This is a genomic window from Acidobacteriota bacterium (assembly GCA_009691245.1).
Classification (GTDB): Bacteria; Acidobacteriota; Terriglobia; order 2-12-FULL-54-10; family 2-12-FULL-54-10; genus SHUM01.
In genome coordinates this window covers 1-80,850 of the sequence record SHUM01000008.1, presented here as the reverse complement: position 1 = coordinate 80,850, position 80,850 = coordinate 1, and the positions used below count along the sequence as shown (strand labels likewise).

Sequence of the window (80,850 nt, the reverse complement as noted above, 5' to 3'; positions counted from 1 at the left end):
ACAGGCCATACTCAACAAATTCTTGAGCCGCCTGAAGACGTTCATGAACCAACATCCCCAGGTTGAGATTCTAGTCCTGCGGCGCCGCGGCTTCGAGATCGGCGCGATGATCGAACAGGGCACCGCCGACTTCGGCTACCTTCCGCTGGAGTCCTGTCCGCCCACGCTCGAGTGGCACAAGTGCGTGGAGCTGCGCATGATGCTGGCCATTCCCATCAAGCATGAACTCGCCAGGAAGAAGGATATCTCGCTCGCCGACCTGAGCAAAGTCCCTCTGATCCTGCCCGACCGCGAAGCATCTTCCGGCAAGCGCATCCATCGCGCCTTTCAGGAGAAGGGCCTGGAATATCGCACGCTGGTTGAGACCGGCGATTCGCGCCTGCTGCTCGGATTCGTGCGCGAGGGACTGGGTATCACGGTGATTCAGGAGCAGGAGACCAGCCCGGATATTCGCAAGGACGTGAAGATCGTGGACGCCAGCCACCTGTTCGGCAAGCAGGTGGAAGGCATGGCCTGGCGCAAGCGCGGCTATCTGCCGGAAGCAGCACGTCGCCTGATGGCCACCCTGGTCCCGGAAGCGCATCCGCCCGCCGCCTACTCGGCGGCGGCTGCCACCAAATCCATTAAAAGTTAAGTAACCGTCCGGCGGGACAGTGCCGCGCGCGTCAGCGAGCGGGCCGATGGAGAACCCTGCCCGATCAACACGCTGTTGTATTTTGGGATTGAAGGAAATCATCGCCGGCTGGGGACGCGGGTGTGCCATTGGCCCGCTTGCTGACGCGCGCGGCACTGTCACGCCATCCGGCAATACGCCGCTAGGGCTTCTCTTTTTCCAGTTGCGCGCGGCGAGTATTCTCCAACATCGAGCCGGCCAGCGGGAGCATTTCAATGGCTTTCTTGATCGAGGGATCGTGGATGGCTTCCACCCGGTAGGCATCGTTCATGCCGAACTCCACCAACACCAGTTGGATCTTCACGCGCTGCTTGATGAAGTCGAGATTGGCCTCGAAGTCGGCGCCTTCGTAGGCTACGTCTTCTTCCTTCAGAAAACGCTTGAAGCGCTCGACCACAGGCTGGGTTACCTCAAACTCTTTGCTGATGGACTTGTTCTCGGCCAAATAGCGGCTGGCGAATTTGAAGAATACGTCGCGGCGCGCCAGCGTCAACTGAAACTCGTTGGGCTTGGGCGGGGAGAAGCTCACATCCGGAGTGATGCCGCCGCCGCCGTAAACCGTGCGGCCCGTATCGGTGTGGCGCACGTCCGTCTGGCTGACAGTGCCGGCGGCCTTGTTGGTGTCGTTGAAATAATCGTAGAGCGAGAGGCTCGAGTAATCGCGCTGGATGAGCCGTCCGCTGGGCGTGTAATACTTCGCCGTGGTCAGCGCCAAGCCGGTGTTCTCGCTGAGCGGGAACACGGTCTGCACTAGCCCCTTGCCGAAGCTGGGCTCGCCGACAATCAATCCGCGGTCATGATCTTGTATGGCCCCGGAGACGATCTCGGCGGCGCTGGCGCTGGAGCGGTCAATCAACACCACCAGCGGAAATTCGCTGCCGCGCGCCGCGCGCGAGGCCGAGTACTGCTGCTCGCGCGAGTTGCGTCCTTTATGCGACACGATCACCTGACCGCGCTGCAGGAACGTCTCGGCCACCGAGACGCCTTCTTTCAAGAGGCCGCCGGGATTGCCGCGCAGGTCCACCACCAGGCCGGTCAGGCCCTCGGCGCTCATCTCGCGCATATGTTCGCGCAGCTCGCTCGAAGTGGTCTCCATGAAACTTGAAATGCGCAGATAGCCCACGCCAGGCTCGATCATATGGGCATGCTCGACGCTGAAGCGCGGAATCTCGTCGCGGATGATCACAAACTTCAGCGGCTCCGGCGTGCCCTCACGCATGGCCTGCACGCGGACCGTGGTCCCGCGCGGGCCTTTCAGCAAGTTGGCGACTTCCGTGGTGTTCAGCCCCTCGGTGAGGGAATCGTCCACCTGCCAGATCACGTCGCCGGGGCGCAGGCCAGCCTTATAGGCGGGCGAGCCGGGGAACGGCGCCATCACCACCGTGCGGCCATTGCGCGGAGCCACCTGCATGCCCACGCCGTAGTAGCGCCCGCGCTGGTCTTCGCGCATGGCGGCGAACGACTTGGGATCAAAGAAATTGGAGTGCGGATCAAGCGAAGTCAACATGCCGGGAATGGCGCCGCCGTAGATGGCCTTCTGGGTGTCCACCGGGTCGGCATACTGCATCTCAACGGTGCCCAGCACGCTGGTAATGGACTCAATGGTCTTGCGGACGTTCTCTTCGTTTGCGCTCGATTGCGCGCCCACGCTAGGGCCATAGACCCCGCCCAACACCGCGGACAGTATGATTGTTGCCGGAATGATAAAGACGCCGCGCCGGTAGAAGCTCATGCACGCTCCCTTTCCCGAAACACACAAAACTCTGCTAAGTCTAGCACATATGATTCATTTGCCAGCGCCAGGGATGCACGGGGTGTGCATGTTTTGGTAGCCACGGCACGATTTTTATGCCGTGGGCTTTTGACATTAATTCAATGACCACTCCACCATATTAGCAAAAAAACTCAAAAGCCCACGGCACTGGACGAAGCGGATTCAGCGGGAGCCGAGCGCGAGTTGTTTCTGCCCTTCGAGCAGTTCCCCTGGTTCCGTGCGGAGACGGTGGCGCAGCTCACCCGCGTCGAGCGGCCTTCGCCCGATCACCTCTATTGGCCCGATCTAGACGTCGATCTTTCGGTCGAATCCATCGAGCACCCCGAGCGTTTCCCGCTGCTCAACCGGTAATGCGTGACAGAGCCGCGACCGGAAGGGAGCGGTGGCAGATGGGCACGGTGGCGTTGATTCCGTACCGCTCCCTTCCGGTCGCGGCTCTGTTTTGATGGTGCGAGTGCCCTCTGCAGTAACTATAAAAATGGTCTAGAAGTCGAAGGAGTAGGTCAGTTTGGTTTGTAGCGAGCGGTCTTTTTCTCCGTCGCGCAACCCACCTGCCTGACGCGTCTCATTGTAAATAAGAAACAGATCGCTACCCGGCCGGTAGATATAATTCAACCGAAAATTAAAGCCGAAAAACGAAGTGGCGCGGTCGTACTGCACGATGGTGCTGGTTAACCATTGGTTATTGAAAGAATAATTCACCCGCGCGTTCAGAGTGTGGTCCGTGAAATCGCCGTAAGGCAGGGAAGCATCCACGATGCGGTAATCGGCGGAGAGCGACAAGCTCGTAGTCAGCTTCCAGGTGGGATTGAGTTTCAAGTCGAGGGCTTTGCCGTCGTAATAATCCGAGAGCATGACAAACTGGACGAGTCCGGAAAGCCTGCGCGAGGAGCTGCCGCGGTACGTGGCGCTCCAGGTGTTCCAGGTATAGTCACCCGCGGGAATCACGACACCCGGTTTGATTTCGAAGTTGTTGCGAGGACGATCCAGGTACACGTGGCCGGCAAATCTCAGGGAGTCCCCACTTTCCAAAGTGATCAGCAGCGTATAGTGATTGATCCGCTCGACCAGGTGTCCCGCATGGTTGGTGTAGTAGTCGAAGCGGCTGGAGACGTCCATTTGCCGAATCCCCCAGACTCCGGGACGCGGCCGGAAGCCCAGCGACGGCGTGGTCCTGCGCACATCTCTGCGCAGAACAAAACCCATGTCATCACGAAAGTTCGGATCAATCGAGTAGGATTCCAGCGCGGCGAACAGTCGGTCGCTATCCCATTTGCCGTTGAAGCTGCTCGCCCAGGTATCCGTAATGCCGCTCGGCTCTCCGGAACGCGCCAGGAATCCGTCCAGTGTGAGATAGCGCAGAAAAACAAACCGGCCATCCACCCCAAAGACGCGGCTGTAATCGGGGCTGCCCCCATACTCCCGATTGACCCAAAATGCGCCGACGCTAGAGCGGGCCAGCACGTCTTGTTTGGCTCGCAACACCGAGAAGTTGCTGGCGGGAATATTCTCCGCCGACGTCTGCAGCGATGCGGTCTGCATGTTCAGCAATCCGAGGGTAAGGCCTGAAACTCTCCCGGTAACCCTGCCTCCAGCGCGGATGGGAACCACGGTCCCGCGCGGGGAGCGCCCGATGCTGCGGCTATGGAAGATGGTTAGTTCCCGGTCGCTCTCCCGTTGTGCCGTGCCAAAGGCGAATACTCCGGAGCCTTCCTGAAAAAACTCGCGCGTCTCGGGGAAAAAAAGCTGAAACCGTTCCAGATTATTCTGCAGTGTGTCCACCTCGGCCTGGGCAAAATCCGTATTCCAGGTCATGTCGACCGTGAGACTGGGAGTGATGCGGTATTTCAAGACCTCGATGCCCGCATCGGAGGCATCGCGAAAGGCGCTGTCAAACCGGCCGGGAACAGCGGCATCCCGGCGCACGGTTTGCCTGAATCCGCCGAGCAAGTATGGCTTCACGCGCCAGCGCAGCCCGGTGTCGATGCCTTCGAGGCCGTTGAGGTGCCCGGCTTGCGAAACGTTCTCCAACTGAAATCCTCGCCGGTAATTGTTCCAATACGTCAGCTCGTTCTTCCGGCGAATGATGCGCTCCACATCTATTCCCCAGGCGTGCCCGCTGGACTCGCCACCTCTCAAGCTCCGGAAGGGAATGGCAAACTCCACGGTCCAGCCCGCCTCATTGGTCTGCGCCGCAACCTCCCATTTCTCATCCCAATTCGCGTTGACGCTCTTGCCCTCATCGGAAATTAAGGCGTCGTATTGTGCGCCCAGGGGATTCGTGCGAAACAAGAATGCGCTGCGGTGATCGTGGAACGTATCCAGAATGACCGAAACGCGGTCGTCCTCGCCGAAGCCGTCGTCGCGACGGCGTTCGGTGGCGCGGATGGCCGAGGGGTCCGAGTCGTGGCAAATCACCCCAATGTAGAGTGTGGTGGTGGTGTAGAGAACCAGCAGGTCGGTTCGTTCCGAGGAGGGCTCGCCTTCGCGGGGTTCCTGCTGCGTAAAATTCAAGGAAACCGCCGCTTGGCCCCAGGCTTCTTCATTCAGTTCGCCGTCAATTCGCACCGCCAGCTCGGTGCGCCGGGCATTCAGTGTCCGCTGACCATGCGTGCCGGTGCTGGAACTCGGAGGCAATTGCGCTGCCGCAAGATTCGGGACGAGGAGCAGTTGGACGATTTCAGCAACCATCATCAGGCTGAAACAGACGGTCCACGGACGGCTCTCATTTCGAAACTTCAATCGTCTCCTCGGTCTTTCCGGACCCGCGTGCCGATCCATGAAGAATGGGTTGGCACAGGCCGCCACGTTGGGGGTTTCTTGATTGTGGATTGTCGAATCTCCGATGGCAAGCTCAGAAACATGCGTCATGATCCGCGCCAGAAGCATACCGCAACTGTTGATCCATTTCATAACGCAAGATTCTACTCCCGCAATCCGTCCAATCCCAGGCAACAGATGGAAGTGGCGCACCGCCACGTTGGGGGTTTCTTGATTGTGGATTGTCCGATCGGTGGAATCCATCGAGCACCCCGAGCGCTTCCCGCTGCTCAGCCGGTAATGCGTGACAGAGCCGCGACCGGGAGGGAGCGGTGGCGTGAAGTGCAATACGGATTCGGAAGCAACATAGCCGGAATGCGCACTATGGAAATTGTGTGGATGCACGCCACCGCTCCCTTCCGGTCGCGGCTCTGTCACGCACGCGGCGCTTATCCGTCCTTTCCATTCTGACTTCTGTCTTCTGACTTCTGTCTCCTCCCGCAAATTGACAATGGCACGTGGTTTGCGGTACTCCTTCATGTTCGCGCACTCGCATTCCACGGAGGCTCAACCCACGCATGGCGGATTACACTTTATCGGAATTGATGGTGGTGGCGGCGGCGCGCGAGATTCATGACGGCGACGTGGTCTTTGTCGGGATGCGCTTGCCGCTGATCGCCTATGTCGTCGCCAAGAACACGCACGCGCCCAACGCCATCGGCGTCTTCGAGAATGGCGTGCTGCGCCGCACTCCGGCCTCGAAGCTCATCATGACCATGTCGGACGGGCCGAACATCACCGGCGCGCTGGCCTGCATGACCATGCTCGAGTGCATGGCGCTGCTGCAACAGGGCCGCGTCAGCCTCGGATTCCTCGGCGCGGCGGAGGTGGACAAGCACGGCAACCTGAACTCGACCGAGGTCGAGTCGGGATCGGGAGCCGACAAGAAGTACGTCCGGCTGCCGGGCAGCGGCGGCGCCTGCGACATCGCCACCCTCGCCCATCGCTTTGTCGCGCTGATGGCGCATGAGAAGGAGCGCCTACCCGAGCGCGTGAATTACATCACCAGCCCCGGCAACGGTCCTTGGCGTGAGCATCCCCGCCTGAAGCAGGGCGGCCCTTCGGCGGTGATCACCACCAAAGCCGTGCTGCGCTTCGACGATTCCGGCGAGGCCTATCTCGACTCGACACACCCCGGCGTCGCCGTGAATGACGTGCTGGCCAACACCGGCTGGCCCTTGCGCACTTTGAAGAAAACACGTGAGACCAAACCGCCCAACGCGCGCGAGCTGAAGGTCATCCGCGACTATGACCCGAATCATTTTTGGACGAAGTAATTTGCGCGTGACAGTGCCGCGACCGTGAGGGAGCGGGGGTTGGGTTTTAGGGATTGGGGATTAGTCGGAACATCGCCACAACTGATCCGAGCCGCGCCAGTAATGGGGCGTCCACCATGTACGAAATGGCAAGCACGCAATAAGGACCAACGCGCAACATGACCACATCGAACTACTCATCGACCTACACCACCATCGCCGTCGAGCGCGCCGCGCCGGTACTGACTATTGAACTCAACCGGCCGCCGCTGAACATCATCGACATCGCCATGATGGAGGAGATCGCCGCCGCGCTCACCGCCGCCGAGGCTGACGCGGGCCTGCGCTTCATCGTGTTTCGCGCAACGGGCGCGAAAGCATTCTGCGCCGGCGTCAGCATTCAGGACCATCTGCCCGCCACCATCGAGAAGATGATCCTGTCGTTCCACGCCATCTTCCGCCTGCTCGCGAAGTCCGACAAAATCGTCATTGCCGCCGTCGAGGGGCACTGCCTGGGCGGAGGCCTCGAGCTGGTGGCCATGTGCGACATGGTCATCGCCACGGAGACGGCGCAGTTCGGCCAGCCCGAGATTAAGCTGGGCCAGATGCCGCCGGTCGGCGTGATCCTGTTGCCGCACCTGATCGGTTACCGCAAGGCCGCCGAGATGATCCTGACCGGCGCGAGCATCCCGGCGCGCGAGGCGCTGGCGCTGGGGCTGGTGAACCGTGTGGTGGATGGAGACGCGCTGGCGTCTTCTCTGAATGCCCTGCTCGGCGAGATGATCGCGCAAAGCGGCACCGCGTTGCGCCTGACCAAGCATCTGCTGCAGCGCACGCGCGGACTGGACTTCATCCGCCTGCTCGATGACAGCGAGAGCTTCTTCCTTCGCCGCCTCGCGCCCACACACGACGCCAAGGAAGGCATCGTGGCGTTTCTGGAAAAACGCGCGCCGCGCTGGAATCATCATTAGATCAGAGCCCCGACCGTGAGGGAGGGGGCACGAGCGTTGGCAGAGATAGTTTCATTTCATTCAGATTGTTAATCGGCAGGCGTGCCCCCTCCCTCGCGGTCGGGGCTCTGATCAGTCCGCCTATCGTCAATTGACAGGAGCAACAGGTAATGTCCAAAGCATCCGACAAGCAAGCTGAAAAAGTAACCACACTCGCCGACGCCGTCGCGCGCTTCGTCCCGGATGGCGCGAGCGTGGCGATGGGGCTGTGCCTCGAAAGCATGATCCCCTTCGCCGCCGGGCACGAGATCATCCGGCAGGGCAAGCGCGACCTGACACTGGTCGGCCCCATCTCGGACATTCTGTTCGACCAGATGATCGGCGCGGGCGTGGCCCGCAAAGTGGTTGCCGCGTGGGTGGGCAACGTGATGATGGGCTCGGCCTACAACTTCCGCCGCGCCATGGAAGAAAACATTCCGCATCAGGTCGAGACTATCAACCACTCGAACTTCACCATCGCGCTGGCGCTGCACGCCGGAGCGCTGGGCGTGCCCTTCCTGCCGACCTACACCTCTATCGGCTCGGACATTCTCGCGCGCAATCCCGATCTCGCCGAATTTACCGCGCCTTTCACTGACGAAAAGATGGTCGCCGTGCGCGCGCTGACTCCCGACGTGGCGATCATCCAGGCGCAGCGCGCTGACGTCTACGGCAATGCCCACATTTGGGGCAACCTCGGCTCCGGCCCCGACGCCGTGCGCGCGGCCAAGCACGTCATCGTAGTCGCCGAGGAGATCGTCGGGCCCAAGGTGATCGCCAGCGACCCCAACCGCACCGTGGTCCCCGGCTTCCTCGTTTCGGCCGTCTGCGCAGTGCCGCACGGCGCGCACCCCTCGCCCATCCAGGGCTATTACAACCGCGACGACAACTACTACGCCGAATACCACAAGGGCACCAAGACCCGCGCCGACTTCGAAGCCTGGCTGGCGCGATGGGTAACCGGCGTGAAGGACCCGGCAGCATTCCTGGAGCAGCTCGGCGCGGAGCGCGTCGCAAGCCTCGCGGTGCAGAAGCCCGCCTACGCCGCCAAGACCGACTTCGGCCACTAACTTTCCACAAGACCGCACTGATATTCGGGACTTGCATATGGATTGCGCCCGTGATTACAATGTAGCTACATGGCCATCATGACTCGCATTATACGCATCGGCAACTCGCGCGGGGTTCGTGTGCCCAAAGCGCTGCTCGATCAGGCTAATTTGCCGGAGGAGGTCGAGCTGAGCGCTGAGCCCGGCCGGCTGATCGTCATGTCCGCGCATCGCCCCCGGCAGGGATGGGATGAGGCCGCGCGATTGATGAGCAGCAGGGACGAGGATCGGCTACTGGATGCGATGACCCCGACTCGTTTCGATAAAGAGGAGTGGGAGTGGTAAACGCGAAGCCCACCCGAGGCGAAGTGCATCTGGTCCGTCTTGATCCGACCCTTGGCAGCGAAATTCGCAAGACGCGACCGTGCCTGGTGGTCTCGCCTAACGAACTGAATGCGCATTTAAGGACTGTAATCGTGGCCCCCATGACCAGCGCGGGGCGCGCGTATCCGTGGCGCGTATCCTGCCGCTTTCAAGGCAAGGCGGGGTTTGTCGTTTTGGACCAGCTTCGCACGGTAGATTCAGAACGCCTGGTAAAGAGGATGGGACGACTCTCCGGACAGACAATGAATGTCGTGCTTTCCACGCTCGAAGAAATGTTCGCCAAATAGCTCGACCTGTTTGCCTAAGGAGCTTACTCATGCAAAGCCGGAAGATTCAATACTACGGCAAAGCCACCTGAACGACCTGCCGCAAAGCGAGAAGTTTCTTGCTGGAGAAGAAGGCTGAGTTTGAGGAGCGCGATCTGGGGAAACATCCGCTCAGCGAGGCTGAGCTGGACGCGCTGATCGGCGACCGTCCGCACCTCGAGTTTCTCAATACGCGCAATGAGCTGTATCGTTCGATGAACTTGAAGGCACATCCACCCACACGCGCGCAGGCCATCAAGCTGATGGCGCGGGAGCCCAACCTGATAAGGCGCCCCATCTTCCGCAAAGGCGCGAAGCAGGTGCTGGGCTTTGACGAGGAAAAGGTTGCCGAGCTTTGGTAGCCGCGTCAAGCGCTTTGCTTGGCGCGGGTCTTTCGGCCGTCAACGCGCTGCGCCGTTGAAACTGGATTTCCGCCCGCCGTTGAAAACCCCGCGCCATCCAAAATCGGGATGACGCGGCTACCGAAAGAATACTTCGCCCCGCCAATCCCTGCTAAAATGGAGTGTTTCCATCAGCACGAGCCGTCTCTATCTGGAAAGGGTTCTGCCATGCCCCGCGCAGTTACGCCGAAGGCTGCCAAGCCGAAGAAGAATACCAAGCGGTCGCCCAAGCGACCGAATGAGAAGGTCCACCTCCAGTTCAACGTGAACGGCGAGCCGGTGGAGGTCGCTTTTCTCCCGCACCATACTTTGCTCGAAGTGTTGCGCGAGGACATGGGCCTCACCGGCACCAAGCATGGTTGCGAGCTGGGCGAGTGCGGCGCCTGCACCGTGATCGTGGACGGCAAGCCGGTGCTCTCCTGCCTGATGCTGGCCCTGCACGCCGAAGGCCGCCAGATCGAGACCATCGAGGGCATGGCCGACGAAAACGGCGTACTGCATCCTCTGCAGGAAGCCTTCGCCGAACTGGGCGCGGCGCAGTGCGGATACTGCACGCCGGGCGTGTTGCTCTCCGCCAAGAAATTGCTTGACCGCACGCCGCGGCCTTCGCTCGATCAAATCAAAGAGGCGCTCTCGGGCAACATCTGCCGCTGCACGGGCTACATCAAAATTTACGAAGCCGTCGAGCTGGCCGCCGCGCGCGCCGCCGGCGAAAAAGCCGAGCCACGCAAGGAGAGCGTTTATGGCTATTGATCCGGGAATGGGTTCCAACGGGGCGTCGGGCACAACGCCAAGCGGCAAGCCCGCGCGCAAGCGCAGCGTGATCGGCAAGGCGCAGACCAAGATCGACACGCGCGATAAAGTTCGAGGTATCACCAAGTACACCGACGACATGGTCTTCCCGCGCATGCTCTACGCGAAGATGTTGCGCAGCACCGTGCCGCACGCGCGCATCAAGAGCATCGACATTGGAGCAGCCGAAAAATATCCCGGCGTGAAGGCTGTGCTCACTGGCCACGCGCTGCCCGTGGCCTTCGGCATCATGCCCGTGGCGCAGGACGAGCACGTGCTGGCCTACGAAAAAGTCCGCATGGTGGGCGACGCCATCGCCGCCGTGGCCGCCACCAGCGAAGAGGCCGCCGACGAGGCCGTGCAACTTATCAAAGTCGAGTACGAGCTGCTGCCCGCCATCGCCTCCATTCAGGAGGCGCTCGACAATCCCGACACGCAGATTCACTCGACCAGCGAGAACGGCAACATCCACCGCTCCATCGCCTACGAGTTTGGCGACGTGGAGGCCGGCTTCGCCGAAGCCGATCACGTGCGCGAGGACATCTTCTTCTACGAGGGCAACACGCACCTCGCGCTCGAAGAGCACTCGAGCATCGGCATCTGGAGCGCGGATCAAAAGTTGACGCTGCACTCCTCGACGCAGAACCCGCACTACCTGCACCGGACTCTCGCCAAAGTGTTGGAGCTGGATCAGGCGCGCGTGCGCGTGCTCGCCGCGCCCTGCGGCGGCGGCTTCGGCGGCAAGTGCGATCCATTCAATCACGAGATCGCCGTCTGCAAACTCTCGATGATGACGGGCCGTCCGGTGAAGATCACCCTCACGCGCGAGGAAGTTTTCTACTGCCATCGCGGACGCCATCCCGTGCTGATGTCGATGAAAATCGGCTACAAGAACGATGGCTCCATCACCGCGTTCCAGAATAGGACTGTTGCCGACGGCGGCGCGTATGGCGGGCACGGCCCCGCGAGTATGCTCTACACCGGCGTGCTCCAGACCACCACTTACAAGATGCCGCGCTACAAGTTTCAAGGCGCGCGCGTCAATACCAACAAGGCTCCCTGCGGCCCCAAGCGCGGCCACGGCACTCCGCAGCCACGCTTCGGACAGGAAGTCCAACTCGACAAGATCGCCACGCAGTTGGGACTTGATCCGGCGGAGTATCGCAAGTCTCTGCTGGTCGAGCCGCACTCGCTCACCGCCAATTGGCTGCCCATCGCCACCATCGGGCTGAAGAAGTGCATCGACAAAGTGGTGGAAGGCTCCGGCTGGAAGCAGCGGCACGGTAAGCTCCCGCATGGCAAGGGGCTGGGCATCGCGTGCAGCGCGTACATGACCGGGGCGGGCACGGCCATTTATTGGAACGCCATGCCGCACTCCGGCGTGCAGATCAAGCTCGACCGCTCGGGCTGCGTGGCCGTCTTCTGCGGCGTTACCGATATCGGCCAGGGATCGAACTCGATGCTGGCCTACATCGCCGCCGAGATTTTCGGCATTGATCCCTTCGACATTCGCGTGGTCTCATCCGACACCGACATTACTCCGGTCGACCTCGGGAGCTACTCAAGCCGCGTGACGCTGATGGCCGGCAACGCCTGCGTGCAGGCCGCCGAGCGCGCCAAGGCGATCATCGTAGAGGCCGTCGCGCCCAAGCTGGAAGTTCCCGCCGAGCGCATCGTCTTCGAGGGCCGCCGCGTCTTCGATGAAGACGACCCAAACAAAGGCATGACCTTCGCCGAAGCCGTGATACTCGCCGAGACGCAGTTCGGCACGCTGGGCACGACGGGTTCTTATAAGCCGCCGAAGTGGCCCGGCAAGTATCGCGGCGCGGGCGTCGGCCCTGCTCCCACGTACAGCTATTGCGCGGCAGTGGTGGAGACGGACGTGAATCCGCACACCGGCATCGTCACTGTGCCGCGCATCTGGATCGCGCACGACGGCGGGACGTCGATCAACCCCACGCTGGTGATGGGCCAGGTCGAGGGCAGCGTCTACATGGGCCTCAGCGAAACGCTGTTTGAGGAAATGACCTACCGCGGCAATCGCAACGTGGTCCACAAGTTCCCCTCGTTCCTCGAATACAAGAGCCACACGTCGAACGACATGCCCGACATCATTACGTACCTGCTCGAAGACCCCGAGCCTAACGGCCCATACGGCGCGAAGGAGGCAGGCCAAGGCCCGCTGCTGCCCATCCCGCCGGCGGTGGCCAATTCCATATTCAACGCGGTCGGCGTGCGCGTGGACGAAATTCCCATCACGCCGGATAAAGTTCTGCGCGCCATCCGCGCCAAAGCCAAAGGTCAAGAGGGTCGAGTCGGCCCCATGCGCTTCCCCGAAGTCCCCTACCCCGACCCCATCGTGGTCGCCACGCCGGATAACCGCGACAACGTAGTGGCCAGCGGGAAAGAGCCAGCGGGTGCGAAGGTGTAGTGAGTGGAGAACTACGAGCTAAGAAGTTGGTAGCGGCGTCAAGCATTCAGTGCCGTGGGCGTGGAAGGTTTTAGGTTTTAGGTTTTACGCTGCCGCTGAAATTCGGCGCTTCAGCGCCGAATTGGGCTTGCATTTTACGTAGCCCAGCCCTTTAGGGCTGGGTTCAGAAACGCAAAGCGGAAACAGCCCCCTTCAGGGGGCTTGCACCTGGAGAATCTCCGCCGGAAAGTAGCGCACAGATGGCTCACGTATTCCATCAACTCTACTTTCACGTAACTTGGTCCACGCACTCCCGCGATCCGCTGATCAATCGCGGCTGGCGCGCCGAGATGCTTACGATACTGGGCGAGGAGGTCAGCAAGCGCGGCGGCGTGGCGATCCGGCAGAATGCGATGCCCGATCACGTTCACCTGCTGCTGCGACTGCCACCGACCGTCATCATCGCGGATTTCGTCGGAGAGATTAAAGGCGCCACGGCGTATCGCGTGAACCACTAGCTTGCACCGAAATTCAAGCTGCCCTGGCAGGATGGTTACGGGATTGTCAGCCTGCGGAAGGAAGAGCTGGAAAAAGTCGGCCGTTACATCGACGATCAGGAAGAGCACCATCGCAAGGGCAAACTGTCGAAGATATTGGAGACAACGGAGATTATCGAAAAAGATTGGCCAACCGCGAATGAAAGCCCCCTGAAGGGGGCTAGGGTAATTAGGAAAGCCGTAGCCCAGCGCTAAAGCGCTGGGCTACCTAAAATGCAACCAACAGTCGGAGCTGAAGCACCGACTGGCACGAACCGGAAAAGTTCAGAAGCACCAAAGGAGATCAGCCCGCTTCAGCAGTGTGTGTGATAACTCGAAAGTACGACCCTCAGCGGCTAAAGCCGCATTGATTCTGCGCCAGTAACGGCACGACTAAAGTCGTGCCCTGACGTAAAACCAAGGTTTTCACACAGACTCCTTCTGGGGGCTTGCGCTAAGGAACCATAATGCTACGACTGCCGAAGTTCAAATATCTGCACCCCAAGAATATTGCCGAGGCGGTGCGCATGCGCGCCGACGCTGGGCCTGACGCTATGTTTGTCGCCGGGGGCACGGACCTTTTTCCCAACATGAAGCGGCGTCAGCAGACGCCCAAGGTGGTGATCGGCCTGGGGCATCTGGACAAGCTGCGCACCATGCGCGGCACGCCTAAGGACGGCATGGTGCTGGGCGCGTCGCTGACGCTGACGGAGGTCTGCGAGAACAAGAAGATTCGCAAGGCGTATCCGGCGGTGGCGCGCGCGGCAGAGCTGGTCTCCACGCCGCTACTGCGCAACATGGGCACCATCGGCGGGAACCTGCTGCTCGACACGCGCTGCAACTATTACGATCAGAGTCTCGAGTGGCGCAAGGCGATTCACTTCTGCATGAAGAAGGATGGTGACATCTGCTGGGTCGCGCCGTCCAGCCCGCGTTGCTGGGCCGTGCAGTCGAGTGACTCGGTGCCGGTAATGGTGGCCATCGGAGCGAAGGTTAAGTTAGTCTCAGCCGAGGGCGAACGAGTCATTAGCGCGGAGTCACTCTACAAGGACGACGGGATCGACTATCTCACTAAGCAACCGAATGAGTTACTGACTGAAGTGATACTGCCTCCTACTAATGGCTGGCGAGCGACTTACTGGAAGCTGCGCCGCCGCGAGGCCTTCGACTTCCCCGTACTTGGCGTGGCCACATGGATGCGCATGGCAACCGACGGCACGGTGGAGGATGCCCGCATCTTTCTCGGCGGTGTCGGCTCGCATCCCATCGACGCCAGCAAGACGGTTGATGCGATTCGCGGCAGGAAGCTGACGGAGGATTTGATCGAGGAGGCCGCTGCGCTCGCCTACCCCGTGGCTAAGCCGCTCGACAACACCGACTTCGCCATGACCTGGCGCAAGGACATGGCTCGCTACTACGTCGCCGGGACGTTGCGCGAACTCGCCGGACTTCCGCCGAAATACGCCGGAGAGAAAAATGGTAGTCACCCCGCGCTCAGAGTTCTCTAAGTCTGGCGGATTTACCGTGAAGTTGGATTTTTCGGATGATCTGGTCAAAACCGTATCCACCGCAAAGTTTGCAAACTTTGGAATCTTGTCAATTTGGTCAACGCCGCAAGAACCGTGAAAGTGTGCACTTTGTGCACGACCGCAAATTCCGCTAATTTGGATAGGCAGACACGGTCGCCAATCACGGCCATACAGTCGGGCTTTTTCGGTTAGCGGCTGGCGGTGATTTCCGGGGCTTCGCGACGGCGATCGCCGCCGGGACCTTCCGGCTTCAGATAGTGCGTCGTCAGTCCATCCTGCAAAACGCGCAGCGCCGCAGCCGGATCGTCGGCGAACTGGAACAGGTCCATGTCTTCCGGGCTGATGGTCCCGTGGCGGATGAGCGCCTTGAAGTTGATCACCTCGTTCCAGAACTCCGAGCCATACAGCACCACGATGATCTTCTTGTTCAGCTTCTGCGTCTGGACGAGCGTGAGGATCTCCATCAACTCATCCATCGTGCCGAAGCCGCCGGGAAAGATGACCAGGCCTTTCGCCAGATAGGCGAACCAGAACTTGCGCATGAAGAAGTAGTGGAAGTGGAAGGAGAGGTCGGGGGTGATGAAAGGATTCGGAAACTGCTCGAAGGGCAGTCCGATGTTCAGGCCAACGGATTTTCCGCCAGCATCGAGCGCCCCGCGATTCGCGGCTTCCATGATGCCTGGCCCGCCACCCGAGCAGACCACGAAGCGGCGCTTGGTGTCCTGCAACGCGTTCGACCACTCGGTTACCAGCCGCGCCAGTTCGCGGGCATCGCGGTAATAACGGCCCAGCGGGCCATTCTCTTCGATACGCGCCGAGCCAAAGAAGACCACCGTATCGCGGACTTTCTCGCGGCGGAAGTTGGCGAAGGGTTGCAGATATTCGGAGAGGATGCGGACGACACGCGCGTCAGGACTGTTTAGAAACTGATCGTCCTGATACGCCAGCGGCTTCTGCACGCCGTTTGATTCCGGGTCGATTAGTCCGGCATCCTTAGTATCCTTCATGCGTTTCCCTTCCTCTGGCATATCGAAGACTGCAAATGAGGCTGTGGACTAGCGCGTCGGCACCGCCTCCAGAATCTGATTGCCCTGCCGGGCTGCGCGACTGCGCCATCCGCCCTTGTGATAAGCGTAGCCCACGATGAGTGGCGTGGCGATGGTCGCTTCGCAATAGACCATCTGCTCGAACGCCGTGTCCACTTTGCCCCAGCTATTTGCCTCTTTCAGCGTGGAGCCGGAGAGCGCGCCGTCGCGCACATCAGCGACAGTGATCTGCACGGCGTACTTGTGCATGGTGGCTTCCGCGCCCAGAATGTCGGCAGCGACGGTGATGTCCTGCGCGAAGTTCTTAGGCACGCCGCCTCCGATCATGAACAGGCCGGTCTCCTTCTGCGAAATCTTGAAGCGGGTGATCTCAAGGAAGTCCTTCACACTGTCGATGGAAACGCGCGGGCGGTCGCCGCGCTCGGCCTGATGCGCCACCAGCCCGAAGCCCGCCGAGCAATCGCTGAACGCGGGGCAGAAGATCGGCACCTGCTTTTTATAGGCTTCGTAAACAATGCTGTCAGGAGTCTTGCAACCGTGCTTCTCCAGGTACGCACCCATCTCGATGATGAACTCGCGCGAAGAGTAGGCGCGCGGCTCGAGCGCGTCGGCAATCTGCTTCGTGGTGTCGTCGCAGATGCGCAACTCTTCCTCGTCGATTAGCGTGTCATAGATACGATCGATGCCGTGATCGAGCAGCATGGTGTCCTCCGTGCCCGCCTTCAGCCGCTCGTCGGCGACGTAGTGGCGGAAGCCGAGCGCCTCGAAGAAATCCTGATCAACTATGTTGGCGCCCGTGGAGACAATGGCGTCCACCATGTTGTTGCGGATCATCTCAACGAAGACTTTCTTGAGTCCCGCGTTGATGAGCGAGCCGGCCAGGCACAGGATCACCGCGCAGTTCTGATCGCGCAACATGCGGTCGTAGATGCTGGCGGCGCGGGCCAGATCGCGCGACGAGTAAGACATCTTGCTCATCGCCTCCACCAGTGGAATTACGTTGTGCTGCGTGATGTCCACATGTTCGATGGTCGTGGCCAGTAATTCTTGTTTGGTCGGCATGGAAGTCCTCCTGGGCTGCAGGCAAGTATGAAAAAGTAATCTCCATAATGCCATGAACTCCTCCCCTGGGGAGGCCCTCTTTTGCCGTCTCCGCCCTTCACGACAATCGAGTTCACGAGGACTTCATATTAAGTTCACTCCAACTTCACAATTGACGCGCGCAGCCTCGAACGGCGACAATGTTGGGAGAAAGCATGGCTTTCAGAGATGCGTTTCTTACTTCGTTATTTTCATGGGGGTCATCCCGTATGAGCTATAAAGGAACCAACAGCCGACTCAGAAAGATTCTTCCACTCGCTGGGGGAATCGCAGTCCTGGCAATTGCAATACTTTGGACCGGCCCGTCCGAGTCCGGTCAACTGGCGCATTCATCGCTGATGGCGGGACATGCGCCAAGCGGGCAGGCGCGGCTGGTAAAGGCGACTCCGCTCCCCGATACCCTAGCGGCCCCTCTCGCTGAAAACGGGGCGCCGATGTGCGAGTGGCAACCGGCCAGCAGTGAAGACACGCTCGTGGCCATGTTGCAGCAGCGACAGGAAGCGCGCAGTGCAGCGGTTACCGCGCGCCAGGCGATCAATCGCGGCGACTTGAAACCCGTGCGCATGATCAAAGACCCTTACGCCGCCTACAGCGCCGTGGCCGTGGACCCCGTCAACAACGAAGTGGTGATGACCGATGAGAACCTCTTCCAGATCCTCGTCTACGACCGGCTCGCCAACACACCGCCGAATGCGAAGATGACGGAGCCGAAGCGCATCCTCTCCGGCGAAAAAACCAAGATCGAGTTTCAGTGCGGGTTGTATATCGACCCGAAGAATGGCGACATCTACGCGGTCAACAACGATACAGTGGACACGCTGGTCATCTTCTCGCGCCAGGCCAAGGGCAACGTCCCGGCGGACCGCGAGTTGCGCACACCACACGGAACCTTCGGCGTCGCGGTGGACGAAGCCGCCGAAGAGATGTACCTGAGCACGCAGCATGACAACACCGTAACCGTCTTCAAGAAATACGCGACTGGCGAAGAGTCGCCCATTCGGCTGCTGCAGGGTGACAAAACGCAACTCGCCGATCCGCACGGACTGGCCATTGACGTAAAGAACAACTTGATGTTTGTCAGCAATCACGGCAGCTTCCACCAGAAGGAAGTGGGCGGTGCGGCGTCGGTTACCTATATCGGCGGGCTGGCCACCGATGCGGCGGCGGCGAAGAAGAACTGGCCGGTGGGCGCGCAGGCCGCGGGATCAGGAAAATCCCTTCCGCCATCGATCACCATCTATCCACTGAAGGCCAGCGGCGACACCCCGCCGTTGCGCGTGATCCAGGGACCGAAGACGCAGATGAACTGGCCCACGGGATTGGCCTCCGATGACGCCAAGGGCGAGATCTATGTCGCCAACGACATGGGCAACTCGATCCTGGTTTTCAATAATACCGACTCGGGCGATGTCGCGCCGAAGCGCGTGCTGACCGGCCCGAAGACGATGATCAAGAATCCCACAGGGCTGTGGCTGGATCAAAAGAACAACGAACTGTGGGTCGCCAACTTCGGCAACCACGCGGCGACCGTGTATCCCATCGGCGCGGCGGGGGACACCGCGCCGCTGCGCATGATCCGCAGCGGCCCGATGGATGAGCCGTCGCTGGGCATCGGCAATCCGCATCCTGTCGCCTACGACACCAAACGCGAAGAGATTCTGGTTCCCAACTGAGTGGCGCATCCGCAGATTGCGACGTTCCCCAGGTTGGCGAACATGAACACAAAAGCGACTCGCAAGCTCGAAGGCCAGAAGACCCTGCTTGGCCGCACCATGCACTCCATCGTTTACAACGATCGGCGCGACGAATTTACCGTGCCGCAGCCATTCGCTCAGGCACTGCTGACGTTCCGCGGCGGGTCCAATGCGGAGGAAGCTCCCATCCGCGTTATTCAGGGACCCCGGACGCAACTAGTCGAGCCGGACCGCCTCGCGCTGGACATTGTCAACGATGAGTTTTTCGTGCCCATGGATACGGTTAAGCGCATCACGGTCTATCGCGCCAGCGCGAATGGCGATGTAGCTCCGCTGCGCGCGATTGAGGGGCCGGACACCACCCTCGGCGCCGAAGCCATTGCCATCGACAACGTGCATAATTTGATGATCGCCGCTGGAATCGGGGATAAGGATGGCCTGCGATTCCGCATCTTTGACCGCAAGGCCGCTGGCAATGCCAAGCCGCTGCGCATCATTGGCGGCAAGAACAGCATGTTTAGCCGGCTCGGCGGACCCATCGCCGTTTACGCCCCGAAGGGTTGGATACTGGCCACCGTGCGCGGCCCCGGCGCGCTGGCCTCCGACGAAGCATTCCTCGGAATCTGGAGCGTGAACGATGAAGGCGATGTTCCGCCGCGCTGGACCGTGGGTGGACCACATGGCGTGTTCCGCATGCCGCGCGGCATCGCTCTTGACGTGAAGAACAAAACCATCATCGCCAGCGACAAACGGCTGAACGCCGTGCTATCGTTCCACTTCCCGGAGATGTTTTAACAGGGTTTCACTGGGGAAAATCTGAAGGCTGGGTGCAGCATGATCACTGTGCCCAGCCTTCATTGCGTGAAGAGAGTTTATCTCAATCCCACTATCTACTTCTCTCGGCGGCGCCTGAAATAGACAAACATCATCGCGGACAGTAGCGTTGCGCTGGTCCACAATATCCATTCCGACGGCCCTGAGTGCCCAGCCAGTTCCACTGAAAGCAACTCTTCCAGCTTCCACAGTAGCGGGGTGGATAGAAATGCAAGTATGAAACCTGCGGGGGCACCGACGAAAATTGAACCTACAATCTGTCTTGCCAGCCGCAACTTGCGCCCCCTCTTACGGCCTCAAGCGATTCAGCGTGCGCGGAAAGGCGATGGTCTCGCGGACGTGTTCGAGACCGCAAATCCAGGCGACGGCGCGCTCCAGGCCCAAGCCGAATCCGGCGTGGGGGACGGCGCCATACTTACGCAGGTCGAGATACCAGCCGAAGGCTTCCTGAGACAGGTTGTGTTCCTTGATGCGGCTGAGCAGCAGATCGTAGCTCGAGATACGCTGGCTGCCGCCGATGATCTCACCGTAGCCCTCCGGCGCCAGCACGTCCACGCCTAGCGCCAGCTCGGGCCGCAGCGGGTCCGGCTCCATATAGAACGCCTTAATCGCTGACGGATAGCGGTGGACCATCACCGGTTTGGTGAAATCCTCGCTGATCAGCGTTTCATCGGTTCCGCCGAAATCCCCGCCCCACTGAATCTCGCTGCCCTTGCGCTTCAGCACTTCGATGGCCGCATCGTAGGTGATGCGCGGGAAGGGTGGAACGATTATCTCCAGCTTGGCGACATCGCGCTCCAACACTTTCAGCTCGTGCTTTCGATTGTCGAGGACGCGCTTCACGATGAAGGCCAGGAAGCGCTCGGCCAAGTCCATCATGTCGTCGAGCGTGGCGAAGGCGGCCTCGGGCTCGACCATCCAGAACTCGGTGAGGTGGCGGCGCGTCTTCGATTTTTCGGCGCGGAATGTGGGGCCGAAGCAATAGATTTTTCCGAACGCGGCGGCGGCGGCTTCGCTGTAGAGCTGGCCCGACTGCGTGAGATAGGCCTTCTCTTCAAAGTAGTCCGTTTCAAAAAGTGTCGTGGTGCCTTCGCAGGCCGCCGGCGTCAGGATGGGCGCATCCATCAGCAGGTAGCCTTCCTGATCGAGACAATCGCGGCAAGCCTTGGCGATCTCGGCGCGGATGCGCAGGATGGCGTTCTGGCGCTGCGAGCGGAGCCAGAGATGACGATGCTGCATCAGAAAATCAACGCCGTGATCCTTCGGTGTGATGGGAAACGGATCGTCCGGGGAGACCGCCTGCACGACCTCGACGTGAATCACGTCCAACTCAAAGCCGCCGGGCGCGCGCTGATCCGCGCGGACCTTGCCGCGCACAATGACGGAGGACTCCTGCGTAAGATTGCGTGCGGCCTCAAACACTTCCGGCTCGACCGCGTTCTTGGCGACCACACCCTGGATCAATCCGGTGCCGTCGCGAAAGATGGGGAACAGAAGTTTGTTGCCCGCGGCACGAAGATTGTAGAGCCAGCCGCAGAGCGTTATTTCCTGCCCATCCCAGCGCGCAATATTCTCAATCGCCACGGCAACCTGAAATGGCCGGGGGGCGTCCGATCCGCTCATTGCTGATCTCCTTGGTCTGCTTCCTTATGGCTCTCCTCAAATATACGCTCCAGCTGGTCGCAGGAAGCACGAGCCTGATCGAGCGGGGCGACTGCCGAGGCCAGCGAGCGCGCCTCGATGGTCCAAACCGCTTCAGGTGCCGCCTGCGCCAAAGCGCGCAGAACCGGGCTCCAGGAGATCACACCCAGCGGAGGAAACTGATGATCGTCGATCATCCCGTTGTTATCGCTTAGATGCGCGGATGCGATGGCTTTGCCAAGCACTTCGATGGCCTCCGTAACGCTCCCATCGAGATGGGCGTGGCCCGTGTCGAGGCACACTTTTATGTTTCGCAGGTGTGTATGCGTGAAGAACTGAATCAGCCTTCGTGGAGTGGATATTTCATTGGCGATGTTTTCGAGCAGAATCTCGACACCGCGCTGCCGGGCGAACAAACAGAGGTGCTCCAGGCTGGTGAGCGCGGCATCAAACTTCCGCAGATCGAACTCCTCGCCCTCTACACCAAGGTGGACAATCAAATAGCGAAAGGGTGCCAGCTCCGCCGTTTCCAATGCTCGCTTGATTTCGTCCATGGAGTCCTGCCGGCGCTGACGGTCAAGAAACGCGATGGAAACCATAGAGTGCGGAGACGCGCCGCGCGGATCGCGAGATACAGGCGCATGCAAAGCATGCAACTTGCCGACTGAATTGGCGGTCCACTGCCCGATCTCGCGGAGTTGACTGGGATTGGTGTAATCGAAGTGTCCGCGGTCGCCGTAGATTTCAATTTTCTGAAATCCAGCACTGACTATTTCATCGAGCAAGCGTGCACCCAGCAAATTGTGCCGGAACAGATAGGTTGAAAGTGAGCGGTGCATAAGATTCCTGCTAGCTATAGTGCGGATTTCCAGGTGCTCCCGGAATTCTCCGGGATATCCTCCGGCGCGTCGGCAGCGGCGGTCATCCGATCCAACAGGGCTTCCAGCAGCAGCGGATGACCTTCCATTGGCAAAGCGATTTTTACATCCAAGCCTGGGAACAGGGCTTGCTGCTGACGCGCTAGCTCCGGCAAATCCTTACTGATGTGGATACCCATGGTGAGAAAGTAAGGAACTATGATAACGCGAAACGCGCCGCACCCCACCGCTCGGGCAATGGCGCTGGCCAAATCGGGATGGGCCTTCTCCAGAAACGCCGCGATGGCCGGACAGCGCGAGCGGGCGGACAGCTCCGTAGCCACACGCTCGACCGCTTCGTTTGCCTCCGCCACGGATGACCCGTGCGCGAACAAGATAATTGTGGGAGGAACCGTTCCTGGCATGGTGCCTGGCAAGCTGATTGTCCTTATAAGTATTGAATCGCAAACTTGAATGGCCGGAATTCATTGCGATAACCGTCACCCGGCTAGCCCGCGATTAAGACTAACATAGTTTTTGCGCTCATGGTTTATGCGCTCATTATCGTGCGCTGGCCCCAGCGCTGGCCTTGCGCAAAGCCCGATGCTGCATCGGGAAAGGAACCCCCTGCACGGGTTTTACGCTTGGCAGTCGATTGCGGGATGTGCTAATTTTTTGACGGTCGCACCCAGGCCCCCCTCCTGGATTGAGCGCAGCATGTGGCGACTATGGTGGCGAATACGGCCGAAGAACTTTCCGCAACTGCGGCCCGCAACGGATGGAATGAGAAGGGTTTACAAAAATGAAGGTGCGCTTTTGGGGAGTACGTGGCTCCACACCCACGCCGGCGCTGGAAAACCTGCGCTACGGCGGCAACACGCCCTGCATTGAAATCCGCACGCCGGATGACAGGCTTTTTGTCTTTGATTGCGGCACCGGCTTCCGTCTGCTGGGGAAGCAGTTACTGAACGAGTATGGCCACAAGAGTATTCAGGCCCACATTTTTTTGTCCCATTACCACTGGGACCACATTCAGGGCATTACGTTCTTTGAACCGCTTTACAATCCGGAAAACAACTTTCACTTCTATTCGTTCATTTCCCACGCTGGAAGCGTTCAGAACGTCATCGAAGGCCAGATGTCCGACCCCTATTTCCCTGTCAACATGAATATCATGAAAGCTCGCAGAAATTTCAGGGAGCTGGATGCGAACCCGGTGGAATTGGATGGCATGAAAGTAACAGCACTTCCACTCAATCATCCGCAAGGATGCCTGGGGTTTCGGATCGAATACGAAGGGCATGTCGTAACCTATGCCACGGACAATGAGCCAGGCTCGCCCGAGCATGACCGCAATGTTCGGCTGCTCGCGCAGGGAGCAGACCTCTTTATCTATGATTCTCAGTACACACCTCTGGAATATTCCAACTTTAAACGGGGATGGGGACATTCGACCTGGCGCGAGGGAGTAAACATTGCGAAGGAAACCAACGTCAAACAATTCATACTTTTCCATCATGATCCTGATCACAACGATGTGTTCGTAGACTCGATCCTGGGCGAGACACGCAAGATATTTCCTAATTCGATGGCAAGCTGGGAAGGGCTGGAAATTGATCTCGCCGCGGGGCAGCAGAATGAACCGCAGGAGATGATTGAGCGGCGGCTCGGGCGGCGCCAGCAATTGGAGATCCCCGTCCGCGTAGTCGGCACCCGTCCCGACGGAACCACCTTTGAAGAAGTCACTTGCCTCGAAAATCTTTCTGTCCGCGGCGGCTTTTTCATTCTCGAAAATGATCCCGACACGAATGAACCGTTGCAAGTGGAGCTCCACACCTCGCGTGATGGAACCACCCTTCATAAGTCGATAGTAAGTACCCGTGTTACACGCAATCTTGCCGTTACAGTGGGCAAGAAAACAAAGCGCGGAATCGGCGTCTCGTTCTAAGCCAATTCATTTGAAGTCCGTGTTCGGCTCCATCTTCACAGGGGAACGTCGCTCCCTTGGGATTCCCTTCCATTCGCATGACAGCCCACTCAGATACAATGGTTGATTATGAAGCAGGATAAGTCCGGCGCTTATGCTTCCGGTGCCGCATCGAACGCGGAGATCGGCAAGACATTCCTGAAAATGGGGTGCTTGGGATTCGGCGGGCCGCTGGCCCATGTGGCGCTGATGCAGCAGGAAATAGTCGAAAAGCGTCGCTGGGTTTCATCCGCGGCCTTCGCAGAGGGGTTGACGCTATCTCAGATTCTTCCCGGACCACTTTCCACCAAGCTCGCCATTTATCTGGGCTACCACCTGCGCGGCTTGCGCGGCGCATCCATCACTGGCGCGGCATTTATCCTTCCAGCATTTCTCCTGTTGCTGGGATTGACCGCCCTCTACTTTCGCTACGGCACACTGCCTGCCGTTGCCGGAGTTTTCCTGGGCATCACCCCGGTCGTACTGGCGATGATCCTGCTCACCTGCTACAAACTGGGGCAGCAGTCCGCCACAAGTTGGGTCCAGCGCGGCCTTCTCCTGGCTTGCGCCATTGCAGTAGGCGCTTTCTCGATTAACCTTCCGCTGATCTTTATGGTGTCAGCCATCGTCGGCATCCTCTCATCCGAGACATTGCGTAAACGATGCTCTGGCGGCAACTCTTTGATGATCTTGCTGCCGCTCTCACTGCTTGGCCAGCTCGGCTGGTTCTTCCTGAAAGTGGGCACACTGATCTTCGGCGGGGGGCTGGTGATTGTCCCATTCATCGAGAAGGAAGTGGTAACCCGGCTCGGCTGGCTGACGCACCGCGAATTCCTCGATGGCCTGGCCCTGGGCCAGATCACACCGGGGCCGGTGGTCATTACCGCCACCTTCATCGGCTACAAAGTAGCGGGATTGGCCGGAGCCTTTGTGGCCACCGCCGCCATCTTTCTTCCCTCGTTTTTTCTCATCATCCTGGCTGCCGTGTTCCTCAGAAACAGGAAGAAGTCGCCCTACTGGCAAGCAGCGCTTGGCGCAGTCAATCCAGCGGCAGTGGGCGCGGTGCTCGGCTCCTTCTGGTCATTGGCTAAGGTTCCCTTTGGCGAATGGTTTGGCGTGGCCTGGTTTGCCATTTCGCTGGCCGCAATGCAATGGCTGGAGATCAGTTTTCTGCGCATGCTGGCCGTCGGGGGCTTCATTGGAGTCATCGCATGGTTGATGGGTGCAGCCATCTGAGGCACTATACAGATAGCGGGTCTTTAGCGTGGCAAGCGAGATGCGTGTGTGAGACAACGGTGAGCAGATGGCAGCGCCTGACATAGCACCGCCAAATCCACTATTCAAGTCGCTCGACCTCGACTTGGTGCATCGCGCCAAGGAAGGTGATGTCGCTTCGTTCAGCGAACTGGTCTCGCGCCATGAGCGCAAGGTATTCCGCCTCACTCAACACATAATTGGGAATCGTGAAGATGCCGAGGATGCCTTGCAAGAAGCGTTCCTAAAGGCTTACACGAAACTCGACCAGTTCCAGGAAGGCGCGCAGTTTTCTACCTGGCTGGTGCGCATCGCTGTCAACGAGTCGTTGATGAAGCTGCGCAAGCGCCGCCACACGCCGTTCACCATTTCGCTGGACGAACCGATCGAATCGGATGACGGGTTGATTCCTCGCGAGATCGGTCAATGGGAGGATAATCCAGAATCGAAGTTTGCCCAGCAGGAGGTGCGGGAAATTCTGGACCAGGAATTAAAGTCCATGCCGGAGGCATTCCGCACCGTGCTGGTGCTGCGCGACTTGGAACAGATATCCACCGAGGAGACCGCTCGCCTGCTGGAGATTTCCATTCCTGCCGTGAAGTCGCGTCTGCTGCGCGCCCGTCTGCATTTGCGGGAGAAGCTGAACAAGTATTTTGAACGAGGTAAATCCGCATGAGCACCTGCAAGAAACTGCTGACAGAACTGTCCAGCTATCTGGATAATGAACTGGACGCCGAGCTTCGCGTCGAGATTGAGACGCACATGCGGCGCTGTCCCAACTGCCACATCATCATCGACTCGACTCGCAAGACGGTTCAAATATACCGTGGTTGCGATGCCTACGAAGTACCGCAATCTCTTCATGAGCGTATCGAGCAGGCGGTTAAAACGCACATCGGAAAAACTTCCGGAAAATGCTGACCGTTGACTGACCCTTCCGTCCAGACCCAATCTTGACTTCCCTCCCTGCCCGCGATAGCCTAGACCCATTTGCTGAATGACTCCGGAGAAAAGCTGTGAACACCCACACTGGGTTGGTCACAATGGAGAGACCCGATGGCCGCTACGCGTGAATTTGATCTGATTGTAGTAGGCGCAGGTATGGCCGGTATCATCGCCGCCGCGCGCATCGCCGAGCAGGGCATCCATCCCCGCACCGGCGACAAACTGCGCGTGGCCATGATCGAGGCTGGCCCGCATGTGCTGAAGGGCAAGGCCCGCGCCGGGTATGGCGATCCGCTGAATCGCAAGATGATCCCGCAAATTCTGTGGGAAGAGTTTGGCATGCTCGAAGAGTGGCCTTGGCAGTTTGGGTTGAAAGCCGTGGGCGGCTGCTCGTTGCACTGGGGTTGCCACGTTCATCTGCCCTTCCCGGAGGACTACTCCAACTGGTCGTCGATGGGCATCAACTGGTCGCGCGACCACATGAAGGATGCGGTGGAGGACATCACGCGCAACTTCCACGTGGAGGCAGATCCGGAGGAAGCCTACACGCGCGGTGAGCGCATGTTCCGCGAGGGCGCTCAGGCCATGGGGCACCGAATCGTTCCAGTGCTCACCACGCGCAAGAATTGCATCTACTGCGGTTTTCACAATGATAGCCACGGCTGCAAGTACGACGCCAAGGCTACTTCGCTCTGGTATCTTCCCACCGCCGAGGCCAACGGCGTGGAGCTGATCGACAAAGCCGAGGTAAAGAAAGTCATCATCGAAAAGCAGGGAGCGGGCGGCGTGGTGAAGGGAGTGGTTTACGAAAAGAATGGCGTGATTGAGGAAGCGCGCGCAGAAAAAGTGATCGTCTCCTGCGGGACCTGGGGCAGCCCTCTTCTGCTGGCGCGCTCCGGCTACGGCCCCAAGGATGAGTTGGGTGATAACGTGATCGTCGAGAACGACAATGTGGGCCGCAATCTGGATGGCGACACCAGCTACCGCATCCCGCTCTATTTCCCCGAACCCATCAAAGAGCCTGGTCGCGGCACCAATTCGAGCTTAGGCTTCTTTCTGAGCGACCCCAATTACACCGATGGCACTGGCTTCGTGCGCATCTCTACTGCGGAACTCAGCTACATCAATTACCCGCATATCTCCGCCTTGAGCGAGTTTGCTCCGGCCTTCGGCAAGGCGCACATGGATTTCATGCGCACGGCCGTGACCCGGCTGGGTGCAATCTCCATACTCTTCAATCGTGCGCCGCTACACGTGAAGGGACGCGTGAACCTGCGCACCGGAGCCCAGAGTTATCCCGGCGATCCGTACATTGACAAAAGAATGCAAGAGGCCAAGCAGGTGGTTATCGAGCTGGCCAAGAAGATGGGCGCGAAGTATTCTCCACGCTTCCCCGCTTCATTCGCGGGTCGTGGTGGCGGACACACCAACGGAACCTGCCGGGCAGGCAGCGACCGCCGCAACTCGGTCATCAATGGTGATTTCGAGTCGCATGAGGTAAAGGGTTTGTTCGTGGTGGACGCCAGTTCCTATCCCCGCGCGTCGGTGAACTCAGGACTATTCGCCGCCATCATGGGCGCATACGGAGCGCGACGTATCGTAGCAACACACTTTTCACGAGGCGCCGGAGCATAGATTGACTTCGTTTCCGGCTGGTTGAATTCGGTCTTACGAGAAAGGCGGATCATGGATTCCAAGTCGATATCCAGACGAACATTCCTGAAGGAGACCGGCGCAGGAGCCTTGGGCGCAAGCGTTGTTCTGCCGGGAGTCGCGGCAACCGCGCTGGCGAGGCCGGCGGTTGACTACAGCGCAGTCCCCGGCGTTGACCGCAAACAATTATTTTCTGCTTTCGGTGATACTCTCATTCCTACCGCGAGCGGCTACGCCGGCTATCTCCGTTTGGAAGCCCATGGCATCACCGATGAAGTGATGAAGGGATTGACTGGCATACCCGCCGATGATCTAAATGTCTTCAACGCCGCCGCGATGGAGTATTACGAAAGACCCTTTGTCGAGTTGAGTGAAGCGGAGCGCACCGGGTTTCTCGATCGGGTCGCCACTAGCTTTCCGCCCGACACATTCACTATGGCAACTCCACCATCCACCAGCGATTCTCTAACCGCGCGGCTCCCGAAGGAGCATCTCGATAAAGTCCAGCGCGTATTCCGGCTGGGCCGTGTTCGCGTGATGACCGTCTTCTATCAGAACTTTCCACAACACCGTATCGAGCGTGACGCGGACAAGTCCCCCTTGCTGCCACCCGGTGACGAGCATCAGATAACAAATCCTAATACCTCAGCGCTGGTTACGGGCTGGGATGTTGCCAACTTTCCCGGACCGCTCAGTTGGGAAGAAGAGGAAACACGACGCGCCTATTGGATGAAAACCCATTGGCACGAAGAGGCCAGGTAATTGCGGCCCCTCCACCTTTGATCTTGATATCCTGTCTGATTCGCGGCGCCAGCTTTCGGCTTCAGGCAGACTGATTCAACTCTCGAATCCTTCACCATCTGCCAACATCCAATGTCCTGCACAGGGCCAGCGGAGCCGCCTCGATAGCGGACGGTAGATACTTATGAAAAAACTTGCGACGATTCATCGCAGTACAGACAAGCATTGGGTTGGCGACGGATTCCCCGTGCGCACCGTATTCTCCTATCACAGCCAGGGATTGCATGTCAGTCCCTTCCTCCTAATGGATTACGCCGGCCCGGTGGAGTTCCCGCCCGCCGCCAAGCCGCGCGGCGTGGGCTGGCATCCGCACCGCGGATTCGAAACGGTAACGATTGTTTATCAAGGAGAGGTTGAGCATCGCGACACCACCGGCAACGGCGGCAAGATCGGCCCCGGCGATGTCCAGTGGATGACGGCAGCGGGCGGCCTGTTGCATGAAGAGATGCACAGCCAGGAGTTCACGAAGAAGGGCGGGACATTCGAAGTCATCCAGCTCTGGGTGAACATCCCCTCGCAAGACAAACTGTCGCCTCCTCACTATCAGGCAATCACGGACGCGCAGATTCCATCCGTCGCTCTCAACAGTGATGGCAGCTTCGCGCGAGTCATCTCGGGCGAACTTCATGGCGTCAATGGCCCGGCGGCCACATTCACGCCGGTGAATCTTTGGGATCTGCGCCTGCGCGCTGGAAACAAGGTTGAGCTAAACATCCCCGAAGGCTTTACAACATTGCTGTTTGTGCTGAATGGTGCCGTACAGGTGAACGGCGCGCAGGATATCAACGCCACGGAACTCGCCGCTTTCGACCGCTCGGGCGAAATGATATCGATGATTTCCAAAGAGGACAGCATGGTGTTGGTCATGAGCGGCCAGCCCATCGACGAGCCCATCGCCGGCTATGGGCCATTTGTAATGAACAATGAAGACCAGATTCGCCAGGCCCTGAAGGATTTCAATTCAGGCAGGATGGCGGAGATGATCGCCGCAGTTGAAGCCAACTAACGACTCTTTAATGTATCGTGCGCGATTTATTGTTAAGGTAATCGAGCAATAGGTACTGGCCAAGCGTGTACGGCGTGGTGAAGTAGGCTTTGCCGCGACACAAGCGCGTTACCTGCTCGACAAAATGAATCAGCCCGGCGTCGCTCGCCAGCATGAACGTATTGATCAGAATGCCCGCGCGCTTGCACTTACTCACTTCTTCCAGTGTGGATGTCACAACGAATGGGTCCAAACCAAAGGCGTTTTTGTAAATGCGACCGTCTTCGAGTGTGAGCGCGGAGGGCTTGCCATCGGTGATCATGATGATCTGGCGCATATCTTTCTGCTGCCGGTTCAGGATGCGTTGCGCGAGGCGCAGACCTTCCCGCGTGTTCGTGTAATGCGGCCCCACCTGCGCGCGCGCGAGCTGCGAAAGCGGCATCTCCTCCGCCGAGTCGTGAAATAGCACCAGGTGCAGCGTATCGCCGGGATATTGCGTGCGGATCAAGTGCGAAAGAGCCAGCGCGACGCGTTTCGCGGGCGTGAAGCGGTCTTCGCCGTAAAGGATCATGCTGTGGCTGCAATCGAGCATCAGTACCGTGGCGCAGGAACTTTGGTACTCGGATTGGTGGACTTGCAAGTCTTTGTATTCGATGTTCAGCGGCATCGCCAAACCCTCGCGCTGGATAGCGCTGGAGAGTGTGGCAGTCACATCCATGTTGATGGTGTCGCCGAACTCATAGGGCTTCGTTGATCCGCCTGACTCGATACCGGTGGATAAGTCACGCGTATCATGGCGGCCGAAGCTAGACCGGCCCAGTGAGCCGAGCAGGTCCTTCAGCGTCTTGAAACCCAGAAAGTCCAGCCCCTTATCCGTGAGTTCAAAACGGACTTGGCCTTCTTCGCCAAGGGAACCGCCGCCTTGCTGCTGTTGATCCTGCTGCTGTGGCGGCTGGTCGGTTACGCTGACGTAGCCCTCCTGCTCCATGCGCTCGATCAGCTTGTCGATCATCTCTTGCTGCTGCTCGGGCGTCATGTCTCGGAACGCCTCCATCAGCCGCTTCATCTGCTCATTCTCGCCAAACTGGCCTTCTTCCTGTTGGAGCGCCTGCTGCAAGGCATGCCGCAATTGGTCGAGCGAGTTTTCATCGCCCTCTCCGAAGTCATCGCCATAAGGCGATTGGAAACCACTCTGCAGGAAAAATTCGGCGAGCTTATCCATCAACTCCTGCATGTCGAGTGAGTCGAGGTCGGACGGATCAAACTTTTTATAAGTAATAGACTTCATAGCTTTGTGTGCATCAACTCATCACTCATCACGAACCGCTCATCATAGCCTTTAGTTAAATTGCCGACGGTGCGGTTGACGCATATCTTCGCGGCCCGCTGGCTGCTGCTTGCGCGATTCCATTGTGAAACCACGCTCTTCGCTACGGCCAATGCGGCGGTGCGCGTGTAATCCCTCCAGCACAAACTCGCCGGCAGCAGCGGTCCATGCGTCGTTGGGTTTGTCTGGTTTACCGGCGGCGGTGGCCTTGTCCAGCAGTCCTTGGATCTTGCGCAGGCCATTGACCACGGCGTTTGCGGAATCCCCCTCGGGAACTTTCAACGAGCCCCCCATCTCAAACCATTGGACAATCTGCTGCAGATCGGCATCGGCGAAGTATTTGTCGAATATCTTGCCGACCGCGCCGCGCACCAGCTCGCGCGCGACTTGATCAGCGCCCTTCAATTCACCTTCATATTCCAACTCAAACTTGCCGGTCAGCGCAGGCAGCGCGGCGTATATATCCGACACGCGCGGCACCACGTCGCGCTCACGATTGCTGATGGCGCGGCGCTCGGCGTTCGAAACGACCGTCTCCATGCAACTGATAGGCAGGCGCTGACTAACTCCCGAGCGCTTATCCACGCGCTTGTCGCCGCGGGCGAGGAACGCGATCTCCTCGACAATCTCCTGAATGAATGTCGGAATCTGCATCCGCTTCGACCCGCCACGCGTCGTCCAGGCCTCCTGCACAGTGATGGCGATGCCCTCCTCCACGGTGGCCGGGTAGTGAGTGCGAATCTCGGCGCCGATGCGGTCCTTGAGTGGCGTAATGATCTTCCCGCGCGCGGTATAGTCCTCCGGGTTGGCGGTGAAGACGATCATGATGTCGAGGGGCAGGCGCACCGGGTAACCCTTAATCTGCACGTCGCCCTCCTGCATGATGTTGAACAGGCCCACCTGAATTTTCCCAGCCAGATCGGGCAACTCATTGATGGCGAAGATGCCGCGGTTGGCGCGAGGCATCAAGCCGTAATGAATGGTCAGCTCGTCGGAGAGCTGGTGCCCGCCACGAGCGGCCTTGATGGGGTCCATGTCGCCGATCATGTCGGCGATGGTTACATCGGGCGTCGCCAGTTTTTCGACATAGCGGAACTCACGAGTCAGGAAGTTCACCGGTGCGGCGTCGCCCTTTTCCTGTAGCAACAATCGACACGAGCGGCAGATGGGAGCGTAGGGATTGTCGTTGATCTCGCAGCCAGCCAACACGGGAAGTTCTTCATCGAGCAGTGCGACTAGCGCGCGCAGCAGGCGCGTCTTGGCTTGTCCGCGCAGGCCAAGCAGGATGAAGTTGTGGCGCGATAGCACGGCATTCACCACTTGCGGGATCACCGTGTCTTCGTACCCGACCACGCCGGGAAACAGCATCTCGCCGCTTTCCATCTTGGCGATGAGATTTTCACGCATTTCATCTTTCACAGTTCGCAACCGGTATTTTTGCTCCGAGTATGCGCTGCTGCGCAGTTCACCGAGCAAGTGAGGCTTGAGTTTCATGACGGTCAATCCCTTCGCGTGGCCTGTATTCGGCCATGCCTGATACCGTGACTTGATCTATGAATGACTGGACCAGTATATCAGTGGCGGCCGTTCCCGTTTGAACCCGCTTTGCTGCTCGTCGCCGCGAGACGGGAGAGAAAACCCTTCAATTGGCCGAGCTGCTCGATCACTTCGTCGAGGCGCTCGTTCTCGTTGCGCATCTCCAGCAGCAATTGACGGAAGGCAAGTTCTACGGGCACCTGCGCGATAATCTCAAATGCCAGGTGAGCACTGGCGCGCGAAGGAGCTTCGGCGGATGGGTTGCGATCTTTGGTGGGAATCAATAGCAGAACTTCATTGCAGAGACTCACGGCCTCATCACGGCGCCGGTCCATGACGGTTACTTCTCCGACCTCCTCGTCATCGAAGAAAGCCACTTCGCCGCGCAGAAAAGTCTCATCCCGGTTCAAATTCAGAACCTCGAAGCGCCGCGAGCCACGCACAATAATATCCATGCGTCCGTCGCCATGCGTCTTCACGAGCTGCACCACCGCCGCGGTGCAGCCTGTCGATGATAGACCTTCGTCATTCGCCAGCACGATGCCGAACTCGGTTGCGTGTTCCAGGCAGTCGCTGATCATCCGCTTGTATCGCTCCTCGAAGATGTGCAGCGGCAAGTTCATGCGAGGGAATAATACGATCTTCAGCGGGAAAAGGGGCAGCAACAGTTCGGTCATGGAGCTATTATACTCGTCTGACCATTTTGCGCGGCGCGCGATTGATGGGTAGTTCTGCCGTTCGATGTAGCACCGCCATCCTGGCGGCTCCATAAGCCAGCAAGATGCCGGCGCTACGTCAAGAACGCGGCACAGGATAAAGCGAATGAGGGAGAGCTAGCGTTGGGACAATTTCAAGACCATTTTCAAGATAAGGTCGTGCTGATCACCGGCGCGTCGATGGGCGTGGGCGCGGGGCTGGCGCAGATGTTCGCAGCGCAGGGAGCGAAGGTGGCCATCGCCGCGCGCTCGATGGACAAGCTGGTGTCGCTGGCGAAGTCTCTGCCCGGTGAATCGCTGGTGATCGCCGCCGACATGAGCCAGCCGGACCAAGTCCGCGACATGGTCGCCCAGACCGTCGCACGCTTCGGGCGCATTGACATTCTGGTTAATAACGCCGCCGTGGGCATGTACGCAGCCGCCGCCGACATGGACATGGCCGCCTGCGAGCATCTGATCAAGACCAACTGGCTGGGGCCGCTGCACGCCATTCAGGCCGCCGTTCCGGTGATGCGCCGGCAGGGTGGCGGGCAGATCATCAATATCTCGACCGTCGCCGCGCGCCTGCCGCTGCCATACTTCACCGCGTACGCGAGCACGAAATATGCGATGACGGCCATGTCCGACATCCTGCGCATGGAGCTGCGGCCTGATAACATTCAAGTGCTGCTGGTGTTCCTGGGTCGGGTGCGAACCAACTTCACCGTGAACGCCTTCAAAGGGCCCGGTACAAAGGCCCTGGGGGGAAAGATGGGTGGCATCAGCGTGGAGAGGGCCGCGCGCGCAATTTTGCTGGCCTCGCGCTGGAGGCGGCGCGAGATTGTGGTCCCGTGCAGCAATCGCGTCTTTGGCTGGCTGCGTCGGCTGGCTCCGCCGCTAATCGACCGGCTGACCTTGGCGCTGCTGAAGCCGATGATGAGAAAATAGCGAAGCAGAGGAAGCAAAGGAAAGGAAATCCCCGCGCCGGAACAATCACCTGACGCGGCTACCAAAACAAACCGCGGCACGTGTTCGCGTGCCGCGGCTTTGCTAATAACATTTCCTACTACGATTAATACTAACCGCCGCCGCCCGCGACGCCGCCGCCTGCGGCTTTGCGCAACTCATCGTAGGTGGAGATGACCGCGCCGGCGGGCTTGAGGTTGTACTCAGTGGAAAACTGCGTGTGGACGTAAACGATTTTGCCGTCGAAGACGGTCATCAGTGGGCGAACATTCTTGATGTCATCGCCGGGAATGGTCAGGAAGTCGCGGTCGAGCACCAGAATGTCGGCGATCTTGCCCTTCTCGATGGAGCCAAATTTATCGGCCTTCAGGATGTACTCCGCGCCCCAGATGGTGGCCATCTTCAGCGCGGTGGCGTTGTCGATCTTCTCCTGCGGACCCCAGACTTTGCCGGTCTCGTCCTTGCGCGTGACGAACGCATACAGACCGTCCCAAACCGTCGCGGCTCCCTCGCCTTCGTACGACACGTGGATGCCCGCGTCGATCATGGTCTTTAGCGGCGCCGGGTAGGTATTGGCGATCTTGTCGCCGAAGTTCTCAGCGACCTCGGGACCATTGTTGATCGAGTTGGGATAGCAACTGAAGCGCACGCCGAGCTTGGCCGCCAGCGGGATATCCGCCGGGTTCACCAGATCGCAGTGGTCCGACGCCCAGTTCTTGGTGGAGCCCGGGCCAAACTTCGCCTGCGCTTCCGCGATGAACCTCAGGAACAGCGAGACCGAGCGGTCGCCTGACATATGCGTGTTGGCGAAGCGAATGCCGTGTTGCGCGCTGGCCATGATCCAGTCCTGATAATAGTTCTTGGGGATCTGTGCCGTACGTCCGGCGGCGCCGCGATACTCGCCATCCTGATAGCACTGGCCCACCGGATAAAGGTGGTCGATCGCGCCCTTCGAGTTCTTCGGCTGATTCGAGCACATGCGGCTGCCTGAGCCATCAACGGAGGACGGTGAGACGGAAGTGATCCAAATCTTGTCCGTGCCCGCGCCAATCAACGACCTCAGACGGCCCAGTTCCTTGGCGGGGTCTTTGATCACGCCGAACTCATCTTCCAGTCCGTAGGCAACGCGCGAAATCAGCTGGCCGCGCGCCTCGAGCAGCTTCAGGCTCTCGACACGATAAGCCGGGTATCTGCCGGAGACGGTGGTGAGGCCCATGGCGGCCAGGGCTTCCTGAATTTTGCGGAATCCGGGAGCCTGCACCTCGGCGGTGGGATGCGGCATATACTTCATCATGATGGGCCGCGTGGCGACCGACTCCAGATGGCCGTCGGGAATGCCGGCGGAGTTGATCCAGTAGCGACCGTTCTGCTTGATGAAATCCCCGTACTCCTTCCACAGGATATCCATGGCCACACCGTTGATGAGCAGGCCGTTGTATTCGGGGATGCCCAGCGACAGAATGATGGGATTGTTGGGCGCGGCTTTGTCCAGCTCCCAGCGATTCAGCTCGTCAAAGAGAATTCTGCTGTGCAGCACGGTGGTAGGCGAAGCCAGACCCATGAAGCCGACGGCGTTCTGAAAGTGAACCCACTCGCCGGGCTTGAAGTTGTTTTTCTTGATGATGCCGGAAATCTGATTGAGCGCGTCTTCCTTGGTTCTGATGCCGCCCCAATCCACTCGGAACACGGTCCTATCGACTTCGTTGTCGATCATGCCCTCGGCGGTATAGTGGCGATGCGTGTCCATAAAGCCGGGAGTTACGGTGCGGCCCTTCAGGTCGATCACCTGAGTATTCGGCCCGGCCAGCTTCGCAATGTCAGCCGAAGTGCCCACCGCGCTAATGGTGTTGCCGGTGATGGCCACCGCCTGCGCGATCGAAAACTTCGGGTCCACCGTGAGCACCTTGCCGTTGGTCAAAATAATATTAGGCTGCTGTGCCACCAGCGCGCCAGCTCCTAACATGATGAGGAATGCCACGCGCCTCGCGGCGGCCAAGCCTTCACCGATCAAACGGTTTCGCAACATGAGATTTCTCCTTAGTAAAGACTGTCCTTGCCTGCCTCGCCTTAAAGTTCGATGCCAAATCGGTCCCTGCAGATGTCACTGCCATGAATTACCGGATAGCTCCACAATATACACCCAAGAGGGCACTTCCGCGCAAATTTCCATTGAAGTCTTTTCGTCCGGCAAGCCTGCTGGGGTAACGGTGTATACTCGCTTCTTCAAGATGAGGTGGCGAGTCACCTAAAGGCCCCACCGCTAATCCGATCAGCGAAGGAATTAAACCATGCCGAAAAGCGAATTCCTGAACGATTGCCTTCGTGAATTTGAGAAAATGCGCCGCAATGCCGATGGCGCGCTGGCACAGGTCTCCGAACAGGACCTTTATCGCAAGCTCGATCCGGGAACCAATTCGCTGGCGGAGATCATGAAGCATCTGGCGGGCAACATCCGCTCGCGCTGGACGGATTTCCTCACCACTGATGGCGACAAACCGGATCGCGACCGCGACGCCGAATTTATCGCCAACGATGCGGACACGCCCCAGCGATTGCGCAAGGATTTGGCGGACTCCTGGGAGTTTCTGTCCGCCGAACTCGGCAAGCTCGGCGTGGCCGACCTCGACCGCACCATCACTATCCGAGGCGAGCCGCACACCGTGCGCCGCTCCGTGCTGCGCCAGTTGAACCACCACGCCGGCCATGTCGGCCAGATGGTGATGCTGGCCAAGCATTTCGTCGGAGAAAACTGGACAACGTTAAGCGTGCCGCGAGGCAAATCGAGAGAATATAATCAAATGATGCAGGAAAAGTTTGCCGCAGAGAGGAAATGATGACGGGAAAATCAAAATGGGATGCGGCGCGACACGTGAGCGTGACACACGCAAGAACACTGGATCCCAAGCCGGTGCGCGAGTCGCAGTCCGAGATTACCCAAATGGTGCTGCCCAACGACGGCAACCCCATGGGCAACATCCTCGGCGGCATGGTCATGCATCAGGTGGACATCGTGGCAGCCATCGCCGCCGGCCGGCACTCCGGCTCCTATGTCGTTACGGCATCCATGGATCACATGGACTTCCGAGTTCCTATCCGCGTGGGAGAGATCATTATCTTGAGGGCGTCGGTGAACCGCGCCTTCAGGACATCAATGGAGGTGGGCGTTAAGGTATATCGAGAAGGGGTTTATAACCGAACCCGCGAACACACCAGCTCGGCCTATCTGACGTTTGTCGCCGTGGACGATGATGGCAACCCGCGCGAAGTGCCACCGGTAATCACTGAAACCGACGACGAAAAGCGCCGCTTTCGCGAAGCGGGCCAGCGCCGTGAACGGCGGCTCGCGGATAGCCTCGCAAAGAAAAATAAGCTGAACCAGCGCGAGAAACGGGGCCCCCGCTAGTCTCCTTCATTTTTCTTATAGAGATACTTGATGCTGGTTTTGTAAAGAAGCAGATTGGGTTCGCCCGTGCGGTGTACCTTGATGCAGGCGCGATCATACCATTCGATTACGCCATGCAAGATTTCGCCATCGGTGAGAACGATCACCATAGGCGTCTTGGACTGCATCTGCTTGACGTAATAAAAATTCTCGGCGTTGGTGGAGTCCGAAGGCACGGGACGCTTGCGGGCTTGGCGGCTGCCACCCGAATCACGATTGCCTGCCGGTTCCCTGTTGATATCGGTCAGCGACGGACGTATCAGCTTGCGGTTGCCGCTCATCTCATCCCAGGCCGGTCCCCGGCGTGGCTCGCGTGAATCATCGTTGTCACGGGGCATCTCCCGGGACAACTCTCTGGTTCCCGTGGGAGGGACTGGATATCGTGTCATTTTATTCACCTCAAAAAGTTCCTATTTGCCTGAAAGCCACAAGGGCTTTCACAAGATCCGAAATCAGCTCGGTCTCCAAAAGTAGTTTGCGGCCCGATTAGTTGTGGGCCTTCAAGATATCCGGCGGGACGGTGTGCCAGCCTCCGCAAGCCCAAGCGCGAGGGCTTCCAGTGAAAGCCGCGCTGGAACATTTCGCCGCAAGTTTCGCTCGATCATATCCAGGTTGGCAGCCGCCCTACGCAGCCCTTCCACGCCCAGAGCATGAGCCACCTGCACTAGAGTTTTCGGCCGGTCCGAATTGCGAAGCGGTTCCCCGTTAGCCTTTGATTCGATATGCAGGATATCCTGAAACAAAATATATAGAATTTCGAGAAGTTTTTCAAGTGACTCATCCTTGCCAGAGAGCTTCTGCGCCTGCGTCAGCAGCTCCGCGAAGTTCGGCCCGGTTGCGCCAGCGGCCAACAATGACAACAGGGCATCACGCTGAATGAGGTAACGCTCGCGGTCCAGACGCAACGCAGATCCCGGCGATCCTCCCGTTACAGCGGCCCGCCACTCGCGCTCTTTCTGGTTCTCACCCACGCCGCGCTCATTCAGAAATGTGACGATTTCGGCAGTACTGACCGGGCTGAACCATAGCGGCACGCAGCGCGAACGGATGGTGGGCAGCAACGCCGCATCGCTCGCGGTGGTCAGGATCAGCACGGTATCCGCAGGCGGCTCCTCCAGCGACTTGAGCAGCGAGTTTGCCGCCGCCGCGTCCATGCGATCCGCTTCAGGAAGAATGAAAATGCGTCGCTGCCTGCCGGTGGCGACAAATTCGAGCGATTGCTTCAGGTGCCGCGCCTGCTCGATTTGAAACAGTCTAAGCGGGCCATTCGGCGCGAAGATTGTGACGTCGGGGTGTGGCTGAATGATCAGCGGAATTTCCCGCGGACGCTTGGAGAGCGCTTCACGCTCCTGCTCGGCATGAGCCACGGCGGCGCGACGGTCGCCGACGGCATCCAGCAACCGGCAGTTGAAGCAGTGGCCGCAGAAATCCTGCGGGCCGGCACTGCCCGCCAGGCCAGCGTTGTCCACGCAATGAATCGCGCGAGCCAGCATCAACGCCAGCGTGTATTTTCCAACGCCTGACGGACCTGCAAAAATAAGTGAGTGCGGCAGGCGATCACGCGCCAGCATCCCGCGCAGCGCCGCCACCACCTCCGAGTTCCCACGATAATCAGAAAACCCCATAACAATGCCTGCCCAAGCGGACTGTCAAATCTCCTATTGCTTCCTGATTGATTTTCGCTGCACTCTCGCCTCAACTAGATCGCAGAAATTCTTCGGCGGCGGATCGAACCCCCGCGTGTACCACCTGGATGCTGCCTGAGCCGTCGATGAAAAGCACACGCTTCGGCTCTTGTTGGGACAAGGCGACGTAGCCACCGCGAACCCGACTAAAGAAATCGAGGCCTTCCTGCTCGAAGCGCGTGTCGCTGACGCCAGCGCCGCGATTTCGCCCCGACGTGCGTGCCGCGGCGACAGGGACGTCCACGTCGATCACCAGCGTAAGCCCGGGCCGTAGCCCACCGCACAGGCGTTGATCGAGCAGGTCAATAGTATCGAGCGGAATACCGCGCCCGAAGCCCTGATAGGCGATGGTCGAGTCGCTGAACCGGTCGCAGATGACGTGCGTGCCGTGAGCCAGCGACGGAGCAATAATGTGCTCGATATGTTGCACGCGCGCCGCAAACATCAGCGTCAACTCAACCAATGGCGAGAGCTGCTCCGGCCCGGGAGTCTGCACCAATTTGCTGACCTCACAACCCACGGCGGTGCCGCCCGGTTCGCGCGTTAGCCGCACGGGATATCCGCGCTGCTCCAGATACTCAGCCAGCAGCGCCGCCTGCGTCGTCTTCCCGCAGCCGTCAATTCCTTCCAATGTGATGAACTTGCCCGAAGGTTTCACGATGTAGTCCGATAGCTAGGGTGTCTATTATGATAGCACTTCCATCTGGTTAAGGCTGGACAGCGCGCGCGTTCGATCCAGAGTGCTAAAATCAATGTTACGCGAACTTTTGTATATGTTGACCACCGAACACATCGCCACCAACGCGTCTGAAGTACTGGAAGCAATTCGGGTTGCAGCCCATCGCTCGGGCCGCAATGCGGATGCGGTGCGGCTGATCGCCGTGAGCAAGACGTTTCCCGCCGAGGCCATCCGAGCTGCCTATGATGCCGGACTGTGCGAGTTCGGTGAAAATCGTGTTCAGGAGTTTCAGGAGAAGGCCCCCGTGCTCAATCTAGCCAGTGCCCTGCCCGGCGTGCAATTCCATCTGATCGGACACCTGCAATCAAACAAAGTTTCGCTGGCCCTCGGCTTTAACTATATTCAGACTATAGACAGTGAGCGCCTGGCGCGGCGACTCAATGAGGCAGCGGCGCAGCAAGGCAAGCGCTTGAAAGTCCTGCTGCAAATCAAGCTCGGCGAAGAGCTGGCGCAGGAAGATCGCAAAACCGGCGCGGCAGAATCGGACGCGTCACGCTTGGCCACCATCCTTGGTTCGCTCGATCATCTGGATCCGCAGGGACTGATGCTGATCCCGCCGTACATGGATGATCCCGAAGCCTCGCGACCCTTCTTCCGAAAGTTGCGCGAGTTGCGTGATCGCCTGCGCGCCGAGGGCCACGCCTGGGTGCAGGAGCTCTCCATGGGAATGAGCCATGACTTCCCCATTGCCATCGAAGAAGGCGCGACCATGGTGCGCATCGGCACCGCGATTTTTGGCCCGCGCACGAAACGCGACGGAGATGGGGCCGGAGCAAAGTGATGAACCTTCGCGTGCGCGTCCAGCCGCGCGCCACCCGCAACGCTCTGAAGCCCTGGCAGCCGGATGAGTGGAAATTATTCCTCACCGCCCCTCCTGTGGACGGCAAAGCCAACGAGGCCTGCATTGAATTCTTCGCGCGCGGCCTGGGCATTGCGCGTTCGCGGGTGCGCATCGTGTCGGGACACACGGCGCGGCAGAAAGTGATTGCGCTCGAGAGCATCAGCGAGGCGGACGTGCGCACGCTCGCCGGAATTTCCGAGACAACGGCGAACGTTCAGCCAACTCAGCGCGCGGCGGCGGAGTCCAATCGAGGGAACAGGCAAAGATGAACATGGAAGCAATCCAGCTGGCGCTGCGCGACGAAGGCATTCCCGCGTGGCTGTTCTGCGATTTTCATCGCCGCGACCACGTGGCGCGCACGCTGCTGGATCTGCCCAAGGGCGATTGGATGACGCGGCGCTGGTATTATCTGGTGCCCGCGGAGGGCGCGCCCGTGAAGCTGCTGCATCGCATCGAGAGCGATCAGCTTGCCGCGCTGCCCGGGACGGTGCGCGTCTATCGTGGTTGGGTGGAGTTGCAGGAGCGTCTGCGGGAGATGCTCGCGCCTTACGGAACGATCGCCATGCAATACTCACCGCTCAATCAACTGCCGTCGGTATCCATGGCCGATGCGGGGACGGTGGAGTTGGTTCGCAGCTTCGGCCATGAAGTGATCAGCTCGGGGAACCTGGTCCAGCGCTGCGATTCGCGGTGGTCGGCGGCGGCGCTGGAGTTGCATCTCGAGGCAGGCCGCGCCGTCGACCAGATCGTTCGGGAAACTTTCGCGAAGATTGGCAAGAGTATCACGCGGGATGGGGCCTTCACCGAACACCAAGCCCAGCAATGGATGGCCGAGCGGCTGGCGCGACACGGCCTGGTCTCCGATTCACCGCCCATCGTCGCCGCCAACGCGCACTCCGGCATTCCGCACTACGCGCCGCAGGCCGCTGGGTCAAGCTCGATTCGCGCAGGGGATTTTGTGCTGCTGGACGTCTGGGCGAAATGTGACAAGCCCGGCGCAGTCTACTATGATGTTACTTGGACCGGATTTGCCGGCCCGCAGCCGCCCGAGCAGATTGAAACTGTTTTCGCCATCGTGCGGCAGGCGCGCGACGCGGCGGTCGCGGCGGTCGATGAAGCCATGCGAGCGGGGCAAGTGATTCGCGGCTATGAAGTGGATCGGGCCGCGCGTTCGGTGATCGAGGCAGCCGGGTACGGCGACTATTTCGTGCATCGCACGGGACACTCCATCGGCCAGTCGGTGCATGCCAACGGCGCCAACATGGATGATCTGGAGACGCACGACGAACGTCCTGTCATCCCCGGAACCTGCTTTTCGATCGAGCCTGGTATCTACCTGCCCGAGTTCGGCGTACGCAGTGAACTGGATGTTTACGTGGAGCCGCGCGCGGCGCGCATCACTGGCGCGGTGCAAAATGAGATCGTGAGGATTTGTATCGAGCCGTGAGTTGACCGGTGCGAAGATGGGAGCCCTAATGTCGAGGAAAGCGGAAGTACTCACTGAAGCGAAGCCGGCGCTGCCCGTGGGCCCGCTGGTGGCTGGATGGTTGCTGCCCGGAGGCGGACATTTCCTGCTAGGCCGCTGGGGCCGTGGAGGACTGCTACTGGGTTCAATTGGACTACTATTTGTTTTCGGCCTTGCCAATGCAGGCAGCTTCTTTGAGCCCGCGCGCGGCAATCCCGTCGATACACTTGGATTTCTCGGGAATCTGTGCGCGGGATTGTTTTACTTCGGCGCGAAGTTTTCCGGCTACACCTCAACCATAACGGCCGCGCCACACGCCGATTACGGTTCAAAGTTTCTGATCGTCGCCGGACTGCTGAACGTGCTGGCGATTCTAGACGCCTACGACATCGCCATGGGCAAGAAGAGCTAAGAAATTTCCATTAGGAAGGCGCAGGATTCGATGAACAGTTCCCACTTTACCGCCGCCATGATTTTCGCCATCGCCACCAGCGTGGTCTTCGGCGTCACCAGCAAGAGTACGGATCGCGAGCGGCTGCGCTACGGCTTACAGGTGTTCGGCATATTTTCCGCCGTCATCGTCGGCGGCGCGTGGTTCATGTATCTGATCCGCCGCTGAGCAAACAGAGCCGCGACCGGGAGGGAGCGGTTTCTCGTCAAGCACGCCAGCCTGTGCCAGTTAACCGCTCCCTCCCGGGCGCGGCTCTGTTTGCGGTACACCATCGGCATAAGCATATTAGTGAGTGAAGAAGAAGCAGGAGACGTCTGGATTGCCGGTGAGGTTGTCCGGCGTTTCCAGTTGCGGCAACCCCTCCGGCGGCTTTTCAAATTCAGCCAACCCCCAGGACATCTTGCGCACCACCAGCGTCGGCGGGTTATCCGAGGCCGGTCCCGGCGACTTGCTGTTCTTGTCCGCCTGAACACGGAGCAACGCCACGTGGCCGGTGGGCAACTCATTGCCTTCGGCCGAGATATCCCAGTCAATCACCAGCGTGCCCGCGCCCTGATTACGCTTCTTCGCCGTGCTGCGCAGGTTCAGCCCGCGCGTCTGCTCAATGTTGCGAAAGCTCCAGCCGTCCATCGCGCTCAGCTCGAGTTCCGCGCGAATGCGTCCCACCGACGCCGCGCCCGAGGTCTCCACGATCAGCGAAAATACCACATCGCGTTCGCTCTGCTTGTTGGGCACACCGATACGCAACGTTACCGGCTTTACTTTATCCGGCTCTCCCGCTTGCGGCTGCTGCGCCAAAAGACTTGATGCGGGATACACCGCCAGGAGAAGAAGTCCCACCAGTCGTGCTAAGTTGATTGACGACTTTCGCATACACTGATTATACTGAAACCAGCTAATCAGGCCACTAACTTATGATCCTGCTGCGCTCGCTTATGCGGAAGGCCTTCGGGCTGCTCTCGGAACAATCTCGCTGGAGTGGACCCATCGTCCTGGCCCTGCTGACCCTCATTTTCTACTCCAGAATTCTCTTCACCAATCGCGCCATCATCCCCTGGGACGCGGTGGATTTCTTTTACCCGTTGCTTGGATACGTCCATGAAGAGCTGCGCCACTTTCGCCTGCCGCTGTGGACCCCGTTCAACTTTGCGGGTTACCCAGTGATCGCCGACCCCGAGGCGCAGATATTCTATCCACCAAACTGGCTGATGCTGGTGTCGCGGCTGTTCTATCCGCTTTCCTACAAGTTGCTGGAGATTCAAATTGTCGTCCACTATTTCCTCGCCGGACTCAGCATGTATTGGCTGGTGAAGGACTGGACGAAGAAGCATCTGCCCGCGCTCATCGCCGGCGTAATCTATATGTTCAGCGGGCCGCTGACCACGCACGCGCAGCACCAGTCCATCGTGAACGCGCTCGGCTGGTTCCCCCTGGTGTTCCTGTTGGCGCGGCGCGCGTTGCATGGCCGGGACTGGCGCGCGGGCGCGTTGGCCGGCGGCGCGTACGGGATGGTCTGCCTGACCGGCCATTACCAGCACGCGGTATACCTCGGGCTGCTGCTATTTCTTTACTTCTTCTATGAAGCCTGCGCCGGGGCGGACAGAAAAATCCTGTGGCCGCATTGGATTCTGCTTCTCGGAACGATTGCCTTAATTGGGGCTGGGCTGGCGATGGTCCAGCTTATCCCGGCCGCGGAGCTTGGCGCACTCTCGATTCGCTCGCAACTGACGCCGGAGGTCATGGCCGGCGGACGTGATCCGCGCTATCTGTGGACTTACTTTCTGCCCAACTTTTTCGGCGAGTTCCACGGCGCGCAACTTCGCCTGATCCCATGGCCCAGCTACCAAATCGCCTTCATCAGCGTGCCGGGCTGTGTGCTGGCGCTGGTGGGGCTGGTGGAGATGGCGCGGCGCAAGAACTTCTTCTGGCTGGGCATGATCATTGTCTTCTCGCTCGCATCGCTCGGCACGAATGGACCGTTTTTCAAGCTCAACTACAGCCTGCCGTTGCTGAAGCTGTTCCGCAACATCTTCATCTTCGTCAACCTAGCCATCTTCTCGGCAGCGGTGATGGCGGGTGTGGGCGCGGCGGCGCTGGAGGATGAAGAGAAACGAAGGTTCCACCTCCGCTGGCTGCGCGTTTTCGTCCTTGCCGCCTTCGCGTTTGCCGTGCTGGGAGGGCTGCACTGGGGGTGGCTCGGGATCATACCGTACTACTGGTACATGCTGTTGGGCCTCGGAATCGTCTCAGCGTTTGTGCTCGCGTGGCCGATGGAGCTGCGGCGCATTCATGCCGTCCAGTGGACGATTCTCCTGCTCGCCGCCGCGGAGCTGTTCAACTTCCACATGAACAACCCATTCAACGCCGAGCCGCGGGATCCACGGCTATTCATGAGCTACGACTCACTCTATGACCGCAAGGAGGAGATTGCATTCCTCCGCGCGGATCAGTCCGGAGATTTTCGCGTGGCCAACACCATGGGCTGGCCGAATAACTACTGGAACCTCGTGCGCATCCCCGGCACGTATGGCTGGAACCCGGTGCTGCCGCGCCGCTACAACGAATACGTGCGCCAGTTCATGCAGACCAACGCCTACGCGTGGGCCGATGCCGGGCCGGACAACAATCTGCAATCCGGCATGCAGGATTTGCTGGGCATCAAGTATTACCTGACGGTCTCGATCCGCGAAGCCGACATGCATATGGAGAAAATGGCGAACCTGAAGAAAGTCTACGACGGCCTGGGCTGGTACAAGATTTACGAGAACCGCAATTTCCTCTCGCGCGCTTGGATGTTTGACCGGGCGTACGTGGTTCCTGACAACGCTGCGGCGCTGGCGCTGATGAACTCGCTCTGGTTCACTGCCCGAAGTGCGTTAGTTATGGAGCGCGGAGACGTCCCTGCAAATCCCGCGTTCCCGATTGAAGAGTTACAGACCTACACCTTGCCCTCAGCCGAAGAGGGTTCCACCGGAGGCGTGATCGACGATGGCAGTTGCTCTGAGCCGCGCCGGTATCGCGCCTATTGGGGAAACTTTCCAGATGACTGGCAGCGCTTCCCCCTGCCCGCGAACGTCCAACCCGGGAACTATCTGATCTCCGCCGAGTACTTCACCCAGCAAACGGACCCCTTCCCTATCGTTACCGCGAAAGTTCAGCAAGACGATCAGTTGCAGGAAGGCCAGCCGACAAAGGTTCCACGCTCCGGCGGATACTTCTGCGCGTCCACGCGCACCGTGGACCTGGGAGTATTTGAGTTGCGGGCAGGCGCTGGCAGCATCACTCTGACCGCCCATCAAAAATCCGACATGAGCATCTACGGACTCACTCTGATTCGCCTGCCCAAAACGCCGTCGCCGGAAGGCACAGCGACTCCCGCAATGACTGGCAGTGACTTCAAGTTCCGGGACTACGATGTTTCGGCCAATCGGTATTCGTTCACTGTGGCTTCAGCGAAGCCGAGAATAGTTCTGGTAAATGAGATTTTCTATCCGGGATTGGAAGCGACGATCGACGGCCAACCGGCGGAAGTTCTTCGCGCCGACAGCATCTTCCGCGCCTTGCCCGTCTCCGCTGGATCGCATCGCATCGAGATGCGCTTCCGCCCCCGGCATTTCTGGATCGGTGCGTCGGTCTCGCTGTTGACACTATGCGGGTTGATAGTTTTCTGGCGGATGGGACGGAGGTCTTCCGGCAGCAGATCACAGGAAGCCAACGCGGCAGTTGGAAAAGCGGGTTCCCCGCTTCGCTCGGAATGACGACCTTATTTATTTGTTGATTGAGCCGCAAGAAAGAAAAGCAGGAAGCGATGCTTCCTGCTCTCCCATTTCGCAAATTCAATTCACATCCCTAGTCGAAGTAGAAGTTCTCCATGTGGACGCTGGGGTCGTTGCGGATGATGACGCCCTTGCCGGTCATCTCTTCAATGGATTCGATGATGCTGGCAGCGGTGGATTTCAGGGTTTTGCCTACCTCGGGATTCACGCGAATGGTTACCTGTTTGCCCGTCCAATCGGCGCATACCTTCTTGGCTTCGCTGAGAATTTCCAGGCTCACCGTTGCGGGCGACTTCACCATGCCCGATCCGTCGCAATAGACGCAGGAGGTGCACAGGGCGCGTTCGAGCGACTGACGCACACGCTTGCGCGTAAGAGCCACCAGGCCGAATTCGTTGAATGAAAGGATTTTGGACGGCGAGCGGTCCGCCCGCACTGCGTCTTCCAGTTCCATCATCACCTTGGCGCGGTTCTTGCGCTCGTCCATGTCGATGAAGTCGATGACGATGATGCCGCCCAGGTCGCGCAGGCGAATCTGCCGCACAATCTCCTGAATGGCCTCGAGGTTGGTCTTGACGATGGTGTCTTCGAGGCGATTCGACTTGCCCACGAACTTGCCCGTGTTGACGTCGATGGCCACCAGCGCCTCGGTCTGATTGATGACAATGTAGCCACCCGACTTGAGCCAGACTTTGGGCTTCAGCGCTTTGTTCAGCTCATCCTGAACGCCGGTCTCTTCAAAGAGCGGCACTTCTTTGGTGTAGAGCCGCACGCGACCCACCAACGTGGGCTGGAACTTCTGGACCATCAGCAGAATCTGCTCATAGACCTGCTCGTTGTCCACCCAGATGGTGGTGTACTCGGGAGAAAGCTGATCGCGCAGCGTGCGCAGGACGAGGTCGGGATCGTGATGCAGCAGCGACGGCGCGTTGGACTTCTCTGCCTTGGCCTTGATGTCCAGCCACAGGCGCGTCAGATACTGCACGTCCTGGCGAATGTCCTCATCGCTGCGACCATCGCCCGCGGTGCGCACGATGAATCCCCCGGCAAAGTTTTTCGCGGCGTCCAGCACAACGCGCTTCAGGCGCTGGCGCTCTTCGTCCGAACTCACTTTGCGCGACACGCCAATGTGGTTGAGCGTGGGCATGTAGACCACATAGCGGCCCGGCAGCGCGACGTGCGACGTGATGCGCGCACCTTTCTTGCCGAGCGGCTCCTTGGCGATCTGGACGATGATCTCCTGGCCTTCCTTGAGCATGTCGCCAATCAGCGGGCGTGGAGCCTGACCCTGACGCTGCCCGTCGCGCGGGGTGTCGCGCGGAGTATCGCGCTGGCCTTCCCGAGGCCCGTTGCCGTTGCGTTGCGGACGGCGGCCCTGCGCTCGACCCTGCGCTCGACCTTGGTCGAGAACTTGGTCTCGGCCGGGATCCGGAGGCGCTGCATCCTCGCGCGGCGGCAGGCCCTCACGAGGCGGCATACCATCACGCCGCGGCCCACCGCGACGGGCTTGCGAACGCCCTCGGCGCTGGAAGCGAGGGTTGCGGCCACCCTCACGGACAGCCGCTTCGCGCGGTGCGCCTTCCCTTCCGGCTGGAGCTTCTCCCGATTCTGCGGGGGTGCCGGATTCATTATCTGCCGGAGTGGAGATTTCTTCTCCGGACTCTTCCGCGCTCATCTCACCAGAGATATCCTGCGTTTCCTCTCGTGATTCCCAATCAATGCCAGCGCCAGCCGATTCGGCAGCAGCCTCCCGCAGCACCTGCTCACCGGCGGCATCCATCTCCTCGGCGGTCATGTCCTCCGGGCTGGATTCAGCAAAAGCCTGAAGGTCAAATGGCCGCGGGGTAAAAGCTAGTGGATGACTGATCACTTCAGAGGCTTCCTGCTCAAGCGGCTCCGCACTGAGAGCGCCGTCTGCCTCGGCCAGCACTTCATCCAGCACCTCGTCTTGCGCTTCTATTTTCGATTGCACCGTTGCGGGAACGGCGGCAACGACCACATCCAATGCAGCGACGGGCATGGCTGCGATCTCTTCCTCGTGAACCGGCTCAACCGCTTCATTGCCACGAGAAATTTCCAAGGGGGATTCATGCGAGCCGGCGATTTCCATTGTGGAATCGGAAGGGCTGGGCTGCTCACGGTATTTAGCCAACGATTCACCCGGAAGCAGGATGCGCGCCACAGGCTGATCCAAAACTTCAGGCGCAGAAACTAGTTGCTCGGAAACTTCGGGTTCCGTGACCGCCTCAATGGGGCGCTCATTCGGAGGGGGTGGCGCCGACTCGGGTCCGGTGCGAGCGTACTTGGAGTCAGGAATGCCACCTTTACCACCACGCGGTGCACCGCTTCGACCGCGTCGGCCGTATCGCCACCCGCGATCACTCCGGCCACGCCCACCGTCGCGGCCGCGATCGCCCTGTGGCGGGCGAGGGGGTGATGCGCTTGACGGGCCAGTTGGATTGGAAGTTTCAGGAGTGCCATCCAGAGGTGCCACGGAAGGAGCAACTTGTGCTGTGCCGACCTCCACCAAGGCGTCCGCCGAAGACAACTCGGCATCCTCCTCCGCGCTGCCGCGTGGAGGAGTGCGCTCCTCCAACGTGTGCATCAGCTGGTCGTACTCTTCCAGACCCTCCAGAAAATCGGAGACATACAGAAAGGCATCGCGCTCCAGGCCAATGTTGACAAAAGCCGATTGCATGCCGGGCAGGATACGCATTACGCGGCCTTTGTAGATGCTGCCTGCCAGGCTATACGTCTGCTCGCGCTCAAAGAAAATTTCTGAGACAAGACCATCCTCAAGAATCGCCACACGAGTTTCGTGTGGGTTTGAGGAGACTACCATTTCTTTTGCCATGAACCTCTCCTAAATGACGGGAGGTTGCCGGGAAGGGCTGGAGAGAGAGTGAAAGGCTGCGGTCTGCTGTACTGTAGGCTAGGCTGGGGGATTCCCGCCAACCTCAGGACCGCAAAGGTTTGGACACGGCTGGATACGGGACGCGGCGCTCAGCGTTGCAAAACAAATTGAGCGGACCATGGCCGGGACTGCCAAGCGGAACTTGCATGTGAATTGTTGAGTCGAAATTCCGTTTGGTCTCAAGATATCTCCGGCGCGTTCGGCCTATTCGAATCCGCTGAAAATCACTCTAAGCAAGAGGATTCGCGTTTCCCTACCTAAAACTACATACCAGCTTGTCAAAACTGTTTCTGGAGCCTTTCAGGATCTCTACCCGCCTTGCGGGACAATCCCGTCGCTCAACTTGTAATGCCTGACGGAGGCGCACCACGAACACTTTCGAGGGGAACTCCGCCGATTGATTCTTCTTCCTTTAATTCAAAAATCTTTATAGTCAAACTACTGTCTCTAAAAACTGGGGTCCCGTTCACTCCCAAGGGTTGCCCCTAACGGACGCAGAACCATTAATTCACAAAGCGACGGACTTGCACACTACCTGCCAGGCCCATCGCCATCCAAGTAAATAACACCGATGACCCGCCATAACTCATCAGAGGCAAAGGAATTCCAGTAACTGGCATATAACCAATCACCATCCCCGCGTTGACCAGGATCTGAAACAGAAGTATCCCAGCCGTACCCCCAATGATATACATCCCCGCATTATCCGGGGCGGTCTCGGCCGTCCGCAACAACCGCATCAACAAGGCAAAATAAAGTACAAGAGTTAATAATACACCGGCAAAGCCATGTTCTTCGCTAAAAGCTGCAAAAATAAAATCGGTGTGGGCTACCGGCAGAAATCGCAGTTGCGTCTGAGTGCCCTGCCCAATGCCTTTACCCCAAATCTCCCCAGATCCTATGGCGATTCGGGACTGCATGACCTGATATCCAGTGTTCTTGGGATCAGCCTCAGGATTTAGGAAGGTGGCTATGCGATTCTTCTGATATGGTTTCAGAAAGTGGTAGCCAACCGGCAATGCAAGCACTCCGGCCAAAACGATAATGGCAAAGTAGCGCAAGGGGAAACCTGCCAGGAACAGCACCGCGATGGCGATCGGGATCAGCGTCAAGGCGGAACCCAGGTCGGGCTGTCCGGCAACCAACAGGAACGGCACTCCCGCCGCTGCGGCAACCTTGGCGGCATCCTGCCAGGAGACTTCCCGGGAGTCTTGCTCGCTGAAGAAGCGCGCCAAAAGCAGGATGAGTCCAAACTTGGCGAATTCGGAGACTTGGAAACTCACGCCCCCCATGCGAAACCAGCGGCGCGCACCGGCGATTTCGATGCCCACCACCAGAAGCGCGGCTAGAAATCCGAGGGTAGCCAGATAGAACCATGGAGCATAGTTCAACAATGAGTGGTAATCAATGCGGGCAACAATGAACATGACTACGATGCCGATGCCGATCCACAGCATTTGCTTCTGGTGGGCCCCCGCAAACGGCGTGTTCCATGTCGTGCTGTATATCTGCAGCACGCCAAGCAACGAGATGGACAGCAGGATGCCGAACATCGTCCAGTCAAAATCCCGAAATGATATCGATCGAGTGGACAAACTTTCTACTCACTTTCATAGCCATCGCGGCTGCTGGATCACAGTTCTATCCTCGCTCTACCGGCTCCCATTCATCCTGAGTTGCCACCACTGATCATTAGCGCTGCGGGGGACGCAGCCGGTTGCGGACTTGCGGCAACGGGAGCTGGATTTGCAGGAGGCAACACCGCAGGCACAGGCGACGGCGGAAGTGGCAACGATGGCAGGGGCACGGAAGGGCTGGTCGCCGGCGCTGCGGAACCTGGAGCAGATTCTGGAGCAGGTTTTGGAGTGGCGTTCGGAACGGGAGCCGGCCTGGCCTGTGTCAGGGTGGAATTTACAGACGGAGGCTGGAGTCCCTTCTTCTTATCAAAGTAGGTCTTGATGACGTCACGGGCCGCAGGAGCGGCGGCAGCGCCATGTTCGCCACTCTGGTAGAGAACCGCCACCACAATCTCCGGATTGCGGCGCGGCGCAAGACCAACAAACCAGGCATTGTCGCGCAAATCTAGTCCCTTGCCCCCGCCCTTGGCTAGAGAGAGGCTGGCCACCTGCGCCGTACCTGTCTTGCCTGCGATATCCAGTCCCGGAACTCGAGCGCTACCGCCGGTGCCGCCCTGGTTCACGACGGCATAGATAGCATCGGTAACCACCTGCACGGTTGCCTCGGCTAAGGGTACCTCGCGGCGGCCACTCGGCTGGGAGTCTGAGCTGATAGCGGAGGGATGATTCAATGATCGCAACTCTGCGATTGAAACCAACCGGGGGCGGTTGAAGACGCCGCCGGACGTAATGCCCCCTACGGCATAGGCTAACTGTACGGGTGTTACGGTCAAAGCGCCTTGCCCGATCGCTACGGAGATCGTCTCGCCCGGATACCAGGGTTCATGAAACTGCCGCTCTTTCCATTGAGGAGACGGTACAGTCCCGGACTCTTCATTGGGGAGATCAATCCCCGTCGGCCGGCCCAATCCAAATTTGGTCGAGTACTCGGCCATGCGCTCGATGCCTAAATCCTTTCCGAGATTGTAGAAGAAGACATCGCAGGATTGGGCCATGGCCCGGATAATGCTTACGCTGCCGTGACCCTTGGCATTCCAGCAGCGGAAATAGCGACCGTAGAAGGTTCCACCGCCACCACAGTAGTGTGATGTATTGCTATCAATAACCCCTGTTTCCAAACCTGCGGTGGCCATTAGAATTTTCTGTACCGATCCCGGAGCGAGCTGTGCTTGTATGGCGCGATTCAGGAGAGGATTGTCCGGATCGCCAATAATCTGATTCCAAGCCTGTGTAGAGATTCCGGTCGCAAATAGGTTGGGGTTGTAGTCCGGACGGCTGACCATGGCCAGGACTCCGCCGGTTCGTGGATCAAGCGCCACAATGGCGCCGCTGTCCTCGTGGAAGCTAGCTTCCGCAACTATCTGCAAATCCAGGTCGATGGTCAGTCGCAAATCCTGACCAGGCATCGGAACCAGCTCATCAAGCACCGCAGCTTCGCGCCCCATGCTGTCTACCACCACCCGCCGGAACCCGTCTTCGCCCCGCAGCAAATGATCGTATTGGCGCTCGATGCCGCTCTTGCCGACAATCGCGCCCAGCCGCATTAGTGCCCACTCGGGTTGATCCAGATCACGATCAGAGATTTCACCAACGTAGCCAATCATGTGTGCTGCCATCCCATCAGAGGGGTAGTTGCGGCGGGGAACGGAAAGCATATCCAGTTCTGGATACTCACGGCGATGGGTTTCCAGAAATGTGATCTCGGTTCGCGTAGCATTTTCGAGCAGGACAATATGCCCGTAAGGATTCTTGTTGCGGGCCACGGCGACACGGGATTTCAGGACTGCAAGATCAATCTGAAAACCAGCCGCGATTCCGGGCAGATGCGATTCAAATGAATGTTTGGAATCGGTCTGAGCAATGATGCTGAAGGATGGGTAGTTGTCGACAATCACTTTACCATTACGGTCGAGAATTCTGCCGCGGGGTGCAGGCGTGGGCAAATTTTTGATGGAATTCTGATCGGAAAGTTGAATGTAGAAGTCCGGCTTGAGGATCTGCAAACGCCAGAAGCCGCTGATCAGGAAGACGAAAACGACAACCGTGCCCCAGCGAAACAGGATGAGCCGGTTTTGCGTGAATCGCGGCTCCCTTTCAAGCAAGGGCATCTTGGTATAACACTTTCTATTTCAGTATATTGCGAGCTTCATTACTAGCAAGCAAGCAGTCGGTCTAGGTTTGTCGCCGAAATCGGTCCGACAGTGAAAACAGTAGCACACCAATTACGCTATTTACAATAGAGGCGACCAGCCTGACGCCAATTTCCACCGGGATCGGCGAGTGTACCAGAAGCAGGCTCATCAGTACCAGCAATAGATAGTTCAGCCAATAAGAAACAAAAGAGATAGTGAAACGAAAGCCGCGGCTATCCACGTCAAATCGAACGCTCAAGAAGGTAGTAACATATCCGATAACCGTCTTTACAATTCCAATCATCCCCAGCGGACCCCGAGTGAGCGAATCCTGCGCGATGCCGATGATCGAGCCAACCAGCAGACCGCTAATCGCATTGCGACGCGTCAAACCGTAGTAAACAACCACCAGCAGGGGAAAGTCCAGGTAACGTGTCGAGGGCAGGGGAATCGGCAGATAGGATTGCAGAGCCAACGCGAATACTGCAAGCAAGCAGAGGATGATTGGATTGACCCGGTAGATTTCTACTTTGGAGTCGCGAGTGGACGAATACAGAGCCATATCAATTCCACATGGTAGTACATCGCAGCCGCCAGCCGTTATAACTTTTCATTTCCGGCCACAAAATTCGCAGGCGGCTTTTTCGCCACCACCATCCAGGATTGGCCGAAGGGAAAGCTCCAACCACGCCGCAAAAGCGCTGCCTCAGAATGCAGCACTGCGGCGAGCGTTCGATTGATCCACGCGGGCGGAATCACTCCCACTCCAGACTGCGGCGGCGCCTGCGTGAGAGGCTCCCAGACGCGAAACTTCAGCAGCGCGACAGGAGACAGGAAGGTGTTCGCATAGGTACTGCGCAGCGGGCGCATCCCTGAGGCCTCGATCATGCGGAGAATCTCGGGACCCCGATAGCGGCGGCGTTCGGCCACAAACTGCGAGTGCCGGCTACGTAGCGCGTGAAACGCCGCCGAGCGCAGGTAAAGCAATCCGCCAGGCCGTAGCACCCGCGCAAATTCCTGCATGGCCTTTTGATCGCCACCCTCGGGGAGCACTGGAAGCACATCGATAGAGCTCAGAAAGTCCAGGCTGCCGCTGGGAAACGGCAACTCCATCGTCGAGGCGGCCAGAGAGCGCAGGAACCCGCGCTTACGCGCATATTGAATGCCCAGCGGCGCCAGATCCAAGCCGAACATGCGCAGGCCATAGGCAGACTGAAGGCTCTGGGCGTTAAAGCCGGTGCCGCAACCAGCGTCCAGCCCTAAGAGCAAGTCGCGTGGCATCGCCGGATCAAGAAAGGCCTTGGTGATGGCGCGCATTCCGTCATACCACCAGAACTCTTGCTCGGTTCGGAATATGTTGTGCAGCTCTTCTGGTGTCATGAAATATCGTGTGGCAATGCCTGCGTGATTAACTACTTTCGAAAAAAATCAGCAACTGCACGAACCACTCGCCCAACATCACGGCGCGAAAGAAAGGGGTGCATCGGCAACGAACATATTTGCTGGACGGCGAGTTCCGAATGTGGGAAATCCCCCGGCGCATAGCCAAATCGGCGGAAGGCCGGATGCAGATGCAGCGCGTGTTCATAGTGTATCCCCGTTTCGATCCCACGACTTTGCAGAAACGTCCGCAAGGAATCTCTGCGAGTACGCGGTCGGCGCGCTTTCCATGCAATTCGTACAACATATAAGTGGAAGAATGACCGGCTTCCGGCAGCTCGGGCGATCGGCTTTATTTCATCTATCTGCAGCGCGCCTATTAATTGGTCGTAGAGCGCAGCCAATTCCTCGCGGCGGCGATTCCATTGCTCCAGTTCAGCCAGGTGCAGCCGCAGAAATGCAGCCTGCAATTCATCGAGCCGGCTATTAACAGCCTCGACCCGGGCCACGTGGCTGCCCGCTCGCCCACCATCCCGAATGAGTCGCGCGCTGTGCGCCGTTTCGGCGCGGTTCACCACCAACGCCCCTCCATCGCCAAGCGCACCAAGATTCTTGGTGGGATAGAAGCTGTAGCAGGAAAGGTCGGAATATTCGGCGATAGGCCGGTCGCGATAGAACGTGCCGTGGGCCTGCGCGGCATCCTGTATGAGCGGCACATGGGATTTGCGAGCCAACGTTCCCAGTGTCTTTAGATCGCAGGCCTGCCCATAGAGGTGTACTGGAAGCAGCGCCGCCGTTCTGGCATTCATAGCTCTGGACACTAGTGCGGGATCAATCAGCAGCGTGCCGGGATCGACATCGGCGAAAACGGGCCGGGCCCCGGCGGCAACGATGGCATGCGCAGTGAAGGACGCCGTCAGCGGAGTCGTGATTACTTCCTGTTGCTGACCCGCCATTACCCCGCTGAGTTTCAGCGCAATCTGCAACGCATCGGTTCCGTTGCCGACAGCCACGCACTCACACGCCCCGCAATAGCGCGCGAATTCGCGCTCGAATGCAGCAACTTCCCTGCCCAGAATCAACTGGCCGCCGGACAGCACGCGCACCAGCGCCTGCTGATAACGGCGGCGCCTGGCGGGATCCGCAAGCGGAAGGTTAAGAAATGGGAGGCTTGCCGGCATGGAGCCTTTCAGAGATTCGGGGTCTGAAAAAATCCAGCGTTCGCTTCAGGCCATCTGCAAATCCAACGCGCGGTGCCCAGCCCAACTCACAACGGGCACGCTCCGTGTTTTGATAAAAATCGCCAATATCGATGGCTTTGCTTTCTTCTGGAAATGGGACGGTTCGCGGTTCCGGGCCGTCAAAAACGCGTGCCAGTTGCCGCGCAATGTCGATCAATGAAATGGGGGTGGGATTGCCAATATTATACACTGCGCTGGCCAACGGCCCCGCAGCGCCAGCGCGCAGAAAAGCGTCTACGGCATCGTCCACATAGAGCATGCCGCGCACTTGGGTTCCGTCGCCAAAAACCACTAATTGTTCACCAGTCGAGGCAATGCGCATGAAGGAATCAATGAACCCACGGCAATCCTGGTGAATACCCTGTCGCGGTCCGTAGATATTCCCGAGGCGCAGGCTGATCGTCCGCACTCCGAACTGATTCCGCAACAAAGAGTGATAACCCTCCGCCGTCAGCTTATGCACGCCGTTATAGTCCACAGGGTTGATGGGATGCAGCTCATCAACACCCAGATAGCGCGCGCTGCCATAAACCTGGCGCGAACTGGCATAAACGATGGTGGCCGAAGGATTATGCAGGCGGCAAACGTCGAGAAACGAAAGTTGAGCGGAGGCGTTCAGACTCAGGTCGCGTTGCGGATCACGCATACTGCTGATGTGGCTGATCTCGCCCGCCAGATTGAAGACAATGCGCTGCCCTTCAATTAGCGGGCGCATCGCAACGGCATCTCGCATGTCCGAGAATGAGAGTCGTATCTTATCGACCGCTCCATCTAGATTTGCATGATGCCAGCCACAACCCGGCACAAGGGAATCGATAACGGTTACGTTTGCACCCAGCTCCACCAGCCGATGAACCAGATTGCTACCGATGAATCCACAGCCCCCGGTAACCAGAACCGACAAGCCCCTGTAATATGAATCCAGGGAGGACTCCCGCCAATACGTTCTTTGGGGGTCATCCTGTACCGATATTGGATCGTGTTTTTTGAACATCAATTACTCGAATGTGGATAGCCCCCGGGGCCCCGATCCACAGACTCCATCACGCAAGGATATGCCATCGCAATGAATGCGATGGCAAAGACAAAGATATCAGAAACCAGGATTGCTGTAACGGAGGAGCAGAAGCAAGATTACTTTATCGTGGACTCAGGCAATTCCTGCGATAAAGGCCGGATCGGGGAAGACCTCTTCAAGAAAAGGCGGACAAGCTGCAGGAGGGTTTCCGTTACGGCTCGCAAGCGGAAGAACTGGGAACTGCCCACCAGTCGCGGATAATGATGCACAGGAACTTCTGTGAGCCGACAGCCGAGTCGCTGCAGCTTGTGAACCATCTCCACACAGATCACGCCGGAGTCAGATTCCAAATGCGCCTGATTCAAAAGTTCGCGGCGGACCAGCCGGAAGTCACAATCTACGTCCCGGACTTTCAATTGAAATGCCAGCCGCACAAACCGGTTATAGACCTTGCCCACCACGATGCGATACAGCGGATCGTGGCGCTTGATTTTATAACCATTCACCAGATCAATCGAGCTGGTCATTTTGGCAAGCAGCAGACTCAACTCGCCCGGATCGTACTGGCCATCGCCGTCAGTATAGAACACCAATTCCTTGCGCGCGGCCTTAAAGCCGGAACGCAACGCAGCGCCGTAGCCGCGATTTTTCGGGTGACGAATAAAGTGAAGGCGTGGGCCTAGCTCCGCCTGGGTTTGCTCCAGAACAGCCGCGGTGTCATCCGCGCTGCCATCATCCACTACGACAATCTCGAAGTCACGTCCAGTGGCTGCAATCAGGTGGAATGTCTTCTTGACTAGTTGGCCAATTGTACCCGCATCATTGTATGCGGGAAAGACAGCAGAGATTCCTTCCAAACCTCACCCCCGTATCCCCATCAACTAAACTGCGCTAGCCTACCATAAAGTTTACAGCTAAGGTAACCCCCTAATTATCGAAAATGCCAGATGGGCAATACCTGTTGTGGTAGTGGCTACTCCTCCCCCATCTGTTGGGGTTTCTTCGCGATTGAGCGGCCAATCGTGCGCATTCAGTGCTAGCATCAAAATCGGAGTGAGCCACCATAGTTGGATTCAGCCCGCAGGCTTGCCTTTTAGTTTAGCTAAGTGATGTTTCATGCCAGAACCTACCAATCTGGATTTGCTGCGGCAAGCACGAACCGCCAGTGGCCCTGAGCTGGAAATCTTGCTATACAGCCAGGTACAAGAGGTTCTGGACACCCTTCTCGATAACCCCGGCCTGCGCGAGCCGCATCTGTTGCTTCTGCTTTCGCGACGAGACCTGCCACGCAAGACCGTTACCAGCATAGCGAAGAGAGTCGAGTGGATGCGTAGCTACGCCATGAAGGCAGCCGTGTTGAAGCATCCGCAAACGCCTCGCCACTTGGCGCTGCCGCTCATAAAATTCCTATTTCTTTTTGACCTCATGGAAATCGCCCGAACGGCGGGAGTTCCCCCTGACTTAAGGCGGCTGGCCGAAGACGCCATCTTGGCGCAACCTCAGGGCATCGCACTGGGGCAACGCCTGACCCTGGCGCGGCGGGGTTCGCACCGCATCGCGGCGGGGATGCTGCTCGACACGGAACGCCGGGTAGTGGAAGCCGCTCTTGAAAATCCCGCGATGACCGATGCTGCATTAGCGCTGGCTCTATCCATGGAGAAGGCGCACCCTGTCCTGGCCGCGGCTGTCGCCGAAAGCAACAAGTGGATGCGGCGGCGCTCCGTGAAGTTGGGCCTGTTGCGGAGTAAGCATCTCTCGCTAGCGCGTTTTGCCGCGCTGCTCCCCGATCTTACCACCAGCGAGTTGGCAGACCTGCGGCAGGATCCCAGGCTGTCTACCAATCTGCGGAATTATGTTGATAAGCTTATAAACTCGAAGCAAAAAGGCAGAGCCTTGCCCCAATCACGGTAGCTCGACCCAGCGACCAGCCAGGCCACCCATTTACTATCCCAGGAGGAGCCTAGCCCTTGCAATGGCAGGAGTCCCTGCTTCACCGCTCAAGGCAACGCTATTTATTCTGCGGGCATCTGTTAATATTGATGAGAACCGGCGAAAGGGTTGCGGCGAGGCAGCCTTTGACGAACCGCAAAATAACTATTTCCGCTCCACGCGATCTATGTTAATTTTTTGGTGGAAATCAGCCCCCCATGCCGGGGTATAGTAATTCGGATATCGGTAATCCAGTTGAAAGGAGTAATTAGGATGATGAAGGGTAAATTTTTACTTCGCTTGGCCATAATGACTATCCTGCTGGGAGGTGCCTTGGCAGTCCGGCCTGCATGGACGCAGGCGCCAGCACAGGAAGCCTCGCCATGGAAGGACCGTGCCGAGTATGACGCCTTCAATGCCATTGCTCAGTCTAAGGATCCCGCACAGATAATCCAGTTGTCGGACAAGTACACGACCGACTACCCGGAGTCCAAGTTTCCGGACAAGATTTTGGAGATGAAGCTCGGCGCCTATCAGGCAACCAATAATGCCGCCAAGATGCAGGAGACCGCTGAGAAATTGCTCACACTCACGCCGAACAATCTGCGCGCACTGATTCTGCTCAGCTACATGTTCCCACGCTCGGCCAATCCTTCGGCTCCCGATTTTGACGCCCAACTCAGCAAGACCGCTGCAATCGCGGTAAAAGGCGTGGCTGCGGTTGATGCCATGCAGGCTCCTGCAGGCGTGGCGCCTGAGCAGTTTGAAAAACAAAAAGCACAGTCGGCAGCCATCTTCCATCAGACTGCCGGATTCGTCGCCTTGCAGAAGAAGGAATACGAAAAGGCACAGACAGACCTGAAACGAAGCGGCGAAACCAATCCGAACGACGCTCTGAATTTCTACTGGCTGGGATTAGCGCACTTGTCTCCCAAGCCCTCAAACTATGATCAAGGTATTTGGGCTTTGTCCCATGCGATATCCGTCGCCGGGCCCGGCGCTCTTCCAGAGGCGACCAAGACCAGCGTGAAAGACTATCTGACAAAAGTCTACGATGCCCGCCACGGCGACACAGAGGGCTTGGATGCCGTGCTGGCACAAGCCGGCGGCGCGGCATTCCCGCCCGCTGACTTCCACGTGAAAAGTATGGAAGAAATGGCACCTCCACCGGAGCCGGAACCAGAGCCGGTGAAGGTGCGCGAACTGACGGTTAAGCCTGAGGACCTGGAAACCTTCGACGACATTCGCAAGCATCTTCAGGCGGGTGGAGAGAAGGAAGCCGACACTTGGACGCTTCTGAAGGGAGCGTCGTTGCCGCTACCGGGCCGAGTGGTCTCGTCCACCCCTGCCACCGCTCCGCGCACGCTTATGCTGGCCGTCTCGGCAGACGTCGCTGTCGTGGACGGCAAGCATGATCTGGAGGTTAGCCTGACTGCGCCTGTCCGCGCTTTGAAGAAGGGCGAAGACATCATGGTGGAAGGCGTAATTGATTCCTACACCGCCAAGCCTTTTGTCCTGAAGATTACTGAAGCCAAGATCACCAAATAGGATTCACAGCATACAATAAAAGAGCCTTCCTGAACGCTTGCTATTCAGGAAGGCTCTTTTGTTTTCAATAGAGGCACAAAATCAGAGGGGAAACTATTTGGGGCGCTTGGCGCGAGGAGCCCGAGAGGCCTTGGAGCGCGATCCGTTCCGCGCGGCGAGGTGGTATTCCTCCATCTTCCGACCGAGCGTGTTGCGGTGCATGCCGAGTGCCTTAGCAGCCTTGGATTGGTTGCCGCCGGACTGCTCCAGAACCTTGCGAATATATTTTTTCTCGAACTCCGACACCGCATCCTGGAAGAAGACTCCCGTCTCCACCATCTGCGCGATCAATTTTTCGATCAGGTCTCTCACGGCAACTCCTCTAATGTTTCTGCTTCCTGCACAATCCCTATCAACATCCTTGGCCCCGGCGTGATCCCTAGGCCAACTCACGGCCCGTCAATAGACTGAATATTTCCAGATATTTCTGGGTGGTCTTCGCGACGACGTCGGCTGGCAATTGCGGCGCCGGCAGCTGCTTATTCCAACCAATCGACTCAACATAGTCGCGGACAAACTGCTTGTCATATGAGGGCTGCGGTCCGCCGGGCTGATACTGCGCCAGCGGCCAGTAGCGCGAGGAGTCCGGAGTAAGCGCCTCATCGATCAAAATCACTTTACCCTCGCTGCTGCCGTCTTCCGTGCCAGACTCAATTCCAAACTCAAACTTGGTGTCGGCCAGCATCACGCCACGATCTCGTGCATAGGCGGATGCCTTCTGATAGAGAGCAATGCTAACGTCGCGCAAATGGGTGGCCAAGGTCTTGCCCGTCTGACTGACCATTTGCTCGAATGAGATATTCTCGTCGTGTCCAGACTGCGCTTTGGTGGCGGGCGTGAACATCGGCTCATTCAGCCGGTCGGATTCTCGCAGTCCTGTTGAAAGAGTGATGCCTGCGGTTTGCCCGCTGGCTTTATATTCCTTCCATGCCGAGCCCGAAAGGTATCCTCGCACCACGCATTCAATCGGTATCGGCCTGGCCTGCTTGACGAACATCGCGCGGCCATCCAGTTGATCGGCGAACTGCGGAAACGGTGCTGGAAACATTGCCGGGTCGGCCGTCAGCAGGTGGTGCGGAATGATGTCCTGCAACAGATCAAACCAAAAAATCGACAACTGCGTCAACACTCTCCCCTTTAGAGGAATTGGCGTGCCGAGGATGCAGTCGTAGGCGGAGATGCGATCGGTGGCCACCATGACCAATCCGCCATCGGCACTGTAGATGTCGCGCACCTTTCCCCTTGCGACCGGCTGGAGGCCGGGGAAAATAGTCTGTGTCAGTACCATGCTCATCAGGGACGCGTCCTTAATCGTAAAACCCACGGGCACAACTTTGTTGCTTAAATTGGAGAAGAACTGTACTCGATTTGAGCGGGGACCATTCTATGCCAGGACGGCTCGCAATGAACACGAAAAATACATCCTATTTTTTAGATGAAAAAAGTGGATTTTGGGACTTGATGTCACCAAAGTTCCGTGATTGCACAGTGGGGGAAGTATTGCAGAAAATGCTTGCGAAAAATGTCCCTTTGCGTTTGAGGGCGGTCCATTTTACGGAGATTACATCACGAAGAAAACAGGCCGCGCACTTTGCCGAGCACTCCCTTGGGCCGCTCCGTCAACTTCACCAGCTCGCCATCATCAAGGAAGATGCCCCGGCAGGACGGGCAGATATCCACGGAAATGGATTCGAGCGTCTCTTCGTGCAGCTCGGTCCCGCACTTCGGGCAATGCATGTAGTGCAGTTCCTTCAGCCTCTTTTTCTCCCCGTCCGCTATTCCCGCCGCACGCTTCACTTCCGCGTCCAGACGCTTCTGGGCTTCCACCCGCGCAAAATATTCGTTCTCCGGCTCACTCGGCTTCTCAATCATCGCTTTCTCCTTCTTTGCAAATTCCTGGGGGGATCGGCGGCCCCGCTCCCTCTTACTAGTAGGTGCCCGTTAACCACGAAAGCTGTTGCGAATCGCCACCAAATGCTTAAGCTTCGCCAGCGCGTGATCGCGCGGTAAGGACCCCAGCCCAGCCGACGGACTCAGGTAACACTCCGCCGCACGGACGTTGGGCAGAATCTTCGCGAGCGACTCCGCTACCGCAGCCGTCTCCTCCAGTATCGCATTGCCACCATCCAACAAACCCAATCCCAATGGCTTGGCAGGTCTTGCGGCGGCAACCTGATCGACCAGTTTCGGGCGGCAGGTAAAGTCGAGAGCCAGTACATCAGCCGGCAGAGCAAGCAGATCACCAAGAATTGGTCCGGGGTCGCCAAGAAATACGTTTAATACCAACTTGGCGCTTCCCTTGGCGCTAGCCAATCTACGCCAGCACGCAGCCATAATACGCAGATCGTTAGGCTGGCGGTCCTTAAGGATGGCAGGTTCGTCAATCTGGATGACGGTGGCGCCGGCGATGGCCAGTTCGCGAACCTCGCATACCAACGCCTCATTGTAGTCCTTGACCAAACGCGCGAAATCCTTCTGATAATGTGGATCAAGGACCAGGGAATGTCGCGCAATAGTCAGCGCGCCGGTCATGACCGGCTTTACCGGCCTGGAGCTGGCTGCACGGGCCATCTCGAATTCCGGGCGCAGTACAGGCACTGCCCACGCAAACGGACCACGGATCACTGGCTGGCGAATATATAAATTGGTATCAAAAAAGCGCAGTGAGCCGTTGATCGCAACGTTCGTCAATTTTCCAGCCACGTGCGAGATGGGGTCATACCAGCGAATCTGTCCATCGGTAACCAGATCGAGACCGCTATCAGCCTGATCTTTGATGGCCAGTCGAGTGAGCATATCCTCGGTGGCGCCCATCTCTGTGGCACCCATCTCTGTGGCGCCCAGCTCGGCCTTGGCCCTCTTTCCGCTGTCAACCTGGGCGATAGTCTGCCGCCGCAACGAGCATTCCGGCGTTGCGTCGATTCGGGGGTAACTGCCCGCGTTCGTAGCAATTAATTGCATCTACCAGCTATCTGTTCCGTCTTGCCCTTGCACCAATTTCGTCTTGAGCAATTTACATCGCGCACAAAGGCAGCCACCGCAACGCATACGAACTCATGCTCAAGAACCTAGTATTCCACGGCTGGCCGGTTGGGAATCAACCCGCGTTCAAAGGCCAGATCGAAAAGCTTCCCGATGCCCTTCTTCCCGTCATCGCCGTATTTCAGCGTGTACGAGTTGACGTACATTCCCACGAAGCGATCCGCCAATTCTGTTTCCAGGTCCCGGGCAAATTGCATGGCGTACGCCAGAGCTTCCTGGCGGTGGTCAAGCGCGTATTGCACGCTATCATGCAGGAGGCGGGCCATCTCGGCGCGCAGTTCAGGAGAAAACGTCCGCCGGATGCCATTGCCCCCCAAGGGCAGTGGCAATTGGAACTTTTCCTTCCACCACTTTCCCATATCCAGAACACAGTGGGCAGCTTGCCGCCGGTAGGTGAGCTGACCTTCATGAATCAGCAAGCCAGCGTCCACACTGCCTTCCTGCACCGCATCCAGTATCTTATCGAAAGGAACCACCACGGGCTTAAAATCCGGCTCGTAAATCTTCAAGACCAGGTACGCGGTGGTCAGCAGGCCGGGCACGGCGATCTTCTTTCCGCGCAGGTCGGAAGCCTGCATGGAAGAGCGCTGCGAAACGACCATCGGACCGTAGCCATCGCCCATGCTCCCACCACAGGGCATTAAGCAATACTTATCCGCAACGTAAGGATAGGCATGGAACGAGATGGCGGTCAGATCCCAGACCCCCTCGTGCGCCTCCTGATTGAGTTTCTCAATGTCCTTCAACGTGTGCTGAAAGGAGAGCGTGGGGGAGGTAACTTTGTTCGTCGCCAACGCATAGAACATGAATGCGTCGTCGGAGTCCGGGCTGTGGGCAATCGTAATTTCTTGTTTAGACATGGGTTTTGCTTAACTGCTTTCTTGTTCGTATGAATCGGGTCACTGACGCGCCGGCATTAGGCCACGGAGCAACGCAGCCCTTGTTACATGGCCAGCGATTGATGGCCCCACCAGTACTCTGGCAAAAGCTGTGCCGAAAGTCTCTATTGTACTGGGTTTCCGTGCTGAAGAGCCAGTTCAGATTACATTTTCTTGACTGCTTCTCGACGCGAACCTACTTGGCAAGACTAAATGGACCGATCATCAGATGGTCAAGTCCCGAGCAGTAGAAGCTACGAATAGCGTCGCGGGGAGAACATACCATTGGCTCACCGAATAGATTGAAGGATGTATTGAACAGCACCGGAACTCCGGTGGCTTTTCCAAAGGCATCCAGCAAATCCCATAAATATCGATTGCTGGTCTTGTTAACAATTTGCACTCGAATGCGATTCTCCATTGTTCCCTCGGTGGACCCTGGCTCGGACTGCGTCACCAACAAATTGGATGCAAACCGATCAAGATGCTTTTGCTTCACGCGTCCCACCGAAGTCAGGAACCTCGCCGATCCCGAGAATTCAAAGTATTCCGACGCAGACTCCTCGGGAACGGCGGCGGCGAATGGCCGGTATTTTTCACGATGCTTTACGTACTGATTCAGGTTCTCGTTAACGTATTGACCCAGAGGCGAAGCCAGGATGCTCCGTGCTCCGAGCGCGCGTGGGCCGAATTCGGCGCGTCCCTGAAACCAGCCCAGTATCCTGTCGCCCTTCAGGACATCCACCGCGGCGGTGATTATATCCTTACGCTGCGGCAAGTAGCGAAAACTGAGTTTCGAGTTTTCCAGCACGTCCTTGATCGCTTCATCGCTAAACTCTGGGCCGAAAAACAAGTGATCGAGAGGCGTGCGGGAGGCGAGGCGCAAATGCGTGTGCGCGCAATGGAGCGCCGCGCCTACGGCGTTACCCGCGTTGCCCGCGGCTGGCTGAACAAATACACCACCAAACTTTGTGGAGCTTTCCAGATGACTGATCAGCAGAGAGTTCAGAGCGACGCCACCGCCCAGGCAAAGATTTTCAGATTCAGTCCTCTGAAGGTGGGCTCCCACCAGCAACTCCACCGTTTCATTCACGACCAACTGAAGACTGGCGGCCAAGTCGACACGCTGTATCTCTGTGAATTCTCCTGAAAGCGGAAGCTCGCAGGCCTCGAAAAACTTGCCGGCAAATCCGCCGCGCGCTCCCTCGCCGGCAAGCAAGTAGCTCTGATCCACACTGAGCAGCGCACCCGGTTGCATTGCAAGGATGTTCCGAAAGACTTGGGCGTAGCGGGGCGTGCCGGCGGTGCTCAACCATTGCAGTTTGTGCTCTTCTCCGAACGAAGCAAATACCGCCAGTGCCGCGACACGGCTAAAGAGATTGCCCAGCGAGTCCGGGAATGTGGCATCGGAGAGAGGTTCGATATCGAGACCGCTGCCCAGTGATAGACTGGCGGACTTTCCGTCGCCCGATTCATCCAGTACCAGCACCAAAGCTCGATCAAATGGAGAAGGGTAGAATGCTGCCGCGGCGTGGCAGGCGTGATGATCCACAAGGATTACTTTTGCCGAAGAAAATTCCGTCTTCAGCCACGCAGGAATCCATGTCTCCGCCGATTGGGACCCGCGCGCACGGTCCCTGAGGGGACGAGCCACGGAGACAAACTGGATATCAGCAGCACGCAAGCCAGCTTGGTCAAGACAGTATCGAATCGCCTGTTGCGGAAGCCCGTGAGTCCTGCGCACGCGCGAGAGCTTCTCTTCCTCAATGGCGGCTACCATGCGACCGCCTTGCAGCAATGCGGCCGCAGCATCATGGCTGCTGGCGGAAACTCCCAAGATATTCGGCGAAGTTGCCTCGGGCATAGGTACGGGGAAATACGGACAGATCAAATTTGAATAGATGGCTTGCTGAGCCGCCCTTTTAGACTGGCTTACTTTTTCTGCGTATCCCAGTCGTAATTAATGTCGGGATCATTCCAGGAAATGCGCCATTCGTCGCTGGGATCATAGAAACGATCCGTGGCATAAACGAGAAGTGCGGGATCGGGACCAACCACTTTATATCCGTGCCCCACGCCCGGGGGAATCAATATCTGCAACGGGCGGAGCACGCCCGAGTAGATGGTGTTGGTCTGTCCAAATGTGGGTGAATCCACACGCAGATCGTAGAGGACCACCTGCATCAGTCCCAATACCGGCGTCCATAGATCAGTTTGGCGCAGATGAAAATGAATCGCTTTGATCGTTCCGGCATAAGAGAGCGCGGCGGAAACTTGTAATTCTTGCGCTCCCGCCAACTCGCTGGCCAGCCCCTTGCCAACACGGAAAACTTCCTCGAAATATCCGCGGTCGTCGGGATGTATGGCCAGGGCTTCCAGCAACACGCCGGAAATTAATTTTGGCGACCCTGGAGCTGAGATCACCGCGCCTTGGCTGCGCTCACCATGCAGCCGAACGGCCAAATTAAGTTTTTCCGATTGGGCAATGGAGCGGATGTCCGCCCGCGGCGCTGTTTGAATCATGGTCGCTTGGCCCCCGCACTAGAGTAAATGACCTGTAAATCCGCAAGAATTCATCCTACCACACGGCGACACATGTGAGCCGTCCCGCTCACGTCAGTGCTCACCTAAATCCCATGCCCAATCTGGCACGTATAGCCAAACCTCGGCAACGCATCATCTGCGTGCCATTATGGCATTTCTTCCCAAATCGGTCCTCCCGCGTGTCCACACCCACTTCTCTGTTCAATCATTAGCAGATTGCAATCAACCGGTTAGCGCTTGCGCTCCCACCTCAAATCGTGGCTACGCACGTGCTTCCATCACCGTGCCCTCTTCCACTGCCCTATTGAAGAAGGGCAGGAGATCAACATTCGCGATGCCCTCAACTTATTCTCAAGCTACTGCGGTACGTGTTGGTTCTAGTTCGATAGCCACTTCCGCCGATGCATACGCTATCCCCGTATTGCCCACAATCACCTCGCAGTGCACGCAACCCGATCCGTGGCATCGCGAGGAACTGATGCTCGCGCATCTGCCGCAGGTTCGCATGGTAGCCAGAGGTCTCTGGAAGCGACAGTGCTTTGCGGTGGACATCGATGACCTGATTGGCTATGGGACACTTGGCTTACTCGACGCCATTGGTAAGTACGATCCCAGCCGCGGCATCCTGCTCAAGACATACGCAGAGCACCGCATACGCGGCGCAATTTTGGATGGGCTACGGGGCATGAACTGGCTGTCACGCAGCGCTCGCAAAAAAGTGAAGAGCCTCCGAGACAATGCTCCGACACAAGACTCCGATCCCATCCATGAATTGGCCAATAATGGATTAGCCGACCCGCAGCCGTCGACTCCGCATTACGCCACGAAGTTGGACGCCCCCCCCAAGCTTCCAATGCCAACTGCCTCTGTATTTTCATCAGGGGGACTGAATGAAATGGAGCGGCTCTACCATAATTCCCGCGCCGCAAAGTATTCGTATCGCAGCGAGGCTACGCCTGAACATCTAATGGCTCGCAAGCAGCAAGGGACCCTCCTGGCGATGGCAATTGCAGACCTCTCCGAGCGGCACCGGCAAGTCCTGGACCTCTACTATCGGCGCGAGATGAGCATGCGGCAAATCGCCGACCTGCTCGGCGTACATGAATCCAGAATTTCGCAACTCCATCTGGCCGCCATCACGCAACTTCGCAAAACGCTGACGAACCCGACCGCTGGGGCAAGAACTTCTTCGGAAAAAGCGCCCAAGAACCGGGCAGCGGATTCCCGATTTACGGTGAACAGAATGACCGCTATGGCTGGCTAGATTTTCTCTTTCCCCATTGGACGGAGAACGCTTCCCAATCCTCCCGCGTATCAACTCCGATGGTATCCAACGATGTCTCCGCAACATGGATCGGGATGCCGTGATGCAGGAAACGAAGCTGTTCGAGCCTTTCCGTTTGTTCGATTAACGTCATGGGCAGATCGCAGTATTTCCACAGCGCGTCGCGGCGGTAGGCATAGAAACCAAGATGCTTGTAGGTTGGCAGCGGGGACTCCGCATTCCGGCGATAAGGAATCGCCGAACGCGAGAAGTATAGCGCGCAGCCATGCAGGTCTGTAACCACCTTCACCACATTGGGATTCTGCGTGGCAGTGTGTTCGAGCGGTGTTTTCAAGGTCGTCACCTGAACCTCCGCACCCTTCCCGCCGCTCTCGAACAGGTCGATCAACAGGCGCACGTGCTCGGCCTGCACCAGCGGCTCATCGCCCTGTATGTTCACATACACGTCGGCGGCAAGACTGTCGGCCACCTCGCGAATGCGTTCGGTGCCGCTCGAGTGCGCCGATGACGTCATGCGCACGGGGATGCCTTGCCGCTGGCAATACTCGCGCACCGGCTCGGCGTCGGTGGCGATGAGCAACTCGTCCAGCAGCGGGCAGGCGCGCGCCGCATCATAGACGTGATGCAGCATGGCCTTGCCGTCAAGTTCGAGCAGCACCTTCCCCGGCAACCGCTCCGAAGCTAACCGCGCCGGAATCACCCCCACCACCTTCAGCTTTCCCATGCCTCACCTCTGGCTTCGCGATGTACACTGCACGACTTTCATTCCGCAGGAATTGGCCGCAACAGAAAAATCAATCCAGACGTCTTATTGAACTAACTACTATAATGCTGTGGGTGTCTCTTGCAAATCCAATGAGTGCGTTCACGCGGCGGACATGGTGTCAGCTTCGGAGCGATCCACCCACTGCTCTACCAACGTGCCCGCTTCAATCCACCTGACTTGCTGCTGGTGCAAGTGCAGTTCCCGAGTTTACTGGACCCTCTCGCGAACGCGGAAGAGTCTTCGGTGGGCGGCAAGCGTTCCGAGATCAAGACGATGGATCCCGATTTGGTATCGCCCTATAGTCACGTTTACTCACTCCAGATTCAGCAGGAACTTCCGGCGAACTTTTCGCTCACCCTAGGATATGTCGGAGAGCGGACCTTCAAACTGCCCGTACGGCTCGTGGGCAATCGCGGCGTGGAGGTTCCCGGCATGGTCGCAGCGACGGGGAATATCGACGCGCGCCGCCCCCATCCCAACTATCTCCAGATGACCAGCGCCCTCAACGGCGTGACCGCCTACTTCGGTGCCTTGCAAGCAACGCTCGCGCGGAAACTAAGCTACGGCCTTGCGCTGAATGTTCGTTACAGGTTCAGCAAGTCGATCAGCACCGGTGACACGACCTTTGCGGAAATCGAGACCGGCACAGGCGTAGCCCAAACCGCCAACGAGCGCAACTCAGACCTGAAAGGTGTGACGAAATTCGACTCACCGCACAGTCTCACCGCTGGATTCAATTACGAATTCCCGGACCTGCGCCTGGCGGGCGAGGCTCACGATTCATCTCCAAGCTGCTGGGGGGCTGGCGCATAGCCGGCACGGCGACGTATAAGTCAGGGACACCATTAAATATAACAACCGGGTCGGATGCGCGCGGCATCGGGAACGTGGATGGCGTTCGCGCTTCCGACCGGCCGAATCTTCTCGACACGTCCATTCTCGGTCGCAGCATCGACCATCCCGACACCTCGCGCGCCATGCTGTCTGCCGATAGCTGCCGCCGCATTCCAACCGTCGGGCCAGATGGCGCGAATTTTCGCGTATACGAGTGTCAGTACTTCAACACGAATCTGCCCGTGGGCGGGCGTGGCGATCTGGGTTACAACGTGCTGCGCTCAGACGGCGTGCATAACTGGAATGTGGCACTGGAAAGGGAATTCGCGCTGGGCAAAGCCGCTGCCGACACTTCGCTACAGTTCCGTGGCGAGTTCATCAACTTTCTGAATCAGCCGCAGTTCGCCGAACCAAATCTGCGAATTTCATCGGACACCTTTGGCGAGATCACCAACACCGCCAACCGCGGTCGCCTGGTGCAGCTCGGGCTGCGGCTGCGCTGGTAGCCACGCTATACATCAATTATGAAAATGGCCTAAAAGGCAGAGGGGGCTGGTTTGAGCAACCAGCCCCCGAGTAGCGGATCAGGTGAACTGCTGTGATGTTGAAACCAATTTAACGCGTCCCTGCAGAGAGCGGAATAGCGCAAAGGACTCATTTCAATTTAGGCCACGGTACTAGGATTGCAGTACTACGGGCCGGTGGTTTTTGGCCGGCGGCATAGCTCTTGGGGCGGCGGCATTCTTTGCTGAACGGGTCCCATCGTATTTCCCTACCGCAACCAGTTCAGACACTTTCCTCCTGGCAGGCACCAACGCCGGACGCGCAAGCTCCGTTGTCCGCGCCATAGGCAGCGCGAGGCAGAAGCTGCTCCCGCGATCGGGCCGGCTCGAGTAAGTGAGTTCGCCGCCGCATTTCGCCAGCAGATCGCGGACCAGCGACAAGCCTAGTCCGCGGTGTCCCGGCTTAGTGCTGAATGGCTCGTTGAATACTTTCTGCAGATCGTCCCTGGAAATTCCAGTGCCGGTATCGGAGACCTCCAGTACCACACGGTTTCCGCGAACGTATCCCACCAGACTGAGCATGCCGCCATGGGGCATCGCCTGCACGGCATTCCAAATCAGGTTCACCAGCGCGCGAAAGACTACCGAGCGATGCACCCTGACCGGATCGAGCCCTCCCACGCGGACACGCACGCGGATGAGCGGTTCTCGCAATGGGAGCAGCGCGGCACTCAGCGCCTGATCAACGATGGATCGCAAATCCACCGCTTCCGTGCGCCAGGGCTGTTCGGCGGGATGGGCCATCTCCAACAGACAATCCAGCAACGCCTGCGCCTGCTCCATGACGCCACGCATGGCCTCTCGGTAGTGTTGTGTGTTTTGAGCGGACCAATGCAGTGAAGTGGTGACGGTCCCGGCAGCTTCCAGCAGATTGGAGAAATCATGGGCAATACCCTCAATCGCTTCGGGCAGCTTGCCGGCGGACTGCGATTTCATCTCGTTGCGTATCACCGTTTGCCGAAGCTCGTGAATCTCCGACTCACTCCAGGAAAGCGCGGCCTTGACGTGCTGGGTTGCTCCACGGTCCCGATTAACATCTTCGCCATCCGCTCCCGGCTGGTATTCAGGGTACATATACGGTCTTGAAGCGCAATCTCCAGCGGACTGGACTGAGGGTCTTGTGCCTGCGACGCCCCATTCAGCATCGCAGTGCGGATAGCTTGAATCAATTGGCTCTGATCGTAGGGGGCCAACAGGATGTAGTCGGCGCCCCGATTCACACCAGAAATGAGAGACATCGCTGGCCAACCTGGCCAATCTGGCCAATCTGGTATGATGCGCAGGACCGGAATACGCTGCTCTTCAGCCATGCTCAAAACTTCCTGCTCAGCGTCGATGTCAAAATCGGTATCCAGCACGACATCGGAAATGTTTGGGGCCATGTCCTGGGCTGTGTCCTTCTCACTCTCGCCAAGAATGGAGCCGCAGCGAACGCCAATGGAATCATCTCGACTGATCAGGAGGGAGTTCGCGCATGGACCTTGCCATGCATCGGCATCGGGTATGCGGTTAGTGGCAACGGAAGTGGGCGCGTCGCTGGCGAAGGTTTGCGGATCGCAGATCAGCAGGAGACCGATCTTTCGGCGCGAGATGAGCCAATGGGCAATGCGGAGATTTCTGGCGCGGATCAGCCGATAGCAGCTCCCCATCAGTTCGGCGCGCAAGCGATGATACGAGTGTCGTTGTTCACTAACCATCAGAATCGTTTCGAGTTGCATTGGGCCCTCCGCAATATTCCCGCGAACGTACCAAGCGCAACTGACTGGCCAGCAACAACGCATGACTTCCATCTATTTATCAATTACATACGGGACCATGTTGAATTCTATTATTCCGCCATTGGGAACTTGTTTCCCATTATGGGAAGAGTACGTCGCAGGAGAATCGGCAAAGTTTTGCTGCAACTGAGGGAAGTTTTCTACGCCAGGCGCGGTTGTCAGCGCAATCCTGTACTTACCGTTGATCAGGATGTGCGGCCGCACGGTATCGCAGGAACATGTGGTCGCCGGCGCGGCGGCAACTCATGGTGCGGTACCACTGGGCGTTTTCCGGGCCAAACCCGGCACCAGTGAAGGATGTCAGCCGGGGTGCGAACATCTCTTCGGCCACGCGCGATTCCTCCGGCGCCGGATGTTCCGCACCGATCTCTTGCGGGGAAATCGTCAGAAATTTTTCGTCGATCAGCCGAGACCGCAGCATGCTGCCGTAGAGCGCCGGGCCGCCCTCGCAGAGTAACTGCTCGATGCCAGACCGATGCAGCTCCTTCATCAGTTCCGTCCAATCCAGATGTCCGTTCTCCCCGCAGACGAGAAGGCGTACGTTTGCCGTGCCTGCCACCGCCTTTTCTAAATGTCGTGCGCCCTCCGGGGTGGTGGCAATCCACGCCTCCACGTGCTCGGAGCTAAACAGACGGTAGTCAGTCGGGCGAAATTTCCCCGTCCCGCTTACGATGATGTTGATGAGCTTGCGACGGCCAAGAACGTCCGTGCGATATCGCAGCAGGCCGGGATCGACGATGCGGTAAACGGGCCCGCCGGGGATGCGTCCGAAGCGGGCCTCCATCTCCAGCGAACGCATGCCGCAGATCAGCGCGTCGGCGTGCGCGCGCAGCAGGTCCATCATCCAGCGGTCATGACGGCTGCGCGCGATCCATTCACCGCCCGGATGCGTCCCGCCGAAGCTGACCATCCCGTCAATCGACTGCACGAAGTTGGCGTAAATCCAAGGCCTTCCAGCGGGTGCCGCCGGGAAGCCCACATTGCCTGCGAACTGACGCAGTTCATGCGTCAGCGCGACATTCTTCTCGCTGTGGTCAAATAGGACATCAAACGGACTCAGGTCCACTGGCGCAGATATGTTCATAGTAGCGAGGCGAGCAAGGCCCGCAGAAAAACTATAGTGGCAGTGCGGCCCATCTGGCAAGTTGGCGGACGTGCAATCCTTGTGATCGCCCACTCTATGCCATATGCTGGAAGATTAGCTGAGCGAGTCCAGCAAGTCATGCAAGGAGGCCCACCCATGTCGGAGCAACCCAGGCGTTTGACTGTAACCGAGATTCACGACGCCTTGAAAGAGCTGCCCGGATGGAACGTCGTCGCGGAAAAACTCCATCGCGATTATAAATTTCCGGGCTTCGTCGAGGCATTCGGCTTTATGTCCAGCGTGGCGCTCATCGCTGAAGCGATGAACCACCATCCAGATTGGTCTAATGGCTACAACAAAGTCGTGGTGGATTTAATAACGCATTCCCTCGGCGGCATCAGCACGCTTGATCTGGCCTTGGCCCGCAAGATGGAAATCCTCGCGGCAAAAACCGCGGTCTGATAATCCCATAGAATAAATCAATCGAGACAAACTTGGAACCAGGCCGCCGCCGCGAGCGGCCCCTAACAATGACCTCTCTTCGATTCCTGCATCGCATATTCGCAACTCCGGCGATTTGGTTGAGCGTCGCGGTTTGTCTACTGACGGTGCCAGTGGCTGGTTCCGCGCAAACGCGGCAGGCTCGTGTCCAGCGGGCCGAGGCGTCCATGCGCGTGGATGGCGCACTGGATGAACCGCAGTGGGCGCAGGCGCCGCCTATCGGCGAGATACAGCAGCGCGAGCCGAACGCTGGCACCGTTGCCTCGGAACGCACCGAAGTCCGCCTGCTTTACGACGACAATAATCTCTACATCGGTGTAACCTGCTGGGACTCCGACCCCCCCGGCATCATCGCCACGCGCATGGGCCGCGACTCGGACTTCGTGGATGACGATCACATCGACATACTGCTCGACACCTTTCACGATCGCCGCAACGCCTACTACTTTTCCACCAGCCCGTCCGGCGCGCTGGTGGATGCGCTGGTCATCGAGAACGGCACACTGAACCGCGACTGGGACGCCATCTGGGTGGTGCGCACGCGGCGCACACGCGAAGGCTGGACGGCGGAGTTCGCCATTCCCTTCAAGAGCCTGACATTTCAAACTGGTGGAACTTCCTGGGGTTTTAATTTCTCGCGCACTATCAAGCGCAAGATTGAAGAAGACCGCTGGGCTTCGCCACGTCTGGATGTGAATTTTCTGCAAGTCTCCGAAGCGGGCGAGATCAGCGGGTTCAGCGACATCACCCAGGGCCGTGGGCTGGAGTTGCGTCCATTCACCGGCGGTCGCTGGATTCGCGACGAAGCGGGCACACAGACCAAAAGCACGTTCACCGGCAAGCCCGGCGTAGACATGGCCTATAACATCACACCCAGCTTGAAATGGAATGCCACTGTCAACACGGATTTCGGCGAGACCGAAGTGGACACCCGCCAGATCAATCTCACGCGCTTCCCGCTTTTCTTCCCGGAGAAGCGCCAGTTTTTTCTGGAGAACTCCGGCGTCTTCAATTTCTCAGACAACGGAAACGAGTTGCTGCCGTTCTTCAGCCGCCGCATCGGATTATCAGGTGGCCAGGAAGTCCCCATCCGTTTCGGGACCAAGCTCACCGGGAAGATTGGTGGCCTCGACATTGGGCTGCTGGACGCGCGCACGGGAGAAACCGGGTTTTCTCCGGCCAGAAATCTGCTGGTGGGGCGCGTGAAACAAACGTTGTTTCGGCAGTCGTACATCGGGGCCGTCTTCACTGACGGCGATCCGTCCTCGACGCGCTCGGCGCGCACCTTCGGCGCGGATGTGCGCCTGGGGACCAGCAGTTTTCTGGGCGGCGACCGGAATTTATCGCTGAACGCTTTCGCGCTGAAGAGCAGCAATGAGCGGATCACCCCAGCGAGTCCCACGGGCGACGACAAGGCGTTCGGCGTCGGCGTGAGCTTTCCCAACGATCTGCTGGACCTCTCGGCCAACTGGCGGCGCGTCGATAAGAATTTCCGCCCGGCGCAGGGATTCGTGCAGCGGCCTGGCTCGCGCCTGATTCGAGTGAATTTCGGTTACAGTCCGCGACCGAAGAATTTTCTCGGCGTGCGCCAGATGCTGCATGAGGCCTTCTTTACTCACTACACCCGCCTGGACGCGGGAGCCAGCGAATCATGGCGGCTGATGACCGCTCCTATCAACTGGCGATTCAATTCCGGAGATCACATCGAGTTCAATTGGCAACCCACTTTCGAAAGAGTCTTCAAGCCTTTTGAAATCTCTCCCGGAGTGATTTTGCCGGTGGGCGACTATCAATTTACGCGCTGGCGCGTGGAGGCCTTCACCGCCTCCAAACGCGCCGTGGAAGCGCGGCTGACATTGTGGCTGGGCGATTATTATTCCGGCACGGCGCATGAAATCCGCGCCAGCCTGAACTATAAATTCCAGCCGCACCTGCAAGTAATTCTGGAAACCAACCAGACCTTCGGCCGTTTGAAAGAAGGGAATTTCGTGGCGCGCGTGCAGAGCCTGCGCCTCAACTACTCCTTCACGCCATTCCTCTCCCTGTTCAATCTGATGCAGTATGACACTACGTCGCGCAACCTCGGCTGGCAGAGCCGCCTGCGCTGGATCGTGCAACCCGGCAACGATTTCTTCCTGGTGCTGAATCAGGGTTGGCTGCGCGACGACCAAGAGGGCTTGCATTTCCATGCCGCCGACACCAAGCTCGCCGCCAAAGTCCAGTACACCGTGCGCTTCTAGACGATTTTTACCATTGAAGTAGAGTACGCAGAGCCGCGATCGGAAGGGAGCGGTGGCACATGGGAACGGTGGCGTTGATTCAGTACCGCTCCCTTCCGGTCGCGGCTCTGTGTCACCAATTGCAACTCTGGAATTGAGTTTATCGGGATGGCGTGCCGGTAAGAATCATCCGTCGCAGTGAGTTGGGAATTACATCCATGCGAAGCCAGCAGAACGATGAATCACGCGCCACTCGCTCGGCGTCGGCCTCGCCCAGAAACAGCGCCACCTGTCCATTTCCGTCGAGCAGCCGGGCAAGACTATCGAGGTCCGTGTGAGCAACTGCAACGGCCCGCATGGTTACCAGCGCCGCGCGACCAGCCATCTCCCCGCGAGCCGCCGTTTCCAGACGATCCGTTGAGACGCTCGCTCGTTCCAGCCCGCACTGCCGAATCACATCTTTCAGAAACGTGGCCTTCTTCTGGTTTGGCTCCAGAAGCACCGTCTCCACATGCGGCCAAACCACCTTCAGCGGCAAGCCGGGGAAGCCCGCGCCGGAACCCACGTCAATCATTATTCGAGCTGGCGCGCCCGGCAGGCCGTCGGGAGCGGGCAACAGGCTGGCCAAAAACAGCGACTCGGCGAAGTGTCTTTCGGCAATCTGCCGTGGATCGCGGATCGCCGAAAGATTCATCTTCTGATTCCAACTCAGCAGCAACTCAAAATGGATCAGGAGTTGCCGCTGTTGCACGCTGCTGAGTGGAATGCCAGTCTGCTTCGCGCACTGCTCCAACAATTCGGCTAGTGGTTTAGTATCTCCAGACATCACGCCTTGATCGGTTCACCTCAGCCTATTATTGCGCAAAGGTGATGCCGATGCCCGTGGAATAAAGCACGTCGTTGGTCTTGCGTCCGGGCGCGGGATTCTTCAGGTAGCGGTCGCTGAGGTTCACATTCCAATTCAGCCACTTGCTGAGTTTGGTCGCCGCACCCAGATCAAAGTTCATGCGGTAGTCGCCCGACTTGGAGAGATTGTTGAACATGCGGAAACTCTGCACGATGCTGGTGGCGGAGTTCATTTTCATGCTGTAATCATCGCCCCAGTACGCCTCCGCGGCATCGCGCGTGAGCGGTGTCGAAAATTTCTCGCGATTGTACGCGGCGCCGCCGAGCAGGTCGAAGCGCCTGACATCGGACTTGATCACGTTCACGCCGAAGCCGCCGCCGAGCACGAAGCGCAGATCCAGGCTCTGGAACCGGTCGTACTCATAATCGTTGAACAAGTTAATGAACGTCCGCGAGCTGATGTTGCGGTTGTAGCCCACCCCGCCGCGCACAGCCTTGGCGGTTTCGGTGTTCGATCCGTTCACCGTCGCGGAGGAGCTGACGGTATTAAAGTAGAGCGAAGTCTTGTCCGAGTTGGTGGCGCGCGCGGCATTCACACCCGTCGCCAGCGTCTGCGTACGCGCGTTGCCAGCCGTTCCCGCCCAGCCCAGGCTGGCGCTGCCCGCCCAGAGTTGGCCCAAGCCGGGTTCCAGCATGCGCTCGTACGCGGCCTGCTCTCCGGCGTTGCGAATGGCCGCTACTTCAGCCAGCGCTGCGCTGCGACCCGCTACTTCCAGTCGCCCGCCCGCGATGCGCACCGGGCCTTGCACCGTGTTGGCGCCGATCACCACATTCAGCGGCCCATCGGAGGTTACTGACTCCACCTGATCCCAAGGCAAAGTGATGATCCCGAAATGCGCGCTGCTTACAGTCAGCGAAGCGCCATCCTTCTTCACGATGCTGCCCGTGACACGGTCGCCATTCTTCAGCGTTATCTGATCGGCGCACACCACAGCGGATTGCACAGCGATCAAGATCAAAATCAAAAGTGTATTCTTCACGGTGCTAGTCTCCTTAATGAATTGAACTAGGATTCTGCGGCTTGCCCGCCGCAAGCTGGCCCTGTGCAACCCATGCAGGCGGCAAAGGCATACCACGGGCATCTCTGATTTTGTGAATAACCGCCGGGTGATTCGCCCGCGGCTCTGGTTGTCAGGGGAACTGTGCTACCACATCGGAAACGCCATGCCACTCGCTAAACTTAGAGCTGGGTCGTGCAATGGCCACAGCGCTTGGCGTTGACAGGGATGGCATTCAGACACTGTGGACAATCCTTCGTCGCCGGAGCGGCGGGGGCCGGCGCAGGGGCATTGAAGCGGTTCACCTGCTTGACCATCATGAAGATCGCGAAGGAGATGATCAGAAAATTGATCACCGTGTTAATGAAGCTGCCGTAGGCAATCACCGGCGCGCCTGCGGCTTTGGCGGCGGCCAGGGTGGGAAACGCGGTGCCGGAGAGGCTGAAGAACAGGTCTTTGAAATCGACATTGCCCATCATCATCCCGATGGGCGGCATGATTATATCGCTGACGGCTGAATTGACGATCGGTCCAAACGCGCCGCCCAGGATCACCGCGATCGCGAGATCAATCACGTTACCCCGGACGATGAACTCCTTGAACTCTTTCAACATGGATTAAGCTCCTTCCAGCTTATCTTGTAATATGCGCTATTGGTTTTCATTTGGTTTGCGGGGAACTTAGTCTACCACAATCCCTGAATACGGTGCGCGCTTTCGCGTGACATCTATTTGACTAGTCCGGATGGGAATCAGCGCGTTATGCGGAGGCGCGCTGGCGCATCTCGACGTAGATGTTGACGATGGCCACCGCCGCCGGCGTCACGCCCGGAATGCGCGCCGCCTGGCCCAATGTGCGGGGGCGCACGCGAGCCAGTTTCTCGACCATCTCGTGCGACAGGCCGGGGATGCCCTGATACTCGAACCACGCCGGGATCTGCCGGCTCTCCGCCTTCTTCATGCGCTCCATCTGCTGCCGCTGCTGCGCGAGGTAGCCGCCGTACTTGATGTCGGTCTCGACAATCTTCAGCACCTCGCGCGAAGGTCGCTCCTGCGACTCACCCACGTCAGCCAGTGGCCAGAGCAATTCCTGACTGCCCTCCAACGTGAAGCCCGGCCGTCGCAGCATCTGCTCCAGAGTGAGTCGATCGCCGCTCGTCTGTCCAGCGAGCGCATACAACGCCGCCCCCATTGTGGTCGCTGGATCGAGACGCGTCCTCCGGATGTAATCCGTCAACTGCCGCACGCGCGCATACTTCTCTTCAAACTCGCGGTAGTGGCTGTCGCCGATCATGCCCACGCCGTGCGCGATGGGCATCAGGCGCAGGTCGGCGTTGTCGATGCGCAGGTGCAGACGGAACTCGGCGCGCGAGGTGAACATGCGATACGGCTCGTCGGTGCCCTTGGTAACCAGGTCGTCGATCATGATGCCGATGTAGGCCTGCGTGCGATCCAGCACCACCGGCGCGCGGCCCTGTGCGGCGCGCGCCGCGTTGATGCCCGCCATGATTCCCTGCCCGCCAGCTTCCTCATATCCCGTCGTCCCGTTGATCTGCCCCGCGAAGTACAGCCCCGCGATGCGCTTGGTCTCCAGCGTGTGCAGCAGCTCGGTTGGGTCGACGAAGTCATACTCAATGGCGTAGCCGGGACGAATCATCTCCGCGTTCTCGAGGCCCGGTATCGACTCGACCATCATCTGCTGAACATCAATAGGCATCGAGGTGGACATGCCGTTCACATAAATCTCATTGGTGTCCAGACCCTCGGGCTCGAGGAAAATCTGGTGCTGCCCCTTGTCGGGAAACTTCTTGATCTTGTCCTCGATTGACGGACAGTAGCGCGGCCCGATGCCCTGTATCTGGCCGCTATAGAGCGGCGAGCGCAGCAGGTTCTCGCGCAGGATGCGGTGCGTCTCCGCAGTGGTCCAGGCGATGTGGCAACTGACCTGCGGCTGAGTGAGAGCCCGCGTGCGGAAGGAGAACGGCGTGGGCACGGCGTCGCCGGGCTGCTCTTCGAACTTGCTGAAGTCGATGGTGCGCGCGTCCAGCCGCGGCGGCGTGCCGGTCTTCAACCGTCCACAGCGGAAGCCCAGGCGCTTGAGGCTCTCGCCGAGGAAGACCGACGCGGGCTCGCCGCTCCGTCCGGCTGGATAGGTGTTCTCGCCGCAGTGGATCAGCCCGTTCAGAAATGTCCCGGTGGTGACGATGACCGCACTCGCGCAGATGGTCCGCCCATCACGCAATTTCACGCCGCGCACCCGGCGCCTCTCCGCTCCCCCTTCTGACTCCTGACTCCTGTCTCCTTTTTCCTGCTCTTCCACTACCAGGCCGACCACTTCCGCCTGCTTGATTTTCAGGTTCGGCTCGGACTCCAGAACCTGGCGCATCTTGCCGCGATAAAGTTTCTTGTCCGCCTGCGCGCGCGGCGACCACACCGCCGGCCCGCGCGACGTGTTCAGCAAACGAAACTGAATTCCGGTCGCGTCGATCACTTCGCCCATCACGCCGCCCAGCGCATCAATCTCGCGGACGAGGTGCCCCTTGGCAATGCCACCCACAGCCGGATTGCAGGACATCTGCGCGATCAGATCAAGGTTCATGGTACACAGCGCCGTGCGCAAGCCCATGCGCGCAGAGGCCATGGCGGCCTCGCACCCCGCGTGCCCCGCCCCCACCACAATCACATCGTATTCGTCGTCTGTTCTTAGCGCCCTTGGCATATTGATCGACCAACCACATTGTCCCAGACGTGGAGAGGTGGGTCAACGTAGCGCCGGCATCCTCCCGACAATGGTGTTCGACTTCAGTACTGATCGATGACGTTGGCGCGCAATGGCCCGAAGGGCCATACTGACCTGCCCGGCGATTTCGATACCAGCCGAAGTGAGAGAGAATCTCATGAGGGAGGTATTTGAATATGCCGATGCAGAGGTACAAACCAGAGCAGATCGTAACGGTGTTGCGGCAGGTTTAAGTGGCGGTGGCCAGCGGGAAGACA

The 80,850-nt window shown here is 58.6% G+C and carries 73 protein-coding genes; 36 read left to right on the top strand and 37 right to left on the bottom strand.

Annotated elements, in window-relative coordinates; all coding sequences use genetic code 11:
- The coding region (locus EXQ56_03675; protein ID MSO19552.1) for a hypothetical protein at positions 1 to 634 on the top strand (634 nt) is incomplete at its 5' end.
- 181 nt (positions 635 to 815) lie between these two features.
- Here EXQ56_03675 and EXQ56_03670 read toward each other — a convergent pair.
- The gene (locus EXQ56_03670) at positions 816 to 2,405 is read right to left on the bottom strand and encodes a S41 family peptidase (GenBank protein MSO19551.1); all 1,590 of its coding nucleotides are present in this window, start codon (positions 2,403 to 2,405) and stop codon (positions 816 to 818) included.
- 159 nt (positions 2,406 to 2,564) lie between these two features.
- Between EXQ56_03670 and EXQ56_03665 the strand changes: the two genes are divergently transcribed.
- A complete protein-coding gene (locus EXQ56_03665; GenBank protein MSO19550.1) occupies positions 2,565 to 2,798 on the top strand; it encodes a DUF2442 domain-containing protein in 234 nt (77 codons plus the stop codon).
- A gap of 132 nt (positions 2,799 to 2,930) precedes the next feature.
- On the opposite strand, the gene EXQ56_03660 is transcribed toward EXQ56_03665, so the two are convergent.
- Positions 2,931 to 5,747, bottom strand: coding sequence for a hypothetical protein (locus EXQ56_03660; protein ID MSO19549.1), 2,817 nt, complete (start codon positions 5,745 to 5,747; stop codon positions 2,931 to 2,933).
- A 38-nt stretch (positions 5,748 to 5,785) separates the two neighbouring features.
- On the opposite strand from EXQ56_03660, the gene EXQ56_03655 reads away from it, so the two are divergent.
- The 10 genes from EXQ56_03655 to EXQ56_03610 all read left to right on the top strand — a co-directional run bounded on the left by EXQ56_03655 (position 5,786) and on the right by EXQ56_03610 (position 14,897).
- A complete protein-coding gene (locus tag EXQ56_03655; protein MSO19548.1) occupies positions 5,786 to 6,544 on the top strand; it encodes a CoA-transferase in 759 nt (252 codons plus the stop codon).
- Between the two features lie 158 nt (positions 6,545 to 6,702).
- Positions 6,703 to 7,494, top strand: a complete 792-nt coding sequence (locus EXQ56_03650; GenBank protein ID MSO19547.1) for an enoyl-CoA hydratase/isomerase family protein — start codon at positions 6,703 to 6,705, stop codon at positions 7,492 to 7,494.
- A gap of 149 nt (positions 7,495 to 7,643) precedes the next feature.
- Complete coding sequence (locus EXQ56_03645) at positions 7,644 to 8,582, top strand: CoA transferase subunit A (protein MSO19546.1); 939 nt, start codon at positions 7,644 to 7,646, stop codon at positions 8,580 to 8,582.
- Between the two features lie 75 nt (positions 8,583 to 8,657).
- Entirely contained in the window at positions 8,658 to 8,906 is a 249-nt protein-coding gene (locus EXQ56_03640) for an AbrB/MazE/SpoVT family DNA-binding domain-containing protein (GenBank protein ID MSO19545.1), read from the top strand.
- Entirely contained in the window at positions 8,894 to 9,232 is a 339-nt protein-coding gene (locus tag EXQ56_03635; GenBank protein MSO19544.1) for a type II toxin-antitoxin system PemK/MazF family toxin, read from the top strand. Before EXQ56_03640 ends, EXQ56_03635 begins: the two co-directional genes overlap by 13 nt.
- 98 nt (positions 9,233 to 9,330) lie before the next feature.
- The gene (locus tag EXQ56_03630) at positions 9,331 to 9,612 is read left to right on the top strand and encodes a hypothetical protein (protein MSO19543.1); all 282 of its coding nucleotides are present in this window, start codon (positions 9,331 to 9,333) and stop codon (positions 9,610 to 9,612) included.
- A 207-nt stretch (positions 9,613 to 9,819) separates the two neighbouring features.
- Positions 9,820 to 10,404, top strand: coding sequence for a (2Fe-2S)-binding protein (locus EXQ56_03625; protein MSO19542.1), 585 nt, complete (start codon positions 9,820 to 9,822; stop codon positions 10,402 to 10,404).
- Between the two features lie 7 nt (positions 10,405 to 10,411).
- Positions 10,412 to 12,874 carry an aldehyde oxidase gene (locus tag EXQ56_03620; protein MSO19541.1) on the top strand — a complete coding sequence of 821 codons (2,463 nt, stop codon included), beginning with the start codon at positions 10,412 to 10,414 and terminating at the stop codon, positions 12,872 to 12,874.
- A 239-nt stretch (positions 12,875 to 13,113) separates the two neighbouring features.
- Entirely contained in the window at positions 13,114 to 13,371 is a 258-nt protein-coding gene (locus EXQ56_03615) for a transposase (GenBank protein MSO19540.1), read from the top strand.
- A 485-nt stretch (positions 13,372 to 13,856) separates the two neighbouring features.
- Positions 13,857 to 14,897 (top strand): 4-hydroxybenzoyl-CoA reductase, encoded by a 1,041-nt coding sequence (locus tag EXQ56_03610; protein MSO19539.1) that lies wholly within the window; start codon positions 13,857 to 13,859, stop codon positions 14,895 to 14,897.
- 209 nt (positions 14,898 to 15,106) lie between these two features.
- Here the strand turns inward: EXQ56_03610 and EXQ56_03605 are convergent, their stop codons facing one another.
- Together EXQ56_03605 and EXQ56_03600 are read right to left on the bottom strand one after the other, a co-directional pair.
- A complete protein-coding gene (locus tag EXQ56_03605; GenBank protein ID MSO19538.1) occupies positions 15,107 to 15,925 on the bottom strand; it encodes a TIGR00730 family Rossman fold protein in 819 nt (272 codons plus the stop codon).
- A 48-nt stretch (positions 15,926 to 15,973) separates the two neighbouring features.
- Positions 15,974 to 17,026 (bottom strand): deoxyhypusine synthase, encoded by a 1,053-nt coding sequence (locus tag EXQ56_03600; protein MSO19537.1) that lies wholly within the window; start codon positions 17,024 to 17,026, stop codon positions 15,974 to 15,976.
- Positions 17,027 to 17,274: 248 nt separating this feature from the next.
- On the opposite strand from EXQ56_03600, the gene EXQ56_03595 reads away from it, so the two are divergent.
- Complete coding sequence (locus EXQ56_03595) at positions 17,275 to 18,738, top strand: hypothetical protein (protein ID MSO19536.1); 1,464 nt, start codon at positions 17,275 to 17,277, stop codon at positions 18,736 to 18,738.
- Between the two features lie 42 nt (positions 18,739 to 18,780).
- Positions 18,781 to 19,554, top strand: coding sequence for a hypothetical protein (locus EXQ56_03590; GenBank protein MSO19535.1), 774 nt, complete (start codon positions 18,781 to 18,783; stop codon positions 19,552 to 19,554).
- A gap of 327 nt (positions 19,555 to 19,881) precedes the next feature.
- On the opposite strand, the gene EXQ56_03585 is transcribed toward EXQ56_03590, so the two are convergent.
- Genes EXQ56_03585 through EXQ56_03575 form a run of 3 tightly spaced genes read right to left on the bottom strand, consistent with a single transcriptional unit; the run spans position 19,882 to position 22,528 of the window.
- A complete protein-coding gene (locus EXQ56_03585; protein ID MSO19534.1) occupies positions 19,882 to 21,216 on the bottom strand; it encodes an asparagine--tRNA ligase in 1,335 nt (444 codons plus the stop codon).
- The gene (locus EXQ56_03580; protein ID MSO19533.1) at positions 21,213 to 22,073 is read right to left on the bottom strand and encodes a sugar phosphate isomerase/epimerase; all 861 of its coding nucleotides are present in this window, start codon (positions 22,071 to 22,073) and stop codon (positions 21,213 to 21,215) included. Before EXQ56_03580 ends, EXQ56_03585 begins: the two co-directional genes overlap by 4 nt.
- Positions 22,074 to 22,087: 14 nt before the next feature.
- Entirely contained in the window at positions 22,088 to 22,528 is a 441-nt protein-coding gene (locus tag EXQ56_03575; GenBank protein ID MSO19532.1) for a cobalamin biosynthesis protein CbiX, read from the bottom strand.
- 365 nt (positions 22,529 to 22,893) lie between these two features.
- Here EXQ56_03575 and EXQ56_03570 point away from each other — a divergent pair, with 365 nt between their 5' ends.
- The 7 genes from EXQ56_03570 (at position 22,894) to EXQ56_03540 (ending at position 29,716) form a co-directional block, all read left to right on the top strand.
- Positions 22,894 to 24,039, top strand: coding sequence for an MBL fold metallo-hydrolase (locus EXQ56_03570; protein MSO19531.1), 1,146 nt, complete (start codon positions 22,894 to 22,896; stop codon positions 24,037 to 24,039).
- A gap of 108 nt (positions 24,040 to 24,147) precedes the next feature.
- On the top strand, positions 24,148 to 25,293 hold the full coding sequence (chrA, locus tag EXQ56_03565; protein ID MSO19530.1) for a chromate efflux transporter: 1,146 nt from the start codon (positions 24,148 to 24,150) through the stop codon (positions 25,291 to 25,293).
- Between the two features lie 67 nt (positions 25,294 to 25,360).
- Positions 25,361 to 25,987 carry a sigma-70 family RNA polymerase sigma factor gene (locus EXQ56_03560; GenBank protein MSO19529.1) on the top strand — a complete coding sequence of 209 codons (627 nt, stop codon included), beginning with the start codon at positions 25,361 to 25,363 and terminating at the stop codon, positions 25,985 to 25,987.
- Positions 25,984 to 26,232 carry a zf-HC2 domain-containing protein gene (locus EXQ56_03555; GenBank protein ID MSO19528.1) on the top strand — a complete coding sequence of 83 codons (249 nt, stop codon included), beginning with the start codon at positions 25,984 to 25,986 and terminating at the stop codon, positions 26,230 to 26,232. Before EXQ56_03560 ends, EXQ56_03555 begins: the two co-directional genes overlap by 4 nt.
- 135 nt (positions 26,233 to 26,367) lie before the next feature.
- Positions 26,368 to 27,891 (top strand): GMC family oxidoreductase, encoded by a 1,524-nt coding sequence (locus tag EXQ56_03550; protein ID MSO19527.1) that lies wholly within the window; start codon positions 26,368 to 26,370, stop codon positions 27,889 to 27,891.
- Between the two features lie 51 nt (positions 27,892 to 27,942).
- A complete protein-coding gene (locus tag EXQ56_03545) occupies positions 27,943 to 28,671 on the top strand; it encodes a twin-arginine translocation signal domain-containing protein (GenBank protein MSO19526.1) in 729 nt (242 codons plus the stop codon).
- Between the two features lie 163 nt (positions 28,672 to 28,834).
- Complete coding sequence (locus EXQ56_03540) at positions 28,835 to 29,716, top strand: pirin family protein (GenBank protein MSO19525.1); 882 nt, start codon at positions 28,835 to 28,837, stop codon at positions 29,714 to 29,716.
- Between the two features lie 7 nt (positions 29,717 to 29,723).
- On the opposite strand, the gene EXQ56_03535 is transcribed toward EXQ56_03540, so the two are convergent.
- From EXQ56_03535 to EXQ56_03525, 3 genes are all read right to left on the bottom strand, one after another.
- Complete coding sequence (locus EXQ56_03535) at positions 29,724 to 30,983, bottom strand: VWA domain-containing protein (GenBank protein ID MSO19524.1); 1,260 nt, start codon at positions 30,981 to 30,983, stop codon at positions 29,724 to 29,726.
- Between the two features lie 51 nt (positions 30,984 to 31,034).
- Entirely contained in the window at positions 31,035 to 32,516 is a 1,482-nt protein-coding gene (locus tag EXQ56_03530; GenBank protein ID MSO19523.1) for a magnesium chelatase, read from the bottom strand.
- Positions 32,517 to 32,596: 80 nt separating this feature from the next.
- Positions 32,597 to 33,328, bottom strand: coding sequence for a hypothetical protein (locus tag EXQ56_03525; GenBank protein ID MSO19522.1), 732 nt, complete (start codon positions 33,326 to 33,328; stop codon positions 32,597 to 32,599).
- A gap of 69 nt (positions 33,329 to 33,397) precedes the next feature.
- Here EXQ56_03525 and EXQ56_03520 point away from each other — a divergent pair, with 69 nt between their 5' ends.
- On the top strand, positions 33,398 to 34,201 hold the full coding sequence (locus tag EXQ56_03520) for an SDR family NAD(P)-dependent oxidoreductase (GenBank protein ID MSO19521.1): 804 nt from the start codon (positions 33,398 to 33,400) through the stop codon (positions 34,199 to 34,201).
- Positions 34,202 to 34,331: 130 nt separating this feature from the next.
- Here the strand turns inward: EXQ56_03520 and EXQ56_03515 are convergent, their stop codons facing one another.
- Entirely contained in the window at positions 34,332 to 36,245 is a 1,914-nt protein-coding gene (locus EXQ56_03515) for a hypothetical protein (GenBank protein MSO19520.1), read from the bottom strand.
- A 262-nt stretch (positions 36,246 to 36,507) separates the two neighbouring features.
- Between EXQ56_03515 and EXQ56_03510 the strand changes: the two genes are divergently transcribed.
- Both EXQ56_03510 and EXQ56_03505 read left to right on the top strand, forming a co-directional pair.
- Positions 36,508 to 37,053 (top strand): DUF1572 domain-containing protein, encoded by a 546-nt coding sequence (locus tag EXQ56_03510; GenBank protein MSO19519.1) that lies wholly within the window; start codon positions 36,508 to 36,510, stop codon positions 37,051 to 37,053.
- A complete protein-coding gene (locus EXQ56_03505; GenBank protein MSO19518.1) occupies positions 37,053 to 37,622 on the top strand; it encodes an acyl-CoA thioesterase in 570 nt (189 codons plus the stop codon). The genes EXQ56_03510 and EXQ56_03505 overlap by 1 nt, the downstream gene beginning before the upstream one ends.
- Here the strand turns inward: EXQ56_03505 and EXQ56_03500 are convergent.
- The 3 genes from EXQ56_03500 to tmk form a co-directional block, all read right to left on the bottom strand.
- A complete protein-coding gene (locus EXQ56_03500; protein MSO19517.1) occupies positions 37,619 to 37,942 on the bottom strand; it encodes a hypothetical protein in 324 nt (107 codons plus the stop codon). The genes EXQ56_03505 and EXQ56_03500 overlap by 4 nt on opposite strands.
- Positions 37,943 to 38,161: 219 nt before the next feature.
- Positions 38,162 to 39,286: a hypothetical protein gene (locus EXQ56_03495; GenBank protein ID MSO19516.1), complete on the bottom strand. Its 1,125-nt coding sequence runs from the start codon at positions 39,284 to 39,286 to the stop codon at positions 38,162 to 38,164.
- 70 nt (positions 39,287 to 39,356) lie between these two features.
- On the bottom strand, positions 39,357 to 40,007 hold the full coding sequence (gene tmk, locus EXQ56_03490; protein MSO19515.1) for a dTMP kinase: 651 nt from the start codon (positions 40,005 to 40,007) through the stop codon (positions 39,357 to 39,359).
- A 112-nt stretch (positions 40,008 to 40,119) separates the two neighbouring features.
- Here tmk and EXQ56_03485 point away from each other — a divergent pair, with 112 nt between their 5' ends.
- Genes EXQ56_03485 through EXQ56_03470 form a run of 4 tightly spaced genes read left to right on the top strand, consistent with a single transcriptional unit; the run spans position 40,120 to position 42,803 of the window.
- Positions 40,120 to 40,866 carry a YggS family pyridoxal phosphate-dependent enzyme gene (locus EXQ56_03485; GenBank protein MSO19514.1) on the top strand — a complete coding sequence of 249 codons (747 nt, stop codon included), beginning with the start codon at positions 40,120 to 40,122 and terminating at the stop codon, positions 40,864 to 40,866.
- Positions 40,866 to 41,195: a DUF167 domain-containing protein gene (locus tag EXQ56_03480; GenBank protein MSO19513.1), complete on the top strand. Its 330-nt coding sequence runs from the start codon at positions 40,866 to 40,868 to the stop codon at positions 41,193 to 41,195. The genes EXQ56_03485 and EXQ56_03480 overlap by 1 nt, the downstream gene beginning before the upstream one ends.
- On the top strand, positions 41,192 to 42,373 hold the full coding sequence (locus EXQ56_03475; GenBank protein ID MSO19512.1) for a M24 family metallopeptidase: 1,182 nt from the start codon (positions 41,192 to 41,194) through the stop codon (positions 42,371 to 42,373). Before EXQ56_03480 ends, EXQ56_03475 begins: the two co-directional genes overlap by 4 nt.
- A 28-nt stretch (positions 42,374 to 42,401) precedes the next feature.
- Positions 42,402 to 42,803 (top strand): hypothetical protein, encoded by a 402-nt coding sequence (locus EXQ56_03470; GenBank protein ID MSO19511.1) that lies wholly within the window; start codon positions 42,402 to 42,404, stop codon positions 42,801 to 42,803.
- A 324-nt stretch (positions 42,804 to 43,127) separates the two neighbouring features.
- Here the strand turns inward: EXQ56_03470 and EXQ56_03465 are convergent, their stop codons facing one another.
- Complete coding sequence (locus EXQ56_03465; GenBank protein ID MSO19510.1) at positions 43,128 to 43,715, bottom strand: hypothetical protein; 588 nt, start codon at positions 43,713 to 43,715, stop codon at positions 43,128 to 43,130.
- Between the two features lie 41 nt (positions 43,716 to 43,756).
- Between EXQ56_03465 and EXQ56_03460 the strand changes: the two genes are divergently transcribed.
- Complete coding sequence (locus EXQ56_03460) at positions 43,757 to 46,600, top strand: hypothetical protein (protein MSO19509.1); 2,844 nt, start codon at positions 43,757 to 43,759, stop codon at positions 46,598 to 46,600.
- 91 nt (positions 46,601 to 46,691) lie between these two features.
- On the opposite strand, the gene EXQ56_03455 is transcribed toward EXQ56_03460, so the two are convergent.
- From EXQ56_03455 to EXQ56_03420, 8 genes are all read right to left on the bottom strand, one after another.
- Positions 46,692 to 49,472 (bottom strand): Rne/Rng family ribonuclease, encoded by a 2,781-nt coding sequence (locus EXQ56_03455; protein MSO19508.1) that lies wholly within the window; start codon positions 49,470 to 49,472, stop codon positions 46,692 to 46,694.
- Between the two features lie 563 nt (positions 49,473 to 50,035).
- The gene (gene rodA, locus EXQ56_03450; GenBank protein MSO19507.1) at positions 50,036 to 51,085 is read right to left on the bottom strand and encodes a rod shape-determining protein RodA; all 1,050 of its coding nucleotides are present in this window, start codon (positions 51,083 to 51,085) and stop codon (positions 50,036 to 50,038) included.
- Between the two features lie 113 nt (positions 51,086 to 51,198).
- A complete protein-coding gene (gene mrdA / locus EXQ56_03445) occupies positions 51,199 to 53,277 on the bottom strand; it encodes a penicillin-binding protein 2 (GenBank protein MSO19506.1) in 2,079 nt (692 codons plus the stop codon).
- A gap of 64 nt (positions 53,278 to 53,341) precedes the next feature.
- Positions 53,342 to 53,863 (bottom strand): rod shape-determining protein MreD, encoded by a 522-nt coding sequence (gene mreD, locus EXQ56_03440; protein MSO19505.1) that lies wholly within the window; start codon positions 53,861 to 53,863, stop codon positions 53,342 to 53,344.
- 38 nt (positions 53,864 to 53,901) lie between these two features.
- Positions 53,902 to 54,681, bottom strand: coding sequence for a class I SAM-dependent methyltransferase (locus tag EXQ56_03435; protein MSO19504.1), 780 nt, complete (start codon positions 54,679 to 54,681; stop codon positions 53,902 to 53,904).
- A 32-nt stretch (positions 54,682 to 54,713) separates the two neighbouring features.
- Complete coding sequence (locus EXQ56_03430) at positions 54,714 to 55,862, bottom strand: DegT/DnrJ/EryC1/StrS family aminotransferase (GenBank protein MSO19503.1); 1,149 nt, start codon at positions 55,860 to 55,862, stop codon at positions 54,714 to 54,716.
- The gene (locus EXQ56_03425; protein MSO19502.1) at positions 55,837 to 56,919 is read right to left on the bottom strand and encodes an NAD-dependent epimerase/dehydratase family protein; all 1,083 of its coding nucleotides are present in this window, start codon (positions 56,917 to 56,919) and stop codon (positions 55,837 to 55,839) included. The genes EXQ56_03430 and EXQ56_03425 overlap by 26 nt, the downstream gene beginning before the upstream one ends.
- Positions 56,920 to 57,056: 137 nt before the next feature.
- Positions 57,057 to 57,797 (bottom strand): glycosyltransferase family 2 protein, encoded by a 741-nt coding sequence (locus EXQ56_03420; GenBank protein ID MSO19501.1) that lies wholly within the window; start codon positions 57,795 to 57,797, stop codon positions 57,057 to 57,059.
- Positions 57,798 to 58,056: 259 nt separating this feature from the next.
- Here EXQ56_03420 and EXQ56_03415 point away from each other — a divergent pair, with 259 nt between their 5' ends.
- Both EXQ56_03415 and EXQ56_03410 read left to right on the top strand, forming a co-directional pair.
- Positions 58,057 to 58,851, top strand: a complete 795-nt coding sequence (locus EXQ56_03415; protein ID MSO19500.1) for a hypothetical protein — start codon at positions 58,057 to 58,059, stop codon at positions 58,849 to 58,851.
- Between the two features lie 291 nt (positions 58,852 to 59,142).
- On the top strand, positions 59,143 to 60,417 hold the full coding sequence (locus EXQ56_03410) for a hypothetical protein (GenBank protein ID MSO19499.1): 1,275 nt from the start codon (positions 59,143 to 59,145) through the stop codon (positions 60,415 to 60,417).
- 93 nt (positions 60,418 to 60,510) lie between these two features.
- Here EXQ56_03410 and EXQ56_03405 read toward each other — a convergent pair whose 3' ends face one another.
- The 7 genes from EXQ56_03405 to EXQ56_03375 form a co-directional block, all read right to left on the bottom strand.
- Positions 60,511 to 60,768 carry a histidine kinase gene (locus EXQ56_03405; protein MSO19498.1) on the bottom strand — a complete coding sequence of 86 codons (258 nt, stop codon included), beginning with the start codon at positions 60,766 to 60,768 and terminating at the stop codon, positions 60,511 to 60,513.
- Between the two features lie 67 nt (positions 60,769 to 60,835).
- Complete coding sequence (locus EXQ56_03400) at positions 60,836 to 61,750, bottom strand: phosphoribosylaminoimidazolesuccinocarboxamide synthase (protein ID MSO19497.1); 915 nt, start codon at positions 61,748 to 61,750, stop codon at positions 60,836 to 60,838.
- Positions 61,751 to 62,022: 272 nt separating this feature from the next.
- Entirely contained in the window at positions 62,023 to 62,328 is a 306-nt protein-coding gene (locus tag EXQ56_03395; protein MSO19496.1) for a hypothetical protein, read from the bottom strand.
- A gap of 69 nt (positions 62,329 to 62,397) precedes the next feature.
- A complete protein-coding gene (locus EXQ56_03390; GenBank protein MSO19495.1) occupies positions 62,398 to 63,417 on the bottom strand; it encodes a hypothetical protein in 1,020 nt (339 codons plus the stop codon).
- 107 nt (positions 63,418 to 63,524) lie between these two features.
- Positions 63,525 to 64,358 (bottom strand): ABC transporter substrate-binding protein, encoded by an 834-nt coding sequence (locus EXQ56_03385; protein MSO19494.1) that lies wholly within the window; start codon positions 64,356 to 64,358, stop codon positions 63,525 to 63,527.
- Between the two features lie 214 nt (positions 64,359 to 64,572).
- On the bottom strand, positions 64,573 to 66,240 hold the full coding sequence (locus EXQ56_03380; protein MSO19493.1) for a carbamoyltransferase: 1,668 nt from the start codon (positions 66,238 to 66,240) through the stop codon (positions 64,573 to 64,575).
- 68 nt (positions 66,241 to 66,308) lie between these two features.
- Complete coding sequence (locus EXQ56_03375) at positions 66,309 to 66,899, bottom strand: dTDP-4-dehydrorhamnose 3,5-epimerase (GenBank protein ID MSO19492.1); 591 nt, start codon at positions 66,897 to 66,899, stop codon at positions 66,309 to 66,311.
- Positions 66,900 to 67,068: 169 nt separating this feature from the next.
- On the opposite strand from EXQ56_03375, the gene EXQ56_03370 reads away from it, so the two are divergent.
- Complete coding sequence (locus EXQ56_03370; protein MSO19491.1) at positions 67,069 to 68,184, top strand: sigma-70 family RNA polymerase sigma factor; 1,116 nt, start codon at positions 67,069 to 67,071, stop codon at positions 68,182 to 68,184.
- Here the strand turns inward: EXQ56_03370 and kdsB are convergent.
- Positions 68,171 to 68,929 carry a 3-deoxy-manno-octulosonate cytidylyltransferase gene (gene kdsB / locus EXQ56_03365; protein ID MSO19490.1) on the bottom strand — a complete coding sequence of 253 codons (759 nt, stop codon included), beginning with the start codon at positions 68,927 to 68,929 and terminating at the stop codon, positions 68,171 to 68,173. The two genes, EXQ56_03370 and kdsB, sit on opposite strands and share 14 nt — an antisense overlap.
- A gap of 135 nt (positions 68,930 to 69,064) precedes the next feature.
- Between kdsB and EXQ56_03360 the strand changes: the two genes are divergently transcribed.
- Together EXQ56_03360 and EXQ56_03355 are read left to right on the top strand one after the other, a co-directional pair.
- A complete protein-coding gene (locus EXQ56_03360; GenBank protein ID MSO19489.1) occupies positions 69,065 to 69,784 on the top strand; it encodes a hypothetical protein in 720 nt (239 codons plus the stop codon).
- 74 nt (positions 69,785 to 69,858) lie between these two features.
- On the top strand, positions 69,859 to 70,311 hold the full coding sequence (locus tag EXQ56_03355) for a hypothetical protein (GenBank protein ID MSO19488.1): 453 nt from the start codon (positions 69,859 to 69,861) through the stop codon (positions 70,309 to 70,311).
- Between the two features lie 171 nt (positions 70,312 to 70,482).
- On the opposite strand, the gene EXQ56_03350 is transcribed toward EXQ56_03355, so the two are convergent.
- Together EXQ56_03350 and EXQ56_03345 are read right to left on the bottom strand one after the other, a co-directional pair.
- The gene (locus EXQ56_03350) at positions 70,483 to 71,442 is read right to left on the bottom strand and encodes a HAMP domain-containing histidine kinase (GenBank protein MSO19487.1); all 960 of its coding nucleotides are present in this window, start codon (positions 71,440 to 71,442) and stop codon (positions 70,483 to 70,485) included.
- 879 nt (positions 71,443 to 72,321) lie between these two features.
- Positions 72,322 to 73,230: a RibD family protein gene (locus EXQ56_03345; GenBank protein ID MSO19486.1), complete on the bottom strand. Its 909-nt coding sequence runs from the start codon at positions 73,228 to 73,230 to the stop codon at positions 72,322 to 72,324.
- 156 nt (positions 73,231 to 73,386) lie between these two features.
- Between EXQ56_03345 and EXQ56_03340 the strand changes: the two genes are divergently transcribed.
- Positions 73,387 to 73,692, top strand: coding sequence for a 4a-hydroxytetrahydrobiopterin dehydratase (locus EXQ56_03340; GenBank protein MSO19485.1), 306 nt, complete (start codon positions 73,387 to 73,389; stop codon positions 73,690 to 73,692).
- Between the two features lie 68 nt (positions 73,693 to 73,760).
- Entirely contained in the window at positions 73,761 to 75,971 is a 2,211-nt protein-coding gene (locus EXQ56_03335) for a hypothetical protein (GenBank protein ID MSO19484.1), read from the top strand.
- Positions 75,972 to 76,110: 139 nt separating this feature from the next.
- On the opposite strand, the gene rsmG is transcribed toward EXQ56_03335, so the two are convergent.
- From rsmG to mnmG, 4 genes are all read right to left on the bottom strand, one after another.
- On the bottom strand, positions 76,111 to 76,776 hold the full coding sequence (gene rsmG / locus EXQ56_03330) for a 16S rRNA (guanine(527)-N(7))-methyltransferase RsmG (protein MSO19483.1): 666 nt from the start codon (positions 76,774 to 76,776) through the stop codon (positions 76,111 to 76,113).
- Positions 76,777 to 76,804: 28 nt separating this feature from the next.
- Complete coding sequence (locus EXQ56_03325; protein ID MSO19482.1) at positions 76,805 to 77,938, bottom strand: DUF481 domain-containing protein; 1,134 nt, start codon at positions 77,936 to 77,938, stop codon at positions 76,805 to 76,807.
- Positions 77,939 to 78,036: 98 nt separating this feature from the next.
- Positions 78,037 to 78,468 carry a large conductance mechanosensitive channel protein MscL gene (mscL, locus tag EXQ56_03320; protein ID MSO19481.1) on the bottom strand — a complete coding sequence of 144 codons (432 nt, stop codon included), beginning with the start codon at positions 78,466 to 78,468 and terminating at the stop codon, positions 78,037 to 78,039.
- A gap of 145 nt (positions 78,469 to 78,613) precedes the next feature.
- Positions 78,614 to 80,572 (bottom strand): tRNA uridine-5-carboxymethylaminomethyl(34) synthesis enzyme MnmG, encoded by a 1,959-nt coding sequence (mnmG, locus tag EXQ56_03315; protein MSO19480.1) that lies wholly within the window; start codon positions 80,570 to 80,572, stop codon positions 78,614 to 78,616.
- Between the last annotated feature and the right edge of the window lie 278 nt (positions 80,573 to 80,850).

Bases quoted from the DNA above. Each gene is read 5' to 3' on its own strand.
- EXQ56_03670 (MSO19551.1), bottom strand. From the start codon at position 2,405: ATGAGCTTCTACCGGCGCGGCGTCTTTATCATTCCGGCAACAATCATA.
- EXQ56_03660 (MSO19549.1), bottom strand. From the start codon at position 5,747: ATGAAGGAGTACCGCAAACCACGTGCCATTGTCAATTTGCGGGAGGAG.
- EXQ56_03655 (MSO19548.1), top strand. From the start codon at position 5,786: ATGGCGGATTACACTTTATCGGAATTGATGGTGGTGGCGGCGGCGCGC.
- EXQ56_03650 (MSO19547.1), top strand. From the start codon at position 6,703: ATGACCACATCGAACTACTCATCGACCTACACCACCATCGCCGTCGAG.
- EXQ56_03645 (MSO19546.1), top strand. From the start codon at position 7,644: ATGTCCAAAGCATCCGACAAGCAAGCTGAAAAAGTAACCACACTCGCC.
- EXQ56_03625 (MSO19542.1), top strand. From the start codon at position 9,820: ATGCCCCGCGCAGTTACGCCGAAGGCTGCCAAGCCGAAGAAGAATACC.
- EXQ56_03620 (MSO19541.1), top strand. From the start codon at position 10,412: ATGGGTTCCAACGGGGCGTCGGGCACAACGCCAAGCGGCAAGCCCGCG.
- EXQ56_03615 (MSO19540.1), top strand. From the start codon at position 13,114: ATGGCTCACGTATTCCATCAACTCTACTTTCACGTAACTTGGTCCACG.
- EXQ56_03610 (MSO19539.1), top strand. From the start codon at position 13,857: ATGCTACGACTGCCGAAGTTCAAATATCTGCACCCCAAGAATATTGCC.
- EXQ56_03605 (MSO19538.1), bottom strand. From the start codon at position 15,925: ATGAAGGATACTAAGGATGCCGGACTAATCGACCCGGAATCAAACGGC.
- EXQ56_03600 (MSO19537.1), bottom strand. From the start codon at position 17,026: ATGCCGACCAAACAAGAATTACTGGCCACGACCATCGAACATGTGGAC.
- EXQ56_03595 (MSO19536.1), top strand. From the start codon at position 17,275: ATGAGCTATAAAGGAACCAACAGCCGACTCAGAAAGATTCTTCCACTC.
- EXQ56_03590 (MSO19535.1), top strand. From the start codon at position 18,781: ATGAACACAAAAGCGACTCGCAAGCTCGAAGGCCAGAAGACCCTGCTT.
- EXQ56_03585 (MSO19534.1), bottom strand. From the start codon at position 21,216: ATGAGCGGATCGGACGCCCCCCGGCCATTTCAGGTTGCCGTGGCGATT.
- EXQ56_03580 (MSO19533.1), bottom strand. From the start codon at position 22,073: ATGCACCGCTCACTTTCAACCTATCTGTTCCGGCACAATTTGCTGGGT.
- EXQ56_03570 (MSO19531.1), top strand. From the start codon at position 22,894: ATGAAGGTGCGCTTTTGGGGAGTACGTGGCTCCACACCCACGCCGGCG.
- chrA (MSO19530.1), top strand. From the start codon at position 24,148: ATGAAGCAGGATAAGTCCGGCGCTTATGCTTCCGGTGCCGCATCGAAC.
- EXQ56_03560 (MSO19529.1), top strand. From the start codon at position 25,361: ATGGCAGCGCCTGACATAGCACCGCCAAATCCACTATTCAAGTCGCTC.
- EXQ56_03555 (MSO19528.1), top strand. From the start codon at position 25,984: ATGAGCACCTGCAAGAAACTGCTGACAGAACTGTCCAGCTATCTGGAT.
- EXQ56_03550 (MSO19527.1), top strand. From the start codon at position 26,368: ATGGCCGCTACGCGTGAATTTGATCTGATTGTAGTAGGCGCAGGTATG.
- EXQ56_03545 (MSO19526.1), top strand. From the start codon at position 27,943: ATGGATTCCAAGTCGATATCCAGACGAACATTCCTGAAGGAGACCGGC.
- EXQ56_03540 (MSO19525.1), top strand. From the start codon at position 28,835: ATGAAAAAACTTGCGACGATTCATCGCAGTACAGACAAGCATTGGGTT.
- EXQ56_03535 (MSO19524.1), bottom strand. From the start codon at position 30,983: ATGAAGTCTATTACTTATAAAAAGTTTGATCCGTCCGACCTCGACTCA.
- EXQ56_03530 (MSO19523.1), bottom strand. From the start codon at position 32,516: ATGAAACTCAAGCCTCACTTGCTCGGTGAACTGCGCAGCAGCGCATAC.
- EXQ56_03525 (MSO19522.1), bottom strand. From the start codon at position 33,328: ATGGAGCCGCCAGGATGGCGGTGCTACATCGAACGGCAGAACTACCCA.
- EXQ56_03515 (MSO19520.1), bottom strand. From the start codon at position 36,245: ATGTTGCGAAACCGTTTGATCGGTGAAGGCTTGGCCGCCGCGAGGCGC.
- EXQ56_03510 (MSO19519.1), top strand. From the start codon at position 36,508: ATGCCGAAAAGCGAATTCCTGAACGATTGCCTTCGTGAATTTGAGAAA.
- EXQ56_03505 (MSO19518.1), top strand. From the start codon at position 37,053: ATGACGGGAAAATCAAAATGGGATGCGGCGCGACACGTGAGCGTGACA.
- EXQ56_03500 (MSO19517.1), bottom strand. From the start codon at position 37,942: ATGAGCGGCAACCGCAAGCTGATACGTCCGTCGCTGACCGATATCAAC.
- EXQ56_03495 (MSO19516.1), bottom strand. From the start codon at position 39,286: ATGGGGTTTTCTGATTATCGTGGGAACTCGGAGGTGGTGGCGGCGCTG.
- EXQ56_03485 (MSO19514.1), top strand. From the start codon at position 40,120: ATGTTGACCACCGAACACATCGCCACCAACGCGTCTGAAGTACTGGAA.
- EXQ56_03480 (MSO19513.1), top strand. From the start codon at position 40,866: ATGAACCTTCGCGTGCGCGTCCAGCCGCGCGCCACCCGCAACGCTCTG.
- EXQ56_03475 (MSO19512.1), top strand. From the start codon at position 41,192: ATGAACATGGAAGCAATCCAGCTGGCGCTGCGCGACGAAGGCATTCCC.
- EXQ56_03470 (MSO19511.1), top strand. From the start codon at position 42,402: ATGTCGAGGAAAGCGGAAGTACTCACTGAAGCGAAGCCGGCGCTGCCC.
- EXQ56_03465 (MSO19510.1), bottom strand. From the start codon at position 43,715: ATGCGAAAGTCGTCAATCAACTTAGCACGACTGGTGGGACTTCTTCTC.
- EXQ56_03460 (MSO19509.1), top strand. From the start codon at position 43,757: ATGATCCTGCTGCGCTCGCTTATGCGGAAGGCCTTCGGGCTGCTCTCG.
- EXQ56_03455 (MSO19508.1), bottom strand. From the start codon at position 49,472: ATGGCAAAAGAAATGGTAGTCTCCTCAAACCCACACGAAACTCGTGTG.
- rodA (MSO19507.1), bottom strand. From the start codon at position 51,085: ATGTTCGGCATCCTGCTGTCCATCTCGTTGCTTGGCGTGCTGCAGATA.
- mrdA (MSO19506.1), bottom strand. From the start codon at position 53,277: ATGCCCTTGCTTGAAAGGGAGCCGCGATTCACGCAAAACCGGCTCATC.
- mreD (MSO19505.1), bottom strand. From the start codon at position 53,863: ATGGCTCTGTATTCGTCCACTCGCGACTCCAAAGTAGAAATCTACCGG.
- EXQ56_03435 (MSO19504.1), bottom strand. From the start codon at position 54,681: ATGACACCAGAAGAGCTGCACAACATATTCCGAACCGAGCAAGAGTTC.
- EXQ56_03430 (MSO19503.1), bottom strand. From the start codon at position 55,862: ATGCCGGCAAGCCTCCCATTTCTTAACCTTCCGCTTGCGGATCCCGCC.
- EXQ56_03415 (MSO19500.1), top strand. From the start codon at position 58,057: ATGCCAGAACCTACCAATCTGGATTTGCTGCGGCAAGCACGAACCGCC.
- EXQ56_03410 (MSO19499.1), top strand. From the start codon at position 59,143: ATGATGAAGGGTAAATTTTTACTTCGCTTGGCCATAATGACTATCCTG.
- EXQ56_03400 (MSO19497.1), bottom strand. From the start codon at position 61,750: ATGAGCATGGTACTGACACAGACTATTTTCCCCGGCCTCCAGCCGGTC.
- EXQ56_03395 (MSO19496.1), bottom strand. From the start codon at position 62,328: ATGATTGAGAAGCCGAGTGAGCCGGAGAACGAATATTTTGCGCGGGTG.
- EXQ56_03390 (MSO19495.1), bottom strand. From the start codon at position 63,417: ATGCAATTAATTGCTACGAACGCGGGCAGTTACCCCCGAATCGACGCA.
- EXQ56_03385 (MSO19494.1), bottom strand. From the start codon at position 64,358: ATGTCTAAACAAGAAATTACGATTGCCCACAGCCCGGACTCCGACGAC.
- EXQ56_03380 (MSO19493.1), bottom strand. From the start codon at position 66,240: ATGCCCGAGGCAACTTCGCCGAATATCTTGGGAGTTTCCGCCAGCAGC.
- EXQ56_03375 (MSO19492.1), bottom strand. From the start codon at position 66,899: ATGATTCAAACAGCGCCGCGGGCGGACATCCGCTCCATTGCCCAATCG.
- EXQ56_03370 (MSO19491.1), top strand. From the start codon at position 67,069: ATGGCATTTCTTCCCAAATCGGTCCTCCCGCGTGTCCACACCCACTTC.
- kdsB (MSO19490.1), bottom strand. From the start codon at position 68,929: ATGGGAAAGCTGAAGGTGGTGGGGGTGATTCCGGCGCGGTTAGCTTCG.
- EXQ56_03350 (MSO19487.1), bottom strand. From the start codon at position 71,442: ATGTACCCTGAATACCAGCCGGGAGCGGATGGCGAAGATGTTAATCGG.
- EXQ56_03345 (MSO19486.1), bottom strand. From the start codon at position 73,230: ATGAACATATCTGCGCCAGTGGACCTGAGTCCGTTTGATGTCCTATTT.
- EXQ56_03340 (MSO19485.1), top strand. From the start codon at position 73,387: ATGTCGGAGCAACCCAGGCGTTTGACTGTAACCGAGATTCACGACGCC.
- EXQ56_03335 (MSO19484.1), top strand. From the start codon at position 73,761: ATGACCTCTCTTCGATTCCTGCATCGCATATTCGCAACTCCGGCGATT.
- rsmG (MSO19483.1), bottom strand. From the start codon at position 76,776: ATGTCTGGAGATACTAAACCACTAGCCGAATTGTTGGAGCAGTGCGCG.
- EXQ56_03325 (MSO19482.1), bottom strand. From the start codon at position 77,938: ATGCCCGTGGTATGCCTTTGCCGCCTGCATGGGTTGCACAGGGCCAGC.
- mscL (MSO19481.1), bottom strand. From the start codon at position 78,468: ATGTTGAAAGAGTTCAAGGAGTTCATCGTCCGGGGTAACGTGATTGAT.
- mnmG (MSO19480.1), bottom strand. From the start codon at position 80,572: ATGCCAAGGGCGCTAAGAACAGACGACGAATACGATGTGATTGTGGTG.